Raw genomic sequence first — 112,745 nt, 5'->3', positions numbered from 1 at the left:
TCAAGGGTGCCCTGCTGACCCGAAAGGGTTCGGCGAACAGGGCGGCAGTGCGATACAAGCGCTGTCGAGGCGGGTCTTGCTCCCCGCGTAAATTTATCGAACCGGAGTCCCACGCATGAAAAAGAGTCTCATCGTCGTTGCGGTTGCCGCATCGTTCGCTTCCGTCGCTCACGCACAAAGCAGCGTGACGCTGTATGGTCTGTTGGATGCCGGCCTGACGTACACCAGCAATGTCAACCACAACGCAAAGTGGGCAGCAGGTAGCGGCGGCATCAACCAAAGCATGTTCGGTCTGCGCGGTTCGGAAGATCTGGGCGGCGGTCTGAAGGCAATCTTCACGTTGGAAAGCGGCTTCAACATCAACAACGGCAAGTTCGCTAACAACAACGGCAAGTTCGCTAACAACAACGGCATGTTCAACCGTCAGGCGTTCGTCGGCCTGTCGAGCGCGCAATTCGGTACGGTCACGCTGGGTCGTCAATACGACGCAGCACAAGACTACCTGGCACCGCTGACCGCAACGGGCAGCTGGGGCGGTACGTACTTCGCTCACCCGTTCAACAACGACAACCTGAACACGAACGGCGGCTTGTCGGTCAACAACTCGATCAAGTACTCGAGCGCTAACTACGCTGGCTTCACGTTCGGCGGCACGTACGGCTTCTCGAACCAGGCTGGCGCATTCGCAAACAACCGCGAATACAGCGTTGGTGCTGCATACCAGTGGCAAGGCCTGCGTTTGGGCGCTGCTTACGCACAGCAGAACAACCCGGGTGCAACGAACGCAGCAGGCACGGCAAGCAACGGCGGTGCTTCGGACGGCTCGATCATGGGCTTCACCGGCAACTTCCGTCAGCGTGAATTCGGCGCAGCCGGTTCGTACTCGTTTGGCCCGGCTACCGTCGGTCTGGCATGGACGCAATCGCGTATCGACAACGTCGCTGGCGCACAACAATCGCTGCGCGCTAACAACTACGAAGTCAACGGTAAGTACAACGTGACCCCGGCTCTGGGCCTGGGCGTTGCTTACACGTTCACCGACGGCAAGGGTTATGGCGTCGGCGCGAACGGTGGTTCGGAGTCGGTGCGCTACCACCAGATCGGCCTGCAAGCTGACTACTCGCTGTCGCGTCGTACGGACGTCTACGCTCAAGCCGTGTACCAGCACGCAATGGGCGACAGCGGTGTCGCTTCGATCTACAGCGGCGACGTGACGCAACTGCCGTCGTCGTCGAAGAACCAGACGGCTGCTACGGTCGGTCTGCGTCACCGCTTCTAAGCATCAACAGAAGCTGGTCGTAGTAAAAAAGGTGCCGTTCGCGGCACCTTTTTTTATGGGCGCGGCATTCAGAACATCTGCCACGAATGGCGGATGCCGCGCGTCTCGCGAGACTCAGAAAATCGTGCGCAGACCGAGTGCGACGCCGGTCTGATTGTTCTTGCCCGGCAATTCGACCGAGGCCGCGCCCGACACCTTGTCGAAATCGACCGTACCGTACACCTCGGTACGCATGGACAGCGCGTATTCAGCCAGCGCAATCAACGTGTAGCGATTGCCGCTGCCCAACTGGCCGTTGCCGATCGCCGCAATGGACATGTGGTCGTAGTAGTACGCCGCGCCGGTCAGCGTGAGCGCGAGCGTGGCCTGCCAGGCCATGTCGGCGAACGGGCCATTGTCGACGCGTCCCGAACCCTTCAGCATCTCGATGCCATGCACCACCGTTTGCTGCGCCAATGCGCTGTCGACGAAGCCGGTGTCGTCCTTCGAATGCAGGTAGCCGACGTACACCTTCGCTGAACTGAACGCATAGACCGCGTTCGCATTGAAGATGGTCTGCTTGTGGCGCAATAGGTTATTGCGATTTCTAACGACTGCACGTGCGCATCTGACAAGAATTAACCTTCGCGAAAGCGCGCTTGGAGTAGTCTCAATAAATTGATCCATCGGCTATTTTTGCGCTGCAACGCTAGCACGTGTGCTGCAAGTGCGCGTTCTTACTGCATGAATACTCCCGCTTCAAATCCCCTCGCTGGCTCGCCGGTTATTCATGATCTGACCGACGAGCAATGGCACCGCATCGTACCGCTGCTGCCTGAAATGAAGGACCTTGGACCACGGCGCGGCCGTCCCTGCATCGATATCCGCTGCGTGGTCAACGGCGTGCTGTGGGTGCTGCGCACGGGCAAGGCGTGGAAAGCGCTGCCTGACCGGTATCCGCCTTATCAAACATCGCATCGCTACTATTTGCGCTGGAAAAGGTCAGGTGTGCTTGCCAGCATCGCCTTCGCGCTATTCAATAGCGATGTGATATTGACCCGCCAGGATTCGCGCAAAGGCGACGCGAGCGCCATCTGAATTCCGCTTCTGCATCGCAAATGAAAAAGGCCGTCACTGGTGACGGCCCTGGTTCACCGGCGCTGCAAGTACGCCTGTCAATCAGGCCTGCTGTTCGACCTTGAACACCGAAACTGCATGTCGCAGACGTTCGGTCTGCTCATCGAGTGAGCCGGCTGCGGCGGCCGCCTGCTCGACGAGCGCCGCATTGCGTTGCGTCACGTCGTCCATTTGACGGATCGTGAGATTGACTTCGCCGATGCCCGAGCTTTGCTCTTTCGAGGCCGCCGAGATCTCGTTCATGATCGCCGTTACCCGGCGCACCGCGTCGACCACCTCGCCGATCGTACTGCCTGCCTTGCCGGCCAGCGTCGAACCTTCGCCGACTTGCGCCACCGATTGATCGATCAGCACCTTGATCTCCTTGGCCGCCGTCGCGCTGCGCTGCGCGAGGTTGCGCACTTCGCCCGCAACCACCGCGAAACCGCGGCCTTCTTCGCCGGCGCGCGCGGCTTCCACCGCGGCGTTCAGCGCAAGGATATTGGTCTGGAACGCGATGCCTTCGATCACGCTGATGATCTCGCCGATTTTGCGCGAACTATCGGTGATGCCGGCCATTTTCTCGACCACGTCGTTGACGACCTGGCCGCCGCGCGCCGCAATATTGGATGCGTCCGTCGCCAGTTCCGACGCGGTTGCCGCATTGTCGGCATTCTGCGTGACGGTCTTGGTGAGTTCGTCCATGCTGGCGGCCGTTTGCTGCAGCGAAGCCGCCTGCTCTTCGGTGCGGCTCGACAGATCCAGGTTGCCCGCGGCGATCTCTTTCGAGGCGACCGTGATCGTTTCAGCGGAAGTCTTGATCCGCGCGACGGTAGCGGCGAGCTGATTGCGCATCTCGCGCAACGAGAACAGCAGGCTCGAATGGTCGTCGCGCCGCAGTTCGATCGTGGTGGCGAGGTCGCCGCGCGCGATCTGCATGGCGATAGCCGCGGCGGTCGACGGTTCTCCTCCGATCGAACGCGATACGTTGCGCACCACTCGCGAAGCAACGAACGATACCAGTATGCCGAGCACTACCAGCATGGCGGCCGAGCGTTCAAGCGTGGTGTACAACTGCGCCTGGATGTCGTCCATGTAGGCGCCGGCGATGAAGTCCCAGTTCCACGGACCGAAGCGTTTCACGTAACCGATCTTTTCGCTCGGCGTCGTCTCGCCGGGTTTCGGCCACCAGTAGCGCAGGTAGCCGGAGCCGCCCGCCGAGCCGCCGGCCTGGGCGATGTCGTGATACAGCGCATTGCCTTTGGCGTCGCGAAAGCCGCTCATGTCCTTGCCGTTCAGCTTCGGGCTCATGGGGTGAGCGATCATCACCGAGTCGCCGCGCACGATCGTGACATAGCCGGACGTGCCGTAGCGCTGCGCATTGACGCGGGCGATGGCTTGTTGTTTGGCTTCGTCGACGGAGAGCTTGCCCGCGTCGGCCAGCTTCGCGTAGTCCGCGACGATCGACAACGCCATGTCGGTGACATCGGCCAGATCCGCACGCCGTGCGTCCATTTGACCGTTTCGTGCTTCTAACGCGTTCACAACGGTGACGATCAGGAGCGCTGCCCAGCACAGCAGCAACGGCACCCACAATTTCTGTTTTAGTGTCAGGGGGTTCATTGTCGGCTTCGGCGATACGTTGAACTCGGAATGGGGAGGGGTTGCAATCTGCGCTGCATAGCTCGCATAACGGCCGTGGCGGCAGATTCTTTATTCCGTTGCTCAAAATTCAGGCTGACATGCGAAACGGCCGCCCCCGGGCGGCCGTTGGAAGAGGGGGAAAGCGCCTGTGCGCCCGCCCTAGATCTGCTCCCGGCCGAACGCACACAGACGCTCGAGGTCGAGCACATCGATCTGGTTGTACGAGAGGCGCAAAATTTCCAGTTTTTCGAGGTTTTGCAGCGCCTGGTTGATCCGTTGCCGCGACACGCCGGCCAGCAGGCCGACTTCTTCTTGAGAAATGGCCAGCGTGCGGCCGGTGTCGGGGTAGAGATCGGGATTGAACAGTTGCGCGAGCGACTGGGCGACGCGCGCATCGACGTCCAGCAGCCGGCTATTCTGGATCGATGCGATGAACTCGCCCATCCGGTTATTCAATTGACGGATCACGAAGCCGGTGAACGGCAGGCTCGATTCGAGCAGTGCATGGAACGTCTCCGACGGCACGAACATCGCGAGCGAGGGTTGAATCGCGGCTACATCATATTTGCGCAACTCGCGCTTGATGACGCTGCCTTCGCCGAACCAGCCGCCGGGCGGTACGCCGGATAGCGTGCAACTGCGTCCGGAAGCGTTGTAGATGGCAAGTTTGATAAGCCCCGAATGCACGCCGATCCAGTAATCCGACGGTTCCTGGCGGCGCGCGATCCACGCTCCGCCTTCCAGGCGCTCCGCGTGCGAACTGGCGAGGACCATCGCCCGGTGTTCGTCGGCCAGCGCCCGGAACCACGCGCAGGTGGCGAACAGTTGCGGCAGGTCGGCGCGCGCGACGCGCTCCGGCCGGTGCGAGCGGGCGCCTGCGAGGGGAGTGAGCGGAACGTCGTCCATAAGCGGCTTGGGGTGTGTCCGGTTTAGGGCAAGAGCGGTAACTGAGGGCAATGCGGGGCCGGTTAAGGCCGGGTAAGACCGCTTAAGGTCGGTTAGGGTGTGCCACTCTGTCATTTGAACGACAGACAGTTCAGCATGACAATTGCTAGGCTAGTTCATCAAACAGAATAACCGACGGCGCGGTCCGCGCCTCAGGAGACGATGCAATGAAGCACATGTTCGAAGAAGGACTCGAGCGCCGCGAGGCCAACTATGTCCCGCTGACGCCACTCGATTTCATCGTACGCGCAGCGGAAGTTTACGGTGAGCGGCTCGCGGTCGTCCATGGGGAGATTCGCCGTAACTGGCGCGAGACCTACGAGCGTACGCGACGGCTGGCCAGCGCGTTGCAACAGGCCGGTATCGAACGCGGCGACACGGTCGCGGCCTTGCTCCCCAACATTCCTCCGATGATAGAAGCGCACTTCGGCGTGCCGATGGCCGGGGCCGTGCTCAACACGCTGAATACGCGGCTCGACGTGTCGTCTTTGCTGTTCATGCTGCGGCATGGCGAGGCGAAGGCGCTGATCGTCGATACGGAGTACAGCGAGTTTGCACATCGCGCGGCGCTGGAATTCCCGGAGTTGCGGGTAATCAGCGTATCCGACGCGATGCCTGCCGACGCGGACAAATTCATCCGCGCGACCGATTACGAAGCGTTCCTGCAAGCCGGCGACCCTGAGTTCGCGTGGGCGCCGCCCGCCGACGAGTGGGACGCCATTGCGCTGAACTACACCTCGGGTACGACCGGCGATCCGAAGGGCGTGGTCTACCACCATCGCGGCGCCTATCTGAATGCCCTCAGCAATATCCTCGAATGGGACATGCCTAAGCATGCGGTCTATCTGTGGACGTTGCCGCTCTTTCACTGCAACGGCTGGTGTTTCGCGTGGACGGTCGCCGCGCGTGCCGGCGTCAACGTCTGCCTGCGCAAATTCGACGCGAAGACGGTGTTCGACCTGATTCGCCGCGACGGCATCACGCATTATTGCGGTGCGCCGATCGTGCAGAGCGCGCTCGTCAATGCGCCGGCTGAGTGGCGCGAGGGCATCGCGCATCGCGTGTCGGCGATGGTGGCGGGCGCGGCGCCGCCGCCCGCGGTGATCGCGAAGATGAAGGAGATCGGTTTCGACCTGACGCACGTGTATGGGCTCACGGAAACCTACGGGCCGGCCGCGGTCTGCGCGAAACAGGATCACTGGGAAACGCTCGACGACAACGCGTGCGCCGAACTGAATGCACGGCAAGGCGTGCGCTATCACCTCCAGGCAGCAGTGGCGGTACTCGACCCCGACACGCTCGAGCCGGTGCCGAACGACGGCGAAACGCTCGGTGAAATCATGTTCCGCGGCAACATCTGCATGAAGGGCTATCTGAAGAACGAGCGCGCCACGGAAGCGACCTTCCGCGGCGGCTGGTTCCATACCGGCGATCTAGGCGTGCGGATGCCTGACGGCTATATCCGTATCCGCGATCGCAGCAAGGACATCATCATTTCGGGTGGCGAGAACATCTCGAGCATCGAGATCGAAGACACGCTGTACCGGCACCCTGCGGTCTCGGTGGCCGCCGTGGTGGCGATGGCCGATCCAAAATGGGGCGAAGTACCGTGCGCCTTCGTCGAACTCAAGGAAGGCGCTCAGGTGACCGCGGAAGAGATCATCGCGCACTGCCGGCTGTTTCTTGCAGGATACAAGCTGCCAAAAGCAGTGCGCTTCGGCGAATTGCCGAAGACGTCGACGGGAAAAATCCAAAAGTTCGAGCTGCGCGCGCGGATCAAATCGGAAGGAACCGAATAGACCGCGCGTGATTTTCTAGCGCGCCGGATGGCGCGCAAAGTAGTGCTTAAAGGAGGCATCGCGCTTAACCGCGCGTGTCGACCCAGTTGCGTGCCCAGCGTGCCGAGTGCTGCAACGCCTGCTCTTCGTTCGCGAAGTAGTCGAGCGAATAGAACTGGTAGCGCCCTTCGGCACGCGCACTGTCGGCGCGTTCGAGCAGCAGGTTGGACGAAAAGCTACCGTCGGGCAAACGATGCGCCGAGGGTTGGACGGCATAGCCGTTGTAGTGATGAATATGTTTGTTTTGCATTTTAATTTTAATGATGTTCGAGTGCGCGCATGCCGTGCGAATCCTGCACGGACGAGCCGATTCAAGCCATTGCGAGCCGAATCTGAACGCAGTCGGAAAGCGAAAAAAGGGCGTTGAAGCCAGAGGGGGGAATGAGGTGCAACGAGGCGTTTGGCGCTTGGAGCTTGCTGCTGAAAACCGATGCAGCTAAAAGCGATCGCGCCAACTGTGGGAGACAAAAGCTCCGCGAGGATGTCGCTGCAACCCGGTGTCCGTTGCCGGACACCGAGCCCTTCAAACTTACAGCGGCTTGATGTTAGCCGCTTGCAGACCCTTCGGGCCTTGCTTCGTTTCGAAGCTCACCTTCTGATTTTCAGCCAGCGTCTTGAAGCCGTCGCCGCTGATTTCGGAGAAGTGCGCGAACAGGTCGTCGCCGCCCTTGTCCGGGGTGATGAAGCCAAAGCCTTTGCTGTCGTTGAACCACTTAACGGTACCGGTATCCATGAAGAATCCTTGAAACAAGAAATAGAAAGATTTGCTCTGCTGAGGAGAGCGCGTAAAGAATCAAGGAGGGAGAGGACAACGAATACCGCTGAGGGAGCGAGCAATTGATGAACAGCAATCGAACTTCTTGAACTTCGGATCGCACAGTAACCGCCGGGCCGTGTCAGCGTCAACATTTATCTTGTAACTGTTTTGCCGCGCACGCCGTATTCCACGCGCCGGCTCGCCCGACGATGCGGCCCTGGTTTCTGGCGGGACAAGCCGGTCACATACAGACGATGTTTCAGAGGCCCGTTTTGTGTGCCGTCAGGATCAGGCGCAATCCGAGCGCCGCAACCGCGCCTGCCGCGACGCGATCGATCCAGGCCTTCCATGTCAGATAGATTTCGCGCGGCCGTTTGCTTGAAAAGCACAATGCGACCACGGTGTACCAGCCGGCTTCGATGGCGAATATGGCAGGCGGCAGTGCGAAATAGCACCACAGCGGGGGATGTTGCGGGAGCAGAGCCGCGAAAATGCTGCCGTAGTAGACGGCTGTCTTCGGATTGCTGAGTTGTGTGCTCAAGCCAATCCAGAAGGATTTGCGCACGTTGGTGGCGTCGGCTTGTGCGCTGTCGAACGCGAGCGGTTTGGCGGCGCCGCGCCAGATCTTCGACGCGAGGTAGATCAGATACAGGCCGCCCGCCACTTTCAAACCGACGTATAGCCACTCGACCGTGGCGAGCAACGTGTACAGGCCGAGCAGCGCGATGCCGCTAAAAAATACGCCGCCGATGCCCATGCCCGCGGCTGTCGCGAGGCCGTCGCCGCGGGATAGGCCGATGGCATTGCGGGCGACGATCACGAAGCTGGGTCCGGGGCTCATGGCGCCCAATAGCAGTGCGGCCAGAATGGTGGCGATGGCAGTTGATGCGGACATTTTGCGTTTCCCTCGACGGTTGAAGGCAATGAGTCACTGGAAAATAACATGATCGCGACAGGTTAGGGTTTTTCCTGCATAGCGCTATGGGTTGTACGCCTGCGGCATTGCCTTTCCCTGTTTTTTCGTTGGTTTATTAGCATTGCAACGCTAATGAATCGATGAGAAAAAAAGGTCTAAGAAGCCGGAACAAGACGAGCCAACGCCGTAGGCACACAGACAATGCCGCTGCCAAAAGGCAGGCAGAACAGGAAAGCATCACAGACAACCCCGCCGGGCAGGCTGCACTGCGGGCATCACAAAATGGATGCTAGAATTGCTTTCCATACGCTGAAGCAGCCTCGGAACACCGAGGCGACCAGGGCGCGATTCGAGCCGTTTGCCGACGAATTTCCCAAAATCCATGATTTGTTGGGCGTGATTTCCAGATGCGAATTTCGCGCATCGGGGAAGGGCATCGCGAGTTCGATTTGCACCCACTCATCCGATTCATGCAAAGGCTTCGCGTTGTTTAGCGAAGCCTTTGTTTTTCGAACGCGAGCATTATTAGCCGCGAAACCGGTACGTTATGAAAGAGCGAGAAGAACAACGGCTGTTCGACCTCGACGGGAATGCGCGTGAGCGCCTGATCCTGTGGATACGACGCCGCATGGACGAATACGGCATCACAATGGAAGCACTCGCAGATGCGATCGAAGCAGACGCGTCCGCGACCAAGGCCGTCATGTATCGCGATGCCTACGGCAATACATGGGACGGTCATGGCGATAAACCGGATTGGCTAGCGCGCGCGATTTACGCCGGGCAAAACATCGATCATTTCCGTTGCTGACGGTGCGATTGGGTCTACGCCGCTAGTCGTTTTCCTGCGGAGTTCCACTGCGCGGTGCTTTATATTTGTGTGCCTGTGCCTGTGCCTGTGCCTGTGCCTGTGCCTGTGGCGTACAACCAATAGCACCGCCAAAGGCGAAAATCTCAAAATCGCCGAACAAGAAATACAAACCACAAAAACTTAGTTCACCCGCGAGGGCGCCCTCTCCATGCTGTGGATCATCTTGTCATAACAAGTGAACAAGGCAATACCATGCCGAAATCCCCAGCGGGCACTGTGCTCCCGTCAAAGCCAAAGAGCAGAATCCGAATCTGCAGGTCTTGCTGCTGGAGAAGGCCAACGTCAAACGCAGCGGCGCGATTTCGATGGGCATGGACGGTCTGAATAACGCGGTCATCCCCGGTCACGCGACGCCCGATCAGTACACCAGGGAAATCACCATCGCCAACGACGGCATTGTCGATCAAGCCGCCGTCTATGCCTACGCGCAACACAGCTTCAAGACCATCGAAGAACTCGACCGCTGGGGCGTGAAGTTCGAAAAGGACGGCACCGGCGACTACGCGGTCAAGAAAGTGCATCACATGGGCTCGTATGTGCTGCCGATGTCCGAAGGTCACGACATCAAGAAAGGATCGAGCCAGACCGAATCCGAACGGCGCACAAAAAAAAGCCCGCACGAAGCGGGCTTTGAGTTTTACTCGGAGTTTCGCGATCCAGTCGCCAGACGGATCGCATTCAGTGTATTTGAAGGCAATATGAAAGTATAGGAATTCCGCGTTACAGGTCGAAGAATACGGTTTCCTTGTCGCCCTGCATATGAATGTCGAAGCGGTACACGTTCGCCATTTTCGGTTCGCGCCGGGCGATCAGCGTGCCGCGACGGTCCGCGGGCACGGAAGCTAGCACGGGGTCGCGCTCGTTGGCTTGCGCTTCATCCTCGAAATAGATGCGCGTGAAGGTATGCAGCAGCATGCCGCGCATCGTGACGATCACATTCAGATGCGGCGCTTCCTCCGGGCTCACGCGGCCGGGTTTCACCGTCTCCACGGCAAAGCGCAATTGCGGATCGGTGCCCGTGCCGACCCGGGCGAAGCCGCGAAAACCGCTTGCCTCGACTTCCGCGCGCGATTCCGGATAGTGGCCTTGCGCGTCCGCTTGCGACACTTCCAGCATGGCATCGCCGATCACCTTGCCGTCGCCGTCGAACACCTGGCCGACAATCGTGATGTGCTCGCCGGCCGCTTCGCGGTCAGCCAGAACGGGCGTGAACAGGCTCTTGAAGGGGAAGTCGTATTGCTGCGGGCACAGACCGTAGGCGAAGTAAGGTCCAACCGTTTGCGAAGGCGTTTGCTTGAGAGTCGTCATGGCTTAGCGCTCCATCGGAGTTTCATTGCGGCCGCGCAGCACGATGTCGAAATCGTAGCCGAGCGCATAGGCCTCTTGCGTCGTATCGAGCGAAAAGTTCGCGATCAGCCGGTCACGTGCATGCTCGGGCGTGCCCTGGAAGATCGGGTCGAAGGCAAGCAGCGGGTCGCCGGGGAAGTACATCTGCGTGACGAGGCGCGAGCCGAAATGATCGCCGAACAGCGAGAAGTGAATATGGTTCGGACGCCATGCGTTCGGGTGATTGCCCCACGGATATGCGCCTGGTTTGATCGTCAGAAAGCGATAGCGACCGTCGTTGTCGGTCACGCAGCGGCCTGCGCCAAGAAAGTTGGGATCGAGCGGCGCGTCGTGCTGATCGTTCTTGTGCACGTAGCGGCCGGCGGCGTTGGCTTGCCAGATCTCGACCAGCGTGTTGCGCACCGGACGGCCGCCTTCGTCGAGCACGCGCCCCGTCACGATGATGCGCTCGCCGAGCGGTTCGCCGTTGCGCACGGCATTGCGCGTCAGATCGCTATCGAGCGCGCCGAGGTCTTCTGTGCCGTAGACGGGCACGCGCTGATCGCGCAGCTTTTCCTTCAGCGGAATCAGTGGGCGCGTCGGGCCGCGTTTGACCGATGAACCGTAGCCGGGATAGATGTATGGCGGGTGGGACGCGAAATCGCGGCCGGTGAGAACAGACTCGTCCATCAGTGTCTCCTTCGGGGAATTGTGGGATACAGCGTATGGAGCGACTTTATCCAACCTGAGAAGTTATGCAAAATGACGTTTTCGCTCTTTTCGTATAACCTTTCGTTATGCAACGCAGCCTCGCGGACAGCCGCGTCAAATTCCGTCATCTCCAGTGCTTTCTGGCCGTCGCGCAGTTCGGCGGCGTGCAGCGGGCGGCCGAAAGTTTGTCGATCACGCAGCCCGCGGTCTCCAAGACGGTCGCCGAACTGGAAGCGATACTCGGCGTGAAACTGTTCGAGCGCGGCCGTCACGGCGCTGTCACGACTCGCGAGGGGCAGCTCTTCATGCCGCATGCGAGCGCTTGTGTCAGCGCATTGCGGCAGGGCGTCGACTTGCTCGCGCGCGCGGAAGGCGCCGCCGCGGCCACGCTGGAAATCGGCGTCCTGCCGACTGTCGCGGCTGCGCTGATGCCGCCTGTGCTCAAGCTCTTCGCCGTGCAGTGGCCGCGCGCGATCGTGCGTCTCGCGACCGGCTCCAACCCTGAATTGCTGGAGCGTCTGAAAGCTGGCGCGATCGAATTTGCGATTGGACGTCTGGCGGATCCGGAGCGTATGGTTGGGCTCAGTTTCGAGCAGCTCTTCAGCGAGCCGCTGATCGCGGTCGTACGCGCCGGGCATCCGCTGGCAACGGGTTCCGGCTTGCCGGCCACTTCGCTGGAAGATTTTCCAGTGGTGCTGCCGCCGTTCGGCACGCTGATCCGGCAATCGGCTGAGAGCCTGTTGAGCGCGTGGGGCGTGCCGCCGTTGTCGGCGTATGTCGAGGTGCTGTCGGTGTCCACGGGGCGCGCGTTGACGCTCGAGAACGACGCGGTCTGGTTCGTGCCGCTGAGCGCGGTCGAATACGAACTGGCGCGCGGTATGCTGGTGCGTCTGCCATTGCCGTTTGCCGGCACCGACGAGCCGGTCGGGTTGATCCGGCGTTCGGATACGCAGCCGTCGCCGGTGGGCCGGGCGCTGATCGACGCGGTGCGCGAGGTCGCGCGTCAGCGGATGAGCGCCGCTGCGGATAAGTCCGGCGGCAAGCGTGCGCCCAGGCGCAGTCGCAAGACGCGCTGAACCGCCCCCTGATGGTCGCGGCGTGGTTCCGGCGCGATTCCGGCTGAACCATTCAGTACAAAATGCAGGTTGCGAACGCCCTGCTACACGGTGTACAAACACGGTGCGAAAGCCGTCGCTGACCGCGTCGTCGCGGCACACCACGAACGTACTGCCGCGTTGCGCGCGTATGACGGCCCGCACCGGACATCTGCAAAAGCGTCGAAAGACTGTACAAGGAGAATGCCATGCCCAGCGACTTGCCCACCCCGGAGGCCGCGCTGCGCGCCGTGTCGGTTCCTGAGCACAATCCGCTCGGCACCGCCGGCCTCGACTTCGTGGAGTTCGCCGCGCGCGAGCCGCAGGTGCTCAGCGAGACGTTCACGCAACTCGGCTTCAAGGCGATTGCGCGCCATATCAGCAAGGACGTCACGCTGTATCACCAGGGCGAGATGCATTTTCTGCTCAACGCCGAGCCGGACTCGTTCGCCGCGCGCTACGCCGAAGAATACGGCGTGGGCATCTGCGCGATCGGCATCCGTGTGGCCGACGCGCAGCGCGCGTTCGACCGCGCGATCGAACTCGGCGCATGGGCGTTCGAAGGCGAGAGGATCGGCGCGGGCGAACTGCTGATTCCCGCGATCCAGGGCATTGGCGATTCGCACATTTATTTCGTCGACCGTTGGCGCGGCCGTGGCGGCCAGCGCGGCGGCCTCGGCGACATCTCGATCTTCGACATCGACTTCCGGCCGATCGAGATCGACACTGCGCACGCCGACCTGAGCCATGTGGGCACCGGCCTTGTTGCGGTCGATCACCTGACGCAAACGGTTGGCGCGGGCCGGATGCAGGAATGGCTCGACTTCTATCGCGATCTGCTGAATTTCCGCGAGATTCACGAGCTGCACGCGAACTGGCATGTGTCGGCGGAATCGCGCGTGATGGTGTCGCCGTGCGGAGCGATCCGCATTCCGTTGTATGAAGAAGGCACGCGCCGCACGAATCTGATGCACGAGTATCTGCCGGATCATCCGGGCGAAGGTGTGCAGCACATCGCGCTCGCCACCGACGATATCTTCGCGTGCGTCGAGCAATTGCTGGCGAACGGCGTCGAATTCGTCGAGCCGCCGCCGCGTTACTACGAGCAACTGGATGCGCGCCTGCCGGGCCATGGGCTCGACGTCGAACGGCTCAGGCGCACGCACGTTCTGGTGGACGGCGAGATCGGCCTCGACGGCGTGCCGCTGCTGTTTTTCCAGACTTTTGTGCGGCGTCGCGCGGGGGAAATCTTCTTCGAGATCGTGCAGCGGCAAGGCCACCACGGTTTCGGTGAAGGCAATCTGAGCGCGTTGGCGCAGGCGCGCCAGGCAACTGACGCCTAATCGCTATCGGTGTCGGCAGCGCTCTGGCCGGCCAGTTCGGGATTCACCGCGCTGTAGGTGAGCGCTTCTTGCAGCAGCCACTCGCGGAAGCTGGCGAGCGGCTTGCCGTGGCTCAACTCGGTCGGATAGACGAGGTAATACGCCGAGTCCGCGACCGCCGGTGCGTCGAGCGGTATGACGAGTCCAAGCTGTTCGAGTTGCGCGTCGACGAAAAAACGCGGCACCAGCGCGATGCCGAGGCCGGCCGCGGCGGCGCTGATCAGCATGGTGTGCAGTTCGTAACGGACCCCTTGCATGGTCCGGTTGTCTTCCACGCCCAGGTTGGCGAACCACGACGCCCAGCCGTCGGGGCGGGTGGTGGAGTGCAGCAGCGGGTAGTCGAGCAGATCGGCGGCTGACTCGACCGGCCGCGTCAGCAGACTCTCCGCGCACACCGGCACCACTTCTTCGCGAAACAGAAAATCCGCCGATGTGCCTGGCCATGTCGGTTTGCCGTAGTGAATCGCCGCTTCGAAATGCGTGTCCGCGAAAGGGAAGGTGCCGGTGCGCACGCCCATGTTGACCAGCACGTCGGGATACTGCGCGTTGAATGCCGCCAGCCGCGGAATCAGCCATTGCGACGCGAACGTCGGCAGCACCGCCAGTTCCAGATAACCGCCGCCGCTGCCGTGCGCGATGATCGACAGTGTGTCGCGGTCGAGTTGTTCCAGCGAGCGCCGCACCTGCGCGCTATAGACCTTGCCCGCCTTCGTCAGCACGACGCGCTGTTTGACGCGCACGAACAGCCGCACGCCGAGATTGCTCTCCAGCGTATTGATTTGCCGGGACACCGCGCTTTCGGTGAGGAACAACTCACGCGCCGCATGCGTGAAGCTTTCGTGCCGCGCGGCGGCCTCGAAAGCGAGCAGCGCACCCATGTTGGGGATCTTGAACTTTCGCACGTTGATTCCAAAAACGCATCAAGTGGCGATTTTATCTCGCTTTACGCGATGCCGCCGAATTTGAATAATCTCGCTCGAAACATGCCGCGCTTGCGTCTTGAAGCCGCGCCGGCAGGTCCCCTTAAGCGCGTGAATGCACGCCTCAAAGCGTCACCTGGAAAACCGATATGCGAAACATCAAGAATGCGAATGTCGAACAACTGCTGCTGGAACTGCTCGGCGCCCACAGGACGGCGACGCTGTTCGCCACGTTGAACCATCCGCAGGTATTGAACGAATGGGAAGACGGCGTCGTGACGCGCGCCGAACTCGCCCAAGCGATGAATATGGCGTTGTTCGAAGACCTGCTGGCGCGTTCCGCGAACGGGCGCCAATACACGCAGGAGACGATCGCCGCCGGCGGCAGCGTGTACTTCGACCACGGCGCGCTGCGCACGGTGCGCTGGCCGCACAGCGGCGCGCTGCCGCCGGGCGAAGCCGCGTTCGCGCGCATTCTCCGTCCGCTTGGCTTTAGCATCAACGGCCGCTATCCGCTCGACCGTCTCGGCATGACCGGCCGTGCGTGGACCCACGACGACGCGCCTGACGAGATCGCGCAGTTCTTCGTCAGCGAATTGCACCCTGAGCGTTTTTCGGCGGAATTCCAGCAGGCGGTGACGAACGTGATCGGCGCGTCGCGCGATCCGTTGACGCCGCAAGCCGTCGGCCAGTTGTGGGAGCTCGAACGCGAAGGCGTGTTGCCGCTCGACGCGGCCCATGCGTTGCTGCCGGTGATCGTCGGTGCGTTTGCGCGGCAGCACGAGATGCCCCGCGAAGCCGATTACGACGTATTGTTGAAGGAATCGGCGGAAATGGCATGGATCGCGACCGAGGGCAATGCGTTCAATCACGCCACCGACCGCGTCGCGGACGTGTTCAAACTCTCCGACGATGAAAAGGCGAAGGGTCGTCCGATGAAGCCGGAAGTCGAGCGTTCGCGCTCGGGCCGCGTGTTTCAGACCGCGTACCGCGCGGACATCGTGAGGCGAGAATTCCGCGCGGCCGATGGCAGCACCGTGACGCGCGACGTGCCGGGCTCGTTCTACGAGTTCATCACGCGTAAGCGCACCTTCGATCAGGACGCACGCCGCTGGGAAACGGACCTGCGTTTCGACGCGGGCAACGCGCAGGGCATCTTCAAGATGACCGCTAGCCAGGCTGCGTGAGTGCAGGGCGAGCGTTGGGCACGGGACATGAGAGACGCGGTGGGAACATCAATCGATGAAGAGCCGGGCGCGAGTGTGAATGCGATAGGCGATGCGCAGCGTCGCGCTGCGCCGGTCGCGCGGCCTTTCGAAGGCACCGCCGCCGTGATGCAGGCGCTCGAAGCCGATCTGCGCCGCGGCGTGCGTGGCGAAGTACGCTTCGATCAGGGCTCGAAAGCGTTGTATGCGTCGGATGCGTCGAATTATCGGCAGGTTCCGCTCGCCGTCGTCGTGCCTGCGGATGTCGACGATCTGCTGGAAACGCTCGCCGCATGCCGCCGCAACGACGTGCCGTTCCTCCCGCGCGGCGGCGGCACTTCGCAAAACGGCCAATGCGTGAATGTCGCCGTGGTCGCCGACGCGAGCAAATACGTGAATCGCGTGGTGTCAGTGGATCCGGCGGCACGCGTGGCTATCGTCGAACCGGGCGTGGTTTGCGACACCTTGCGCGCCGCCGCCGAGCAGCATGGCCTCACGTTCGCACCCGATCCGGCCACGCACAGCCGCTGCACGCTTGGCGGCATGATCGCCAACAACTCGTGCGGCGCGCATTCGGTGATGGCCGGCAAGACGGTCGAAAACGTCGAGGCGCTGGAAATCGCGACCTTCGACGGCGCGCGTTTCTGGGTCGGCCCCACTTCGGACGATGAACTCGCGCGCGTCATCGCAGCCGGCGGTCGGCAGGGCGAAATCTACGCCGCCCTCAAACAATTGCGCGACACCTATGCCGATCTGATTCGCGCGAAATTTCCGCAGATCAAGCGGCGCGTGTCGGGCTTCAACCTCGATCAACTGCTGCCGGAAAACGGCTTCAACGTCGCGCGTGCGCTGGTCGGTACCGAGGGCACTTGCGCGGTGACCTTGCAGGCGAAAGTGAGGCTCGTGAAGAGTCCGGCGAAACGCGTGATCGTCGTGGTCGGCTTCACCGACATCTACACCGCCGCGGATGCCGTGCCGCATTTCATGCGCTTTTCGCCGATCGCGATCGAGGGACTCGACCGCGCGATCATTCGCGGTTTGCAAGCGCGCGGTTTGAAGAGGGACGAGATCGCGTTGCTGCCGGAAGGCGACGCTTGGGTCGTGCTCGAATTCGGCGCGGACACGCACCAGGATGCGGTGCGCGAGGCGCAAGCGGCGGCTGCCTATTTCGCATCCGGCGAGGCAGGACCGAACGTCTCGGCGATGCTCGTCGAAGACCGTGCGTTGCAGGCGAAGGTATGGTCGATCCGCGAAACGGGGGCATCGGCGGTGGCATTGTCGATCGATCCGCGCACGCCTGATCCGGTGGTCGGCTGGGAAGACGCGGCGGTCGATCCCTTGCGCCTCGGCGATTATCTGCGCGCGTTCCAGGCCCTGGTGGATCGCTATGGCTACGAGACGAGCCTGTACGGCCATTTCGGCGACGGCTGCGTGCACGCGCGCATGACCTTCGACTTGCGCAGCGCGGCAGGCGTCGCGACGTGGCGCAAGTTTCTGCGCGAAGCGGCGGAGCTGGTGGTCGAGTTCGGCGGCTCGTTGTCGGGCGAACACGGTGACGGCCAGGCCAAGGCCGAGTTTCTGCCGATCATGTACGGCCCCGAACTGATGCAGGCGATGGAGCAGTTCAAGGCGATCTGGGATCCGGCCAATCGATTGAATCCCGGCAAGGTCGTGCACGCCTATCGCGCCGATGAAAACCTGCGCGTGGGTCCAGCCTACAAACCGGTGAGCCTGCAAACGAAGCTGACATTTGCCAGCCCGGAAGGCGACGGTTTCCAACGCGCGATCGAGCGCTGCATCGGCATGGGCAAGTGCCGTTCGTTAGAAGGCGGCACGATGTGCCCGAGCTATCGCGCGACGCGTGAAGAGAAATATTCGACACGTGGTCGCGCGCATCTGTTCTGGGAAATGCTGCAAGGCGACGTGATCGCGGACGGCTGGCAAAGTCGCGAAGTGAAAGAGGCGCTCGATACGTGCCTCGCGTGCAAGGGCTGCAAATCCGATTGCCCGACGCATACGGATATGGCTTCGTACAAGGCGGAATTTCTCTCGCATTACTATGAGACGAACCGCCGCCCGCGGCAGGCGTTGTTCATGGGACGGATCGGCGAATGGGCGCCGTGGGCGGCGCGCTTTCCGCGTTTGACGAACTTCATGACGTCGGCGCCGGGTTTGTCTTCGGTGGGCAAGTGGGTCGCGGGTGTGGCGCAAGCGCGCGAGTTGCCGAAGTTTGCGACGCGAACGTATCGGCAGATTGCGCGGCGCTCGCAGCAGACTGAACGTGCCGCTCGCGGTCTCGGCGAAACGAAGAAAGTCATTCTGTGGGTCGATACGTTCAACGATCATTTCACGCCCGACATCGCGCAAGCTGCCGCCGACGTACTGACGCAAATGGGCTGGCACGTGGTGCTGCCGAAGGACCGTTTGTGTTGCGGCCGTCCTTTGTATGACTTCGGCTTGCTTGAACGCGCGCGGGAGTTACTGATGAACATTCTCGACGACCTCGCCGATGACATCGCCGCCGGCGTGCCGCTGGTCGGACTCGAACCCGGTTGCTTATCGGTGTTCAAGGACGAACTGCTGAAGCAGCTGCCAGATCATGCTCTGGCCAAACAGCTGTCGGCGCAAACTTTTCTCTTCTCCGATTTCGTCGCTCGCCAACCGTTCGATTGGCCGATGCTCGAAGCAGATGTGGTCGTGCATGGGCATTGCCATCAGAAGGCGCTGTTCGGCATGCAAGGCGATACCGCGTTGCTGACGAAGCTCGGCGTCAGATGGACGTTGCTCGATACCGGATGTTGCGGCATGGCGGGATCGTTCGGCTTTAACGCCGAACATCACGCGCTCTCGGAGAAGATCGGCGAAGACAAACTGTTTCCTTTCGTGCGTGGCGCGCCGAAGGAAACGATCGTGCTGACCAACGGCTTCAGCTGCCGCGAACAGATTGAACAAGGCACCGGACGTCACGCGCTGCATATCGCGCAGCTGGCGCAGAGGGCGTTGGCCGGCGGCGCGCTAACAGGCGCCAAGGCCGGTTTGCGCCGCTGATGCGCTTGCGTTACTTCTTCGGCGAGTCGGCGGCGGGCGGTGCTTGCGGGATGTCGGCGCTGGTCGCCATCCACAACACTTCGGCGTCTTCTTCGCTGGTGGAGACCGCGGCGTGGCCGGTGCGGCTGTCGAAGTAGAGGCTGTCGCCGGCGTTCAGATGCGTGGGTGCGTACAACTCGGAATAGAGGCACACGCTGCCGCTGATCACGTACAGGAATTCTTCGCCTTCATGGCGGCCCCAGTCGTCGAACGCGTCGAGCGTGTGCGCGGAGATGCGGATACGGAACGGCAGCATCGCTTTGTGCGCGAGGTCGGTGGCGAGCAATTCCATCTGATAGCCGCGGTACGCGTGACGCTGGCCCGCGTCTTTGCGAGTCAGCGCGCGGCGCCCGCTGGCATTGACTTTCGGCGTGGAGCCGAACAGTTCGCCGATTTCGATCTTCAGACCGAGGACGATTTTCTGTAAGACGTCGAAAGTGGGGGACATCAGGCCGTTTTCGACCTTTGAGAGCGTCGAGCGGGAGACGCCGCACAGGCGGCTGGCGGTTTCCAGCGTCAGATCCTGCGCCTGGCGTGCAGCGCGCACGCGCCGGCCGAGGTCCGTGGTGGATTGCTCAGGCGGTTTGGTGAGATGCGTATCCATGGGGTGTGGGGTCAAATGCGCGCTTTGGGAGGCGTTTGGTGTTTCCGATCATAACATTTGGAGGAATGGGGGAGCCTGGAAGGGCCTGGGCGGGTGACTGCTGGCAGCTCCAAGGCGGATCTTCCGATGGTTCACGTGCTGGCTGAATGGCGGCTGAGCCTTGCACTAAGTGGCGCGGGGTGATCAGGTGGCGCTGTGCGAGCGGCTTCCGCGATACTCACGCGCGTCGCTGCGTGAGACACGCTCGTTCGTGTGGAGCATCGACGGATTTTTCCCATCGGAAACGTTGTTCTTCGGGATGGTCGTTATGGCGGCGCTGCCTGATTGGCCGTGCGCTTTCTGGCACCGCTGAACGAGTGTCCATGGAAATCTTCATCGTCGGCTCGGCAAGGCCGGACTCGTTTGGCACGGACCCATCGCACACCCTATCGGATAAGATACCGCCCGCCTCGCATTTTTCAGAACAGAAGGAGTGTTTTCAGTGATTCAACCGAGCAACGCATTCAAGGATAACCTCGCCCAACTGCCGGCTGTAGATGGTATCGAGCGTATCGACCTGGTCGACGGCAAGGGCGCCGTGGTTGCAAGCATCGAGAACAAGCCGGGCAAGCAGGGCTCACTGGCGGTGTACCACTACCTGCGGCAGGTATTCGGCGCGCTGGACGCCAAGGCAGCCGAGCACGGCCTCGCGGTGTTCGCCGAGCACACGGCCGACGCTCGCAACCGTCCGGGTGCGCACCCGAACGTCGACCGCTTGCTCGCGATCGCAGCCGGAGGGGAAGCGTTGCGAATCGACGCCGTCGCGGCAGCCTGAGCGCTCGAACGGACACTCGAACGTCAGGTCAGGTCAAATCAGATCAGATGTCTGTGGCAAGCCTGGAAGCATCATTGCTCTTCTTGCAAAAAATTATTGAGTTTCAAATCAGGCGTGGTTCAGATTGAATCTTCTGCTCACATCATGCCGCCGGTGACGCTGCCTGTGCCGCCAGTGCCGGATGAAGGTGTGGACGTCATTGTGATCGGGTGAGCGAGACCCGCCGCTGACAGCAGCGAGACGGCGGCCGGATCGGGCATGCCATTGGCGTCGATCGCGCCTGCTGTCGCCAGCGCGCCGAGATCGCTGTCGACGCCCGCTTGCCCGACGATAAACGGCGTCGTCAGAAACGCCGGTGCCGTCAGCGTGACCGCATAGCGCTGCTGCAGATCCGTGACGACTGCCGATTGCGCAGCCAGCACATCGGTCTGATTGATCAGCACCTGCTGGAACTGTGAGTTGCTCGGGAAGTCCGCAATCAGATGGGTCTCGCTCGTGCCAAGTTGCGAAGCGAGATAAACGAGCATCAGCTCGGTCTCGGGCGTCGTATTGAAGGTGCCACCGGCAAATGCCAGCGAATGCAGGGTCGTGCCGCCGGAGGTCACGGTGAGGACGCAAGGAAGCGTGACGTTGAACGTGATGCTGTAGTGTCCACCGCCGTCTGACAGGGTGGAGCCCGAACTCCGTGCGCAATTGAAGCTGACCGTCGCGCTGGCGAGCGCCTTGCCGGTGGCGGCCGTGCCGGATATTGCGACGTTTTGCAACCCGTTGCCGCCGCCACAGCTGTCAAAGCCGACGCAGAAGCTGCCGCCGCACGCGACTAGCGTTGCGAGCGGAGCCACGCAGAGTGCAGCCAGCACCGGGCGAACGAAACGCGCATCGTGAGTGTTCATGGCTGACAGCCGTCGATGGAAGGGGGCAAGGCGGCAGGTCCCACGCAAAGGGGCCGGCGCTATTTTTAATTTTAGGCCCGATGCGCCGAAACCGTGTGTCGCGTCAATCACATTGCCGCGTTGTCGGCTGGAGCGGTCGTCGGCCCGCCACGATAAGTCGACGGTCGCGCTAACGGGCGGTCTTATCGGACCAGCCCGGCGACGCCTGCGACGCGCGAACAACGCAAGTCCGAAAATCCCGACAGTCCGTTGCACGATTTTCTGGAAATTCGGACGCGCACGCGCCTCGCCGTTCAACGATGCCTTTGTAATCAACCCACTGGCGAACGGCCGAACCTGGCATCAGCTTTGCATCAATCGCTGGCCGCAGGACCCGGTCGCCGGCAGGACGCAAGTGATCCGTTTGATTGCGGCGAAACGTAAGGTTTTATGGAGCATTTCGAAGGCACGAGTGATTGCGACATGCAATACGTACTTCTACCGTACTTCTGAGGATCTGACTGCTAGTGTCATCAACGGTGAGGTCATTTGTCGTCAAGCTCGCAAATAGACCTGGTTGGGTAGTGAGGCTTCACTAGCCGAAGGTCATATTGCCACGCTTTAATCCCATAACCAGTAGAACGTTTGGAGACGAAAATGAAGTTGCAGCGAATGTTAGGTATTACCGTGCTGAGTGCGTCACTTCTGACCGCTTGCGGAGGCAGCGTCAATTCTTCAGGAGTGCCGCATGTCGTCGCAGACATCGCAATACCCGGCGTGGGTCCGGGCGTTAACTTTTCGTTTGACCTGGGCGATATCAGCGGGGGGCGCTTCTTCTTTACGGACCGCAATAACGCGGCGGTGGATGCGATCGACATCGCGAGCCAGAAACTCGTTGCCCAGATCAAGGGGAGCGGGGCGTTGGCCTTTGCAGGTGCAGGTGCGAGGCCAGCGCTGTCCGGACCTGATGGAATCAACGCCGTGGGCAACCTTCTGTACGTTGGCGATGTGAATTCGGTGAAGATTGCCGATCCGGCGACAAACACAGTCGTCAGGAGCATCACCGTGAGCACGGGTGGCGTCCGGGCAGACGAAGGATGTCTGGACTCGGTCCACAATGTTTACATGATCTCGAGTCCGGAGGAAGCAACGCCATTCGCGACGTTCATTGACACGCAGACGCAGACGATTTTGGCTAAGGTCACCTTCTCGGACGCAGGAGGAGCGCCTTCGGCAGGTCTTGAACAGTGCCGATATGACGCCGCAAGCGACACATTCTTTGTCAACAACGACGGAAGTACTGCCAATCCGCATGGTGAACTCATCAAGGTTCCCGCGGCCTCGGTCCGAGCGATTCCCCGCGGTGCAACGGTCAATTACACTGACCTCGCCGGCGCTGCCGCGTACCCTCTCGGCAATTGCGATCCCACCGGGCTTGCACTCGGACCGGGTACCGACGCTGCGGTAGGCTGCCGCGAGGCGACGGCGGGGGCTCCACTCCTCGTACAGATCGTGAATCGCTCGTCAGGTGCTTTGGTGGCGTCTCTCAATGCTGGCGGAGGAGATGAAATCCAATATGATGCAAAGTCCAATCGCTACTATAACGCTAGCTATCGCTGGACGGCGACGGGTAACTCGGTCGGCTCCGCAGGCTGCTCGGCTGCGGCTCCCTGTACGCCGGTCCTGACCGTTATCGATGCGACAGCGCGCACGGTGGTCGCTCGAGTGGCAACGGGAAACAACACCCATTCGGTGGCGGTTGACCCTGTGTCTGGTCTCATCTTCATGCCGTACTCCGCGGCCGACAAGCCGGCAGGATGCGCGACGTGCGTCGCGAACAACTTTACAAACGGCGGGGTGCTGGCCTTCCAGATGTAACCAATCATTGGCCTGTGGTGCCACTGGTGCTGCCTTATGCGCGCCAGTGGTTCTCCCACGTCGTTGCCTCGGACGGACACCTCGACGTGGCGGCGCCGGCGCGATTGTTCGCCACCTCAACAAGCTGAAAGCACCCCCCATCCAGACAGCGGACGCAGTGGTATCCTTGACGCGCACATTGCTGTGATCGAACTGGCCTTTGCGAGTGCGATGCATCAACTCGATACCGGAGATCCTCCCTTCTCCTTCATCTGGCCTTTCGCGACCATGCGCATGATCTCGATGCCGCCCATGATGATGCGAGCGCAGCGAAAGTCCTCGAATCCCAGCATTGGACGTACGACGCGCTTGACCACCCGATGGTCCTGTTCAATCATGTTGTTCAGGCACTTCGGTTGTCGAACCTTGATAGGCTCGCTTCGCGCGCTGCCCGCGCCATCCTGCTCAGTCCCACTGCACAGAAGCCGCTCAGTGCTGACCTTGGATTGCAGGGGCACCCAGACTTTCGTGCCGATTCGTACCGCGAAGTACTTTGGCAGCCATTCTGGCCGGTGCTTTCAGGCTACCAATCGCAGACGCGGAGCCGTCCGAAAGTTTGAACACTGCCACGGCTTGCACCAATTGCTGGGCTTGGGACTTCAGGCTTTCTGCAGCCGCAGCACTCTCTTCTACCAACGCAGCGTTCTGTTGCGTAACCTGGTCCATCTGGCTCACAGCCTCACCCACTTGCCCCACACCGACGCTCTGCTCGTTGCTGGCCACACTGATCTCACCAACGATATCGGTCACACGTTTGATCGAGCTGACGATATCGGCCATCGTCGTGCCAGCTTGATTTACCAGGGCAGTGCCCTGGCTTACACGTTCGACGCTGGTTGAGATCAGCGTCTTGATTTCTTTCGCCGCGGCGGCGCTGCGCTGTGCCAGGTTGCGCACCTCCGCAGCAACCACAGCGAAACCACGACCCTGGTCACCGGCACGCGCCGCTTCCACTGCAGCGTTCAGCGCCAGGATATTGGTCTGAAACGCGATACCGTCGATCACGCTGATAATCTCGGCAATCTTCTTCGAGCTGTCGTTGATACCAGCCATAGTTTCGACGACCTCTTCGACAACCTCTCCGCCTTTGACGGCGATCGTACTCGCGCTGCGCGATAGTTCGTTGGCCACCTTGGAATTTTCCGCATTTTGTCTGACTGTAGCCGTGAGTTGCTCCATTGAAGCGGCGGTTTCTTCCAGCGCGCTCGCTTGCTCCTCGGTGCGACTCGACAGATCGAGATTACCCTGAGCGATTTGTGCGCTTGCGGTAGCCACACCGTCGGCGTTCTGGCGTACATCCGACACAACCCGCAACAGACTGTCGCGCATGTTCTTCAGCGAGGCCATCAGGCTACTCGTGTCGCCAGGCCGCAGGTCGATGTTCACGCTGAGATCGCCTGCCGCGACGCTTTTTGCAAGGTCGGCGGCTATCACTGGCTCCGTCCCGAGTTGCCGCGTCAAACTACGCGTGAGCCAAATGCCGATTCCGATTCCGGCCACGGTAGAGAAGATTGCCAGGGCGATCATAAGATTGCGGCTTTCCCGGTACAACTCCTGGTTGGTTTCGGCAGCTTCCTTCGCATTCTCCTGCTTCTTGCTGACTAGCGTGTTCATGAGCTCGTCAACGTTATTGACCTTCTGGCGGAAATCGCCGAACAGGTGTTCGGTGAGTTCCCCTCGATCCTGCAACGAGGCAGCACGGGTTTTCGCTTCCATATCCTTGAAAGCCTGGACATAGCCCTGCCACTTCCGATCGAGATCGAGAAAAATAGCTTTACCTTGCTCGCTGCGGAAAAGCGGTCTGGCTTTGTCGAGCGTCTCACGCGCCCGCGCCAGGTTTTGCTCGCTTCTGTCCAGAAACCCGGCTCGCTGCTCGGCCGTGGAGGCCAGAATGGCGTTTCTCAGCGAGCGGCCAGCCTCCAGCAGATCGATATTCGCCTTTTGGGTCAGTGATAGTCCGATCAGATCGAACTGGTAGACTTTGTCGCCCTCGTCGTTGATCTTGCCCATATTGCGGATTCCGATCCCGCTGACAACTGCGCTGATCAAGCACACCAACACAAAAGCGCTGATCAGTTTGGTGCCAAGTCTCATGTTGCTGAATTTCATTCTGCCATCCTGTGAAGTCGAAGGACCTTTTCCATTGCAGGTCATTGCACCAGGAACGCGCAAATCCTGTGTGCGGTTCCAACTAAGAGAATCAGCGCCTCACCATTCAAATTCGTCTGAAGATAACAGCAGACCATCGCGCGTATTCATAAGACAATTGGCAATCCTCTACGTAATTGCTCAACTACGTGGCGGTTCACTTCCAGACCGGCTTCGCACAGGCGCTCCAGTAATATTTCGGCGCAGGCGCGCCGAACTTGAGAGGCTGTGAATATAGATTTACGCTCATGGGTTGCCGCCGTACGCAGGAGATCGAGGACAAAGATGCTGGACAATCCACGATCCGAACGAAGGCGCTCACTGAAGCCGGCCGTTAGTGTCGAAACAAAGGCAGACGTGCTAATTCATCGTCCAAGCTGCGTCGGAACCGCTCAGAGCTTCAAGTGGATATCGTCGGTCGAGCTGTGGATCCTCGAACGATAAGCTTCGGAGGCGAAGTGTGGATGACCGTCGACTCGTTCGCCCGCCCGGCCATGAGTTCGATGAGAAGGCCTATCCCCTGCTCGGCCAGTTCGGTCGTTGGTATCGCGACAGTGGTCAGGCCCGGGCGCGATTGGCGTGCGGGGATAATATCGGTGATGCTCACAATGGATAAATCGTCGGGCACCGAGTATCCAAGGTCCGATGCAGCGTTCAACACACCAAGCGCCGGAAGGTCGTTAGAGACAAAGAGCGCTGTCAGGTCGGGACGGGCCGAAAGCAAATGCTTTGCAGCTTCGTAACCGTCTTCGAATGAGTCTCCTGTGAATCGCTCGTCCGCCGCTAAATGTCGAATTTTGGCTTCCCGCATGACCTCTCGAAACCCACCATATCGAGCTCGGTGGATTCCATTTTTCGGGCTGCCAATGATAGCCCCAATGCGCCGGTGTCCATATTCAACCAGGTGCTGTGCGGCGAGTTTGGCTGCGCCCTTCGAATCGAACGTCACGCACGGGATCCCAGGAGGTTCGTCTGGCAGTTCCCACACAGATATGACCACCGGCACGCCTCGACGCTGCAGCCTGCGTAGCTCGTCAATCGGTAGATCGGCGTAGTTCGCTACCAGAACCCCATCGGAAAGAGAGCCGGCGACTTGTTCCAGGAAACGCGTACCACGGTCTGGCTCATGATCTGTGTTGCAGACGAGCAGATGGCGCTGGTGCTTTAACGCTGACAGATTCGCCGCGAGCGTGAATTCCGGATAGAACGGGTTGGTGATGCAACTGAGCATCAACGCAAGAGTCGGCGCCTTGCGTTCCACGAGTGCGCGAGCCGTAAGGTTCGGCCGGTAGCCTTTGCGCTCTACCACTTCGAGAACTCGCTTCCGCGTCTCTTCACTCACGCGTCCCCGACCGCGCAACACATTCGAGACGGTCATGACCGAGACGCCAGCGTGTTCAGCTACGTCCTTGATCGTCGCGGCAGGGGTGAATTGTTTGCTGCTCATAGTAAGAACACTCGTCGGCGAAGCCGCAACAGGATTTTTTAGCATCATTCAATCGACGCGACACGGCGTTGTCAATCATATTGCCCATGAAAAAGCTCTTGCACCTGCCGGGAAACGGGCGTAGAGTCCATCGCAAATACAAGGACAGTTGCTCCCGGTCAGGCCTCGCGGCCTTTTTTTAAAACCCGTTGGTGTAACGTTAAATCAAGCTGGACGGAGACATGGCAGCCATCACACTGAAAGGCGTGACCAAGGCGTATGGAGCGCACTCGCCTGTACTACGCGGAATCGATCTCGATATCGGGGAAAACGAGTTCTGTGTTTTCCTGGGGCCATCTGGCTGCGGGAAGTCGACGCTGCTGCGCATCATTGCTGGACTCGAAGACGCGACGTCTGGTGACGTGCACATTGGTGGGAAGCTCGTGAGCGCCGTACCCCCTGCCAAACGAGGGGTAGCGATGGTCTTTCAAAGCTACGCCTTGTTTCCTCACATGACCGTCGAACAGAACATGGGGTTCGGCTTGAAGTTGGCCGGTCTGCCCTCGGGCGAAATCACGCAAAAGGTCAACCAGGCGGCGAAGATATTGCAACTGGATGCTCTGCTCAATAGAAAGCCAGCGGCGCTCTCCGGCGGCCAACGCCAACGCGTCGCCATCGGTAGAGCTATCGTGCGCGAGCCGGGAGTGTTCCTGTTTGATGAACCGCTCTCGAACCTCGACGCAATGCTTCGGGGCCAGACACGCGTCGAGATCGCGCGGCTCCATCGTCAATTCGCTCGAGCCAGCACTGTGTACGTTACTCACGATCAGGTTGAAGCCATGACGCTCGGAGACAAGATTGTCCTGTTGCGTGCAGGGCAAGATGCTGAGCGCTTCGGCAGCATCGCGCAGGTCGGTTCACCGTTGGAACTTTATCACCGTCCAGACAGCCGATTCGTTGCCGAATTCATTGGTAGCCCGAAGATGAACTTTCTATCCGCGTCCGTCGTATCCGTGGGCTCCGAAGGTGTCACAGTGAGATTGACGAAGTCCGACGACGTAGTGGTGGCGAAGGTCGATGGTTTATCCCTGGGGATCGGACAATCAGTGTCGATTGGAATCCGACCTGAACATATCGAGAACGCCGCAGTTCACGCCGCCGCAATGTCTGCTGAACCTCACGAGGAAATGCAAGTTTTGTGGCGCGACGTCGCCCTGGTCGAACGACTTGGCGAACACAGCTATCTGCACGCCGATGACCCCGGTGGAACGACAATCATTGCAAAGCAACCAGGTGACGCGAACCACCTGACCGGCGCTCGCGTCGCACTGGCCTTCAGGTCCCATTCTTGCCACATGTTCACCGCCGACGGCCGCGCAGTGCCGAAACTTCAATAAAACGACATCCGGAGACATCGATGAAACGACTGCTTGTGCTCTCAGCCTTGGGTGCGGCCCTCTCTTTCGCGAGTGTGGTCGATGCGGGGACTCTTCAGTTGAATATCGCTTTCAAAGGCGCCGAGCAGCGCGCGGTATGGGAGCGGCTGATTCAGGGATTCGAAAAGGCCAACCCGGATGTGACTGCGAAAGTCGCGTTCGTCGAGGAAGAGTCGTACAAGGTGCAGCTTCCTGGTTGGCTGACATCGGTCGCACCCGATGTGATCAATTGGCATGAAGGCGAGCGCATGGCCTACTACGCACGCCGTGGTTTGCTCGAAGACCTGTCTGCGGATTGGCAAAAGAACGGCTGGAACACGCAGTTCGCGTCACTCAAGACTGCGTCCTCGTACGAGGGCAAGCAATATGCGATGCCTACGCAGTATTTTGCGTGGGGACTCTTCTACAGGAAAGACCTGTTCGACAAGGTTGGCATCAAAGGCGATCCGGCCACCTGGGACGAGTTTCTTGAGGCGTGTCGTAAGCTCAAAGCGGCGGGCATTGCTCCGATTGCAGTGGGTGGGCGCGACTCGTGGACGCTGGCAGCGTGGTTTGATTATCTCGACCTCCGCATGAACGGTTACGACTTCCACATGCAACTCATGAAAGGCGACATTCCGTACACCGACGCCCGCGTGAAAAAGGTCTATCTGGCGTGGAAAACGCTCATCGATAATAAATACTTCATCGACAACCCGCTGTCGTACAGTCTGGACTCCGTACAGCCGCTCTATATTCAAGGCCAGGCCGCGATGATGTTGATGGGCACATTCCTGTCGCCCGGTTTGCCCCCGGCGACGAAGACACAGACCGGCTTTTTCCGGTTTCCCACGGTCGACCCCAAAATTGCCCCTGCAGAGGACGGCTCTGCCGAGTGCCTCAATATTCCCAAGCGGGCTGCGAACAAGATTGACGCCCGTAAATTTCTTGCGTCCATTGGCCGACCGGATATCGACGGGGAACTCGCGAAGGGCGTAGGTACGCTTCCGGCCAACAATCAGGCCGCGATGCCTGAGGACCCGATTGCAAAAATCGGCTTCCAGATTCTCTCGAAGACCACCGGCGGTGTGGCGCAATTCTATGACCGTGACATGACCAAGGAAATGGCCGACGAGGGCATGAAGGGCATGCAGCGGTTCATCAGCGATCCATCCAGGCTCGACGAGATTCTCGGACAACTCGAAACGACGCGCAAGCGCATTTATAACAAGTCGTGACAGTGCGAGGCGTGCCATGGCCACCGCAGAGACGAGAACGTCAGTGCAAAAAAGTTTACCCGCAGACCAGCCCTCTCGCATTCGCCGCGCGTCGACGGGGGGGCGGTCTACACCTCTGGCAAGCAGGCGCAAGCGGGCAGCCATCCTGTTCTTGCTGCCCGCTTGCGCGATGTTTTGCATTTATGTGATTTACCCGATCATCAGCAGCGTCGTACTCAGTTTTTATAACTGGGACGGCATGAGCGATAAGGTTTTTGTGGGGTTTGCGAATTACAAGGAGCTCTTTCATACCGACACGTTCTATGTCGCACTGAAAAACAACTTGTTGTGGCTTGTGCTCTTTCTGCTCGCATCGCCTCTGGGACTGATTTTCGCTCTATATCTGAACCAAAACGTTAGAGGCATGCGGCTGGTCAAGTCGTTGTTCTTCTCTCCATTCGTGCTGTCCGGCGTGGTGGTTGGCCTTGTCTTCAGCTGGTTCTATGACCCGGCCTTTGGTCTCCTGAAAGTGTTCGTTGGGCACGGAATACCGATTCTCGGTGACGAACACTACGCTACGTTCGGAATCGTCGCGGCAGCACTCTGGCCACAGATTCCGTTCTGCATGTTGCTCTACCTGACCAACCTCACAAGCATCAACCCCGAAATTATTGAGGCAGGTCGCATGGAGGGGGCCACGGGCTGGTCTCTTTTGTGGCACGTCGTCCTGCCTCAATTGAGGCCGGCTACCTTCTTATCCGTCGTACTGACCATTATCGGCGCGCTGCGTAGCTTCGACCTCATTGCTGTTATGACCGGCGGTGGTCCATTCGATAGCTCGACTGTGCTTGCGTATTTCATGTACGACCAGGCTATCAAGTACTTCCGATTCGGTTATTCGGCGGCCATTGCTGTTGTGTTGTTTCTCATCATGCTGGTTTTCATCGTGTATCAGCTGCGCCGCCTCCTCCACGCGGAACGGTAACGAAGGACGATTATCTATGTATCCAACTCCCGTTAGCAGATGGAGTCCAGTTGGACGGACTGTCTACAAGGCTTCGTTACCACTCGCACTTATCATCTGGCTACTCCCGTTGATAGCAGTTCTAGTGACGTCCGTTCGCTCGTCAAGCGAACTCATGAAAGGAAATTATTGGGGTTGGCCTGAGGGATTCGCCCTCTTCGAGAACTACAGGACAGTCCTCGTCGACTCCCCGATGCTTCACTACTTTCTGAATAGTTGCCTCATTACCGTGCCATCGGTGCTGGGCTCCATCGCTTTGGCGGCGATGGCGGGGTTCGCCCTCGCAACCTATCCGTTCAAAGCGAACCACGCGATTCTTGGCGTATTTGTGGCGGGTAACTTTGTTCCCATTCAAGTCTTGATGATTCCTGTGCGCCAGCTGACCTTGCAACTGGGATTGTTCAACCCTCTTGAGGGGCTGATTCTCTTTCACGTGTCGTTTCAGACCGGATTCTGCACGCTATTTCTGCGAAATTTCATCAAGGAACTGCCCTATGAGCTTATCGAGGCTGCGCGTATCGAAGGAGCAAATGAATGGCAACTATTCTACAAAATCATCCTGCCGCTTATTGCGCCAGCGCTCGCTGCGCTAGCGATTCTTGTCTTCACATTCGTGTGGAACGACTACTTCTGGGCGCTATGCCTTACGCAGGGTGATGATGCGGCACCTATCACAGTGGGTGTCGCTGCGCTCAAAGGGCAGTGGACCACAGCCTGGAACCTCGTTTCCGCCGGCTCGCTACTTGCCGCCCTCCCGTCGGTCGTTCTGTTCTTTGCCATGCAGAAGCACTTCGTTGCCGGTCTGACCTTCGGCGCCACCAAGGGCTAAGCAAGCCGTTCATTCCATGTTCAATGCGAGCGATGGGCTTGCAGGGCGCCCTGCGCCCATAACATCCATAAAGGAACAATTCCATGAAGGTGGGAGTCGACTACTACCCCGAGCATTGGGACGTCGCGCTGTGGGAGCGGGATGCGCAGCAGATGCAGGACGCTGGCATTACTATCGTTCGCCTCGCGGAGTTTGCGTGGTCAAGGCTTGAGCCTACCGAAGGCGCTTTCGATTTCGCCTGGCTTGACCAGGCCATTGCAGTCCTTGCACGTCACGGCATCGGTGTTGTGCTCGGCACGCCCACCGCTACGCCGCCAGTGTGGCTCACGCACAATTATCGGGACGTTCTTCCGGTCGACAACAAAGGTCACCCCCATTACGCGGGCGTGCGCCTTCATCGCTGCTACAACAGTCCTTCATTGCGCAAGTATGGCGAACGAATCATCGACCGACTGACGCGGCATTACAGCACGCATCCGGCTGTCATGGGTTGGCAAACGGATAACGAACTCGCGGCAAACGATTGCCATTGTGAGAATTGCACGCGGCTCTTTCGTACCTGGCTCCAAAGCAAATATGGAACGCTGGAGAATTTGAACCGTGAGTGGGGAACGGTTGTCTGGAGCGGTGAATATAGCGACTGGACGCAGGTCAATACACCACTTGGCGGGTCGCCACATCTTAATCCGTCGTTCCTACTGGACTTCCGGCGGTTCTCCTCCGATTCCGTTGCCGACTTCAATCGTTTCCAGGCTGCCCTTATACGCGAGAACAGTCCCGGCAAGTTCGTGACCCACAATCTGTGGGGCTACCCCGTCACGGCCGACTACTACGACATGTTCGACAGCATGGACTTCGCGTCAGTTGACTACTATCCGGCCACAGACCTGATCGACAACTCGAAGTCCCGGATGTATCACGGGGCTCTGACACTTGACCTGACGCGTGGACTGAAGCGGCAAAACTTCTGGGTGATGGAGCAATTGAGCGGGACGCCGGGATGTTGGTACCCGATGTCACGCACGCCGTTTCCCGGAATGATTCGAGCTTACGCATGGCAAAGCGTATCTCGTGGTGCCGATGCGGTGGTGCAATTCCGATGGCGTTCGGCCCGGATCGGTGCAGAGCAGTTCTGGCACGGTCTACTGGACCATCACGGCGTGCCTGGTCGCCGTTTCGACGAGTTCGTGCGGTTCAGCCGGGAGGCAACGAAACTCGCTCCACTGCTGGAGGGCACGACATTAAATCACGATGTAGCGATGCTCTTTTCGCACGAGCAACTCAACGCCTTCCAGATTCAGCCGCAGTCGGACGGGTTCGATTACCTCGACAACTTCAAACGCCTGCACTCGGCACTCTTGCGAATCGGCATCGGCACGGACGTGCTTAACTGGCGGGACGACTTCCAACGCTACAAGCTTGTCATCGCCCCGATGCTCTACCTTATTGACGAAGCCGTGGCGGCCAGGCTGCGCCAGTATGTGGACAACGGCGGTACGCTTATCTTGACAACGCGCTGCGGTGTCAAGAACACCAACAACGTGTGCTTGCCAAACCGCTTGCCGAACTTGTTGACGGAGCTCGCTGGCGTGTTCGTAGACGAGTACGACCCAGTTGGAACGGACGTGCAAAGAATTGAGTTCGAAGGTGGTGAGCTATTCAAGTGTAGTCAATGGTGTGACATCCTTTCACCGATCACAGCGGAGACGAGAGCAACTTATTCAAGCGAATACTTTGCTGGCCGCGCTGCCGTCACGAGGAATGTTGCCGGCAACGGCACTGTGTATTACATCGGAACAGTGCTCGATGATGAGGCTTATAAGGTTTTGCTCGGTCGGATTGCGGTAGATGTGGGTCTCGATTACGAGCCAGATCTACCCGAGGGAGTAGAACTCGCCGTAAGAAGCTCTGAGGCCACAAGGCTTCTGTTCGTAATGAATCTTTCAAAGGAATCGAAACGAATCACGCTCAACCATCGCGAGTGCGTAAGTGCCTTGTCAGGCAAGCGATTGCAGGGAGGACGCATTGAGCTCGAAGCTGGGGATGTAGAAATCTTTGTAGAAGCACGTTCGGAAGTGGCTGTCACTTTGTAACGCATCGGTTTCGCGAGCGACTGCGGCGCTAACGACTGTCTGATAGCGCCGCAGCTTGTGCTCGACGAGATTTGCGATACCAGTCGTGGGGGTACGGACAGGGTCGCGTAATGGCTAGGAGAACTCGGAAGTTCGACGAAGGACCGAGTTCGCCCCCCGCCGCCCGCCTCAAGTTCTCCCTTTTTTCGCCGTAGTCCGTGAAGGTGGCCCCAAAACCGTGACTCGGCTCGGGTCGTGCCGAGGTGCCGCAGCAGGCGTTCCGATTCGTGCAGCACCCTTCCACTCTTCACGGAAACCATGATTTCCTCACTCCGAACCCGCATCCTGATCATTTCCTCCGCGACCGTCATCGGCGCGCTAGCGCTCTCGGGAGCCGCCGCCTACATCACAGTGCGCGCCAACACGATGGAGACCATCGCGCAGAACCTGAGCGCCATCGCCGGCGCCAATACGCTGGCCATCGACAAGTGGGTGGCTGCCAAAGCGCAGGCCGTGAAGGCGACCGCCGAAGAGGTCGAGCACGGCGATCCGCAAGGCCTCGTCAAGCATATGAGTCGCGCGGACGGCTTCCCGATCACCACAGTCGGGTGGACCGACAAGACCTATTTCTCGACCAGCAGCACCACGCCCAAGGACTACGACCCGACCGCGCGGCCCTGGTACAAGGCGGCCGTCGCGGCCGGCACGCTGATTGTCACGAAGCCGTACGGCGACGCGTCGACCGGCGTGCCCTACGTGTCGTTTTCCGCGCCGATGATCCGTAACGGCGAGCCGACCGGCGCGGTGAGCGGCGCCGTGCCGCTCGACGGGGTGCGCGAAGTGGTCGCCGCCGTGCATCCGACGCCGGCGAGCCTGGCCTTCGTGGTGACGCGCGACGGTCAGGTTATCGCGCATCCGGATGCCAAGTTGATCCTCAAGCAGGCGACCGACATCGCCGCAGCGCTCACGCCGGACGCGCTGGCCTCGCTCGCGCAAGCCGGTGCGCCGATGGAAGTCGATCTGGGCGGGGTTGCGAAGCTGCTCAAGGCGCAGCCGGTGCACGGCACCGACTGGTATCTGGTGCTCGCACTCGATAAGACGGAGGCAACGGCGGGTCTGGCCAACGTCCTGCAAGCGCTCGGTGTGGCGATGGTGTTGCTGACGCTGGCGGCGGTGGGCATTGCCGCGTTCTTCACCTCGCATTCGTTCCGCAGCCTCTCGCAGGTGCGCGATGCGATGGATACCATTGGCTCAGGCAGCGGCGATCTCACGCATCGCCTGCCCGTGGTCGGCAGCGACGAAGTGGCGCAGATTTCCGCCTCGTTCAACGCTTTTGTAGACAAGATCGGCACGGTGCTACTGGACGTGCGTGCCGGCGTGGAGAACATGAAGACGGCGACCAGCGAAATCGAAATGGGCAACCGCGATCTGTCGCAGCGCACGGAAACGTCCGCCTGCAATCTGCAGAACACCTCGGCTGCGCTCACGCAGTTGACTGCCAGCGTCAAGCAGTCGGCCGAAGCCGCGATGGAGGCCACGCGGCTGGCGACCTCGGCGAGCCAGGCGGCGGCGCGCGGCGGCGAAGTCGTGACGAGCGCAGTCAGCACGATGGACGACATCGCCAGGTCCTCTGCGCGCATTACCGAAATCATCAGCGTGATCGACAGCATCGCGTTTCAGACCAACATCCTCGCGCTGAACGCCGCCGTCGAAGCGGCACGGGCCGGCGAGAACGGCCGCGGATTCGCCGTGGTGGCGGGCGAAGTGCGCACGCTGGCGCAGCGCTGTGCGACCGCCGCGCGCGAGATCAAGGACCTGATTCAAGCTTCGGAAGCCAGCGTCGGCACGGGCGCGCAGCGTGTGCAGGCCGCCGGCGCAGCGATGCAGGAAATCGTCGAAGGGATCGATCGCGTGAATCGCGTCATTGGCGAAATCGACGGCGCAATGAACGAGCAGAGCGCCGGCATCAGCCAGATCGACCGCAGCGTCGCCGAGATGGACCAGGCGACGCAGCAAAACGCCGCCCTCGTGGAGCAATCGACCGCCGCCTCCGCGACGCTGAACGAGCAGGCGCACGGCCTTTCGCGCATCGTGGGGCTGTTCAGGCTGCGCCACGCCGACGCACGCGCGTAACGCGCACCGACGACGCTACCTGCGCGGCTTGCGCCGCGCAGAGGTGGGTCTGCTCCAGCACCTGCAGATAGGTGTCGACAACGTTCTCCTTCCACCTTAACGCTCACGAGCGGCCGAATTTCGGCCGTGGCGGCCGGCCCTTCGAATCAATCAATACGTTGAAAGTCTTTCAAAAATATAACGTCGACTAAAACCACTAAAGGTTTGTGATTGTCCGCCGTAATAGAAAATGCACCGCTGTCGTCAGGGGATGAACACCATGCCATCCGCCTCGTTGCGAACGGCGGTTGCCGGGGACTAGCTTTCCTTTCGGACAATTTTAAAAAGTAGAAACGAGAGATATTCATGTTCAATACGAAACGCATAATCGCACTTGCCGGTGCAGTCAGCCTTGCGCTGTCGCTATCGGCCTGTATGACACCACATTCTTACGTGGACCAGTCGCTCGGGGAGCCTCACTACGCTGATTTAAAAAAGCCGGCAAGTCCGCAGCCCATCCAGCTGCTTGTCGAGTTCCAGACCAAGGGCGTCGTGAATGCGCGGGTCACGGAGTCTGTCAGACCGCACGTGTATGAACAGGTGTCGCAATCCGGCCTCTTTAGTCAGGTGTCGTACGACCCGGTATCGTCCGGACGCAAGCTGTCCGTTTCGATCAACAACGTCGCACTGACAGACAATGTGGCGGCGAAGGGATTCGGCGTGGGACTGACGTTCGGGCTGGTCGGCACGATGGTTACCGATGGCTATATTTGCACGGTCAGCTACATCGAACCCGGGCATGACGCAGTGACCAAAGTGATCAAGCACGCTATCTACACGACGATCGGCAATGCATCTGGCCCGGCTGGACTTCAGCCGATGCCGATACAGCAAGCGTCCGACACGATGCTTAGACAGATCGTGGCGAAGAGCCTCGAAGAACTCGATCAATCGTCTGATATCGCCCAGTGACCCGGATCCACACTGCGCGTCGGCGCATCTCCAAGTCGCTTGCCGGGCTGGCGGTAGTGGCCGGCGTGCTGACATTGACCGGCTGCGTCACGCAGCAAGTGCTGCCTTATCAGGTCAGTGTGGCCAACCAGATGACGCTGTCGCGTGTTCCTCATGCGGCACGCTATCGGGTGACGACTGGGGACGATCCAGCCGACATACAGACAACCGTTCGGTCGTTGCGCGTGTTGGCACCGGGAAGCGGTTCGTGGTCCGACTATCTGAATCATGCGATACGCACTGAGCTGTCGACGTCCGGAAACTACGACGCTGGCTCAACCGCGACCCTGGAAGCGACGCTGCTTGAAGTTCATGTTTCCGACGGGAGGGCGGAACTGGCAGGCCGCTTTGTCGTCAGGAACGGCCAGACGGTCTGCTATGACAAAGTGCTACGCGTGAACACTCATTGGGACTCGGAGTTTCTTGGCGTGCTCGCCGCGTCGAACGGACTGAATCAGACCACGGCTATCTTCCAGGATCTGCTGCGCAAGCTGTTCGATGATCCGGACTTCATCAAGGCCAGCCAGGTGGTGACGGCGCGGGTACCGCTCTGAGTTGATTGACGAAAGGAGCATTGGATGCCCGACCTGACGACATGTTGCCAATGAATCGCCGCCTCGGCGCAGGCAGCTACCTTCTGTGCATGTCGCTCAGTGTCATCGTATGGTCGTTGTTTACCGCGCTTGCATGCATCGTGTTCGCCGCGAAGGGCCGCATCGGACTAAGCGAGCTGAACGTCTTCGTTTCTCTGCTGGGCGCTGCGCTGGGCAGCCTGTTCTATGGCGCGTCGGCAAAGCGCCTGAGGGACCTCAATTTTCTCGGTTGGTCCGTCAAGGTGCTCTCCTTCCCGATCGTCGGCGTCATCGTTCTGCCCGTACTTTGCTTCTTGTCAGGGCAGCGCTGGGACTGAAGATTCATCCATCGGCACCTTCATTCCAGTGTGCCCGGTCCTCGCGTCAATCGGTGCAGGCGTAAATTGACGATCTTAAGATAAGCTTGTCCAGTTAAAAGCGCTAACTGGATGCGCGGAGGCGGCGGGGCGCCACCTCGTCATCCGCCCGATACTCAGCTGCGAGATCGTTGCCGCCAGTCTCTCGTTGCCGGATTGCATCCTCATTGTCCTACTTTGCCACGGGATCACGATATGCTCGCGAATGGCATCGCTTACAGCCGATTCGATGTTTCCGGGCTGCCGCCGCAACAGCAATTGCTGGCTTATTGGGAGCAGCTTGGCCAAGTTATCGAGGTCGTGCCGTCGCGTGAGCAGGTTCGACAGCCCTTTATCTGCATCAACGACCGTTACGACATCGGCGAATTCCGTATCAGCGACACCTATACCGATCATGTCATGATCGAACGCACCGTCGCCCGCATTTCGCGCGATACCGCGCGCGGCATCGGTTTTACCATCTTCCTGGACGGTGAAGCTCATTCGGCAACGACGCTCGCCAGGAAGCGTGAGTACCCCTTGTGTGGGGGCAGCGTACTTGCCACCGACCTGGAACAACCCGTACGCCTGCGGCGGCAGGCGTGCCGGTACATCACGCTCGTTGTGCCCTCCAACCTGCTGCGACACGTGTTCTCTGACCCAGGAGCAATACACGGACGCGTACTCGATCCGAGCAGGTCTGCCACGCGGCTTATCGTTGAGCGCGCCAGGACGCTAGTCGAGAACTTCCGGTACATGCCGTTCGAGGACGGTCATCGCAAGCTCGCCGGCCTCGTTGAACTGATCGCAGCCGCATTCGGGGAAGAGGCTGGGTTGAGTGGCAGCAAGCGAGCCGTCGGCCGCGCGCTCATGTTTGAATATACGCGACGCTACGTTCGCGCAAACCTGCAGGAACGCGAACTATCGCCCGATAGCGTAATTGAATCGTTGGGGCTCCCACGCAGCACGATTTATCGGCTATTCGAACATGAAGGCGGGCTTGGTGCTTATATCCGCCATCTTCGCTTGCGCGCCGCCGCAGACGAGCTCGTTCGATTTCCGAGCGTTCCGATCAAGGACGTTGGCTATTCAGTCGGCTTCAAAAGTGCATCCGACTTTACGCGTGCCTTTCGGCGCGCCTACGGGATGACACCTCAAGAAATGCGCCTGAACGACTACCGATATCTTCATGCCGAACAGCGGTAGCCAGCCGTATCGGCGCCTATCACTGCCTGTACAGGCACAGGCACAGGCACAGGCACAGGCACAGGCACAGGCACAGGCACAGGCACAGGCACAGGCACAGGCACAGGCACAGGTCAGCGCATATTCCCGGTGTGGCCTAGCGAATAACGCCCGGGCTGCGGCCAGACAGTGAGTCCGTGTGGTTCCATTCCAACCGGAATGGACTTGACCGTGCCGGTCGTCGTGTCGATCGCGTAGACCACGTCGTCGAACCGGCCGGACAGCCACAACATCTTGCCATCCGCGCTGACGTTGCCCATATCGGGACTGCCGCCACCCGGAATCGGCCAGTTCGCGACGACCTTGCGCGTGGCGAAGTCGATGACCGACACGCTGCCCTTGCCGTGGCGAACTCCGTGGACCAGATTGGAACCTCGATTAGCGACGTATAGTCTGGTGCCATCCCGGCTCGGGTACAGGCCGTGGGTACCGACGCCGGTCTTGACGAAACCGATCTTGGTGAAGCTGTCGCCGTCGACCATGAAAACGCCATCGGCCATCATGTCGGCGACATAGAACACCTTGCCGTCCGGCGAGACGCGAATATCCTGCGGCATGCCCTTTTTGTCGAGTTGAAGGTAGCCCACGACCTTGCGGTCGACGAGATCGATCTTCGCCAGCTTCCCGCCGAATTCGCAGGTAAACAGCGCGTACTTGCCGTCAATCGAAAAATCAGCGTGATTGATACCCTTGCACTCCGGTACGGAAAGGCTCGACTTCAGCGTCATCGTATGCGGATCGCGAAAATCCAGCCGTGCGTGCGCTTCTGCCACCACGATCGCTTCCTTGCCGTCCGGAGTGAAGTACATGTTGTAGGGATCATCGACCATGACTTCCTTGCCGGGTTTTCCGGTCTTCGGATCGATCGGCGTCAGGCTGCCATCGGTTCGACCTTCCGCATTGTTGGCCACCCACAGCGTCTGCAGATCCCACGCAGGGACGACGTGCTGCGGGCTGAAGCCGACGTGAAACCGGTCGACCACCTTGAACGTCGCCGGATCGATCACATAGACATCGTTCGAACGCAGATTGGGCACATAGACTCGTGACAAGGCGCCCGACACCGCTGGACTGAGGCGGCCGGTGCCAGCTTCGCTATAGAGATTGCTGGCATTCACCACGGGCGGCATGCCGGCTACCGTGGCGACTGCCGGCGAGGCGGACACGGCGCCGGCCATGCATAGGCCGGCCAACGCAGCACCGACTGACGAGCCGAGGCGTGACAAACGACTGGAACACGAACGCATTTCGACTTCCGTTATCAAGTGGGTAATTGAAAACAAAGGTTGGACGCCGGCGAACCCGTCAGCGGCCGGCGATTTCTTTCCTGATGCCGTCGATTGTCTGCGACACGATCGCATCGATGCCCAGCTGACCGAGTTCGACGCTCGAGCGACGCGGATCGCCCCCGTAGACACCATCGGCGGCCCCGAGTTTCGGACCGCTTCGCAGGCGCTCGAGCCGCACCATCTGGGGCGCGACCGCCAGCAACAACGACGTATCCGCGAGTCCTGCGTGAGTGCCTATCTCGTCGTCGCGGTAGCCGTGCTGGCGCAGGATTTGTGCGTATCCGTCGGAGCTGGCGCCGTAATACTCGGGCGGCACGAATGCCCGGGCGCCAGAGCCTGCCCATGCCTTGTTGAGCTGGGCTACCGCCCGCTTGACGTCGTTCTGATAGCCGCCGTGATCGCCGAGAAAGACGATGTTCCTGAAGCCGTGGACCTTGAAGCTGTTGGCGGCGGATTCCAGCGTCTTTTCGAACACGTCGTCGGGCACCGTGATCGTGCCGGGAAAACGCATGTGCGAGGTCGGCGGTGCGTAGCCTCCCTCAGGCACATAGGCAATGACTGGCGCGACGAGCGCGTTGCCCAGGCCCTCTGCAATACGCTGGGACAGCACCTTCACCCGCGCGTTGTGCTTGCCGAGCGCAACGTCGGGCCCGCTTTGCTCGGTGCCGCCGATGGGAATGAGGATGGTGGTCTTGCCCGCATGAATCTGATCGCGCAGCTCGGTCCAGGTGAGGTCCTCCAGCTGCACCGTTTTGGACGTCTGCGCGAGGACAGTCTGAGTAGTGACAAGCAAAATCACAGAAGCGAAAGCTCGCCGTAGGGTGAGGCGCATCCTGAATCCTCGAAGGAAGGGGGGTGAATATGGGAGATCAGTCTACGGGAGCCCGGCCGACATGGGAACCTCGGCCGACAAGGGAACGTCTCTTCCGTGATCAAGCTCAATTAGCTCGTTGGTGATTGGATAGCCAGGGTAGTACGTATCGCCGTCACAGTCTCCTGGACCCGAGACGGGCCGTGTCACAATGCGTTCCGGATCACGTACCAGCGGTGACCGATCCAATCACAGGGATGTGGGTCCATGAATTGAGCGCAGCTCCGGTCCGCGGTCCGTCCGTCGGAGACAAAAACTCAACATTGAGAAGACGATGATAGATAGACATATGGTCGCGACGACGTTTGAGCTTCCGGGTCACAGGATAGAGCGCTCCTTTGGAGTCGCTCGTGGGATCGTCGTTCGATCTCGATCCATCGTCGGGGCGCTGGGAGCATCCCTGCAGACGATATTCGGCGGAGACATCTCGCTGTACACGTCGCTGTGTGAGCGAACGCGGCAAGACGCATACGAACGCATGCTTGCGCAAGCTGCTGACCTGGGGGCAAACGGCATCATCGGTATGCGCTATGACGCAACCGAAATAGCAAAAGGAATCACGGAGGTACTGTGTTACGGGACGGCGGTTCGCGCAACCGCGCTAGTTTAAAAAGCATGTGCGGATTGAGACTGAGGACGCAGTCACGTGACGATATCGACACAATCCCGGTACCGGTGCACTTCGTCTTTTTGATCCAACATTGTGGCTGCACGTACGCGAGCCTCGAGAGCCGTAAAAAAAGCCCGCCGGAGGCGTGGCCGGGCAGGGCTATTGAATCCGAACTTCGGTGACGAGTCCGGAGGGTTCGGGAGGAGAGCGAACTACGTTGATTGGACCAACCGCCTGGACCTCGACAATGTGCTCCCCTGTTATGAAGCTATCGATTCAGATTTGAATCGAATCCTGTTACCGGAAATTTTTATTCGCACGCCAGAACCGAGCCGACGCTCCATGTCCTGCCGGAGCAGCTCTCCTCTCGCTGTGAACATCGGTGAACATCGCGGAGAGCATACGCCGGAGGATCGGACTGTATCCCATCGGCGCAACTCTCCCGTGCCTTTAACTCATGCCTTGACGAGCTGCAGGCCGCCAAAATTCTGGATGGTGGGAATATCGACCTTCGTGTATGTGTCAACCTGGGTGACCGGCGCCACCACGATGGCTGGGCTGGCGAAACCGCCGCCATACGCAGCGTTGACGTTTCCGAGGTTGTAGTTGCTGCCGCCGCGTACAGCCGAAAGGGCCTTGGCGGACAGTTCTTCGGCGTGTGCGAGGTCTTTGATCATCAGCGAGGTCATGGTAAATCCCCTGGGTTTGCTTCAATTTGGAAAAGCACGATTCGGCGCAAGTGGTGGAGAGTCCCCGGAGAGGGGTGAACGGCGTCCCCGGTCAGAGAGACTCTCCAATCCGCTTAACTCACAGTGCGACAAACTGCAGGCCGCCAAAATTCTGGACGGTCGGAATCTCGACCTTCGTGTGCGTGTCGGTCTGGGTGACCGGCGCCACCACGATGCCCGGGCTGGCGAAGCCGCCGCCCAACGCAGCGTTGAGGTTTCCGACGTTGTAGTTGCTGCCGCCGCGTACAGCCGAAAGGGCCTTGGCGGACAGTTCTTCGGAGTGTGCGAGGTCTTTGATCATCAGCGAGGTCATGGTAAATCTCCTTGGGTTTGGTTCGGTTTGGGAAAGAGCACTATTCGTTGCGCTCACAGGCACAAACGCATAGGGTGTGCCAATCTCGAATCGCGAGCCGAGAAAATTCACCCAACCACATGAAAACAAAGACAAATAAAAAATCTCGCGTGGGCCGTTTCGACGCTTTCGAAGGGCGGGAGGAAAAAGATGTCCTGCCATGACAAACATATCTCTCGGTGGCTGTTTGTTTTGGAGCAACAGGTCTGCCCAAGTCAATTTCAGATGACATGACGGCCGTTTCCGGCCCGCCCGGTTGGCGGCAGCAGCCGACGCGTGTCGACCCCAAGCGGAAGTTCGCTCGCCCTCAGCCGACTTCACGTCCATGACCCAATCCCGACCTCGCGCTCATTTGAGCGCGTTCCGGAAAGCGGCTGTGCTGGACCATCGCGATACCTCAAAGCGCGAGTGCAGGAGCATCGTCGCGCAATGCCACGCGGTTCAAGGTGCCGAGGGGATCACCCGCTTCGAGCCCACGCCGCCGCTGTAATCAGCGACTCCATCGGAATACCGCCACACTTGTTACTCCCAAGTTTCGATTTCCGGTGCCAAACTATCTCTCAGCCAACAACGAGCGATAGGCAGCGTATGGAATCGCGCTTCAGTCACGAGGCGCGAGAATTCGCCCAAATCAGGAGATTGCAAAAGCCATGAGTACATCAGCCGAGAACGGACGGAAAGGCGGACAGCCTGCCATGCACACACCACCGGTTGTCTCGCCGCAGGCGTGGGAGGCGGCCCGCGAGCAGCTGCTCGTGAAGGAAAAGGCCCAGACCCGCGCCCGTGACGCCCTCGCCGCCGAGCGCCGGCGAATGCCGTGGATGGCCGTGGAGACGGCGTATGCGTTCGAGGGGCCTGCGGGCAAGGCCAGCCTGCTCGACCTGTTCGACGGTCGGCGTCAACTGATTGTCTACCGCGCCTTCTTCGAGCCGGGAGTGTTTGGCTGGCCCGATCACGCCTGCCGGGGCTGCTCCATGGTGGCCGACCAGGTCGCCCACGTCGCGCACCTGAACGCCCGTGACACCACCCTCGTCTTCGTCTCGCGTGCGCCTCAGGCGGACATTGCGCGGCTGAAGGCGCGGATGGGCTGGGAGATGCCGTGGTTCACCCTCACGGACAGCTTCGACGCCGATTTCGGCGTGGACGAGTGGCACGGCACGAACGTGTTCTACCGCGACGGCGCCCGGGTGTTCCGCACCTACTTCATCAACAACCGCGGCGACGAGCAGATGGGGGGCACCTGGAACTACCTCGACATCACGCCGCTGGGCCGGCAGGAGGTATGGGAGGACTCGCCCGAGGGCTATCCTCAGACACCGACCTACAAGTGGTGGAACTGGCACGACAGCTACGTCGCAGACGCAGCGCCCGACAAGAAGTGGGTCGAGGTGTCGGACGCCGGAGAGGCGGCGTTCCGGAACCAACACGTGAGCACGAAGCCATGAAGGCCTGTTCCGGTAGATCCGACGGGCGGCGACGGTCGGTCTGAGGGTTCCGCGATCGGCCGTAGCGCGAAGGTCTGCTATGAAGAGCGGTCGCGAATGTCCGGAACTGGCTGTTTGTCGCGGTTTTTCAAATCCAGTTAGACACTTTGTCATCATCTTGCTTGAAAAAGCCCGCGCAACCTGCCACCCGCACCGGCCAGTCTCCGTTATCGCGCCGATAGAGGCGTAAGCGCTCTCCGATTACTGACCGCGCCATCAAATGAATATGCCAGACGCACTGTTCCACGAGCCGCCTTCAAAAAACCTTGCGCACAATCCAAAAAACACTTTATATGCTTACTGCGGCCCGATATGCCGCTCTGGAAGAAAACCAATTAACAACTCAGGGCTGGGGAAAATCTGATGGCGAATACATTCGATTTACTTAGAAACAAGCGGGAGAAGCGCTATCAATGGATCATGATCGTGATTGGGGTCCTTCTGTGGATCGCCATTGCGCAGGCAATCTACAACCATTGGAATGACCCCAAGGCGGGCCACATCATCCGCCTCTACGCGGGATATGGCGTCGCGTTCGCGATCTTCTACTGGCTGGCAGCCGCGGCCTATCGCGCGTCCGCATTCGGCAACATGGTGCTGCTGGGCAGCGAGCAGTTCCCGGAGTTCCACGCGATGGTCGTCGAAGCGTCGCGGGAGATCGGCCTGTCCGCACCGCCGAAGACCTTCATCTACAACTCGAACGGCATTTTTAACGCCTTCGCGCGGCGCCTGCTCGGCGGCCGCTATGTCTTCCTGACCGGCGCACTCGTCGAAGCGAATAGCGATGCCCAAGTGCGTTTCGTGATCGGTCATGAGCTGGGCCATCATGCGGCCGGGCACCTGAATCCGTGGATCAACGCGCTCAAGCTGCCGGCGCACGTCGTCCCATTTCTCGGCAAGGCTTACTCGCGCTCGCGGGAATACACATGCGACAGCATTGGCGCCTATCTATCAAAGGACGCCCACGCGTCGCGCGGCGCATTGCAGATGCTGGGTTGCGGCTGCCGACGCCTGAATGCATCAATGGATTCCAACGCATTCATGGCTCAGGAAAAGATGGTGCCGCCCATCTTCGGCTTCCTAACCGAAATCTGCCGGACCCACCCGCGGCTGACGCGGCGGGTCGCTGCAATCAATAGCAGCGTGGCAAACCACGCACACGGTGGCTTCGAAAGCGCCTCGCGGGAGCCGCAATTCAACGTCGGCAGCCACACGCTGGACTCGAAATGAAGAAACTGACAGCTCTTTCGCCATGGGCGGCCAGTGGGTCCTGAACGTGTTCTCACTCGAGAAAGGGAAACCCATCCACATGGGCTTGGACAACCGGGTTCGGCCGCGATTTGAGCCATGGCCATCGACATGATCCTTCCTTCGATGTTGACCTTCGCCACCGTGAACTTAAATTGCCGCCGGAGCCGGCGTGGCGAATGAGTCGGCGCAGCGACGGCTACAGATAAGTGCAACAATAAAAGGCCGTCAGCGCCCTTTAAAACTTATTCTGTGACACGGAGGCGAACATGTCGGCGATCGCGAGGAAACGGGTTGCGGCAACGGTGAACAAGATTCTCGAAGCAGGGCTGGCGCCGTGGTTTGCGTCGGCCCTGGCGAGCGCTGCGCTCACCATCGGCTTGGCGCAGGCGCAGCCGCCGTCGTTCGAGACCTTCGCCGTGCCGACCGGCAGTGCGCCGCATGACGTCGCACCGGCTCCGGACGGCGCCGTGTGGTACACCGCACAGGCGCAGGGCGCGGTCGGACGGCTGGACCCGCGTAGCGGCAGGATCGACAAGATTCCGCTCGGCGCCGGATCGGCGCCGCACGGCGTGATCGTGGGTCCCGATCGCGCGGCGTGGGTGACTGACGGCGGCCAGAACGCGATTGTGCGCATCGATCCGAAGACGCTCGCCGTCACGCGTTTTCCGCTGCCGAAGGACCGGCCAGACGCCAATCTGAACACCGCCGTGTTCGACAAACAAGGGCATCTGTGGTTTACCGGGCAAAGCGGCATCTATGGCGAACTGGATCCGCAGCGCGCCCGCATGCGAGTCTTCGATGCGCCGCGCGGGCCCGGGCCCTACGGCATCTGCGTGACCCCGGGCGGTAGCCTGTATTTCGCGTCACTGGCGGGGAGTTATCTCGGTCGCATCGATCCCGGGAGTGGTGCGGCGCAGGTCATCGAGCCGCCAACGTCAAATCAGGGCGCGCGCCGCGTATGGTCCGATTCGAAGGGGCGCGTCTGGGTCAGCGAGTGGAACGCAGGAAAAGTCGGCGTATTCGATCCTGTGACGCATCAATGGCGCGAATGGCGACTGCCCGGCGACGATCCGCATGCGTACGCAATATTTGTAGACGACCAGGATATCGTCTGGCTCAGTGAATGGAGCGCCAACGCGCTAGTGCGCTTTGACCCGCGTGCCGAGCGGTTCGAAGTGTTTTCGCTGCCGCGCCCGCACGCGAACGTACGTGAGATGATGGGCCGCCCGGGCGAAGTCTGGCTGTCCGAATCCGGCACCGATCATCTGCTGCTCTACCGGTCCCGTGCAGCCGATGCGAGCGGGAATTGACGACACACTGTGCCGACACTGAAATTCCGAAGTCCGCTCCGCCCTGCGCGCAGGCCCAGCGCGAAAACGGCCTAGAGCAGCTGCAGAGTTTGCGGATCGGCTTCACCGCCGAAATACTTGCGCAGAGCTTCCACAAATACGTCGTTATCGCTCGTGGCGCGCGCGAACAGGCTGATCGACGATCGAAACTTCAGGTAATCCGGATATCCGAAAATTTCCTCTATGGAACGCTCTTTGACGAGGTTGACCAGTCGCGTCGATTCGCGGAGCCGTGGGCCGAGTAGCGGGTGGCGCAGATAGGCTTCGGCCTCGGCCAACGACGAGATCGCGAACCGCCGCGCCATTGCGCTTGCCCCGAGGCCCTGGATTTGCGGAAACACGAACCACATCCAGTGGCTTCGCTTGCGTCCATCCCTCAATTCATCGCATACCTGTGCGTACACCGGGTCTTGGGCGTCGACAAAGCGCTGAAGGTCATATAGATCATCCATTTCGTATTCCGTTGATGCCGGCGTGGAAATCCACCCTCGAACCCCGATTCTCGCACCTGTTTCCCACCTCGTCCGCCGCCCGCCGCGGCAATGACCTGCTGCCCAATGCGGCATCGAGAGTTGCGTTTTTAACGATAGCGCATCGGCGGCCTTCGCGCTCTCGCAACATCGGCAGCGCGGTGCGATCGGCTGAGTTCGACCCATACCGGCCGGTCACGTTTCTCCAAAGCGGCCGTTCAAGACTCCGGGCATTTAAACGTGATACGGAGTTGCGCCGCGGTGATGCAATCGACGGCGGACGGATAGAGATTGTGCTCGACTAGTAGCGCAAGCACTTCCTGCGTGATGCCAATGCGGTCATGAAAAAGAACGCCGAGTTACACGGTGGCCTCGCGGACGGCGTGTCAGTGATTGACGTACGCAAACTCCATGACGATATCCGTTTCGGCGCTATGCTCGCGATTAGCCGCGCATACTGGTGATTTACCGGCTTAGTACCAATTAGTCCCGGCCTTCTATCTTCGATACAGGTTTACTACGATCACACCGCCTAACGCGATGGTGCCGCCTATCAACGTCGAAAAAGTTGGGATCTCATGCAGTAAAACGTACGACACCACGACCGAAACTGGCGGTGCTGCATAAAGGAAACTCGATACCCGGCTCACTGGAAAGTTGGCTAGCGCATACGACCATGTGACGTATGCCACTGCGGCAGGACCGGCGCCAAGAAAGATCACAGCCCACAGCGCCGTCGAAGATGCCGTACTAACCTGTAGCAGCGCGGTCGGCAAGAACGGCGTCAACGCACACGTGCCAACCCATACCAGACACGCGGTCACGGGCAAGGCCCGATAGCGGCTCATCAATGGTTTCTGCACGACAAACTGCAGCGCCTGGCACATCGCAGCCGCCAACACAAACAGCGCTCTATGGTCTAATCGGACGCCGTCCCGCCCCCATAGCCCCACCACTGCGACGCCTGAGAAGCTTATCGCGATACCCGCCCACTGCAAAGCGCGCATCCGCTCATTCAGAAACGCGACGCCTAGCAACGCGGTAAAGATGGGGGCGACACTCATGATGAAACAGGCTGCGCCCGCGTCCACAGATTGTTCCCCGCTATTAAGCGCGAAATTGTAGAGCGCAATCCCTACGACACCGGCTAGCGCTACGCGCACGAAGTCGCGGCCACGGGGCCATTGCGGGCGAGCCGCTACGGCATAAAGGCCAAAAACCACTGATGCGATCAGGTAGCGCACGAAGGCCACCGCGCCCGGCGAGAAGCTGGTCAGCGCGGCCCTGATGCCAGGAAAAGCAGATGACCAGAGTAAGACTGTAATTACGACCGAAAGCGCCGCTTTTGTGCTCGCTGAAGGCAAGAAAGAAACTTGATTGCGTGGGCGTGTAAGCATGATGTCCTTTTTGAGTACCCCGCATTCTGGAATTGCTGTTTGCCTTGCACAATCGAGCATTTTTCACGCAAGATGTGACGAACGAACACAGGTCCGTCATGCGCTATCCGCCCCTCAATACATTGATCGCTTTTGAGTCAGCAGCGAGGCTTGGCAGTTTTAGCTGCGCGGGAACCGAACTGCATCTGACACATGGAGCCGTGAGTCGACAGATCGCTAGTCTCGAACGCCATCTCGGCGTGGTGCTGTTTGAGCGGCAGGCACGCGGCGTCAGACCGACCGCCGCCGGCCAGCGTTTCCATGTGGTGGTACGCAGCGCCCTTGCGGCAATCGAATTGGCGGCCGGGGAGCTGCGCGAGCACACCAGCGCAACAGAAGTGCGTGTATCGATAACGCCGTCTTTTGGTGCCCGTTGGCTGATGCCACGTCTTGCTCAATTTAACGCAACGCATCCGAACATCCTCCTCACACTAGATGCTGACCTCCGTCTCGCTGACCTGTCTGGAGAAGGATTCGATTTCGGGGTGCGCTATGGGGCGGGCCAATGGCGGGGCGTCGATGCGACACTGTTGCTTCGGGAGACGCTGTCGCCTGTTTGCGCACCGTCGTTTATCGCACCCGGGATGGCAGACCTCAATGCCCTGCTCGCATTACCGCTGCTGCACGATCACGATCATCATATGTGGCGCCTGTGGCTTGCAAACTTCGGATATAGCGATCCAACACTAGTGCGCAGTACGGTATTGAACGACTACAACCTTGTTCTGGAAGCGGCTGGCAATGGGCTGGGTGTTGCGATGGGCCGCAGCGTGCTGGTCGCCGATGAGCTCGCGCGGAAACGGCTGGTTGAGCCGCTGCCCCTACGCATCGACAGTCCCTACAGCCACTATCTGACCAAACCGACGGCGTTATTGCGGCCAGCCGCTCAGACGGTGTGGGATTGGTTCTGCCAGCAGGCGGGCGTGGTTTTGCCAACAGTAGGGACAAGCGGGCTTTGAGCGTCGCTGGCCATTTAGCCGACTTCATCGAATGACCGAGAGTAGCCGAACCCTGCCCGATGCCCTGCGCGCCTGAACTACCAAGCCGCCCATCGCGCGCCGACCCATAGGCGACAATGCCCCCGCCACGTAGCCGTCATTCAGGACCGCCGAAGTGGACATTAAGTGGTTCCCAGCCTGCATCACGTCACGTCTTCGAGAAAGTCCGTGATCGCATCACGACTCGGGGTAATGCCTTTCAGCTGAAGAACGGCGCTAGCATTGCCCCGATGATAAGTTCCATGCAGGCATACATGCAGAATGATCTCGCCTCGCTGCATACGCGTCGGCTTTCCGCTGGTGAAGACGAAATCGACAGGCTGCTCGAAATCGCTCTCCGCCAAACTATCCACGTAACACGCGTACCAGTCGTCGACCTTTCGCGCATTGCTCGCAAGCGCCTCGAGTTCCGGCATTCTCTCCGATCGCGGCGCCTGAAACGTGTGCGACTGTCCCTGCAGGTGATGCTGAAAGATTCTGTCGACCACATGTATATGGTCGAGGATGCGGAGCATGATCGACGCATCCTCACTGGTCAGCCGGTCGAAATTCTGGCTGACAACATCGTAGAGGCCGCGATCGGCCCATCGTTTGATGGCAACAAGTTTTGAGTAAGGCTGATAGATCATGAGACGTCTCCTCTCACCGTCCAGGTTACGACACGCGTTCGATCCAGGTTGGCTTCCCGGTTGCTATTCGATTCGCCAGATGCATAATACGAGTAACAGCTCGTATTTACCTACTCGCATTTGGAGCGCGAGAAATGGCGCGAAAACCGCTCACGAAACCAAGGAAACACGCCTCTCAAGGGAGATCGCGCGCGACAGTCGATGCCCTGATTGAAGCGACAGCTCGCATTTTGGTCAGGGACGGTTTCGATAAAGCCAGCACCAACCGTATCGCAGAAAAAGCGGGCGTGAGCGTTGGCTCGCTCTACCAATATTTCCCCGGCAAAGAGGCGCTCGTTACCGCCGTCAGGAAGCGCCATAGTCAGGAAGTCATGCAGGTCGTGCGTGGCGCGCTGGCAGAGGCCGCGGCGCTCCCGATGGAGCAAGCGGTGCGCACGCTTGTCACCGCAGCGATCGAGGCGCATCGCATCGATCCCAAGTTACATCGCGTGCTTGCCGAGCAGATGCCACGCACAGGAAGGCTTGAAAACACGGAAGTCTTGAACGGGGAAACCTATGCCCTGTTCAGGGCCTACCTTGAGGCCCACTGCGATGAGTTTCGCACAGTCGACCTGGGGCTTGCGGCGTTTGTGTGCGTGACCTCAATAGAGGCGCTGACGCATACAGCGGTCGTGCACCATTCCGATAGCCTCTCGGACGAAGCGTTCGGAGCGCTCGTCGACGAGGCCACACGGCTCATAGTCCGGTATCTGCAGTAGTCGCCGTGGTTGATGAGTGAGCAGCGAGCACTCGCGGAGTGCTTCGAGTCCCAATAGACGGGTGGTCGGCCAGAATAGCGCGATCAGGTTGGAACATGGCACACAATGCGACAAACGCGTCTTTCGAGTCCCGATCGCTTCACCGTCAGATGTAGAGGTCACGAGTGAATGTCTCTTTTCCGGCCGAAAGCCCACGCCATCGACTGACAGCTTTCGACCCATTTCAGCCAGTCGGTTTGCTCCGAACTGACCGTTCAACTTTCAAATTAACCGGCCCGCGCAGCTTCTCGCACAGGTCCGGTTGAGCGCAGGGTTAGGCGCGACTTACTCCTGTGGAACGAGCTCAACAATCACTACTCGGCACGGCACCTTACCGGCGTTCTTTGCAGAAATAGTGCCGGCCGGATGGTTCTCGCCCCTTCCTTCGAAATACGTGGAGCCGGCCTCGAAGGTCTGCGTCTTGCCCTCCTTCCAGTTGATGGTAATGGCCCCCTCCAATACGTAGCGGAGCCCTGGACCCTTATGCACATGAAAAGGAATCTCGCCACCGGGTTCGATGACCAGCATGGTCGCCTTCATATTCCACTTCCCTGGCGGAAGTTCTCCAAGGGGGACTTCCTGAAGCGTGTTCGCAGTGAATTTCTTGGGCGCTGGCGTTTGCGCCATTGACGGCCCCGAGCCCAACATGGCAATTGCGGCAAGAACGCTAACTACTCCGAGTTTCAGCTTTAGCATCATCATTCTCCTTCGTCCAGATGTGTCGCTACAAGAGAGACGCTAGGTACGTCATGTCATTGCCTCAGCATAGCCGACCACCAAGTGAAACGTAATGGCCACCGGCGGCTTCTGGCCGCGTGCATGTCTCATGCATTAGGCCTCGTTTCCCGTGGCGCGTACCGCGGCGATCGGCAGCACGCGACCCGTTGCGGTCTGTCGACCCAATGCGACATTTCGGGCGGCTTTCAAGGTACAACGGCCGTTCATCGATTCGCGACGGTCAATTCGAAGCGAGGCGGCCGCCTGGCGAGGGAAACTGCGGAGGGATGGCCGTTTTGTGATGAGCGTCAGGCGCTGCTTTAAGCCGCTAAGCCCCGGGCTTCGTGAAGAATCCATTTCGCAAATGCCTGTAGTGGCCCTTCACTCAACTCGATCGGCTCAGGAAGAACGAGGCAGAAGTTTTTGGTAATCGCTTTGCCGTCCGGCCAAGGCGCGACCAAACGGCCTTGTTCAAGCTCTGCCCCGACGTAAAGACGCGGCACCAATGCAACACCCAAGCCGGCTAGCGCCGCCTCTATCAGCATGGAATGGAGATCGTAACGTGCGCCAACCGCCGAATTGGTCAGCGCGATGCCGACCTCTTGTGCATAAAGCTGCCACGCGTCCGGATTTTGTCTCCTGTGAAGGCGTGGCAGCTCATCTAGCGATATGTTCGCATCGGCGTCTGCGAGGAGCGCCGGACTACAGATGGGCACAAGCACCTCCTCCAGCAGGCGATGTAGACGCATACCCGCCCATGCTGGATGCTCAAAATGGATTGCTGCGTCGAAACCGCTACCAGCAAGAATGAAAGGTTCCATACGTTCTGCGATATGCACGGTAATGTTCGGATGCTTATTTTGAAAGTGTTTCAGCCGAGGGATAAGCCAACGGGTGGCAAAGGTCGGAATTGCGGCGATATCAATGCTCGCGCCCTCGATGGGCTGACCCATCAGATATAGGCTGTCCCGTTCCAGCCGATCCAGGCTCTCGCGAACCTGCACCGCGTATCGCGTGCCGTTGGGCGCAAGCCGAACCCGATTTCCAATGCGCTCGAACAGTGCGACACCCAAAAACGCCTCCAATCGACCAATCTGACGACTGATGGCGCCCTCGGTCAGCGCTAATTCCTCGGCCGCGCGGGCGAAGCTGCCGTGTCGAGCCGCGGCCTCAAAAGCCAGGAGCGCGGAATTGCTTGGAATCTTACGTCGCATTTGAGTCTCGCCGGTTGGTATGCATTCGACGCCAGCTTGAGTAAACGTCACTGAAGGCTGACTTTATATCGATATATACGCGGGAAATGTCAGATTAGCATTACGTTACTGCAATGAACATGAATCGTTTGCTGCAATATGCTCACCCGTCACGAAGGATAATCTGATGATCTACACCGTGGAATGCAGCTTCGCCGATCCCAACAGCGAAGCCGAATGGAACGACTTCTACAGCCTTGAAAAACTGCCCGCCCTCATCTCGGTCACTGGCTTCCACACGTCGCAGCGCTTCAAGTCGTTAAGCGATGGTTGCCCGGTTTACCTCGCCGTCCACACGATTGACAGTCTCGATGTCCTGACGGGAGATGAATATCGCCAGAAAGGCGGTGGCAATTTTGCAAGGTGGCAGCAACACATCACCGACTGGCACCGAAATCTCTACAGCGATATCGGCCTTGCGCCGGCGGTCAATGCAGACGAACTCCTCGTGCTTTGCGCAGGCGGCCCCGAACCTCTGATCCAGATGGGCCTCACACCGTTGGCGATGCAAGCAGTTGCACTGGAGAAGTTTCCGGACCGCCGTTGGCTCGCAAGACTGCCTCGGCGAAACGCTCAGCTTGTCGAGAGCATGTCGGAAGGCGTCCACCTTTACTTGCCGATGACGGAACAACTGACGAGTTCCCGCACCGTTTCGATCGAACAGTAAAAATAGGTCCGCGATGCCCAATGTCACTTTCTATATTCCTACGGGGCAAATGCCGTCTGATGAGACGCTTGCCGAGCTTTCCAGCGACTGCATCAAACTCTGTACGAGTGTCCTTGGAGCTGCACTCAAAAACGTTCATGTCATCTATGTCGACGTTCGGAATGGGCACGGACATCCCGTCTTCGCGGAAGTCCAATATCGCCTTGAGACATTTCGCACGCCCCCGGTAATGAACCAGTTCATGGAAGCCCTGGACGACGCCATCGCGCGCCGCACTGGTCTCACGGCGCGCATCCGTTGTTTTGGATATGCCGCATCGAACATTCACGCCCGAAATTAGAAAGTCTTCCGGAGAAGAATTGTGTCCACCTTTACCTTTCCAAGTCAGCGAGTCGGGGATTTCACGATCACCGCAATCAGCGACGGCTACCTCACCGCTAGCCTGGACTTCCTCTCGAACATCGACCCGTCCGAGGCCTGCAGAATGCAAAGTGATGCAGGGCAGAAGGAGCCTTCCGCCGTGCATATCAACTGCTATGTAGTACGCGGAGCGGGCCGCACGATTCTCATCGACGGTGGGGCTGGAGGCATCAAGCAATGGGGTGGCCGCCTGAGAACCAATTTATCGCTTGCTGGCGTCGACCCGTCCGAGATCGACACGATCCTGCTCACACACGCCCATCCCGACCATGTCGGAGGGCTAGTGGACACAGCCGGACAAATTACCTTTCCGAATGCGGAGCTTATTGCTCATCAGCGAGAGGTCGGATTTTGGCAGGACGACGGAAATCTAAGTCGCGCCAGCGAGCGTGCCCGCGGTAACTTCCTGATAGCGCGTCAAGTGTTCGACGGCTACCGCGACAGGCTTCGCACTTTCAATGAGGGAGAAGTGCTTCCCGGTATCCGAGCGATGTCGCTACCGGGACACACAGATGGACACTCCGGATATCTTCTCGAATCCCATGATCAGGGCCTGCTTGTTTGGGGAGATATTGTTCATTTTCCTCACATCCAGATTAAACGGCCAGACGTATCGATTGCGTTCGATCAAGACCCTTCCCTGGCAGCCACCACACGATCACGGCTCCTGGACCTGGTCAGTTCGGAGGGACTTTTGATCGCCGGTATGCATTTGGGGGAACTCGGCTTCGCGCGAATAAAACGAACGAGCGGGAGCTACGGTCTGCTTTACGAGACCGAAGCATGAGGCCGCGAACAGAAGCAACCACATCTGATACCACTTCGGCATTCTGCACTGGAGCAACTACGAACACTGCGATGCCGTGACAACGGCCTTGGCCGCTTCGTGCTTTTTAAGGGACATTCTCACTGCACTAACGGAGCAGCCGCTTCGGCGGATGAAGGAGTGTTTGTCTTTGCCAATCGGATGGCCGGTTACGGGGGCGCAGCCGACGCGTGAACGTCCGACCGACAACGCATGTGAACGGCCGCTCTTGGCCGACCCCGGACACGCGATAAAGCAGATCATCACCCGAGTTCGATCGGCTGCCCGTGCCGCGTATGGCGCGCCGCCGCGTCCCACGCGTTGCGGCGACGCAGGAGCGAGTCGTCAGTCGCTAGTCCCTTGATCGTGCTGATGCGCTCCAGCGCTGTCAGCCAATGACAGTAGTAAGTGTCGCCGCGGTCTGTGTCGCCGGTGGCCTGCGCGTCGCAGATTGCCTGGTTCAAGCACTTTGCCCACTCCGCCCAGGTGAACATGCCGCACTCGTGCAACGCCAGCGTCATGGCAAACGCCTGCGCTTCCCATGGCGCGTTGAAAACGGGCCCTGCATCGTCACAAGGCAATGCCGGCAAGGTAGCGCGCAGTTCGGGCAGGTTCGTCTGAGCGTCAGTCATGGCAGGCAGGTGGGTGCCCGGTCGAGATACGGTTCCCAGCAATCGACGCACACCGATGCCGCAGTCGTATCAGGTCCCCAGAGCTCAGCGCTGTCGAAGCGCACGGTATAGAGCCATTGCGGTTGCTCGCCGAAGCCGTTCGCGTTTGCATCGGGAAAGACATGCGCGCCGTGCACGGCAACAATACGCCCTCGTTTGCCCCGACAATAGCGCGGCAAACGAGTGTGCGTGGAAGGATTGATTTGCCGAGTCTGTACCCAGTCGCCGATGGCAAACCGTGCTTCGAAGGCCACGGGGCGATCGGCGGGGCTGCCCCGGAGCAGCGTCGCGGATACCTCTTTGGCTATCAACACACGGGGAAGCCGTGCAGCTTCACGCCTCGATTCGCCTGCCTCGATTTCGTCGGCAGTGGCCAGCCCCGTGCTCAGCACGAGCTTCTTCAACCCCTCAAACCAGATCTCGTAGTAGCTGCTGGAGAGGTATTGCACGGGCGGCAAGCTCTCCCGCGCCGCGCGAGACATGTCGATGTTCCACTTTCCGACTGCACCCATGGCCAGCGTGATCGCGAGCACCCTGCGCTCCCAGTCCGCATGAAAGGGCGAGACGTCGTCATCGGGGCATATTGGACCGAACGCCTGCATTCCGCCGAGATCCTGCGCGCCGTTCATGGCGTCTCTCCGATCGACTCCGGCGTCTTCGGCAATCCGGTGCCGATCATCGAATCGCGTGTTACCAGTTCAGCGAGTGCCTCTTCGGAGAAATCACTGGTTCCGGGCGGCTGCATGGGCAACACAAGATAGCGAACCTCAGCAGTGGAGTCCCAGACGCGAAACTCGACCTCGGCGGGCAATTCGAAGCCGAACTCCTTTAATACACCACGAGGATCAATGACAGCACGTGACCGGTAAGGCGCCGATTTGTACCAGACCGGCGGAAGCCCGAGCACAGGCCACGGATAGCATGAGCACAATGTGCAGACCACCATGTTGTGTACGGCGGGCGTGTTCTCCAGCGCGATCATGTGCTCGCCCTGTCTGCCCGTGTAGCCGAGTGATGCGATCGCTGCAGTGGCGTCGTCGAGCAGCCATTGCCTGTACGCCGGATCACGCCACGCTTTCGCGATCACCCGGGCGCCATTGCGCGGCCCGACTTTGTGCTCATATGTCTCGATGAGTATTTCCAGTGCGTGCGGATCGACATACCCTTTCTCCACCAGCAGGGATTCCAGAGCACGGACACGCAGATCCATCTCCGACAACGCACTACCGTGGTGGTCGCGAGTGTCGGCGTGCAGATGCTCCTGGTGATTGCTATCGGAATCGTTACCGTTCATTGCAGTGCGCCGGAAACAATATTAGACAGAACGAGTATGGTTCCCGCGGGGCGCAAATGCAATCTCGGTTAGGCACGCGCTCCACGGGACCAACAAGCCCGAACCGTCGCACAATGAAAACACGCTTGTGATTAGGGTGTCGTTTCGCCCCCAATAGCGTAAAACCGGACGCAGTGGGAAATACTTGTCCCCCGGCTGCTTCTGGGGTACGCCGACAGTCGCGACGGGCAGCGGCTGGTCATTAGCACCCACGCTAAATATCGGCCAGGAGCAGTCGCCCGACATCCATTGTCACCGATAGTCAACGGAGACCTGGCCGTTCATCTGTTCGCGAATTGCGTCCCGCAACAAGTTGGTTTCTTCCCAGCGGACGCGCTACTGAACTGTTGGCCAACGGCCAACAATCCACGGACACACGTTGGCGTTTATCCGGCGATTACTCGGCTGAACCGGCTTCAGGCACTTCAGCCTTGATGGCGATCCATCGTGGAATGCTCTGTCGCCACAGATAATTACGTTCCGGCTGGGAGAGCGCTCAGGCCGCTGGCACGCTGGTTGCGAGTACTTGAATGAGGACGCGGCGTGCGCCTCATTCAAAGTCCACCAACTTTTTAGCGAGGTAAGCAACCATGTCTGACGTCAAAATCAAAGATCTGTCACCGGTCCCGTTTTTCGCGCATTTTCTGGAAGGTCAATTCTCCAGGGAACTCACGGGGGAGGAGATGAAGGCTGTACGCGGCGGCTCAGTCGTGACGATGGTCGCCCCTTCCGATCAGGAGGGCGTGCCGATCAGGGGGTTGCCGGATATTCAGGCACTGCTCCCGAGTGGGCTTGCTCACTTTCGGAACGACCCTCTCACGCCATACCCGGTGACGATGGCGTATCCCTCAGACGGGGAAGTCGCCGCCCGCCCCCTCTAGTCGCTGTGAATCCGTCGCGAGACTGAACTTGGCGTTGAGTGGCCGGCGCCATGTTCTCGCGGCGGCCACTTGATCCAGTCAACTGCCCCCGGTGTAGATGAACATCCAAGGCAAACACAACCCGTTAGCGGAGGGGCTACAGTATGTCCGATCAGCATCGAAGGCCGGTGATTCTGATTATCACCCATAGCAACGATAACGAGAGTATTCCACTGGTAATGGATGCCGTAGTGGAACAAGGTGGCACAGCCTATCGGTTCGATACCGATGGATTTCCTACCGACATTCAACTCTGCAACCAGTACAGTGGCGGCGACGAACACCTGTTGCTCACATGCGACCACTACGAACTGGACCTCGGCACCGTGTCTGCAGTGTGGTACCGGCGCGTTGCCATCGGTCAGTGCATCCCTGAGACGATGGACCCGCAACTGAGACGGGCCGCGATCGATGAATCGCGAGCCGCGGTACAGGGTATGATCGCCAGCCTCGACGCCTTTCATCTCGATCCCGTCTACCGCCTGCGCCGCGCCGAAAACAAGCAGCTCCAGTTAAAGATCGCCAGAGAGGTCGGACTGGAGATTCCACGCACCGTGATCACGAATGAGCCAGATGCTGTGCGTCTGTTTGCACGCGAATGCAGCCGGGGAATCGTCATGAAAACGCTGTCCTCGTTTGCGATCTATGAACGAGGCGAACAGAAGGTGGTCTTTACCAACGCTGTCCAAACCAGGGATCTCGAACACCTCACCGATCTCCGTTACTGCCCGGCCATATTTCAGGAACACGTTCCCAAGGCCCTGGAGCTCCGGGCCACAATCGTCGCTGACCGGGTGTTCACCGCCTCCATCGATTCCCAGCGTTCAGAGAAATCCAGTATCGATTGGCGCCGTGACGGTTTTGGACTCATTTATGAATGGGAACCGTACGAGCTTCCGGCCGAGGTCGAGGAACGACTTCTGCAACTCATGCGTTTCCTGGGCCTCCACTATGGCGCAGCAGATTTCATCCTCACCCCCGATGGTCATCATGTCTTTCTGGAGGTCAACCCGGTGGGCGAATTCTTCTGGCTGGAGAAATACCGGGGATTACCGCTCTCCAGCGCGATCGCCCACCTGCTTGTTTCCAGGCAAAGAGATCGGTGAAACACACGCCTGAAACCGACCGCGAACCGTCACCGACTTGACCTCTCGCGTCCCGGGAACGGAGCAAGAAGTACGCAGAGGCGGCTACGACCTGGTGAGCACACTTCAATACGTGTAGGCGCCGATCACGTCTTTAACCTTTGCCAACGCCTGCCGGAGCGTGATCAAATCCACGGATCCGAGTGCGAGGCGAATCGCATGCGGCGCATGTTCCGATGTCGCGAAGGGTTCAGCGGTCGACACGGAGATGTGCTCGCGAACGAGCGCCATCGCAACCAGGTCGGCACGAACCTCTTCGGCCAAAGGGAGCCAGAGGAAGTATGACGCCGGATGAGAGACGCGTCGCAGTCCGGAGAGAAGCTCGGCAGCCATCGATTGACGGACCATCGCATCATGACGCTTTTCCATCTCGAGCCGGGTGACCGTGCCATCGTCGAGCCAGCCACACGCAATAGCAGTCATCACGCCGGCCGTGTTCCAGGTCGTGGCCCTGATTGCCCGCTCGATCAGAGGCACCCACTGACCCGGGGCTGCGACGAATCCGACCCGGAGTCCGGTGGCTACGCTTTTTGACAATCCCGAGACGTACACCGTTGTCTCAGGCGCGAGCGCTGCCAACGGGGCCGGTGGGTCTTCGGCCAGGAAGGCATAGGCCGCGTCCTCGATGATGAGCAGCCCGTGCCGACGCGCAATCGACACCAATTTGTGTCGCAGTTGGGCATTCATCACCCATCCCAGCGGATTGTGCAGTGTAGGCATCGTGTATATGGCACGCACTCGCCGATTCTTGCATAGCCGCTCCAGGGCCTTCAGGTCAGGGCCGTCGCCCGCAACCGGAATCGGTGCGAGTTCGAGACGCAACGTTTCCGCCAGCACCTTGAACCCCGGATAGGTCAAGGCGTCGACCGCGACCACATCGCCGGGTCGCAAAAGTGCCATGACGGTTGCTGTCAGCCCGTGCTGCGCGCCGTTCACTATCAATACCTGATCTCCTTCGACCGCCAGCCCCCGGCAGGAAAGGTGACGCGCGACAGCCGCCCGCTCGTGCTGCCGCCCACCGTGCGGTTGATAGCGCAGCAAAGCTTCCAGGTCGCCGGACGATGCGAGCTGGCGTAGCGCACTTCTCAGAAGCTCGGCCTGGCCGGGGAGGGACGGATAGTTGAAATTGAGGTCCGCCAGATCTGCCGCTGTGGCGTGTTGATCGATACCCAGGCCGGGCGGAAGAGACGTTTCTCTAACGAACGTGCCGCGGCCGGTTTCTCCGCTGACCAGGCCCATCGCTCCAAGCTCGGCGTAGACGCGCGTCGCTGTGACAAGGGCAAGCCCTTCTTTGGCCGCGAGTTGCCGATGGGTCGGCAAGCGCGTACCCGGCGACAGGCGCCCCGAACGGATGTCGGCCGCAAACGCATCCACCAGAAGCTTGTACCGGGCCTGAGCCATATGGGAATGTATCCATGACAATAATTTGATTGTATTAATTGTCGGCCATAAGATACCTCATCGCAACTCGATTCGCATTGGCGGACGGCAGTGTTGTGCGCGGCACGAACCTCCGGCATGCCCTCCATTTAAGGAGCGTTTATGAACCGTCTTACGGTTACAGAGAAAATTATCGCCGCCAAGGTGTCGCTGGGTATCAGGTGGTCGGACGTTGCCGCCAAGGTGGGACTCAGCAAGGAATGGGTTACCGCCGCGTGCTTGGGCCAAATGACGCTGAGCAAAGAGCAGGCGGAGGTTGTCGCAGAAATCTTCAGTCTGACCGAAGAAGAGGCGAAGTGGTTGACCGTCACACCGTACAAAGGCTCACTGCCTACGGCGGTCCCGACTGATCCGCTCATCTATCGTTTCTACGAGATGGTCAACGTGTACGGGACCACGTTCAAGGCACTTATTCACGAAGAGTTCGGCGACGGCATTATGAGTGCCATCGACTTCAAGATGGATCTGCAGCGCGAGAATGACCCGAATGGCGACCGCGTGCGAATCGTTATGAGCGGCAAGTTCCTCCCTTACAAGCAGTACTGATTTACCGATCCTATTTGCACAGGAAGACGACACCATGCACATCGCCATTCTCACCTTCGAAGGCTTTAACGAACTCGACTCGCTCATCGCGCTCGGCGTCCTGAATCGAGTCAAGAAACCAGACTGGCGCGTGTCGATCGCCAGCCCCACGGCGCGAGTACGGTCGATGAACGGCGTTGTTCTCGAATCGCAGGTCTCCCTGCACGAGGCAAGTGCTGCTGATGCGGTCATCGTGGGTAGCGGCATGAAGACCCGTGAAGTCGTCGCCGACGCGGCGATGATGGCGCAGTTGCAGCTCGATCCGTCAAGACAGCTACTCGCTGCGCAATGCTCCGGCACGCTGGTGCTGGCCAAACTCGGGTTGCTCGACGGGGTGCCGGCTTGTACAGATCTGACGACGAAACCGTGGGTCCAGGAAGCTGGCATTGACGTCTTGAACCAGGCTTTCTTTGCCAACGGTAACGTCGCTACCGCGGGTGGGTGCCTTGCGTCGCACTATCTTGCTGCCTGGATCATTGCCCGCCTGGAGGGTATCGATGCGGCAGCCAATGCAATTCACTACATCGCTCCAGTCGGGGAGAAAGACGACTATGTATCGCGTGCAATGCGACATATCGCGCCGTTCTTGCAGGACAACCCGGCGACCGTTTGATGAAGAGAATTTCAGACAAGGAGAAAGCACATGACAATTCGCGTATTCCAAGCCGCCACACACCGGCAACTCACCGATTTGAAGATCCCGGAAACGGTCGCATTCCTCGACGACGTCGGGTCGTCTGGGAACAAGAGTACGCCGATTACAGCGGGCCTATTTCGAATGGGCCATGGACAGGCGATGCCCTACACCTATGCGTTCGATGAGTTCAAGCTCGTTCTTGAAGGCGAGATGACGGTCACTGACGAAACTGGCAAAGTCTTCGAGCTGAAGGCGGGCGACCTTATCCAGTTTTCTGCTGGCGCCAAGGTGAATTTCTCGTCGAAATCCAGTGGACTGGCGTTCTACGTTGCCCAGCGCTGACATAGACCATCATCAATCTTTGGTCGGCTGTAATCCCGCGGGACGTTCATATAAATTAGCCCGGAATCCAGTAGTCCGATGAAGATCGAAGCTGCCGCTATCAGATCATGCTGTAGACGGAGAAGCAGTCGCGCGGCGTATTCGACTCGACGCCGCCTTAAGAGGCCAGTTCAAAAAGGCTGCTCCGTACGCCTGAAGATGTTCCAGCAGACGAGGGCGCAGCCGAATTTCAAGAATGCTTCGTGAATGTCAGCTCGACGATCGAAGCGTATGCGAAGACGACGGAAGTTGTGGAGCCACGAGTGAGTCCGTTCAACGACCCAACGGAATTTGCCCAGACCACTGCCATGTTCAGTGCGGCGCCTTGCGATCACCGGTTTGATGCCGCGTTCGCGCAATCGTTGACGATGCGCATCGGAATCGTAACCACGATCGGCATAGATGACCTTGGGTCTCTGAAGTGGTCGGCCGCGCGCGCCGCGGATCGGGGGAATCGCGTCGACGAGCGGCAGCAACTGGGTGACGTCGTTGCGGTTCGCGCCGGTCAGGATGGCGCTGATGGGAACGCCATTGGCGTCTACGAGGATGTGGTGCTTGGAACCGGGTCGCGAGCGATCCGTGGGGTTCGGGCCAGTTTTTCGCCCGCCCCAACAGATCGTACCGACGAGGAATCGACGGCAGCGTATGAAAGATCGATCTGCCCGGCCTCGCGCAACTTGTCGAGCAGCAGTTCGTGCAGTCGATCCCATACTCCTGCTTTGCGCCAGTCGTTCAGTCGTCGCCAGCAGGTCGCGCCGGAGCCAAAGCCCAATACGGTCGGCAGGTGGTTCCATCGCAGACCGGTTTTCAACACGAACAGGATGCCATTCAACGCCGCCCGATCCGATACGCGTGGGCGACCAGGATGCTCTTTGCGTCGGGGCTTGGGCGGCGGCAGTAACGGTTCGATCAGTGTCCACAATTCGTCATCAATGATCGGCGCTTCCATCCCTTGGGTTCCGTTGTGTTGGGTAGCCGGAGACGGTTACCCGTCCCCAGCCCCCTGAGAACCGTGCGTGCTCCTTTCGGTCGCACACGGCTCAAGCCTCTGCCAAGGCACCTTTCGATACCCGCGTTCGCAACTTACTTCCCGGCATACTGACTTCCATGGCAATCGGGATGGTGCAGTTGAATGTTGCTCGCCGCGCCTGATCCGCCTTCGGTTCTTTTCACAATCAGCCGGGTCGCCCAAGGGCTACCCGGTGCGATCGGTTCCTGACAGGTCGGACACAGGCCATCCTGCCGTAGCCAGACGCGGTAGAGTTTTACCCTGCCCCTTGGCGAGTTCATCATCTTCTTACCCCAGCGGGCTTCAAAGTAAGGTTCCCACTTCGGGTCGTGCGGGTTTGCTCCGGCCTTGATCTTGATGTGCCGCCGTATTGGCGTGTCGGCTTCCTTCAGCAGGGCGAGTTCTACTCGACTTCCATCCTTCTGTTTTTCGGTTGCGGAAAATACCCAAATCCGGGAGCCTTGGGTTTGGAAGTATTTCTCTTTCACCCAGCGGGCTCCTTTCTCCGGATGTCGCCGAACCGCCCATTGCCACAGCATTGCCCAGACATGTGAATCAATCTTGCCAAAGGTTTCCTTGGCGACCACATGGCGGTGATAGTTCGCCCAACCACGAAGAATCGGATTGAGCAGCCGTATCAGATTGGCCTGTTTAGCCGTCTTGTTGCCTTTGACGACTTCCCGGATCTTGACAAGATGGGCTTTGACATTCGCTTTCGACGGCTTGATCAACAGCTTGCCGCTGTACTTGCGGAAATTCCATCCGAGGAAGTCGAACCCTTCGTCGATATGCGTTACCCTGGTCTTTTCCGGAGACAGGACGAGTCCGCGTTCTGCCAGGAATGCGACCACTGTGGGCTTGACTTCGTTTTCCAGCCACTCTTTCGAGTTGCCAGTAATGATGAAGTCGTCCGCGTAACGCACCATGTGCATCTTCAGCCTAGTCTGCTCCGCTTTTGGAAATTTCTTCGCAAGCATCGCCTCCAGACCATCCAGACTCATGTTTGCCGCGACCGGTGAGATAATTCCGCCTTGCGGCACACCAGCCTCGGTCGGGAAGAGTTCGTCCTGGTACACATATCCCGCCTTGAGCCACTTCTGCAGGATCACCTTGTCCGTGGGGATGTTGGCGACCATCCATGCGTGGCTGATCTCGTCGTAACAGGCCTTAATGTCGGCTTCCAGTACCCACTGTGCGCTGGCCTTTTTTGCGAGGACAATGAAGCACTGCGCCCCCGCGTCGGCTGTCGCGCGTTCCGGCCTGAACCCATATGAGTTCGGGTCGGCAGTGGTTTCCGCAATGGGTTCGAGCGCTAGCAAATGTAAAGCTTGCATTGCCCTGCACCGCATCACGGGTATACCGAGCGGCCTCATTTTCCCGTTCTTCTTCGGTATCATTACCCGTCGAAGCGGCAGAGCCGAGTAACCCCGTCTCTTCAACGACGCAATCGCGTTGGTCTTTGCCCTCGATGTTTTCCAGATGACCTTGTCGACACCGGGGGTGTTCCTGCCTTTATTTTCAGTCACCCGTTTGACGGCTAATGCCTTGCCGCTGAACGAGTGGGTCAGCAGCCATTGCAAGGCTTTCACCTTGTTGTACTTGCCGGCCTGTGTCCACTTCACAATACGCGCTTGCAGCCGTCTTACCTGACGCTGGACATCGGCCCAACTGATACCGTCCCATGCCACGCCGGAAGGCGCACACGCTAATGTTGCTGCGTCCATTTGCTTCCCCTCCGCTAAAATGGTTCTGCCCACTCTCTTGTGATGAGAGACCATGAGGAAGTCTGCCCGCTTTCGCGTGGGATGATGCTGCAACCCCTGTCCATCCGATTACAGGATGGCGTTCGCTTTGTCCTCAATCCTTCGCCCGCATCGCCATTGGCAGGCCTTGCGACCTGCTGTCCCCGAAGGGAGCGATACGGGATTTCCACGTTCCGCTCGTAAAAGTACGTCGACTTAGGCGCCTGCTATCGGCCGGGAAGCATATGGGTCACGACCGCGTAATCTGAAAACGCTAGTCCCACTTCCATTACCTTTTGGTTCAAGCGTAAAAGCCATTTCCGCTTATTCTTGGTCACGACCTTTATCGCAGATTCACATGTGTTCGCCATATCGACTATCTGGCACTCATCCGGCTTATGGCTGCCAGAAGGGTACGCCTCTCGCGATTGATACCCTGCACCTCGCGGTGCTTTGTTACGTTGTCCGGTTCGCACTTGATTCAGAACCGTAGATTCATCCAGTGACATGGATGGTCCCTTCCTGGTGAAGTTGGGACAACTTCTACAAGCGACCTCGTGTCGCACTCAGACATCCAAGGTTAACAGCTTGCCGAGAAAGTAAACAGCCCCCTCAGGGGTTTTTGAACTGGCCTCTAAGGGAGATTGATTCCGGATTGTTGGCGCCAATTACCTCGTACCCGCCTTTTTCCTCGGCGGATTCGCAAGATCGCGGCGAGCAGCCTTTGCCACAGCCGCGATACTTGTGGCGAGACGTTGGGTGGCAGTTTCAATTTCGTCGTCGCTGAAACCGCCGAGACCCAGTATCAAACCCATTGGGCCTTTGCCACCCGAATACATTGGAGATACCGCCCGTACGGCAACCCCGCTTTGGGCAGCGAGCGACGCCACCGACGTGTCGTCAACGCCTCCACCCAGCCAGAGCACCATGTGCATACCCTGATCGCTTGGCTGCAACCAGGCGACTTTCTTCGGCAACAGCCGCTCGATGGTCTCGATGATTCGCGCGCGGCGGTCCGCATAGACGCCACGAATTCGCCGGATGTGACGGTCCAGGTGACCTTCCGCGATGAAGGCCGCGAGCACATGCTGATCGGCATTCGGCGGGTTGCGATCCATCAGCACGCGCGCACCGCAGAACGCCTCCACCAGGTTCCCCGGAACCACGGCATAGCCGAGCCGCAATGACGGAAACAGTATTTTGCTAAAGGTGCCGAGATAGACCACCCGGTCAGGGTCCAGCCCCTGGAGCGACGGAAACGGATGTCCCGCATAACGCAGTTCGCTGTCGTAGTCGTCCTCGACCACCCAGGCGTTGTTTGAGCAGGCCCACGCCAACAGCGCGTTACGCCTCGCCATGCTCAATGGCATTCCCAGCGGATACTGGTGCGACGATGTGACGAATGCCACCCGTGCATGCGGGTCCAGCTTAATGCCCGCATCGACGTTGAGGCCCTCCGCGTCGACGGGCACCCGGATCATGCGCTCCGGGCGACCGGTGCTTTCGAGAATTGCTGTAATGCCCCTGTACGCCGGGTCCTCCACCCACGCCGACGCGTCGGCATCGAGCAGCACCTGGCATGAAAGGTAAAGGCCCTGCTGTGTGCCGCTTGTGATGATCACCTGTTCAGCCTCGCAGCGGACTGAGCGCGATTTCCTGACGTAATCGGCCACCGCTTCGCGCAGCGCCCGCGCCCCTTGTGGGTCGCCATACCCCGCCGGCGCGCCGGGTCCGCGGGCGCGCAGCCGGTTGCCGAGCCGGCGCCAGACATCGTCCGGAGCGGCGGGTCCAACCGGCACCGAAACGGCGAAGGGCGCCTGCGGTACCGCGGCAAACTGACGGGCAACCTGTGCGAACAGGCGGGCGCGTTCTGGAAGCGGGGCTGATTCAACGGATGAGGAGCGCCCGCGCGCATCGGCGGGAGGCGTCAGCGACTGCGCCACGCGCGTGTCGGCTCCAGGGTGCGATTGCAGAAAACCCTCGGCGATCAGTTGCTCGAATGCCTCGATGACGGTTCCACGGGCAACATGCAACGACGCAGCCAGCGTGCGCGTGGATGGAAGCACCTCGCCGGGTTTGAGGTCGCCACGGCGGACGGCATCGCGGAGCGCCTGCGCGAGCTGACGCCCCAAATGACCCGCCGCTCGATCCAGCATGCCGATCGACGGAACCTCCACTGCTTTCGGTCTTCGAGCCATGGCTTTCTGGTCCAAAGAAAATGATCCAAACTGGTTCTACAACATAAACCAGTTTGCCGCCACAATTCTTTACAGACCTGGAGCCCTGCAATGTGCAGGCCTGCCGCACCGGCGTTGCCTCAAATGAGGGCTAGCGCATTGCTACAGTCATCACGGAGCCGATATGTACGTACCCACTCATTTTGATGAACCGCGCACTGACGTGCTGCACACGCTGATCGCGGAGAATCCGCTTGGCATTCTGTTCACGCATGGCAAGAGCGGTCTGGATGCCAATCACATCCCGTTTGAACTGAAAGCCGGCGAAGGAACCTGTGGCGTCCTTCATGCCCACGTGGCGCGCGCAAATCCGGTCTGGCAGGACGTGACCAACGGGGACGACGTGCTGGTCGTGTTCCGCGCTGGCGACGCGTATATCTCGCCCACGTGGTACCCGAGCAAGCACGAGTTTCACAAGCAGGTGCCGACATGGAACTACAGGGTGGTCCACGCCTACGGCCGGGTGACCATCCGCGATGACGAGCGCTACGTTCGCGGGCTGGTCGCGCGCCTCACGCGTACCCATGAAGCATCCCAGCCCCATCCGTGGAAGATGACGGACAGTTCCAGCGACTACATCGATACCCTGCTCAAGGCCATCGTCGGGGTCGAGATCGAAATCACCCGGCTGGTCGGGAAGATCAAGCTCAGCCAGAACAAGGAGGTGCGGGATATACGAGGGGCCGGATCTGCCCTCAACGAACAAGGAGAAAACGTGATCGGTGAGGCTATGCTCGAGTACGCCGCAACAAAAAGCGTAGTAAAGGCCGGCGATGACCCACGTGGCGCTCATGAAAAACCGTGACCAGCAGCTCGCCCGAAGTTGTTGAACTTGTCGAGTCGGGCAAGGCGGACATCGGCTTCGTCTATGACACGGCGGTTGCATCAGATGCGGTGGAAATCACCCCATTGTTCGAACAGAACATGTGTCTCGTCGTCCACGAACAGTCCCCGCTCGGTCGTCCACGAACAGTCCCCGCTCGCCGCCGGGAGCGAAATCAACCTACGCGAGCGTTCCCTGCCGCTTATAGCGTTCCCGGCGCAGTACGCACTGCGTCGGATGCTGCACGCGGACGGCCTGGATGCCAACGTGGTAGCGGAGGTCGATACCGTCGACGCCATGCTCAAACTCACGTCCTTGACGCAAGGCCAGCGCATCCTGCCCGATTACGTTCGGCCTGGCTACGGTGCCAGCCGTTTTCTTTCGCGAGTGCACCTGTCGGTTCGCTTACTCCCGAAGACGTTGTTGACATTACACGACAAGTCACTTTGCCGGCGTACCATGTCCCGGTACACAAGGAGCACGAGATGAAGCCGTTGCAACGCCATGCCGCTGCCGGCAGCTTCTATCATCTGGCCGGCACGCCGCTGACAGGCTGTGCCTGCAACGGTCTGGCCTGCTTCGCCGCGCGTGTGGACAACCCCGCGCGCTGGGCCAAAGCGTGCCAGCAGCGCTCCCCTGTCTACTGCCTCGGCAAGTGCTATGCCGCGCCCAGTGATGCCGACCACGACACCTCGCCGCATATCGCGGTCCACAGCCTCCGCAGCGTGCTGCTGGATAACGTGAGCACTGGCGGTGTGCGCGGGCTGGCCGAATACCAGAAACGCGGTGGCGGCGCGGCGCGCCTTGCCGCGTTGGCCATGCCGCCGGCTGATGTGGTGCGGCTGATCGACGTTGCCCGATTGCGCGGTCGCGGCGGAGCAGGCTTTCCGGCGGGCTGGAAATGGCAAGCCATGGCAGCGCAGCACGCACCGCGCAAGTATTTGGTGATCAATGCGGACGAAGGTGATCCCGGTGCATTCTCTGACCGCTTTCTGCTGGAGGGCGATCCATTCCGCCTGATCGAAGCCGCCACCATCGCCGCCCATGCGACGTGCGCGACGCACGGCTATATCTACCTGCGCAAGGAATACCCCGATGCGGCACCCGTGCTCGCCAACGCATTGCTCGAGGCGCGGGCAGCCGGCTGGCTGGGTGCGCAATTCGACCTTGAATGCGTGATTGGCGAAGGCAGTTATCTGTGCGGCGAAGAAACCGCGCTGCTCAACGCGCTGGAAGGCCGCCGGCCGGAAGCGCGCCTGCGGCCGCCGCAGCTCACCGAACACGGGCTGTTCGGCTTGCCGACCCTGGTTCAAAACGTGGAAACCCTGTGCGCCGTACCCTGGATCGTCGCACAAGGGGCGGATGCGTACGCCCGGCTGGGCTTCTCGCAAAGCCGCGGCACCAAGCTGCTGTCGCTCAATTCCTTGTTCCGCAGACCGGGACTCTACGAAGTGGAGTTCGGCATTCCGCTCGAGCGCGTGGTCGACGAACTTGGCGGCGGGCTGCGGCGCGGCCAGCTCAAGGGCGTAATGGTGGGCGGGCCACTGGCTGGTATCGTGCCGCCCGCGCTGCTCGGTACCCGGCTGGGTTACGAGGAAATGCAGGCCATCGGTTGCGCGGTCGGTCACGGCGGCGTGATTGCCTTTGCCGACGATACACCGCTGGCGGCCATCGTCGAGGAGGTATTCCGCTTCGGCGCGCGCGAATCCTGCGGCAAATGCACGCCATGCCACCTGGGCACGCCAAGGCTGGCGGCGATGTTCGCCGCCGTTAAGGACGGTGGCCCGAGGCGTGGTCGTGACGATGCAGCCCAATGTGAAGCGCTGCTGGAAGCGCTCGCCGCCACCAGCCTGTGTGGGCACGGGCGCGGCCTGGCCGAATTTGCTCGCGCCGTGCAAACTCACTACGCCAAGGAGTGGTCGGCATGGTTCGGATAACGATCAATGGCGTCGCGCATGATGCGCGGCCCGGCACGTGCCTGCTGGATGCCCTGGAACAGGCTGGTGCGGCGGTGCCGCATACCTGTCACGACAAACGCTTGCCCCCGGCCGGCGCTTGCCGCCTGTGCGTGGTGGAAATCGACGGCCAGCCCCGGCCGGTAGCCAGTTGCGCCACCCCTGTCGAGGATGGCATGCAGGTGCACACTCACACGCCGGCGCTGGAGGCGTTGCGTCGAACCAATCTGGCGCTGATCGCGGCGCACTACCCGCAGCAAGCCGTCGTCGCCGAACCAGAGCGGCCCTTCCACCAGCTGCTTACCCGCTACCAGGTAACGGCAGGCGGGGTGGCCCGCGCTCACGTGTTCCATGACGACAGCCACCCCTATCTCGGTGTGGCGATGGAGCGCTGCATTCATTGCTATCGTTGCGTGCAGATCTGCGAAGACGTGCAGGGTCAGTTCGTTTGGGAAACCTGGCAGCGCGGCGAAGAAACCCATGTCGCACCCGGCAAAGGGCCAACCTTGCTCGATGGCGGTTGCGTGAGCTGCGGCGCCTGCGTGGATACCTGCCCGACCGGCGCGTTGTTCGACAAGCGCAGCCCGCACGAGCCGACCGGCTGGACCCGCACCACCTGTGTCTATTGTGGCGTCGGTTGCCAGATGGAGGTCGGCAGCAGCAATGGCAAAGTCGTGGCGGTGCGGCCCGCCGATCACCCGACCAACCGGGGCCACCTGTGCGCGAAGGGTCGCTACGCCTTCGAGTTCAACCATGCGCCGGATCGTATCGTGACACCGATGATCCGCCGAGACGGCGAATGGCAGGCGGCAAGCTGGAACGACGCGCTCGATTTCGTCGCCGACCGGCTGCGCGCGATCATCGCCACCGCTGGGCCGGATGCGATTGGCGCACTGGGTTCAGCCCGCGCTACTAACGAAGAAAACTATCTGTTGCAGAAGTTCGCCCGGGTGGTGCTCGGCACAAACAACGTCGATTGCTGCGCTCGCGTCTGCCATACCCCCAGTGCCAAGGCGCTCAAGACCATGCTGGGCACCGGGGCCGCCACCAATTGCTTCGACGACATCGAAGTCGCCAACGCCTTTCTGCTGTGCGGGGTCAACCCGACCGGGAACCACCCCGTGGTCGGCGCGCGCATCAAGCAAGCCGTCCTGCATGGGGCCCGGCTGGTGGTGGTGGACCCGCGCAGCACCGAGTTGGCGCAGCTCGCCGATGTCCATCTGGCCGTGCGGCCCGGCTACAACATCCCGCTATTCAACGCCATGGCCGCGACGCTGATCGAGGAAGGCCTGGTCGATCAGTCCTTTCTGGCCGAACGGGTGACCGGCTTCGAGGACTTTGCCGCCTTCGTCACCCGGTACGCGCCGGAGCGGGTTGCCGATGCTTGCGGGGTTGCCGCGGCAGACATCCGCGCCGCCGCGCGCATCTACGCAGCCGCCCAGCCGGCGATGTGTTTTCACGGCCTGGGCATGACCGAGCATCTGCAAGGCACCGAGGGCGTCATGACGCTCGTCAATCTCGCCTTGCTGACCGGCAACCTTGGCAAGCCCGGCGCCGGCATCAACCCGTTGCGCGGCCAGAATAATGTGCAAGGGTCAGCGCAAATGGGTTGTGACCCGGTATCGCTGACCGGCTCTCAACTGATCAAGGACGCCGGGCCGCGTTTCGAAGCCGCCTGGGGCTGCCGGCTGCCGGTCACGCATGGCCTGGATTTGCTGCAGATGATGGATGCTGCGCGCGACGGCAAGCTCAAGGCGTTGTGGGCGTTTGGCTACGACGTCTACCTGTCGCTGGCCAACGAGACCGCGACCCGCGATGCGCTGGCGAATCTGGAGCTGGTGATCGTGCAGGACCTGTTTGTCAACGAGACCGCGCGCGCTTTCGGCACCGTGTTCCTGCCGGCGGCGTCGTTCTTCGAAAAAGACGGCACCTTCATGAATTCGGACCGGCGGGTGCAGCGCATCCGCCGCGTGGTGCCGCCACCAGGCGTTGCCCGGCCGGACTGGTGGATCATCCAGGCGCTTGCCGTCAGGCTCGACCATGCGCAAGGCTTCAGCTTCGACAGCCCCGGCGCCATCTGGGATGAAGTACGCACGCTCTGGCCGGACGGGGCTGGTCTGTCCTACGACCGGCTGGAACGAGAAAGCCTTCACTGGCCGTGCCCAAGCGAGGATCACCCCGGCACACCGATCTTGCACCGGACGCACTTTCCGATCGGCAAGACCGCTGCGTTGGCGCCGGTCGACTTCATACCCACGTCCGAAAGCACCGACGAAACCTACCCCTTGCTTCTGACCACCGGTCGCACGCTCTATCACTTCAACGCCGGCACGATGACCTGCCGCACGCCTGACGCGCAGCTGTGCCCGACCGACACGCTCGACATGTCGCCGACGGATGCAGTGCAGCTGGGAATGACGGATGGCGATTCGGTACACGTGCGCAGCCGCCATGGCGCGACGACGCTGCCGCTGCGCGTGACCGAGGATGTCCGGCCGGGGCAGCTGTTCGCCACCTTCCACCGCCCCGAACTGTTCGTGAATCGCCTCACGTCCCCCGTGCGCGACCGGCAGGTACATGCACCCGAATACAAGGTAACCGCAGTGCGGGTGGAGCTAGCGATGAAAGGTCGTCGATGATTCCGGCGCAGTGGTGGAACGCTGAGACCCTCCCGATTATGGATGTCGACCGCCCCACGCACTTTGTCCGAGTGTCCGTTATCGAGAAAGCTGGAGGCCTCTTGTGGGTCGATTTTGGTCCAACGCGTCACGCAAACGCAAACGTCAGAAATAAAAAAAACCGCGCGCCAGGCCGGCCGCGCGGTGCAATCCTCCAGATCGGCAGAGCCGGTCCGGCCCTGCGCTTCTTGCCACACCGTTACGGCGTGCGCGGAAACTCGAACGCGTCGAACAGATCGCCGATTGCGGGCGCATTGACCGGCACATATGGATGCGTCTGCAACTGGATCGGATTCGGCAGATTGTCGCGGCTTCTGTGCGTGATCGGCTTCAGACGCCAGTTGCGTTCGATGAACTTCGCGATCGACGCGTGATCCGAATACTGGTGCACGACACGGCCACCGCGCGAGTATGGCGACACGACGATCATCGGAATGCGCGGGCCGTCGCCGAAGAAATCGAGCGGCTGGATGTAGCCTGAGTCGTAGTAGCCGCCGCCTTCGTCGGTCGTGACCAGGATCGCCGTCGAAGCCCACAGGCTCGGGTCGCGCTGCACCTTGTCGACCAGCTTGTGCACGAACGATTCAAAGAGCCCGAACTTCGACGACTCCGGGTGCCCGTCGAGCAGACCGCCCGGCTTCACGAACGAAACCGCCGGCAGCGTGCCGTTCGCAATGTCCGCGTACAGATCGGTCGTGTCCTGCAGGTGCGCATTGACGAGCGCGGGGTTCGTCATGATCGCGGTTTCATACAGGAACGGGTTGCAGATATTGCAGTAGACACTCGTGGCCGGCGTCTTCACAAACGTATTCCAGCCTTCGCCGTAGTACTTCCACGAGATGTTCTTCTCGATCAGCGTATCGGCGATCGTCCGCACCGGCGACGGCGGGATCGTGAACGCACTCGTATTGACCGTGCCGTCCCCGTTGTAGCCGGGGTTGTAGTTGTTCAGCAGGTAATACGTGTTCGGTGCGCACTTCGCGTCCGGCTTGTACGGCAGGCGGTCCAGGTAGTGGCGCAGCGTGCCGGCGCCGGGCTGATGACTGTCCGAGCAGTTGCTGTACGTGCCGCCCGAATAGCCGTCCTGCGTGTACCAGTTGTTGGTGTTCGCCTGCGGCAGCGGATTCTCGATCTGATCCGCCGGCGGCTTCGTGGCATTGCCGTTGCCGTCCGTGTAGTAGATCGCATCGGCGGTGCCGATCATGATGCTGTTCGCACCCGTGCCGCCCATCACCGGCTGGTGATAGTTGTCGCTGATCGTGAATTGGCGCGCGAGATGCGTGAAGTACGGCATGTCGCCGGTATTCACGTTGTAATAGCCGAGCGCGGTCGCTCCTTCGCCGGTCGTCTCGTCGTTGAAGTTCGCGGGCTGCGGCTTGCCGTTCGAACCGGCGCCCACCGACGTCTCCACCCACGCGAACAGATCCATCTGGCAACCGCTCGGATTATCGAGCGTGGCGTGATCGAGGTTGCAATCGGCCTGTTGCCAATTCTGGTAGAAGCGGTGCACCGGGCTGTTGATGTACTGGTCATAATCGGGACCGACGCGCGAGATCTGATACGGTCCGTTCGGCAGGTTATACGTGTTCGAGCCGAAGCGCGTATCGACGCTATGCGTCGGCAAACCGCTCGCACCGGTGGTCAGGTGCACGACGTCCCACGGCTCCATCATTGCGCCCTCGGCGGCTTGCGCCGCGGCGAGCGTGGCGAACGGCGGCGGATTGGTATCGCTCGGCGCGCTTGCCGTATTCCCGGTATTGGGTGCCGGCAGCACCGTATAGGGCTGCTTGCCGCCAGGCGCCATCTCGAAGCGCTTCGGGTCGGTGGCACTGGCCGTGTATTGCGCAGCCAGCGCGAAGTTCGGGCCCGGGCTGCCGTCGGCCGTGATGATGCCCTTCGACAGCAGGTTCGCCACCGTCTGCCCACGACGCGGCGTGTAAGCGCCGAATACGTGATCGAAGGTGCGGTTCTCGCCGACCACCACGATGACATGCTTGATCGGCGACGCAGTGTTCACTGCTGCAGCCGCTACCGCGGCCTGCTGCTCGCTTTGCGCGACAGCCGGGCAGATAGCCGCGGCAAGCGCGACAGAAACGGCGCCGCAAAGCAAGCCGCCTCTAAATGTTGGTATGCTAATTACATTGGCAATTTTTTTCACGAACGCCTCCATGACGTTACTCGGACGAGCAAGCGGTAATGTGGCGTGTGGGAATAATGGGCAGCTCCCTGCGTGGAAACGCTGCCTCTCTTACGAAGCGTTACGACGGGAAGAAATTATAGGGCGGCAATGACAATACAGGGACAAAAAAAAGTCGATGGCGTGTGAATCTGCTAACGAATTACTTTCGCTGCGATTCACATTGCATAATTCGCCCGTGGCGCCGGATTGGACGACGAAGATGCGTTCGCAGCAAAGGCCGCGAGCGCATCATTGTTCATTGCCGTTATCTCGTCGCTTCAACATGAACCGGCACCATGTTTTCACATGTCTTTAGCTTGGCTGTGCAAAAACGCCGCGCGGGGGTGAGCGGCCCCGTGACGTCGGACAGGTAACGCTCGCCCGCGCGATAGAACAGCGGTTGGCCGATGATCGACTCGAGATTGCTGATCTGATGGCTTACTGCCGATGCGGTCAGCCCAAGTTCCTCTGATGCACGGTTGACGCTTTTCGTTCGGGCCACGCTCTCGAAAGCGATGATGGCTTTCACCGGTGGGATGCGCATAGTGAAATTTTTTTCAGTTTCAGTTGAATGAAACCGCCTTGTTTGAATGCCCTACGCACTGCCATTCTTTCTGTCGGCAAGCCGCATAACCCGGGACACGAAGCCCTCCCGACTAACCCGAAATTTTCGGGCAGCAGAGCGGCAGACCACAAGCAAACATCGCGCAGTGCAACAACTGCGTGGGAGACAGCAATGAATTATCCGACTTTCCTGCTTAAAGCGCGATCGATCGCCGCTCACCAGGAACCTCTCTGACCTCCTTCGGCCCTTCATATCGCATGGAATATGAACTATCGCGAATGTCCGGTTCCGAGCACTTGGAACAGATACTACTGACCCGCTTCGTTCTTCGCTAAATCATGCTTGCGTCGGGCGCCCGGATGAGTGACGGGGCGGGCCGCACTTCTAAGCGCGGCATGCGGAGTTGCAGACGGTGCGAAATGTGCCAAGTGAGGTACCGCTGGTCGGATTCTTCGCCGGCGGCGAGATTGCAAGGAGCCACCTTTACGGCTACACCGGGGTATTGACGGTCTTTACGAACCGGGACTGAGGCCCCGGACGATTCTGAATTTTGCCATAGCATGAAGAAGACCCATACTACGTTCATCTACCTGAGGGATGGGCTTTGCGAGAGGCGTTGTCGTTTGACTGACGCGTAACAAGCCCCGTATCGGACTAGCTACTTAAACGACGCGGCGCTGCTCCTCGAAGTCTGCTGAACACTCGGCTGAACATGCATATAGACTCGGTTCTTCTAATAGCCGCTGCCGCACGTACGCCTGTAGAGCGAGGTGGATGCCTGCGCCTCGATCTTTCCGGCGCTCCGGCCCGGTACACCAACAGCCATTCGTACGTCGCCCTGACAGATCATGCACGCCCTCTTCAAACCATGGCTTGTCAATGACGCGTTTGGCGACCCAGGTCTATACGTGGACTTTTGCGACGAACGGCGTGCCCTCCTTTTCGATCTTGGCGATGTCTCCAAGCTGCTGCCCCGCCAACTGATGCGTTTGTCCCATGTGTTTGTTACCCATACGCACATGGACCATTTTTCCGGCTTCGATCATCTCTTGCGCGTGATGCTCGGGCGCAAGGCTGGCATCGTGATGTTTGGCGGCCCCAACTTTCTTACACAAATCGAACACAAGCTGAGCGCCTATACCTGGAACGTGGTGGATCGTTACGAGGTCGAGCTGGTGATCGACGCGCGCGAAATCGGAGCGGACGGTGGCGGGCAGCGCGCACTCTTTTCAAGTCGGAGACGGTTCGCCCGCGAAGCCAGCCCATCCTTCGAACGATCTGACGACGTGGTGCACAACGAAGCAACCTTTCGCGTGCGTGGCCGATTTGTCGATCATGACATCCCGTGCGTTGCGTACGTGCTCGAGGAGAAGGCTCGCGTCAACGTCGCGAAGGAGCGGCTCGCGGAGCTGGGGGTGTCGACGGGTGCGTGGCTGCGCGAACTGAAACATGCGGTGCTGACCGACGCGCCTGACGAGGCGCCAATTCAGGTACGGTGGCGCGATCGGCATGGCGAGCACGCCATGACCCGACAGGTCGGCGAACTGCGTCACCTGATCCTCGACATCGTTTCTGGGCAGCGCATTGGCTACGTAACGGACTTGCGTTATACGGAACCGAACGTAGAGACCCTGTCGGAGTTGATGCACGACGTGGACCTGCTTTTTATCGAGAGCGTATTTCTTGACGAGGACAAGGCCCATGGCCTGCGCAAGAATCACCTGACGGCCCGCCAGGCCGGTCTGATCGCGCGCCGGATCGGCGCCCGGGCGGTTGTGCCGTTCCACTTTTCGCCGCGTTACGGAGGACGCTCGGCAGCACTGATTGCAGAAGTGCAGGCGGCATGGTCCGCCACGTCGGTTCTGGTTGGCGAAAGGCCCGATTAGACCAGGGAAGCATTCAGTCAACAGACCTGACTCGTTTTTCTTTGGCTCATCGGCGTTCCGTAGAACCCCAACGCGATTCCACATATCGACTCGGCGTTGTACCCAGCACGCGACGGAATGCGGCCGCAAACGCACTGGGGCTCGCATAGCCGAGATCAAGGGCCACTTGGGTTACTGGCTGCCCCAAGCTCAGGCGTTCGATCGCCGCCAGTAGACAGACTTGCTGTCGCCATTCTCCGAAACTTACGCCAGACTGCGCTCGAAATAGACGAGTGAAGGTACGTCGACTCATTCCTGCCTCGGCCGCGACGGTGTCCAGACTCATTGTGATCAACGGCTCCGCGAACAGACGCCGACATACGCGTGCAAGACGAGGGTCAGCGGGTAACGGTGCATTCAACGACAGCTGCGGCATGGCCGCTATTTCCGCGACTAGCAGTGCCACCAACTTGCCGGCGCGGCCACCATCGTCGTACAGGGGCGGAAGAACGATTGCATCGTCGAGCAGTTGTCTCAGCAACGGTGAGACGCCATACACGCTGCAATGTGCGGGCAGTCCTGCCGCTTGAACTGCCTCGTCCGACACGAATGTGTTGAGCATCGTTACTGGACCGCTCATCGTCATTTCGTGTACGACGCCCGCCGGTACCCAGCACGCACGTTGCGGGGGGACGAGCCAGGTGCCCTCTGGCGTCGTCAGGCTGATCGCTCCGCGAGACGCGAACGCGAATTGCCCGCGTCGATGTGAGTGCGCGGGAAACGTCGAGCCGGCCCGATAGTCGTTCGCGGTAACGACGACGCTGCGGGGAATGTCTTCGTAGGGATCGAGCGGGGTATTACGCATGGCCCGAATTCTACAGAGGTTGACCCAATGTGGAAGGCGGGCGGCTCTCGTCGTCTTTACGATGCAACGCATGCGTGTCAGGTAACGCATTTCAATGCATCGGCGAACAAGCCGCTCTAACCAATCGTTCCTTCGGAGTTGAGATGCCCAATACGTTCCATCGGGTGGGAAATGGTCCCCATCCCGTCCTTGTGCTGCATGGCTGGTTCGGCGACGCGCGAGCGTTCGAGCCGATCGAGGTCTGGCTGTCGCAAGATGTGTTCAGCTACGTCTTCATGGACTATCGCGGTTATGGTGGCATGAAGGAAGCGGGCGGCAATTACACGATCGACGAGATCGCCGCGGACACGCTTGCGCTTGCTGACGCACTTGGATTTCATACATTCAGCCTGATCGGTCACTCGATGGGGGGCATGGCGATCGAGAAGATCGCAGCATGCGCACCCGAGCGCGTGCTTGCGCTGGTTCCAGTCGCGCCCGTGCCGTGCGGCGGCATAGAGTTCGACGCGGAAAGGCGCGCCTTGTTCGAAGGCGCCGCTGCTCGTCAGGACCACCGCGTGACCATTATCGATCGCAGCACGGGTAACCGATTGCCGTCGTCATGGGTCAAGTGGAAGGCGGCCTATTCGGCGGAGCATTCGTCAAAGAATGCGTTCGCAGCGTATTTGCACGCGTGGGCCGATACAGACTTTAGCGGGGAGATTGTGGGCTGCCATCCGGTAAAGGTGCTCGTGGGGGCGCATGATCCGACGTTCAACCTGAGATTGATGACCGAGACGTACCTTCGGCGATATCCGCTCGCCACCGTTGAAGTCCTGGAGAATGCGGGTCACTATCCGATGAACGAAACGCCACTGGCACTGGTGACGGCCATCGAACGCTTTCTCCTCGATGCGGTAAAAATGGATCTTTCACACGCCAGCGTTTCAGAGCGCGCGATCTGATCACGGCAGAATGCCCAACTGCCAACACGATTCCAGAATGGCGGCGAAAGCGAGCCGCTGCGTCGGGCTGGCAGCCTCGCGCGATTGTCGAATAGATTAGGGCCTCGCGAACTCAGCGCTCGCGGGTCCGGGTGGAGAAAGCCGTGTGCCAAGGCCGGGACGTGACCAGTGAACACGGCCCCGATCAATGATCGAACGCTGCGATGACGCCCGAGCGTTCATCGAGCAGCAGTCGGCCCGCACGCGGACCACCATCAAAATCGAAGAACCCATTCGGCGACCCGGCGACCGCATCGGCAGAACCGTTGCCAATGCGCGGCACCCCCCAGTTGTCTTCGATAAAGCGAATGATGGAGGACTGATCGGTCACCTGGTGGTCGATGTAGTTTGCCTTCGCCCAAGGCGATATCACCAGCAGTGGCAGTCGCGGGCCGGTAGCCGCAGCGCCCGTTTTGCGCGCCGCCTGCCGAGTCGTTCGGCACGGGTTGGCCACAGCTCCCCGCGGCCAGCAGTTGATCATCAACTATGTTGGACTGGTAGACGACTGGTCCCATCACATGGTCGCGCCATCCATCGGAATCATCGTGGGTAATCGCGATCGCGGTCTCACGCCACTCCGGTGAGCGCATGACATCGTTGATCACGCTCACGACAAACGTCCGCTCGTCGAGCGGATCGGAATATCCGGCGTGTCCGTCCTGACACGCTCGCGCTTTCAGGAAGCTCACCGTCGGCAGATTGTGATTCGCGAGCGAGATGTGAAAGCGGCCCAAGTCGTACTGATGGTTGGCCTGGCCAGTCTTGCCGATCGCCGCATCCGAACCCGGCGGCACGTGGCGCGCGTTTTGAGTGCTCTTCCAGTACTGAAAGAATGCGTGGTGCGGTACGTAGTCGGCGCCCGCGCTACTGCCCGACACGTTGTTATGGGCCAGCTTGCAGTCGTTCAAGCCTCCCATGAATGCGCCCCAGGTGATGCCCGAGGTGTTCAACCGGTCGCCAATGTTTTCACCTGACATGGTGATCTGGGTTCGTGATTGTTCCTCGCGGAAGACCGGACGGTATTGGGGGCGCGAAACGGTGAGGTGGTCTATGGCCGCGGCGCGGCGTACTGGTGGACCATTGGTTATTCATCATCGGAATCGATCGTCGCGAGCTCTTCGCGCAAGGAATGAATCGCATCGAGTTGCATGAGGGTGCGCTGCTCGACGCCCTGCTTGACGGTCACGGCGGGCGGCGCGGTCTCAGGCAGCTCGATGGCATCGACGTGCTATGGGATCATCGCGATCTGACGAAGCGCGACCTGATCATTGGCCTCAGCTTTGCGAACCTGAGCCCCACCGACCCAGTGCGCGAATACGAGAAGCGCGGTGTCATCGTCTATGAACGGGTCGCCTCCAGCCTGTACTCCGGACGGATGCTGAAATCGTTCAACCTCGCAGGCGCGGTGCGGATACAGCCGCTGCACTGTCATGCGCCACGCGACATGGAGCGCTTTCTCGAGATTACCGAAGAACTGACGGCACTCTAAATAGGTGGCCCGGATCTGATCCACGCGAGGCTCGGATTCGATAAGCACCACCGGTCCTCACGTACGCAGACTGGAAATGATTCCGTGACACGTTAGGCACCGTCAGCCCCGCTGCGCACCTGGTTGCCGGTCAGCACCACATGCGCAAAGCGGCTCGCGGCCAGGTCGCCGCACATCAGCGCGACCGGCTTGGTGCCCGCATGCGTCGACGCGGCGGCGATCAGCACATCCTTCACCGGATAGCCGGCCGCGGCGCATGCCGCCATCATCTCGATGCGCGATTGCTCGAGCCAGCCATGCGCGCCGCGCTCCATCACTTGCGCGATGTCGTGTGGCTCGAACAAGGCCATGCGGGCCATACGCATAGCGAGCTCCGGATTGCCGCCGATGCCCAGACCCAGCACGCTCTCGGCGCCTTGACTGCGATGCCACGTAGGCGCCGCTTGCACCGCCCAATCGACAATCGAGTCCGAGGGGTTGAGCATTTTCAGCAACGCGCGGCCGGGTGCATCGCCGTCGGTTAGCGCAATGCGTAAGTCGATGCCGCTGCCTTGGACGATGTTGTAGTAAATCTCAATCGGTACTTCGCCGGTTTGCCGCAACACACCGGCTTCGATGATTCGTGCGAGTGTGCCGGCGCTGCCGCTCCATTGCACGTTCATGCCGAGCGTGGCGAACACGCTGCAGCCGCCAATGCGCGCTAAGCCGCTCGATGCGCAAAGCTCACGCGTTGCGTATCCGATATGCCGGATCAGGTCGTTTGTTTCAATGATGTTCATAAGCGTAGCGAGCTGAGAGTTGACCCGTGCAATACGGGGGGACAGCGAGCCCAACTGCGCTCAAGGCAGCGAAAACTAGACGTGCGGCGGCCCAGTGCCGCCGTTCCCGCGCTTGACAGCTTCGAGCCGACGCCATAGTGTCGGCGAACTGAGTTGTGCCCGGTTGGCGGCCGGGTCACGGTCGTCATATCGAGATCGCGTAGTCGAACTGCAAGTCGGTGGCTGCCTGACCCCCGCGCATGCCCCAGTTGTCGAACGGCTCTTCGCGCGGCAACACGAGAACGTGCAACGGATCGATTCTGCGCAACTGCGCCACGTCGCGGGCAATACGGCGATACAGGCGGCGTTTCGCGTCGAGCGAGCGCCCGGCGAACAGTGTGATTTCAATCGACAGATAATCGGCGGCGCCCAGCGGCGGAACGAAGTCCTCCGCGTCGAAGCCGGTATGACGCGCCTGCAATTCGGCGTCGTTCACGCCGAGCGTCGCCTTCAATGCATCGAACACCACGCCGATGAGTTGGGCTTTGTCCGCCGCGCTGCGTGGACCGCGTTCTTCTATTTTCACAATAGGCATGTCGTCACCTCGGGAGAAAGCGCTGCGCCGTCGAACGGATTCGGATAGGCGCGCGATTGCATTTCGGTCAGCCGGCTCAGTGTGCGCGACAGGTCGTGCGCGCCCTCCAGACCGTTGACGGCGGCCGCAATCGGCTGGTCGGATGCGATGAACAGCGCCCGCTTGCGGTCGTAGAGAATATCGACCAGCCACACGAAGCGTTGCAACGTCTGTGGCCTCGCGAGCCAATGCGTGGCCAGTCGATCGACGATCAATCCTTGCCAGTGTTCGGCAAGATCCAGATAGTCGAGATGCGAGCGGCTCGCGATGCAGAGTTCGTCGAAATCTATCCACGCGAGCGTCTTGCCGGCCGCTCGCCCTTTCAATGGCCGGCCCGCCGCGGAGAGCGTGCGGGGGCGCAACGTGTCTTCGCCTTCGTACCGCAGGAAGATACGCCGCAACGCATCGCCGCTTGCCTCATCAAGCGGCGCAAAGAAACGTGGACGTTCTGGCTGCTCGCCGCCGAAGCGATAGTCGCGCGAGCCGTCGAAATGAATCACGGTGAAGTGCCGCTCGATCCGCTCGATAGTCGGCTGAAAACGCTCATGGAACTCCGGATTCGGCAGCAAACTCTGGGGGGCATAATTCGAGGTCAGCACAACGCGCGTGCCGAGTTTGAGCGCAATGTCGAGAAAGCGGCCGATCAGGAACGCGTCGGCGATATCGTGCACATGGAATTCGTCGAAGCACAGCAACTCCACGCCGGCTAGCCACTGCCGCGATACCGAGCCGAGCCGGTCGTCGCCGCGTGCTTCGTCGACGAGCCGCCGGTTCATCTCGCGCAAGAACTCGTGGAAATGGATGCGCCGCTTCGCGCAGACGGCGAGTTCGAACACGGTATCGACTATGAGGCTCTTGCCGCGCCCTGGTAAGCCATAGCAATAGACGCTCTGAACACCGCGTACCGTCTGCGCATGACCGAGCCAGTTGCGCCGCGTGCGGGCGCCGAGTAGGGCGACCAGCGCGGCGATTGCGCGGCGCTGGCTAGCGTCCGGCACGATCGCGCGAGCCGCGAGTGCGCTCACGACCTGAGCTTCGTCAATCATGGCGCGGCAACTCCGCAGGCGGCAAGAACGTTTCGAGCAACGGTCGCGGACTGCGCGTGCGGCTCGCAAGCAGATGATCGAGCGCGGCGTGCTGGTCGGCGAGACTTTTATCCTGTGAGAGCTTGATGCGCGCTTCCTCGTGTTTCACCCGCACCCTCAACGCGAGAATATGCGGCGCAAAGCGCTTCACTCGCTCGTCGTGCGGGTCGAACTGGTAGGGCGCGTCGTCCGGTTGCAAGCGAGCCGCCGTCTCGCGCAGCACGTCGAGCTTGTGCGCCGGATCGTTGACGATTTCCACGATGCAGCTCATGTGCACCGACACGTAGTTCCAGGTCGGCAACTGGCGTGTCACATAAGCTTCGGGGGGAATATAGCTGTCCGGTCCCGTGAACACGATTCGCGCGTGAATGCGGCGCAGGCCGGCGAACTGCGGATTCGCTGCATCCACGTGACCGAACAGGTCGCGGGAACCGGTCACGCGAAACAGCGGTACATGATTTGCGTGCGGTTGCGGGCCGTCGATACTAACGACGAGCGCCAGCGGAAAGCTGTCAATGAGCGCGTCGATACGTTCCGGATCGTTGAAGCGAAAAGCGTCGTAGTGAAACGGCACGGGCGCAACGGCGGGGACTTCGGCTTCGGTCAGTATCATGGTTTTGTCGGGCAGTCGTGGTGGGAAATTAGTCGGTAGGCGTAGCGGCCTCGCCGCGTGCCGGATGTTCGGCGCGGCGGTCACGTTGGGTGCGTCGGCAGCGTTCGGCGGCGATGAGCCGGCGTGCAAACCAGACACCGAGGCGCGGGGCACCGGCCGGTTTGAGCGGCTGCAGCGGCATCGGCACGGACTCGACGGGCGCATCCGCGGCCAGTTCCGCGAGCCACTGACCCATCACGAACGACAGCGCGATGCCGCGCCCGTTACAGCCGGTCCAACCGAACACGTTCGGCGCGAGCTGCAGCAGTTGCGGCAGACCGCGCGGCGTCACACCGACGCGGCCGGCCCACAGGTCGGTGAGCCGCGCCGGCGTGACATTGAACACTCGTTCGATGCGCTGAGTCAGTTCGGCATTGATGCCTTCACGCGTTAGCCGCGCGCTCGTCGGAAACATGCCGGTCACGAGACGGTTGCCCTGCAGGCGGCGAAAGAACCACATATCGCGGCCGACGTCCGAGAAGGGCTGGTTGCCGAGCAGCACATGGTCGGCGCCGTCAGGCGGAAGATCGCATGCTGCCAGCAACAGCGCGAACGGCAAGGTCGCGGCAGTGAGGTTCTTCGCGCCGTCGTGGCCGTTCGCGTTGGTCGCAACGATGGCGCGGCGTGCGAACACCGTGCCGTACGGAGTCTCGAGCCGCACCAGTTGATCGGTTTGCGGCCGGGCTGGTACGAGCAGGCGACACCCATTTACCAGCGTGCCGCCGAGTCGCACGAAGGCGGCTGCCAGCCCGCGCGTGAAAGCGAGCGGGTCGATCTGTCCGCCTTCCGTCAGACAGAGCGCCGCCGGATAGCGCGCACTGCCGGTCAGCGCCTGAAATTCGTCGGGCCCGACGAGGCGCGCCTTGGCGCCCGACTCGTGCAAGCTGCGCAGGCGGCTCTCCCAGACTGCGGCGCCGGCCTCGAACTGGTCGGGTTGAAGCCAGCCGTTCTGCTGGGCGTCGCAGTCAATCCTTTCGAGTTGGATGAACTCGAACAACGCGTTGGCCGCGTTGCTCAACTGGGCATTGAAACGGACCGCGCGCGCGGCGCCCCAAGCGCGCGCCACGTCCTCGGGGCCGACGCGGCTGAGCGTCGGAATCACGAAGCCCGAGTTGCGGCCGGATGCCCCCGCACCGGGTTCGCCCGCTTCCAGCACCGCGACGCGCAAGCCGCGCCGCGTTGCGTGAAACGCAGCAGTCAGCCCGGTGATGCCGGCACCGACAATCACGACGTCGTACACCTCGCCCTCGATCACCGGTGAAGCACTCGCGCCCGTTTCAGCCGGCACGCCGCGTGCCCAGCAGGGCCGCTCAGCGAACAGCGTCACTAACGAGGTCACTGTCGGCATCCTGAGTCTGATCACGAGAAGCGGGAGAGGGCGCGAGCTGCGCGGCGAGCGATTGAGCAATGGCCGCCGAACGCAGCGCGAGCAGACTGAATGAACCGGAATCGCCCATACCGTGCGACGACTCGCACAAACCATTCAGATACAACGGCGCCGCCCCGTCAGGCTTATCGGCGAACTGAACCCGGTAGTCGATCGATACGTCGAGATGACCTCGACTCAGCTCAAGCAGCGGAGCAACGCTGGTGAGTAGTCGGGGATACGCTTCGCGTTTCGGACCGCTGCCGATGTCGAGAAAACCCGTGGCGAGCACAACCAGATCGAACTCCTCGGCGAAGCAGCGATCGTTCACCGTATCGCGCAACGTCAACCGCACCCCGGACGCATCGGCGCTGACATGGCTGACTTCCGTATTGGTGCGCACCGCGAGCGAGTCGCGCTGCAAGATCCGGTTCGCGTAGAGCTTCACGTACAGCGCTTCGACCACGTCCTTGTCCGCCGACGAGTAATTGGTCGGCTCGAGTTCGGTGCGCAAGCGGTCTTTGGTCTGCTGATCGGCAAAGAAGAAGGTTTGAACGAATTGCGGGAAATACACTTCGTCCGAGAACGGACTAGTGTCTTTCTGCCGGAAGCCGAAATTGCGCGTGATGCCGACCACCTTCTCGCACGAGCCGAGTCCGTGCGCGTGCAACAGAATCTCGACCGCGCTCTGACTGCCGCCCACCACGGCGACGCGCGGCTTGTGTCCGCCGTCGCAGGCGCGTTTCAACGCGAACAGATAGTCGTTCAGATGCACGATGCGTTCGCTGTCGACGTGCGCGAACTGCGCCGGCACATTCGGCGTTCGACCGGGTGCGACCACCACCGAGCGCGCGCACCATTCGCGGCCTGCCGCGTCGCGTACCCTGTAACCTAGCAAGATGCCGGTGCCGGAATCGACGAGCGGTTCAATGGCGCTCACGTTCACGTCGTACTGCACCTGGGGTGCGAAAAAGCCCGCGACCCAGCGCACGTACTGTTCGTATTCGATGCGCAGCGGAAACGACAGGCCGAGGTTCAGATGCTCGAACAGCCGGTCGTTTTCGAACAGGAAGTTCGTGAACGAGTAGCGGCTGCGCGGATTGCGCGGTGTCACCAGATCGCGCAGCGGATGATTCTGGATATCCGATTCCTCGAGCAGCATGCCTTCCTGCCAGCGTGGGCCGCTGCGTTTCTCGAGGAACTGCACGCGCAGACCTTCGGTGAGCTCTTCGAGCGCGACGGCGAGCGCGATGTTCGCGGGACCGAAGCCGATGCCGATGACGTCGAGCATCGGCTGCTGCGTGGCGGCGAATGGCATGGCGGTGCGGTTCATAATGCCTCCGCAGGCTGTGTGCCGGTGTTCTGGCAGACCGGCGCCGTGCACTCGGCGAAGGCCAGATTCAGGCGCGTCAGGATCTCATCGACTTGTGCGTCGGTCAGCACGAGCGGCGGCAGCATGCGCAACACAGCGCCGTGGCGTCCGCCGGTTTCGATGATCAGCCCTTGCTGCAGGCATTCGCGCTTAATGCGTTTGGCAAGCGCGCCGTTTGCGGGCGGCAGGCCGCGTGCGTCGCGCGGGCCGTGCGGATCGACGATCTCGATGCCGAGCATCAGACCGCGGCCGCGCACGTCGCCAATGCAGTCGAAGCGCTGCTGCAGCGCACCGAGTCCGGCACACAGCTTCGCGCCGAGCCGCGCCGCGGCGGCGGGCAGGTCGTTCTCGCGCAGATACTGCAGCGTGGCCGCGCCCGACACCAGCGCGATCTGATTGCCGCGGCTTCGACCGCGTCGGCGCCGCTCGGTCCGCAGAACTGCACCTTGGCGTTCGCGGCGAAGGCGGGCGGTAATACCTGGTACAGTTCGTCAACAAACGCGGCCTTGGCCGGTGTCGCGATGTCGAGCCCCTGCAGAATGTGACCCGACGCAAGGAAGCGGTTCACGCGTTCCTTGACGTACGGATGATTGTGGCCGAGCGGCAGGGCCCCCGCGCAGGCGAGGCAGTCGAGATAACGGCGACCTTCGCTGTCATGGACGATGGCGAGCTCGCCCTTCGTCAGCACGCGGTCGATCGATCGCGCATAAGTGCGCGCATTCGATTCGCGCTCGGCGAGCAGGCTTAGCGTAGTCAGCGGCACGTCGTGCGGCTGCGGCAGCGCGTGCTGCGGCGCGCTCTCAATGGAGTGTTCAAGCATAGGAAGTGCTCCTCGACGAACCGGCCGGCGCCGGCTGAATCGGAATCGTGGTGGTGTTGACGGCGAGCGCCGCTTCGCCGAGCGCTCTCAGCCAGCGGCGGTATTCGACCGCGAGCCGGTCGCTGCGCACGTGCATTTCTTCGCGCAGATCAAGCGGCAGCCGGTACGGACGTTGCGATTCGACGATCCGCCGGTCCTGTTCGAATACGCGGTCCTGACGGCTCAGAATCTGTTCTTCAGTCAAGTCGGCACCGAAATTGATCGTGACGATCAGGTACAGCACCGCTTCGTCTTCGTCGGCGGGCGTTGCGTTCAGGAATGTGCAGAAGCGTTCGGTGACGCCAGTCTTCTTCGTGAAATACGCGGTGGTGGGCTGGAACACGTGATACGTGTAGCGCGCCGTCACCGGAATCCCGCGATGATCGCCGTACGGCTGGAACACCGAAATTTCCGAGGTCGTCAGACCTTGCGGTCCTTTGAAGACCTCGTAGTCCGCAATTGGATCGGGATTTTCCGGATCGCCGTTCAGGTTGGCATGCACGAACGGAAAGTGCGACGCGTCGAGAAAATTTTCGACCGAGCGGAGCGCATTCGCGCGGTAGCGATATGGCCCGGCGTACACTTTGCGAAAGCCCTGGTCGTCCCATTCGGGGAACGCGGGCACGTCGCCTTCTGGTTGTCCGAGACTGACCCACACGAGACCATAGCGCTCGGTGATGCGATGCGGATAGACGAGCCGCTGCTGGGGCGGTTCGTGATCCGGATGAGCGGGTACCTTCACGCACTGGCCGCTTTCCGAATAGCGCCAGCCGTGATACGGGCATTCGATCTCTCCGTTGCGCACGCAACCGAGCGATAGCTTTGCGCCGCGATGCCCGCAGTAGTCTTTCCACGCATTGATGCCAGCCGGACCGCGCCACAGGACGAGGTCCTCGCCAAGCAGACGCACCGGTAGCGGCGTGCCGTCTCGCACTTCGTCGACGCGCGCGACCACGTGCCATTGATCGCGCAACGCCTTGTAGTCGAGACCGTCGCGATCCCATTTACCACCATAAATCATGATTTGCTCTCTTTGGGGTTAGACGATGAGGCTGGCTTCGCGCTGGCCGTCGAAGTGCCACACCGGATTGCGCCAGCCCTCGACTCCGTAGTCGGAGAGGCACTTGTCCACCAGCGCCTTGCACTTGCCGATTGCGCCGCTCGAGGTCGCGTGGTTCAGCATGTCGAGCCGTACCTGTTCGTTATTGCCCGCGTAGTTGTGCTCGTATAGCTCGTGGCGGCCGCCGAATTCGCTGCCGATCGCGTCCCACAACAACTTGACCAGTTTCAGCCGCTCTTCGGCGTTCGAATCGGTGCCCTGGAAGTAGGTGTCGATCAGGTCGCGCAGGTCGGGATTCTTCATGTCCGCGTAGCTCGCGACCTGCATGATGGGAGAGCCGCCCAGAATCGTGTCGAAGATCGGCTTGATCTGCGACATGATCTGCGCGCCGAAATAGCGGACCGTTGCGGCCGCTTCGAGGCGCGGCACGACCGAGCCGTCGCTACGCGATTCCGGCGCGAGGCACATCGCTTCGGTCAGCGACCACATCGCATTGCGCCAGCCAACCACTTCGGCGACCTTGGTGCGCACGCCGCGGAACTCATAGGTGCCGTTCGATTCGAGCAGCTTGATCAGCACGCCGCATAGGAAGTCAAGCTTGACCGCGAGACGCGTGCCTGACTGCAGCGGATACCGGTTCAGAAAGCCCGACGCGGAATAGAAGCTGCGCGCCTTCGGAATGTCGCGATAGATGAGCACGTTTTCCCACGGTACGAATACTCCGTCGAAAATCAGCACCGAATCGTTTTCGTCGAAGCGGCTCGACAAGGGGTTGTCGAAGGGGCTCAGCGCGGACGCTTCGAACGAGCGGCGGCAGACGATCTTCAGATTCGGCGCGTTCATCGGCAAGATGAAGCACAGCGCGAAATCCTCCTCGCGGCCTTCGGTGTATTGCGTCGCGCTGTTCTGCGCGACGAAGGTCGCGTTCGAGATGGCCGCGCTGGTCGCAACCATTTTCGCGCCGCGCACCACGATCCCGTCGCCGCGCTCCTTCTCCACGTGCAGGTAGATGTCGCGCATGCTGTCGATCGTTTTCGCGCGGCCCACTGGCGGATTCACCAGCACGTGGTTCATGAACATCACATTTCGCGAGGTCTGGTTGTACCAGTGCACCGCGTTGTTGCGAAACGGGTCGTAGAAGTCCGGATCCGACAGCAGCGTCGCAGTGAAGCCTGCCTTGTAGTCCGGCGTTCGGCCCATGAAACCGTACGACAGCCGTGACCAGTGAGCTATGGCGTTGCGCGCTTTCAGAAGATCGTCGGACGAACGCGCCGGCGTGAAATAACGGTGTGTGCGGTAGCCGTTCGGGTCGAGCGTCGTCATCGTGTCGCGGGATTCGGGCGCGTGCAGCGCCTCGTACAGTCGCGCGATCGACTGCGCGCTGTTGCGAAACGCCGGGTGGGTCGTGACCGAACGGACCTTCTCGCCATAAATGAAAACCTCGCGACCGTCATCGATGCTGGCGAGATAATCGGCGGCGGTGAACATCTCGTTTTTCTCCGCAATTTCCAGCTTCAATGCGGCAGATGTGTTGTGACTCATGGGCTCCTCCAAGTTGATGCGTGCCTGACTGGCGACAGGTAGATATAGCCGCGTTGAAGCGGCGTTCCGCGCCTGCCAGGAATACGGGACAGAGATTTGACTAAGGGCTGTCAGACGGGACTACGAGAAATACCGGACGATCAGAAAAATCCCGGAGACGAAGATCACGATGTTCACGAGCCGCACGAACTGTTCGCGCGACAGTTTCAGCGTGATGTGCCGTCCGAGCCAGACGCCGGCGAGCATGCTCGGCGCAAGCAGCGCGGCTAGCAGCAGCAGATTGACGTCGGCATACACACCGGCCGCCAGGAAAATCACTAGCCGGGTCAACGTCGACAGTCCGATCAATGTGGATTGCGTGACGCGGATATGCTCCTTACTGTCGAGCCTGCTCTGCAGATAGATCGCGTAGATAAAACCGCCACTGCCGAAGAGCGCGCTGAACACGCCGCCCACTAGTCCGAACGGCACCGAGAAAGCCGGTCCGAATTTTCTGATGGGTTTATAGCCACTCAGCGAATAAGTCGAATAACCGATCACAAATACGCCGAGCAGCAGCAATAAAACGTCGGGTTTGGTGAGCAGTAGAATCAGTGCGCCAATTCCGCTGCCGAGTATCATTAACGGTACCAGTCGTTTCAGTTCGCTGAATTCCGCCTTGTGGCCATCGCGTGCCAGATTCACCGATGCGGCGAAAAAATCGAGCAATGCCAGCAAAGGTACAATATGGGAAATCGGCATGAATTGTGCTAGTAACGGACTTGCCACCAGCGCGGTACCGAAACCCGCAATACCGAACACCACATATGATAATGTGACGCCCAGCCAGATAATGGACAGATGGGAGGTGGTCAAATTGGTCAGCACGGGTTTGGCCCCTCGTTTTCTGATAATGATTGAATATTTATTCTGTGCAGCGTTGAATGCGCGGGTTATGAATCGTGTATAAACTGCCAACGGCCCAACGGCAGACGAAAACGTAGTGCTCGCATTCAAGCGAGCGGCACACGTATTAACCATTTTTACGTATTGCCGTTTTAGCCGCTTCTAGCGACATCAGGCGTCCGATTCGCCTCCCTCACAATTTTCCGCAAGGTTTGACGCGAGCGGCAAACCACTATATCGATGCATCCGGAGGCTGACCAATATAAAATACGCAATCAAATATCTAAAAAAGGCATAGACCATGGTGTCGATGCGGCAACTACGCTACTTCGTGGAAATCGTCGAGGCGGGCAGTTACAGCCTCGCCGCTGAACGTTTATTTGTTGCGCAGTCGGCTCTGAGCCGGCAGGTGAAAGAACTCGAGGCGTCAGCGCAAGTGCAATTACTGACACGCGGTGCGCGCCGTTTCGAACTTACACCGGCCGGCAAAACGTTCTACGACGGCGCGAAACGTCTGTTATTCAATTTGAATGAAACGCTGGTGCAAACCCGGCATGCCGATCGCAGCGAGCAGGGCGTGATCCGTGTGCTGCATTCGAGTTCGGTGGCGCTCGCTAGTCCGCTGATGCAGCGAATCCAGTCCTATCTGAGCAACAACGGCGCTTCGCTGGAAATTTCGCAAATGTCGTCGGATCATCAGGGCGAAGACATCGAAGAGGGCCGCAGCGATATCGGCCTGGTGCGTTTGCCGGTCCATATCAAGTTTCCCGGTGTGCGAATCGAAGAGGTCTACACCGAGCAATTGATGCTGGCGGTGCCGGTTTCGCATCGGCTGAGTGGATCGAGCGAAGTGGCCGTAGCCGCGTTGCGCGAAGAGCCGTTCGTTTCATTGCCGCACGGCGAGCGCGGCGGGCTCAGCTATCGCGTGGCCGAATTGTGCATGCGCAACGGCTTTTTTCCGCGCGCGGCGCGTGCGACCTCGCGCAAGACTACGCTGCTGAGCCTCGTCGAGGCAGGTCTGGGCGTGGCGCTCGTGCCCGCCAGCATGCGCTCGATTGCGCCCGCCAGCGTGTGCTTCGTCTCACTTTCCGGCACCGACAATTCGACGGCGGTGGCGATGTTGTACCGGCGCGGCATGTCGACGCTAGTCGACGGTTTCGCAGCGGCGCTGCACGGCGAAGTGTGAAGCACATGGCGAAACCAGTGACGAGTCCAGCGGCTACGTTGACGCTGCTATCAGACGGTATATTTTTGCGTCGGGCGTCAACTGCAATATCACGTCCGGACCGCTTGCGAATGTCGACCTTGCCGTTCCTCCACGAAGCCTTGTAGGCGAACCCGCTCCGACTCGCGCGCTTTGTTCAACGAGAATCGATCTTGCCCTCCAGGCGAGGGCTTTCTGCCTCATACCATCCCGCTTCTGGCCAACGTAATGGCCCGCTCCGGGCATGCTGTCACACACAATCCGCATGCCCGACACGCATCGGCGTTCGGCGTGTACACAACCTTCATTCCGTATACGCGCAGCTTGAATTTCTGCAGCGCTCCCAACTGCTGGTAGTCAGCCAGGTCGATCCGGCGGATTTCGAAAACGTGCTCGGGAGAGACTACTGCGCAATCGCCCTTGCCTTCACACTGCTTCAAATTGACGACGGGAGCAATCACGCCTGCGGTTTGCTTGCAAGCGGATGTTGATGCGTTGCTCATGCTCGATCCTCTTGGGGCTTGCCGTTAGCGGGCGATACGCTCTTCTGAAAATTTTCGCGTTCCTCCGGCGTCATGCGTTCCCACCGACGCCAATGCCTGCGTCCATGCCAACCGCCATGACCTCGAAATCCACCAAAGAGAATCCGGCTCAGGATCAACAGGCCCATCGCATGTGGATAATCGATCGAACGGCCGCTGATGAATAGCGCCGGGATAACCCAATTCCATAGCAGCATCACCATCCATCCCAGCACGGCAATGCCCACCAGAACCAACAGTGCCTTGCCGAAGCATCTCAGTCTGAAACTCATCTATCTGCTCCTTTAGATATCCAGATCGTCATACACGGCTTGCAAGCGAGCGCGCAGATGCAGTACCGCGTAACGCTTGCGTGCCAACAGCGTGTTCACGCCGACACTGCTCCCGGACGCCAGATCCTTAAAACTGCGTCCTTCGAGTTCGTGAGCAACGAAGACGTCGCGCTGCTCCACCGGCAATTCGTTGAGCGCGTCTTGCAGGGCCTCCAGCAGCACAGACCTTGCATAGACGGCTTCTGGACCGGCGTCGGTTGCCGGCAGCGCGAGATCCAGTCGATACTCGGCGTCGCCGGGGGCGTCTTCCATTTCGGTCAGCGCTTGCTCTTTCCGCTTGCGAAAGCGGTCGATGATGCGGTTTCGCGCCACGCGAAACAGCCACGCGCTAACTTGTTCAATCGGCGCAGGGAGCCGATAGGCTTGCACGAACTCGCGAAATACATCCTGCAAGATGTCTTCGGCTTCACTCGGATCGTGCACGCGACGCCGGATGAAATTGCCGAGCTTCGTACGCTCACGCAAAACAGTTGCAGTGATGTCACTATCTCGTTCGATCATCGAGTCCGGGGCGCGCGGCGGTTCCATACGTCTGTAGACGATTCACGATCAGAAATATTGTCAGGGAGGACAACTTGTTCGCGCGTCACTGCTATCCGCACATTTCGCATCCGTCACCGGTCCTCGTTCCCTCTGCGAAATCAGGGGCCCTTCAGGAGAAGACCCCGAAACCGGCGCCGACAATGCCCGCGACGCACACGACCGCTGCAATCCCAGTGATGAGCCACAAGTAAGCTCCACGAGGCCGATGCTGGCAAGGCAGCGCGGCGACGCTGAGGGCGATGAGTAATCCAACCACGAGTGGCAGCATCAACGCGTTGACAACCTGCGCCGCAACGTTAAGCGAAACGAGGTTCGGCGCCAGCCAGACGACGTAAGCACTGCCGGCTACCGAGGCGACATACACCCCGTAGAACCACGGGGCGCTCGCGGGCCGGTCTTCAAGTGACCGTCTGTATCCCGCCACTTCACCCAGCCCCCAGGCCAGAGACAGCGAACAGACAATGGCGGCCACCATCGATGCGCCGAGAACGCCGGCACTGAAGAGAAGGCGTCCCGCGTGTGGACCCACTACGGTCGCGAGAGCGTTACTGATTTCGCCAACGCTTTGCAGGGAACGTAGGTGACCACTTCCCGATAGCGTTGCCGCTGCAGCGACAAGGACCGCCGCCGTCAGCAGCTGCGTGAGGACCGCACCAACGGCCGTTTCGACCCGAGCCGCCGTGTAGTCTCTCGGAGTGAGTTTTTTATCCGCCACCGCCGCTTGCTGATAGAAGACCATCCACGGATTGAACGTCGCGCCAATGAGCGCAGCCGCAAGGTATCCAAACTGGTGATTGGCGAGCGGGAGGGTAGCCATTTGCCGGAACAGGTCGTGGACGTTCGGGTGCGCCTTCCACACCACAACGAAAAACATCAATTCGAAGGCCCCAATGACCATTGCGACCTTGTCTACGCGTCGATGCGAGCCTGAGAGCACGACGGCTATCAGGGTGACGACGGCAAGCGGTAACGTAATGGACCGGGAGACGCCATACATCTCTCCCACGCCAGCTACCCCAGTGAACTCAGTCACAAGCGAGCCGAGCACGGCAACGACCAGTCCGAGTGCCGATACCCACGCCCACAGTGGTCCAAAATTCGAGCGGATGAGTTCGCCGTGACCTCGCCCGGTGAAAATGCCAAGCCGGACAGTGAGTTCCTGGACCATGTAAAGCAGAGGGATGAGGCCCAGCAGCACAACCAGAAGTTGAAGACCCCATTGCGCGCCGGCCTGCGCTGCCGTTACAACATTTCCGGCATCGCAGTCAGCGAGCATCACGAGCAGTCCCGGTCCCCACAAAGCGACCCATCGCAGACCGGGCGAGACCTTTGGTTTGAGCAGCGAGGAGTCAGTCATGCTTTCTGAAAGGAAGCGAAGGTAGTATTCGGCGACTGATTTTAGCGTGACATGTACCGTCGGCAGGCACGCGGTACCCATCAACCACCTTACACGGTCGAGCATCCAGGTGCGCCGCCGCTGCCGCTGCGCCAGCGCTGACCCGCACAGCACAATATATCGAGGGTTCGAAATGGATACGTACATCGAAGGAACTGCTACAAGCTAGACCTCCTGCTTGTGCAGGGCCCCCAGTCCTATCAGACGCGGACAAGGTAAGAAACGGCGTTCATTTATTTCATTTAACTTACGACACCCCTATGTCCTCATCTGCGACCAGTACCGTTACTCCGACCGTTAACGCCGCGCCCAGTCTGGTCCTTGGCGCCATCGGCGTAGTTTTTGGAGACATCGGAACGAGCCCGCTGTACACATTGCGCGAATGTTTAAAAGCCGCAGGCGGCATCAGTCAGACCAATGTGTTTGGCATCGTATCGCTGATTCTCTGGTCAATACTCGTTGTGGTCACGCTGAAGTACGTCAGCTTCGTCATGCGCGCGGACAACGATGGTGAAGGGGGGATCCTCGCGCTCACGGCGCTGGCTTCCCGCGTCGCGCCCGTGCGACTGCGCCAGGTACTACTCACGCTCGGCGTGTTTGGCGCCGCAATGTTTTATGGCGACTCAATGATTACGCCCGCCATTTCCGTCATTTCAGCGGTGGAAGGCGTGACGCTGGTGGACCCCCATCTGACGACCTGGATAGTACCCATCTCGCTTGTCATCCTCACTGGCCTGTTCAAACTTCAGAAGCGTGGTACAGGTACGGTCGGGAAAGTGTTTGGGCCCGTGATGATTGTGTGGTTCGTCACCCTGGCTGTGCTGGGTATATCCCATATCGCCGACAACCCAGGCATTGCGCGAGCTGCATCGCCGCTTTACGCGGTGAGCTTCGTTGCGCATGCTCCCGGCACCGCGTTTGTGGTCCTGGGGTCAGTGTTTCTTGCCCTGACAGGAGGCGAAGCGCTATACGCGGACATGGGTCACTTCGGCAAGAAGCCGATTCGCCTTGCCTGGCTGCTCCTCGTGCTACCCAGCCTGGTCCTCAATTACTTTGGCCAGGCCGCACTCGTTCTGACGAATCCCGCGGCGGTGGCGCAACCTTTCTTCGAGTCGGCTCCCAGCTGGGCGCTCGTGCCTCTGGTCCTGCTGGCCACTGCAGCAACCATCATCGCGTCCCAGGCCGTGATTTCCGGCGCATTCTCGATGACAAAGCAGGCAGTCCAACTCGGCCTGTTGCCCCGCATTCCCGTCGTCCACACGTCGACGCACGAGGTGGGTCAGGTCTACGTGCCGTTCATCAACGTGTCGCTCTACGCCGCGGTCGTGTTTCTCGTCGTGTTCTTCAAGTCTTCCGATAACCTGGCAGCCGCCTATGGCATTGCAGTCGCGTCGACCATGCTGCTGACCACCCTGCTGATGTATTTCATTACCCACTGTCTGTGGAACTGGAAGCCGGCCGCGACACTGGCTGTCATTGGCCCTTTGGCGCTTATCGATGTAGTGTTCGTGTCGAGCAATGCCAGCAAGGTCCTCGACGGCGGATGGTTTCCGTTGCTGGCGGGCGGCGCGTTGTTCACCGTGATGACGACCTGGCATCGGGGACGCGAGGTGGTAGTCGAACGAATGAGAAGTGAGAACATACCGCTGCCGGAACTCATCCATTCGCTGTGTGACGGCTCATATCCGCCGCCTCGCGTTGAAGGCACGGCGGTATTTCCCGGCGGTGTGGCCGGTATGACGCCGACCGCATTCATGCACAATCTCAAGCACAACCGGGTGATGCATCGAATCAACATCTTCCTGGCCGGCACGACAGACAACGTGCCCCATGTACCAGACAACGAGAAGGCTGTGGTGGAAAACCTGGGCCACGGATGCTACTCAGTCACGGTCCGTCATGGCTTCATGGAGATTCCCAACGTCCCGGCGATTCTTCATCTTGTCGAGAAACGGATACCTGACTGGCAATACGAGCCAGCGGACACGTCGTTCTTTCTGGCACGCGACACAGTCCTCGCGACAGGAGAAAGCAAAGCCATGTCGCTATGGCGCGAGAAGCTCTTCGCTTTTATGGGGCGAAACGCGGCGCAGGCGGCCGAGTACTACAGTCTGCCGGCGAACCGTGTCGTAGAACTGGGCGGGCAGATAAATTTGTAGTTTTGCGTGCGGCAACTGGGCGGTAACCCAGCTGCCTCGGTTGGACCACGCTTGAGCGGCCCAGGCACAGGCGAGCCGCTTCATTTAAGCGCCTTCGCAGGTGCATCAACATGATGGAGTATGCGCATGGAATTCGGCGATAAGGACGAGCCGCTCGAAACCCGGCTGGTACAGGTGCGTGGCGAGGTGCAGGGTATCGGCTATCGGGAGGCGTGCGTACGCCGCGCCAGAGCGCTGGGCGTAACCGGCTGGGTTCGCAACCGGATGGATGGTTCGGTAGAGGCGATGCTGCAGGGCTCTCCGGAGCAGTTGGCGACCATGTGTGCCTGGCTCAGCGAGGGTATGTCCGCAGCGCTGGTCGACGAGATCGAAGTAACCGAGGTGCAGCCGCCGTTTGCCCGCTTTGACAACTTTGAGCGTCTGCCCACCCAGTGAGTGGTAGCAGGCAGCGACAGTTGGAGGACTCGCTTTACCGCCGTCACTGCACCCGCCGCGTATTTTCTGTTTCCCGGGTGGCCATAGCGATGTCCCGCGGACATTACCAGGAACGGGAACAAGCGTCGTAAGAGCGGTTTCCTTGCCGGCTATTACATAGCCTTTCTGGTCAGCGGGTTACCATACTAACTTTGCAAATGGGCCGACCAGATTCGGGCGCCAGTCCTCTCGCGCAGGCCGGCGAAGGATGGCAGAAACGCGTCGACGCATCTACTGTAGAACTTTCCAGCCGGAGCCAGTTGTGATCAGCGTACCAGTCGAGGCCGTAGTGCCGGGTGACACGGCTGTGTTTGTGGCGCGTCAACCGATCATGGATCGGGCTGGTCGCGTTGTCGCGTACGAACTTCTGTTCAGGGATGGGCCTATCGGGGTGGGCCGGATCGACGACCTGCGCTGTACGACAGCGGTGGTGGAGCGCGCAGTGGGCTCGATCGGTCTCGAGCGACTTGTCGGGAACAAGGCCGCCTTTCTTAACTGCCCACACGATTTTCTGTTCTCGAACTACCCCGATGTGCTGCCGGCGTCACGTTTCGTTCTGGAGATACTGGAGTCGGTCGAACCGAGTTCGGTCCTCTCGCGGCGATGCAGCGAGTTACGAGGCGCGGGCTTCCAGCTGGCGCTGGACGATGTCCGGACCATGACCGACGATATCCGGTGGTTTCTTCCGTCTGTCGACATCGTCAAGATCGACTGGCCGTTCGTGGAGCGCGCCGAACTACCGGAGCTGGTCAGCCAGCTCAAACGTGCGGGAAAGGTCGTGCTCGCCGAGAAGGTTGAGCATGCGGAGGATGCGGAACTTGCCCGGCAGCTCGGTTGTGATCTGCTGCAGGGCTATTATTTCGCGAAGCCGCAGATTCTTTCCGGCAAGCGCTCGATGCCCCCGGTGAAGGCCATCCTTCATGTGTTCGACCTGGTCGGCAGCGATGCCCCCCTGGATAGTATTGCCCGGGCGTTGAAAGAGACGCCGATGCTGGTAGCCCAACTGTTGCGGCTGGCAAACAGCAGCGAACAGCCTAACGGTAAAACGGAGCGCATTTCATCGCTGAAGCAGGCCCTCTCGATAGCCGGCAGCCGCAGGCTTCTGCATTGGTGCGGACTTCTGCTTTACGCGAACCGCGACGGGCTTCCGGTCGAGGAGGATCCGCTCGCCTTGCTCGCACAGCGACGGGCACATTTCATGGAAGAGGCGATCGACGCGATGGCGGACGGACCGCGTTCGCTGGTGGCCACGGCATATCTTACGGGCATGCTGTCGCTACTACATGTCGCGTGTCACATGGAGCTCCGCGCCTTTGTCGATGAGTTACCCGTTTCTGATTCCATCCGCGAGGCCATCCTGAACGGCGGCGGCGTACTCGGCGAGCTGCTGTCGATTGCTGCGCTGCTTGAACGGGGCGATGCGGGCGCGGCGACTGTGAGGCTTCAACGGCTGGTGGCCTCTCCCGCAGAGCTTCAGAAGATCATCGAGTGTTATTGACATCGTCTCAAACGACACGAGGTCTGAGCCGGCCGTCCATCCAGCACATTTCAACTCGCGAACGTCTGCTATCGAGCGAGGCGACTCAATATTCCACGAGGATGGTAACGCGGCGATTCGCGGCTCGCGCTGCCGGAGCGTCTCCGATAATCAAGGGGAAGTTATCAGCCCGACCGATCGCGGCCATTCTGTGGGCTTCGATCCCTTTGTCGGCAAAGAATCGAACCACGGCGCCTGCCCGTGCGGACGACAGTTCCCAGTTGGATTCGTATTTCACCGTTGATATCGGCAGACTGTCCGTGTGGCCTTCTACGAGGATGTTGTTTTTTGAGTGGTCGCGCAGCACCACGGCGACCTGGTTCAACACGTCGAAAGATTCCGGCAACAAACGCGCGTCGCCCGAGTTGAACAAAACTTTCGCGTTGATTGCGATTTCAACGCCCTGTGAGGCATTCGAAATCGTAATCTGCTGTTTCTCTTGAAGCGGCTCTAACAAAGAAAGAAGCTGCCTCCTTGCGACATCTGGCGCTCCGGGCGCAGCAACAGCAGCGTTAGCGTTGCCGGCACCCGTCACCTCCTTCACCGCGTGACGCTCGAGAGTCTTTATTTCAAGCTCTCTATTTTTCGCCAACTGCAGTGCATAAAGTGCAAGGAACAACACCATAAGCGTGGTGATGAGGTCGGCGTAGGAAATCAGCCAGCGCCCGGACTGTTCCTCCTCGGCATCGTCGCCTTTCTGATAGCCCGCTTTGTCTGACGCAAGGCGCTTGTTACCCAAGGAGGTATTCATACATGAAACGTCTGTTTCCAAATTGCGTTTGAATGGGCGTCCAGCAACATTCGCCAACTGAGCGAGACCGGCTATCCCAGCAACTCAGCCGATCTTTCGCGGACGTCGCCCGCCAGCCGGGTTTCGATCGTGTGGGGCGACTCCTTGCGGGATATCGCGAGCAAGCCGTCGAGGTATAAACGCCTGAAGCGCAACTCGCTATCTACCTGCGCCCTTATCTTTCCGTACAACGGCAGAAAGATCAGGTTCGCCAACGCGAGGCCGTAAAGCGTTGCCACAAAAGCGACGGCGATACCTTGCCCGAGCTGCGCGGGCTCGAGCATATGACCCGTGACCTGAATGAGGCCGAGCACAGCCCCGAGGATCCCGAACGTCGGCGCGTAGCCCCCCGCCTGCTGCCATATCCGTGCCGCCGCCATGTGATTGCGCTCATACGCATCCAGTTCTCTTTGCAAGGCGTCTTCGAGCACGGTGGTCGATACGCCGTTTGCCAGAAGCTCCAATCCTTTTTTGGCGAAAGGATTGATTCCGCCGGCCTCTATCGACTCGAACGCCAGCATGCCGTTCAGTTTCGCCTGATCGCCCCATTCGAGCAGGACGGACAAGCTTTCCCGGTCGACCTGCCGCGCTTTCACAAAAGCCAGGCGCAGTTGCTTGACGCCGTCATAAAACCTTGCCCAGGTATTCTGGATCATCACCGCGCCGAGGGTCCCTCCCAGGACGATGACAAATGCCTCCAGCTGAAAAAGGGAGGTGAAGCGCCCACCCTCGAGCGAGAATCCGGCAACGATGGCCGTCACGCCGAACAACGCGCCAAATAGCGTCAAAAGATCCATACATCCTCTCGAACGGCCGCTCCAGCCATTGGACCCGAAGCGAACACAGCCTGCTGTCCTTGCACCAGGTGTCAGGCATCCAGCCTGGAAAGCGGCGCTGTATTGGCCGCCGGAGATTTGATCGCTCGCACGATCTCGAGAAATCGCTGCTCGATCTCGGCAATCTCGATAGGATCGATCTTGATGTCACGCCGCATGACCCACGACACTTCCTTTTTTCTAGCCTCGGTCATCACCGAAAGCAGGCGTTCGGCAACAGGCTGATCCGTCAGGGCGGAGAGCAGTTTCGCGAGGTCGTAGGTGTCGAAAGCGCTCACGGCTTCGAACAAGGCTCGCTGGTCGACAAACGCCAGATCGTCCAGCGATTTCAGGTCGCCCGGACCACGGGAATTTCGCCGGGAAAAATACGTGACACCCTTTTCCTCGACGTAATTCAATACCTTGGTCTTGCGAAACGCGAAGATATCTTCTGCAATTTCCGCATGGGACAGCTTGTTGAGAATCAGCTTCTTCTCGACGCCGATCAGGGCTTCCAGGTCAGCCAGTTCGATCAGTTCCAGTTCACTGCCGATCGAGATGTCGAGATCGTGGTCCGCCACCTGCTGAGCCCGCTCCGTGATCCGTACAGGATCGAACGTAACAAGCTGTCGGCTCGTTGCGCCGTCGTGCGCCGAATATCGCGCCGAGGTGTTGCTCAGGCGCTCGGAGCCGCCCGGTTCGAGCGTAACGAGGTTGAGTTTCTCCATCCGCTTGAGTATGGCCATCACATGCGGACGGGAATGGCCGGCAATCGCATGGCACTTCTTGATGACTTCGGGCAAGGGCACCGAGAACTCTTCTCCTTGAGCGCGGCGCATGCGTCCATCCAGTCTGTCCGCGTTCTCATTACCCGCCATCAGAGCCAGAACGTGAGCATACGAGAGAACCCCAGGCAGGAAATCCGCATGCGTATAGGTGGCAAGGACATCGTCCTTCTTCTTCACCCGCCGAATCATGGTGCGCACGATATGGCGAAGCAGCGGCGATACGCGCTCAAGCTCCTCTTCCACCACGTTTGCTGCGATGACGGTCAATTGACAGAAGCTCAGTGCTTTCGCGGTGTGCGCTCGCGGTTCGGCCGGCAACAAAGCCGCTTCGCCGAAAAACTCGCCCTTTCCTAGCGTGGCAAGAATGACCTTTTTTTCGTCGCACTGAGTGGAGATTTCGACTTTGCCGTCAGCGATGACGTAGATGACGGCGTCGCCCGCGAAGCCTTCGGAATAGATGACTTCGCCCGGAGCCGCTGTCCGCGACCATGGCGATCGTTGGTGGTTCAAGATTCATTCCCCCGAAGAGCTATTTCCTCGTTCAGTTCGCTCCTTCCCGAGGCGCGAGCATGCCCGATGGTCCCGATTTGTTTGACTGTATAACGACATGCAAGACGCAAATCTTTAGCACGCGAGAATCATCAGACATGGTGACGTCATGCAGACTGACTGACGCAAACGTTTGGCGCGAGGGAAGGGGGCGCCAATGCCGTGGGGCTCGCTCGCGTACGCGAAGCAACATGGTGCCGGCCGGTTCGTGGTGGTCGGCACGTTGTTGGCGTACGCGTCAAACGCGCAGTCGTTCCGTTGCGCATTATTGGTCAGCCTTCTCGAAAGGCAGCTTCCAGACGGTCACGGTATTTGTGTTGTCGTCGACCGCGGCAAAACGCACGAACTCTTGCCGCGGCTGCGTGAACGCCAGTCCGAATGCACCATCTGGAGCCGGGTCGATGGAAAGCTGAGCGACGAAGCGGCCTTGCGGCGTGAATTCGACGATTTCGCTCGGCTGATTCGGATCGCTGTTGATCGCATCGCCGTTCGCGACGAACAGATGGCCGTTCGGTCCGAGGGTTAGCGCGATCGGGCCGTGGAGATGAGCATTGTCCGCATAGATCAGCACCCCTTTGCCACCGTCGTGCTGCGAATTGCCTGCGCCGAATACCGCGAAGATCGCGTTATCGACGGTGGACGCGACATAGAGTACGTCGCGCTGCGGATCGTAGGCGAGTCCGGTCGGGCCTACGACCAGTGCCGCGGGATCGCTGCGAAACGGGTAGCCAGAGGCGATCTGGGTGGCGCGGTTGAGGTGGACGCCGTTGTCGTCGACGCTCACATCGAGGCGCACAACCGTCCCGTTGAGCACGTTCGACACGAAGACCTTCGCCTGGTCACCCCGATCGAAGATCGTCAGATCCCAGGGCCCGTCGATCTTCGCCGTCGCAGGCGTCCATTGCGCGACGATGCCGCCGGTTCGATTCAGCACCAGCAGCACGCCGGGCTTGATCGTCTTGAAGGTGCCATCCGTGGTCGGCACGCTGCCAACCAGCACGAAGCCGCCCTTGAGCACACCGAGCGCGGTGCTCAGGCCGAGACCGGGGGCACCCCCAAAGAACGTGACCGGCTTGTCGTTCGGCACGATCTTGACGATTGTCGTGCCGGTGCCCTGCAGATTCTGCGCGTTGTTGAAATTCGACACCAGCAGGTCGCCTGCGGCGATCGTGCCGAAACTGGGGAATCCGTCGGGCACGAAGGCGGCGCCGTACGGATTGAGGTCACCGTTGGCAGGCACCGTCGACGAGGTGACGAACGACGGCGGGAGCAGCGGCGTGAGCTCGCCGGCAAGGGCGGGGCCCGCTGGGGACAGGGCGAGACTGGCGCTGTACAGCGTGGCCAGCAGCAGGTATCTCAGCGTGCGGCCTTTTGAACGGGCAACGCGGGGGCAGGGTTGCCGGTCGATTGTCGGATTGAAGCCGTGTATGACGGGGTTCATGACTGGGCTCTCCAAGAAAGCCGCGGGGCGGGCGCGTTGTTGTCGCTGCACGCAATGCGTGCCGGCCGCCGCTAGCGAACCTCGCCCGTGCCCACGCGACGGGCACCAGCACCGCCGTCCTGCGACTCGAACGGAACGCGCGTCGCGCAGCGTCGGCAACGGTGGGGCGAATCCTGCAAACCGGGCAAATACAGACCCCTTGTCGGCGGGTGCGTGGCAAGCGAGGCGTGCTTCATTTCATGCGCAACGGAACTGGATCGTCCGATGGCACACGCGGATGCAGATGAGTAAACGGCTGGCAGGGACAAATATTCCGTCGTGGAGAGACCCTCGGTGCAGCGATGGGTTGAACTGAACCGTCCTCCGCTTTGAATGACCGCGACAACGCGCATCAGAGGGACGCACCTGGCGTACGTGGCGGTGCCATTGTCAGTCCTGGTTGTTTCGCTGGCCCATGGTGTGCGCGTTTGGTCACAAACATGCCGTCCGATCCCAGCAAGTCGTTGTGTATGCACTCGTGAAACCACCGTTCGCGGCAAACGAAAAACTGCGCTGATTGGGAGCATGGCCGCCGTCGATTGCAAGCTGCTGCAACTATGGATAGTTAGACGCTTCTATCCGGCCACCACGCGATTGCGGCCGTTGTGCTTGGCCCGGTATAGCCGCTCATCGGCGACTCGTAAGAGGGTGTCGATCGTGTCGCCGTCGCGGCCGAATTCGGAGATGCCAACACTGACGGTAACGGCGACGGCCCGCCCGGTTACGGTATAAAGCTCCTCGCTAGCCACGGCGCCCCGGACGCGCTCCGCGATCGAACGGGCCACGTCTAGCGCGGCTTTGGGCAGCAGCACCATAAACTCTTCGCCACCGACCCGCGCCACGCCGTCATAGGGGCGAATGGCGTCGAGGCATTTCTGCACGAATCGCTGCAACACCTCGTCACCCACCTGATGGCCGTAGTTGTCGTTGATCAATTTGAAGTGGTCGAGATCCAGCGCCAGCAGCGAGAACGGCGCACCGCCTCGCTTGGCACGTGCGATTTCCGCCTCCACTTGTTGAATAAACTCGCGCCGGTTCGCGGCACCCGTCAGGGGATCGGTCGCGGCGAGGTGCTCGAGCTTGTGATTGGTGCGTTGGAGCTCCTGCAGCGCGCTTTCTGTGCGCGCCATCGCCTCGGCGAGGCGAGCCATCAGTTCTTCCTGACTGTAGATCGACGAAAAGGACTGCGTCGTGCGAAACGCCTGAACGACGCCATAACTCAGCAGGAAAAAACCGGAGGCGAAGATCGCGTGCGCCAGCCACCACATGTGATTCCAAGGCTTGCCGAGAATGAACGCGAGAGACGCGAGCGCGAAGGAGGTAATCGAGATGCCGTAGATCACCATCAGCGGCGAGCGAATGCGACGGAGCATCAGCGTCATGACGTTCAGCGTCGAGAAGATGAGCGCACCGCCTTCCATCGACAGTCGCACTGAGAGGCTGCCCGCGATCGGCGAGTTCGCGATGAGTCCAACGACCAGGTCGATCAGGACGAACACGGCGATCGCGGTCAGCCACGGGCGCGGCTTCGAGCGCCGCTCGACCGCGTGCGGCGCGCGGCGATACGAGAGAAGCCCGACCAACAGCAGCACCGACATCACCAGACGCGATGCCGGTCCGTAGAGCAGGAACAGCCAGATATTGTGGTGAGCCATGCCGGTGAACGCGCCGTGCAGCGCATAGACCAGCACAAAGCCTAGAAAGCCCAACGTCAGCCACCGCAACAGCGGTTCACCCGACGACAGATAACAACGCCAGGTCACATAGGTGACAAACAGCCCCTCGAGCGTCGCCGCCGCGATCGCGATTTCGTGGAACGCGTGGTTTTCGAACTTCAGACTCGGGTCTTGAAAGAAAGCCAGATAAGCAATCAGGTAGGCGGGAATAAGTGCAAAACCAATGACCAACAAAGCCGAGTAGACCTTGGTCACGGTCCCAATGATGCGGGGCGGCCCTTCGATTGAGATAATCGTGCTCATGTGCCCGTCTCCGACAATATTGCTGTGGTTTTTCGCATCGCCGAGCGATTGACGCGTGAATCGGCCGACTCGGACGCGGGACCGTGCCGTCGTGCGGAGCCAAGCATACCGCGCAGCGGACTACCTTCAGGCAATTGGAAGTATAAGCGTCAGGTTTCATCTGACAAGGGTGTCCAAACGGACTGCGATTCGCGTCGGCGACACATCGGTCGCGCAATCGACTCCTGATATTCCGTGCAGTTGCCTTCTGAAATCGCCTTCTGCAATCGCGAGCAGCCTCTTCGCAGCATCCAGGCTAATCGTCGCGCTGTCCCGCACACGCCGCAAGCCCGACGCGCATCGGCATTGACGTGCACGCGACGCCAACCGGGCGGGCCGGAAACGGCCGTCATGTCATCTGAGATTGACTCGAGCAGACCTGTTGCTCCAAAACAAACAGCCACCGAGAGATCTGTTTGTCATGGCAGGACATCTTTTTCCTCCCGCCCTTCGAAAGCGTCGAAACGGCCCACGCGAGATTTTTTATTTGTCTTTGTTTTCATGCGGTTGGGTGAATTTTCTCGGCTCGCGATTCGAGATTGGCACACCCTATGCATTTGTGCCTGTGAGCGCAACGAATAGTGCTCTTTCCCAAACCGAACCAAACCCAAGGAGATTTACCATGACCTCGCTGATGATCAAAGACCTCGCACACTCCGAAGAACTGTCCGCCAAGGCCCTTTCGGCTGTACGCGGCGGCAGCAACTACAACGTCGGAAACCTCAACGCTGCGTTGGGCGGCGGCTTCGCCAGCCCGGGCATCGTGGTGGCGCCGGTCACCCAGACCGACACGCACACGAAGGTCGAGATTCCGACCGTCCAGAATTTTGGCGGCCTGCAGTTTGTCGCACTGTGAGTTAAGCGGATTGGAGAGTCTCTCTGACCGGGGACGCCGTTCACCCCTCTCCGGGGACTCTCCACCACTTGCGCCGAATCGTGCTTTTCCAAATTGAAGCAAACCCAGGGGATTTACCATGACCTCGCTGATGATCAAAGACCTCGCACACGCCGAAGAACTGTCCGCCAAGGCCCTTTCGGCTGTACGCGGCGGCAGCAACTACAACCTCGGAAACGTCAACGCTGCGTATGGCGGCGGTTTCGCCAGCCCAGCCATCGTGGTGGCGCCGGTCACCCAGGTTGACACATACACGAAGGTCGATATTCCCACCATCCAGAATTTTGGCGGCCTGCAGCTCGTCAAGGCATGAGTTAAAGGCACGGGAGAGTTGCACCGATGGGATACAGTCCGATCCTCCGGCGTATGCTCTCCGCGACGTTCACCGATGTTCACAAGCGAGAGGAGAGCTGCTCCGGCAGGACATGGGGCGTCGGCTCGGTTCTGGCGTGCGAATAAAAATTTCCCGTAACAGGATTCGATTCAAATCTGAATCGATAGCTTCATAACAGGGGAGCACATTGTCGAGGTCCAGGCGGTTGGTCCAATCAACGTAGTTCGCTCTCCTCCCGAACCCTCCGGACCTGTCACCGAAGTCGGATTCAAAAGCCCTGCCCGGCCACGCCTCCGGCGGGCTTTTTTTACGGCCCTCGAGGCTCGCGTACGTGCAGCCACAATGTTGGATCAAAAAGACGAAGTGCACCGGTACCGGGATTGTGTGGATAACGAACAGTCACGAGCGGTTTCGGGTCGCTTCCGGCAACATTCGGCCAGCCAGAGACGTTCAACCAGACCTTCACGCGGACGTTCGAACATCCGCTGCGCCCCCAACAACGGACTTACGCTCGCGATCATGTGATCGACGCTCCGCCTCCTTGGGCAGCCATGATCATGTTGGTGGCGTCGGTGTCCGCCAGCATCACAGGCACCGGCGCCCTCCGTATCGCGATAGGTCGGGGAAGTGACCCAATCGTCAGGAAGAAAGCGCGGGAATTACAGGACCGAAAACCTGCGCCCAAGATCGGGCTCAGCGCCACTCATGGCAAGCGCCTTAGCGAGCGTGAGTCCATCCGGGACTCGACTAACGGAAGCCGTAGACCAGGACCTGTTTCCCCTCAAAGCTTTCTTGCACACCTTGCTCGCAATACGGTGGACACATTACTACGCCGTCCGCGCTCTCGCCTGACACGGTGACCGCCCTGTAGACAACGGATTCGATGAGCGTCCCGTCGGCAGCGACGACGATGTTCAGATCAGTCTCGACGCCGGCCGGCACGCCTCCGCCGGCGGTATAGACGATTTTCATGGTGCCGGTGCAATCGGAGTTCACCGTGTAGGTGCCGATCTGGTTCGGATTGAATGTAATATGCCCCCCTTTCGGCAGCCCGCCGATAACCCCGAAGTCGGTGCGTGAAAAATGGCCCATACCGTCGAACGTCACCAGGGCGACGTCATCGAGGATCGACGGGGCGGCGTACGGATGCACCTTACCATCGGCACCTATCAATCCAAGAATCTCTCCGTGACCGATAAACCCAAACGGTCCCTTTAGCGTTGCGTTCGAGCAAACGCCGCCGTGGCCGCCGGGTTCGCCGGCCTGCGCGGCGCCACTGAGCGAGAGAAGTGCAACGGCGGTTGCTGACAAAATGCTTAAATGCTTGATCTTCATGGTCATCTCCTTGTCACCCAATCAGGCGCATAACATCACAGCGCGCAGGGGCCCGATTGCCTGGCGAGATGAGGCGCCCAATTCAAACAAATGAAATAAAAAGCGGCCTCAGTGTTACCCGGCTGCCGCCGTTTGCGGAGCAAGCGATGAGAGAACGAGAGGCCGTCGGTGCGACCGCCTGTTCCGGAGCGTGAGGTGAGAAAGCCCATGCGTGGGCCAATGTGGCGAAACGCTTCACCAGGCAGTCATTTTTCGCCCGGTGTCGGCAGACACGTGCAGAAGGGGTGCACGAAAGTCCGCGCAATTGTGACTTCGTGGGTCAGCCACGCTTTAGAGTCGCATAGCAAAAAGTAGCGTAATCCACGATATTCGCAAATGCCAGGTGGATGTCGGACAAAACGCAGGCGCATTCAGCATTGCGCGGTATTGCGCGGTGCGAATGATGAACTATCGCGCGATAGCGAATGACTGCGAAGGCCTCACCGGTCGGCTAGCACGTAGGCAAGGATGACCGTTGTACGTTGGAAGCTGCCGTTGACGCGGCCTCCGGATCATCGAGGCCACCGGAATGCGCGATCACTGATCGGCATTCTTGAGCGCGCGTCTCTGCCTGCACTCGGGGCGCAGCCCTATAACGAGTACTGCATTGGCCCGACCTCAATGGCACTCTAGCGGACCGCGTGGCGAGACGGGCCGCTCACGCAAAGGAGACGTAGAATGAAATCAGTACTCGCGATTGCCTTCATCGTTTTTTTTAGCGTGGCTGCGATGGCCACCACTTCCATGGGATCCTACTCGAGGAATGGCAGCGACCAGCAGGACGCTTGCCGTTCTGCAACCGCTGCTGCGGAGCAGGACAGGGTTAATTGGCTCTCCAAGGGATGGATCTTCGCAGGGATGTCAAGCTGCACCTGCTCCGGAAGCGGAACAAGCTGGACTTGCTCAGTCAATGCCACGTATTTCCGCCGCTAACCGCAGAGCGACGCCTCACGGCAACTCGGGGGCCAGGTCGGCACTTCCGGTGTGCGCGGCTCCCTATTGTCGACCGTTCGGTCAGCAGCCCTTAGCGGACTCGCCAACGCTTGTGCGCGACAGGCAGCTTCACGTCCTGAGGCGGTCAGTCAAGGTTTTTCCGAGGGCAGGTGCAGCCCACATCCTTGACCTTGTAGCCTCGGGCGCCGCTCATTCATGAAACGGCGTATGTCGAGGAAACGTCGTGCGCCCGCCTGGCTGCACAAGCAGGTGATGCAGGCGCTGGCGGCGAACGGTGGCAAGCTGCCGCCCGATCTGGCGGCCTGAGTTCGCTTATGGCTGTGTCCGGGCTCCGCGATTTTGGCGCCGTCGTTATCCAGCTTGTCAGCGTCAGCTTTGCTCTGGCCCGGCACGTTCATGGCAATGGCATGCCGATGAACTAACATTTATGCAAAGAATCAAGGAGGACATGAGAGGGCGGGTTCAGTCGGTGTCGTCGAAGGCAGAAAGCAGGTCCATAACCGCATCACAAAGCTTTCGGAGAGAAAAATGGATTTAACCAGTTTTTTCGTTACGCTGGAAAACGCGCTAAGTGGCTTTTTGCCTAAAATCGCCGGTGCGCTCGGCATTCTGATCGTCGGTTGGCTGGTTGCCGTTATCGCCCGGGCCGGTGCCCGCAAGCTGCTCTCTGCGCTCAAGGTCAATCAGCGCATTGCCGACAGCACGAAGCAGGCCGCGCAGGTGGAGAACGTGATTGCCGGCGGCCTGTTCTGGCTTGTTCTGCTCATGACCGCCGTCGGGGTCTTCAATGTCCTGAACCTGTATGCGGTCTCCAATCCGTTTTCGCTCCTTGTCACCCAGATCGTCAACTATCTGCCGAACCTGATCGGCGGCACCGTGCTTGCGCTGGTTGCATGGCTGATCGCGTCGCTATTGCGTGCCGTGGCCGACAGGGCGCTGCGCGCGAGCAAGCTTGACAGCAAGTTGTCCGAGACGGCCGGCATGCGTCCGATGAGCGCGTATGTAGGTGATGTGCTCTTCTGGCTCGTCATCCTGTTGTTCATTCCGGCCGTGCTCGCGGCATTCGCTCTGAACGGCCTGCTCGCGCCCGTGCAGAGCATGATCGACAAGCTGCTTGCGATCGTGCCGAATCTTTTCGCGGCCGCCGTGATCGGGATTGTCGGCTGGATTTTCGCGAGGATCCTGCGCGGCCTTGTCACCAATCTGCTCGCGGCGGCCGGTGCGGACAAGCTCACACAGGACGTCGACAGCCCGACGCCCGTGCGGCTGTCGAGTCTAGCCGGAACGGTGGTGTACATCTTCGTGTTCGTGCCGACGCTGATTTCTGCACTCGACGCACTGAAGATCGAAGCGATATCAGGACCCGCCACGCATATGCTCGATCAGTTCCTGAGCGCCGTGCCGGATATCGTCGCAGCCGTGGTCATTCTGCTCGCGACCTTCTATGTTGCACGCTTCGTCGCGGCACTGGTACAGAAGCTGCTGGTGACGGCCGGTGTGGACGGGTTACCGGCGGTGCTCGGTCTCGACAAGGTTCTGGACGGCCCGTTGCAACCGTCGGTGCTGGCCTCGCGACTCGTGATTTTCTTCGCGATGTTGTTCGCCGTGGTGGAAGCTGCCAATCGCCTGGGCTTTGGCCAGGTCCGCGACGTGGTCACGCTCTTTATCGAGTTCGGCGGACACATCCTGATGGGCAGCGTGATCCTGATCATCGGATTCTGGCTGTCGAGTCTTGCGCGGCGTGTGATCGAGCAGGCCGATCGAGAGCACAGCGTACTGCTTGCCCGCATCGCTCAATTCGCGATCCTCGGACTGGTGTTCGCCATGGGACTGCGCGCAATGGGTATTGCCAATGAAATCGTGCAACTTGCATTCGCCCTGGTGCTGGGCGGGATCGCGGTAGCCGTGGCGCTGTCGTTCGGCCTTGGCGGACGTGACGCGGCCGGCAAGCTGCTCGAACGCTGGTTCGCTACCCGGGGCGACAAGGAGTAGCGGCGCCCGCCTGAACCGCACCGTGTTTGCGGTGCGGTTCAAGTGCTCCAGTTGACGCCGGATACCCGGCCGAATCCCGGCCAGCCTGGTCAACATTGCATCGGTAACGACACGGTGCGGAATCCATCCAGGGCTGATCGAAGTCCTTGGGCTTAAACGGGTTTGACGATCCCGGATGGCTGCTATCGGGAAACTCGACTGTCTCGTGAGGGTCGCCTGGCGCCGGTCGCTGACAGCCAGAGGACGGCCGATCGGCCGACGTTTCCGAAAGATGCCGGCAAACGGTTTTCCGACCTCCAGCTGTCATCCGGTTATCCACTGCAGCAAACACATGAGCAGGTATTTCAATTTGCGATTGTGGCTCGCGTCTGGAACCGTATCACCTTTAAATTGCGTTTTATCCAGGCGCCGATATCGTGTGTGGCGTCAGGCTTTAGCGAATGCGGTCAGCGCACCCGCGGCGATCAACACGACACCGGTTGCCCGACTCGCGGCACTGGCCCATCTTCGATTGGCGGCAAATCCCTGACTTTTCGCGCCAAGCCACGCATAGAACGAATATGAACAGAGGTCGAGCAGTACGGTAGTCAGGCCGAAGATCAGCATTTGAAGCCAGATCGGTCGGTGCACGTCAACGAACTGAGGTAGTAGCGCGACGAAAAAGAGCAGCGCTTTCGGGTCCGGACCTCGCAATTCTGTCGGGGATTTTTGAGATGCCTGGCGCGGTAATATCCACCGAATTGCCGTAAACAATATCGCCGATATTTGCGGCTAGCGGAGTACGTTGTTCCGTCCGGGAGACCGGGATTGCTGGTCAGCGCACTGGTACGAGCGCGAGGCGTTCAATCGAATCGTGCAGTCCGTCGCGTCTCGGCAACGCTTGACACTTCTTGACGCTTTTTTATTAGATTTCACGCGATGTTCGACGTCCGTGAGAGCGGATCGAATGAATCGCGAGTAGAACAAGATCATGAATAAAAACCAATATCGGCTGGTATTCAGCCGCGTGCACGGTATGCTGGTTGCGGTGGAAGAAATAGCCAGCGCAGCGGGGAAAGCAAATACGGGTGAAACCCGGCGTACCGTCAGTTATAGCGGCGTGCGTCTGGTAACGCAGTTCGCTTTGCGTCTCGTCGCATTCGGCGCATTGATTGCCGCTGGCGCCATGCCGATGTGGGCGCATGCGCAGATCGTGGGAGCGGGGCCAAACGCCGCCTCGGTGGTTCAGACGCCTAACGGCTTGCCACAAGTGAACATCAACAAGCCGGGCGGCGCTGGCGTTTCGCTGAACACCTATAACCAGTTCGACGTTCAGAAGAACGGCGCGATCCTGAACAACTCGCCGACGATCGTCAACACGCAGCAAGCGGGCTATATCAACGGCAACCCGAATCTGAGTGCGGGGCAGGCGGCGCGCATCATTGTCAACCAGGTCAACAGTACGGCGGCCAGCCAGATCAAGGGGTATGTCGAGATCGCGGGAAGCCGCGCGGAGATCGTGCAGGCCAATCCCGCCGGTATCGTCGTGGATGGTGGCGGGTTCATCAATACCTCACGCGCAGTCCTTACAACGGGCGTGCCGCAGTTTGGCGCGGACGGCTCGCTGACGGGCTTCAATGTGAATCGCGGCCTCGTGACCGTGCAAGGTGCGGGCCTCGATACGTCAAACGTCGACCAGACGGATATTATTGCGCGCGCTGTGCAGGCCAATGCCGCAATCTACGCAAAGAACCTGAACGTGATCGCCGGCGCGAATCAGGTCAATCACGACACGCTGGCCGCGACGCCGATTCAGGGGGATGGCGCTTCACCGGCAGTTGCGATCGACGTGGCGCAATTGGGCGGCATGTACGCGAACCGGGTGTTTCTGGTCGGCAACTCCGCAGGCGTCGGTGTGGCGAATGCCGGCACGATCGCGGCACAGGCGGGCGACCTGACGTTGCAGTCGGACGGCCGTCTGGTGCTGACGGGCAAGACTACCTCTACCGGCAGCCTCGCGCTGTCGGCCGCAGGCGGCATCCAGA

101 protein-coding genes and 9 pseudogenes (1 of these 110 cut by a window edge) are annotated in these 112,745 nt (G+C 60.1%); 52 read left to right on the top strand and 58 right to left on the bottom strand.

Annotation, left to right across the window (positions count from 1 at the left end):
- The first annotated feature begins 115 nt into the window (after nt 1-115).
- A complete protein-coding gene (locus AC07WT_RS37505) occupies nt 116-1,279 on the top strand; it encodes a porin (RefSeq protein ID WP_494950858.1) in 1,164 nt (387 codons plus the stop codon).
- A 114-nt stretch (nt 1,280-1,393) separates the two neighbouring features.
- Here AC07WT_RS37505 and AC07WT_RS37500 read toward each other — a convergent pair.
- Nucleotides 1,394-1,891: pseudogene (locus AC07WT_RS37500) on the bottom strand (porin family protein); the annotation flags it as partial.
- Between the two features lie 45 nt (nt 1,892-1,936).
- Here AC07WT_RS37500 and AC07WT_RS37495 point away from each other — a divergent pair.
- Nucleotides 1,937-2,356, top strand: a complete 420-nt coding sequence (locus tag AC07WT_RS37495) for a transposase (RefSeq protein WP_494950857.1) — start codon at nt 1,937-1,939, stop codon at nt 2,354-2,356.
- A gap of 81 nt (nt 2,357-2,437) precedes the next feature.
- Here the strand turns inward: AC07WT_RS37495 and AC07WT_RS37490 are convergent, their stop codons facing one another.
- Together AC07WT_RS37490 and AC07WT_RS37485 are read right to left on the bottom strand one after the other, a co-directional pair.
- Entirely contained in the window at nt 2,438-3,997 is a 1,560-nt protein-coding gene (locus tag AC07WT_RS37490; RefSeq protein ID WP_494950856.1) for a methyl-accepting chemotaxis protein, read from the bottom strand.
- Between the two features lie 180 nt (nt 3,998-4,177).
- Nucleotides 4,178-4,924 (bottom strand): Crp/Fnr family transcriptional regulator, encoded by a 747-nt coding sequence (locus AC07WT_RS37485; protein WP_494950855.1) that lies wholly within the window; start codon nt 4,922-4,924, stop codon nt 4,178-4,180.
- Nucleotides 4,925-5,130: 206 nt separating this feature from the next.
- On the opposite strand from AC07WT_RS37485, the gene AC07WT_RS37480 reads away from it, so the two are divergent.
- Nucleotides 5,131-6,762: an acyl-CoA synthetase gene (locus AC07WT_RS37480; protein ID WP_494950854.1), complete on the top strand. Its 1,632-nt coding sequence runs from the start codon at nt 5,131-5,133 to the stop codon at nt 6,760-6,762.
- A gap of 64 nt (nt 6,763-6,826) precedes the next feature.
- Here the strand turns inward: AC07WT_RS37480 and AC07WT_RS37475 are convergent, their stop codons facing one another.
- The 4 genes from AC07WT_RS37475 to AC07WT_RS37460 all read right to left on the bottom strand — a co-directional run bounded on the left by AC07WT_RS37475 (nt 6,827) and on the right by AC07WT_RS37460 (nt 8,929).
- Complete coding sequence (locus AC07WT_RS37475) at nt 6,827-7,051, bottom strand: hypothetical protein (RefSeq protein ID WP_115106223.1); 225 nt, start codon at nt 7,049-7,051, stop codon at nt 6,827-6,829.
- 279 nt (nt 7,052-7,330) lie between these two features.
- Entirely contained in the window at nt 7,331-7,534 is a 204-nt protein-coding gene (locus tag AC07WT_RS37470) for a cold-shock protein (protein WP_012428559.1), read from the bottom strand.
- Nucleotides 7,535-7,817: 283 nt separating this feature from the next.
- Nucleotides 7,818-8,453, bottom strand: coding sequence for a LysE family translocator (locus AC07WT_RS37465; RefSeq protein ID WP_494950853.1), 636 nt, complete (start codon nt 8,451-8,453; stop codon nt 7,818-7,820).
- Between the two features lie 296 nt (nt 8,454-8,749).
- Nucleotides 8,750-8,929, bottom strand: a complete 180-nt coding sequence (locus AC07WT_RS37460) for a hypothetical protein (protein ID WP_492594973.1) — start codon at nt 8,927-8,929, stop codon at nt 8,750-8,752.
- 92 nt (nt 8,930-9,021) lie between these two features.
- Between AC07WT_RS37460 and AC07WT_RS37455 the strand changes: the two genes are divergently transcribed.
- Together AC07WT_RS37455 and AC07WT_RS37450 are read left to right on the top strand one after the other, a co-directional pair.
- The gene (locus tag AC07WT_RS37455; RefSeq protein ID WP_494950852.1) at nt 9,022-9,285 is read left to right on the top strand and encodes an H-NS family nucleoid-associated regulatory protein; all 264 of its coding nucleotides are present in this window, start codon (nt 9,022-9,024) and stop codon (nt 9,283-9,285) included.
- 260 nt (nt 9,286-9,545) lie between these two features.
- Nucleotides 9,546-9,917, top strand: a pseudogene (locus AC07WT_RS37450) (fumarate reductase/succinate dehydrogenase flavoprotein subunit); the annotation flags it as partial.
- Nucleotides 9,918-10,065: 148 nt separating this feature from the next.
- Here the strand turns inward: AC07WT_RS37450 and pcaG are convergent.
- Together pcaG and pcaH are read right to left on the bottom strand one after the other, a co-directional pair.
- Nucleotides 10,066-10,653 carry a protocatechuate 3,4-dioxygenase subunit alpha gene (gene pcaG, locus AC07WT_RS37445; protein WP_494950851.1) on the bottom strand — a complete coding sequence of 196 codons (588 nt, stop codon included), beginning with the start codon at nt 10,651-10,653 and terminating at the stop codon, nt 10,066-10,068.
- 3 nt (nt 10,654-10,656) lie between these two features.
- On the bottom strand, nt 10,657-11,361 hold the full coding sequence (pcaH, locus tag AC07WT_RS37440) for a protocatechuate 3,4-dioxygenase subunit beta (protein ID WP_494950850.1): 705 nt from the start codon (nt 11,359-11,361) through the stop codon (nt 10,657-10,659).
- 107 nt (nt 11,362-11,468) lie between these two features.
- On the opposite strand from pcaH, the gene pcaQ reads away from it, so the two are divergent.
- On the top strand, nt 11,469-12,458 hold the full coding sequence (gene pcaQ, locus AC07WT_RS37435) for a pca operon transcription factor PcaQ (RefSeq protein ID WP_494950849.1): 990 nt from the start codon (nt 11,469-11,471) through the stop codon (nt 12,456-12,458).
- A 227-nt stretch (nt 12,459-12,685) separates the two neighbouring features.
- The gene (locus AC07WT_RS37430; protein WP_494950848.1) at nt 12,686-13,819 is read left to right on the top strand and encodes a 4-hydroxyphenylpyruvate dioxygenase family protein; all 1,134 of its coding nucleotides are present in this window, start codon (nt 12,686-12,688) and stop codon (nt 13,817-13,819) included.
- On the opposite strand, the gene AC07WT_RS37425 is transcribed toward AC07WT_RS37430, so the two are convergent.
- Nucleotides 13,816-14,760, bottom strand: coding sequence for a LysR substrate-binding domain-containing protein (locus AC07WT_RS37425; RefSeq protein ID WP_494950847.1), 945 nt, complete (start codon nt 14,758-14,760; stop codon nt 13,816-13,818). The two genes, AC07WT_RS37430 and AC07WT_RS37425, sit on opposite strands and share 4 nt — an antisense overlap.
- Nucleotides 14,761-14,927: 167 nt before the next feature.
- On the opposite strand from AC07WT_RS37425, the gene AC07WT_RS37420 reads away from it, so the two are divergent.
- Together AC07WT_RS37420 and AC07WT_RS37415 are read left to right on the top strand one after the other, a co-directional pair.
- Nucleotides 14,928-15,965 carry a DUF1338 domain-containing protein gene (locus tag AC07WT_RS37420; protein ID WP_494950846.1) on the top strand — a complete coding sequence of 346 codons (1,038 nt, stop codon included), beginning with the start codon at nt 14,928-14,930 and terminating at the stop codon, nt 15,963-15,965.
- Nucleotides 15,966-16,004: 39 nt separating this feature from the next.
- Entirely contained in the window at nt 16,005-19,031 is a 3,027-nt protein-coding gene (locus AC07WT_RS37415; RefSeq protein WP_494950845.1) for an FAD-binding and (Fe-S)-binding domain-containing protein, read from the top strand.
- A 10-nt stretch (nt 19,032-19,041) separates the two neighbouring features.
- Here the strand turns inward: AC07WT_RS37415 and AC07WT_RS37410 are convergent, their stop codons facing one another.
- Nucleotides 19,042-19,674, bottom strand: a complete 633-nt coding sequence (locus tag AC07WT_RS37410; protein WP_492594964.1) for a helix-turn-helix domain-containing protein — start codon at nt 19,672-19,674, stop codon at nt 19,042-19,044.
- Nucleotides 19,675-20,036: 362 nt separating this feature from the next.
- On the opposite strand from AC07WT_RS37410, the gene AC07WT_RS37405 reads away from it, so the two are divergent.
- Together AC07WT_RS37405 and AC07WT_RS37400 are read left to right on the top strand one after the other, a co-directional pair.
- The gene (locus AC07WT_RS37405) at nt 20,037-20,159 is read left to right on the top strand and encodes a hypothetical protein (protein ID WP_494950844.1); all 123 of its coding nucleotides are present in this window, start codon (nt 20,037-20,039) and stop codon (nt 20,157-20,159) included.
- On the top strand, nt 20,156-20,488 hold the full coding sequence (locus AC07WT_RS37400) for a DUF2322 family protein (RefSeq protein ID WP_494950843.1): 333 nt from the start codon (nt 20,156-20,158) through the stop codon (nt 20,486-20,488). Before AC07WT_RS37405 ends, AC07WT_RS37400 begins: the two co-directional genes overlap by 4 nt.
- A gap of 137 nt (nt 20,489-20,625) precedes the next feature.
- On the opposite strand, the gene AC07WT_RS37395 is transcribed toward AC07WT_RS37400, so the two are convergent.
- Nucleotides 20,626-21,381: a hypothetical protein gene (locus AC07WT_RS37395; protein WP_494950842.1), complete on the bottom strand. Its 756-nt coding sequence runs from the start codon at nt 21,379-21,381 to the stop codon at nt 20,626-20,628.
- A gap of 636 nt (nt 21,382-22,017) precedes the next feature.
- On the opposite strand from AC07WT_RS37395, the gene AC07WT_RS37390 reads away from it, so the two are divergent.
- A complete protein-coding gene (locus AC07WT_RS37390) occupies nt 22,018-23,238 on the top strand; it encodes a YncE family protein (RefSeq protein WP_494950841.1) in 1,221 nt (406 codons plus the stop codon).
- 215 nt (nt 23,239-23,453) lie between these two features.
- Here AC07WT_RS37390 and AC07WT_RS37385 read toward each other — a convergent pair.
- The 3 genes and pseudogenes from AC07WT_RS37385 to AC07WT_RS37375 form a co-directional block, all read right to left on the bottom strand.
- Nucleotides 23,454-23,660 (bottom strand): annotated as a pseudogene (locus AC07WT_RS37385) (DDE-type integrase/transposase/recombinase); the annotation flags it as partial.
- Nucleotides 23,661-23,706: 46 nt separating this feature from the next.
- Nucleotides 23,707-25,386, bottom strand: coding sequence for a methyl-accepting chemotaxis protein (locus AC07WT_RS37380; RefSeq protein WP_494950840.1), 1,680 nt, complete (start codon nt 25,384-25,386; stop codon nt 23,707-23,709).
- Nucleotides 25,387-25,825: 439 nt separating this feature from the next.
- Complete coding sequence (locus AC07WT_RS37375; RefSeq protein ID WP_494950839.1) at nt 25,826-26,872, bottom strand: LacI family DNA-binding transcriptional regulator; 1,047 nt, start codon at nt 26,870-26,872, stop codon at nt 25,826-25,828.
- Between the two features lie 221 nt (nt 26,873-27,093).
- Here AC07WT_RS37375 and AC07WT_RS37370 point away from each other — a divergent pair, with 221 nt between their 5' ends.
- The 10 genes from AC07WT_RS37370 to AC07WT_RS37325 all read left to right on the top strand — a co-directional run bounded on the left by AC07WT_RS37370 (nt 27,094) and on the right by AC07WT_RS37325 (nt 38,665).
- Complete coding sequence (locus AC07WT_RS37370; protein WP_494950838.1) at nt 27,094-28,248, top strand: ABC transporter ATP-binding protein; 1,155 nt, start codon at nt 27,094-27,096, stop codon at nt 28,246-28,248.
- A 20-nt stretch (nt 28,249-28,268) separates the two neighbouring features.
- Nucleotides 28,269-29,504 (top strand): ABC transporter substrate-binding protein, encoded by a 1,236-nt coding sequence (locus tag AC07WT_RS37365; protein ID WP_494951144.1) that lies wholly within the window; start codon nt 28,269-28,271, stop codon nt 29,502-29,504.
- A 16-nt stretch (nt 29,505-29,520) separates the two neighbouring features.
- Nucleotides 29,521-30,468, top strand: coding sequence for a carbohydrate ABC transporter permease (locus AC07WT_RS37360; RefSeq protein WP_494950837.1), 948 nt, complete (start codon nt 29,521-29,523; stop codon nt 30,466-30,468).
- A gap of 16 nt (nt 30,469-30,484) precedes the next feature.
- On the top strand, nt 30,485-31,336 hold the full coding sequence (locus tag AC07WT_RS37355) for a carbohydrate ABC transporter permease (RefSeq protein ID WP_494950836.1): 852 nt from the start codon (nt 30,485-30,487) through the stop codon (nt 31,334-31,336).
- Nucleotides 31,337-31,419: 83 nt separating this feature from the next.
- Nucleotides 31,420-33,429, top strand: a complete 2,010-nt coding sequence (locus AC07WT_RS37350) for a beta-galactosidase (protein ID WP_494950835.1) — start codon at nt 31,420-31,422, stop codon at nt 33,427-33,429.
- Nucleotides 33,430-33,726: 297 nt separating this feature from the next.
- Nucleotides 33,727-35,541: a methyl-accepting chemotaxis protein gene (locus AC07WT_RS37345; protein ID WP_494950834.1), complete on the top strand. Its 1,815-nt coding sequence runs from the start codon at nt 33,727-33,729 to the stop codon at nt 35,539-35,541.
- 345 nt (nt 35,542-35,886) lie between these two features.
- The gene (locus AC07WT_RS37340) at nt 35,887-36,492 is read left to right on the top strand and encodes a hypothetical protein (protein WP_494950833.1); all 606 of its coding nucleotides are present in this window, start codon (nt 35,887-35,889) and stop codon (nt 36,490-36,492) included.
- Nucleotides 36,489-37,085 carry a hypothetical protein gene (locus tag AC07WT_RS37335; protein ID WP_494950832.1) on the top strand — a complete coding sequence of 199 codons (597 nt, stop codon included), beginning with the start codon at nt 36,489-36,491 and terminating at the stop codon, nt 37,083-37,085. The genes AC07WT_RS37340 and AC07WT_RS37335 overlap by 4 nt, the downstream gene beginning before the upstream one ends.
- Before the next feature lie 41 nt (nt 37,086-37,126).
- Nucleotides 37,127-37,441: a DUF805 domain-containing protein gene (locus AC07WT_RS37330; protein ID WP_494950831.1), complete on the top strand. Its 315-nt coding sequence runs from the start codon at nt 37,127-37,129 to the stop codon at nt 37,439-37,441.
- 234 nt (nt 37,442-37,675) lie between these two features.
- On the top strand, nt 37,676-38,665 hold the full coding sequence (locus AC07WT_RS37325) for an AraC family transcriptional regulator (protein WP_494950830.1): 990 nt from the start codon (nt 37,676-37,678) through the stop codon (nt 38,663-38,665).
- A gap of 113 nt (nt 38,666-38,778) precedes the next feature.
- On the opposite strand, the gene AC07WT_RS37320 is transcribed toward AC07WT_RS37325, so the two are convergent.
- Entirely contained in the window at nt 38,779-39,951 is a 1,173-nt protein-coding gene (locus AC07WT_RS37320) for a YncE family protein (RefSeq protein WP_494950829.1), read from the bottom strand.
- A 58-nt stretch (nt 39,952-40,009) separates the two neighbouring features.
- Nucleotides 40,010-40,825 carry a creatininase family protein gene (locus AC07WT_RS37315; protein ID WP_494950828.1) on the bottom strand — a complete coding sequence of 272 codons (816 nt, stop codon included), beginning with the start codon at nt 40,823-40,825 and terminating at the stop codon, nt 40,010-40,012.
- Nucleotides 40,826-41,138: 313 nt separating this feature from the next.
- Here AC07WT_RS37315 and AC07WT_RS37310 point away from each other — a divergent pair, with 313 nt between their 5' ends.
- The gene (locus tag AC07WT_RS37310) at nt 41,139-41,474 is read left to right on the top strand and encodes a YbjQ family protein (RefSeq protein WP_494950827.1); all 336 of its coding nucleotides are present in this window, start codon (nt 41,139-41,141) and stop codon (nt 41,472-41,474) included.
- 455 nt (nt 41,475-41,929) lie between these two features.
- Here AC07WT_RS37310 and AC07WT_RS37305 read toward each other — a convergent pair whose 3' ends face one another.
- Together AC07WT_RS37305 and AC07WT_RS37300 are read right to left on the bottom strand one after the other, a co-directional pair.
- Nucleotides 41,930-42,163, bottom strand: a complete 234-nt coding sequence (locus AC07WT_RS37305) for a hypothetical protein (protein ID WP_492595002.1) — start codon at nt 42,161-42,163, stop codon at nt 41,930-41,932.
- 118 nt (nt 42,164-42,281) lie between these two features.
- Nucleotides 42,282-42,515, bottom strand: coding sequence for a hypothetical protein (locus tag AC07WT_RS37300; protein ID WP_494950781.1), 234 nt, complete (start codon nt 42,513-42,515; stop codon nt 42,282-42,284).
- A 689-nt stretch (nt 42,516-43,204) separates the two neighbouring features.
- On the opposite strand from AC07WT_RS37300, the gene AC07WT_RS37295 reads away from it, so the two are divergent.
- From AC07WT_RS37295 to AC07WT_RS37285, 3 genes are all read left to right on the top strand, one after another.
- The gene (locus AC07WT_RS37295) at nt 43,205-43,999 is read left to right on the top strand and encodes a DUF899 domain-containing protein (protein ID WP_494950826.1); all 795 of its coding nucleotides are present in this window, start codon (nt 43,205-43,207) and stop codon (nt 43,997-43,999) included.
- A gap of 402 nt (nt 44,000-44,401) precedes the next feature.
- A complete protein-coding gene (locus AC07WT_RS37290) occupies nt 44,402-45,268 on the top strand; it encodes a M48 family metallopeptidase (protein ID WP_492596172.1) in 867 nt (288 codons plus the stop codon).
- A gap of 287 nt (nt 45,269-45,555) precedes the next feature.
- Nucleotides 45,556-46,599, top strand: a complete 1,044-nt coding sequence (locus AC07WT_RS37285; protein WP_494950825.1) for a Vgb family protein — start codon at nt 45,556-45,558, stop codon at nt 46,597-46,599.
- 71 nt (nt 46,600-46,670) lie between these two features.
- On the opposite strand, the gene AC07WT_RS37280 is transcribed toward AC07WT_RS37285, so the two are convergent.
- Both AC07WT_RS37280 and AC07WT_RS37275 read right to left on the bottom strand, forming a co-directional pair.
- A complete protein-coding gene (locus tag AC07WT_RS37280; protein ID WP_494950824.1) occupies nt 46,671-47,090 on the bottom strand; it encodes a DUF1810 domain-containing protein in 420 nt (139 codons plus the stop codon).
- A 515-nt stretch (nt 47,091-47,605) separates the two neighbouring features.
- Complete coding sequence (locus tag AC07WT_RS37275) at nt 47,606-48,565, bottom strand: DMT family transporter (RefSeq protein WP_494950823.1); 960 nt, start codon at nt 48,563-48,565, stop codon at nt 47,606-47,608.
- 38 nt (nt 48,566-48,603) lie between these two features.
- On the opposite strand from AC07WT_RS37275, the gene AC07WT_RS37270 reads away from it, so the two are divergent.
- Nucleotides 48,604-49,503, top strand: a complete 900-nt coding sequence (locus tag AC07WT_RS37270) for a LysR substrate-binding domain-containing protein (protein WP_494950822.1) — start codon at nt 48,604-48,606, stop codon at nt 49,501-49,503.
- 182 nt (nt 49,504-49,685) lie between these two features.
- Here the strand turns inward: AC07WT_RS37270 and AC07WT_RS37265 are convergent, their stop codons facing one another.
- Nucleotides 49,686-50,171 (bottom strand): DinB family protein, encoded by a 486-nt coding sequence (locus tag AC07WT_RS37265; RefSeq protein WP_494950821.1) that lies wholly within the window; start codon nt 50,169-50,171, stop codon nt 49,686-49,688.
- Between the two features lie 134 nt (nt 50,172-50,305).
- On the opposite strand from AC07WT_RS37265, the gene AC07WT_RS37260 reads away from it, so the two are divergent.
- Nucleotides 50,306-50,929, top strand: a complete 624-nt coding sequence (locus AC07WT_RS37260; protein ID WP_494950820.1) for a TetR/AcrR family transcriptional regulator — start codon at nt 50,306-50,308, stop codon at nt 50,927-50,929.
- A gap of 324 nt (nt 50,930-51,253) precedes the next feature.
- Here the strand turns inward: AC07WT_RS37260 and AC07WT_RS37255 are convergent, their stop codons facing one another.
- Both AC07WT_RS37255 and AC07WT_RS37250 read right to left on the bottom strand, forming a co-directional pair.
- Complete coding sequence (locus AC07WT_RS37255) at nt 51,254-51,664, bottom strand: cupin domain-containing protein (protein ID WP_494950819.1); 411 nt, start codon at nt 51,662-51,664, stop codon at nt 51,254-51,256.
- A gap of 341 nt (nt 51,665-52,005) precedes the next feature.
- Nucleotides 52,006-52,899 carry a LysR substrate-binding domain-containing protein gene (locus tag AC07WT_RS37250; RefSeq protein ID WP_492596170.1) on the bottom strand — a complete coding sequence of 298 codons (894 nt, stop codon included), beginning with the start codon at nt 52,897-52,899 and terminating at the stop codon, nt 52,006-52,008.
- A gap of 166 nt (nt 52,900-53,065) precedes the next feature.
- Between AC07WT_RS37250 and AC07WT_RS37245 the strand changes: the two genes are divergently transcribed.
- The 3 genes from AC07WT_RS37245 to AC07WT_RS37235 are packed head-to-tail and all read left to right on the top strand — an operon-like array spanning nt 53,066 to nt 54,812.
- Nucleotides 53,066-53,605: a sugar ABC transporter gene (locus tag AC07WT_RS37245; protein WP_494950818.1), complete on the top strand. Its 540-nt coding sequence runs from the start codon at nt 53,066-53,068 to the stop codon at nt 53,603-53,605.
- Between the two features lie 13 nt (nt 53,606-53,618).
- Nucleotides 53,619-53,945, top strand: a complete 327-nt coding sequence (locus AC07WT_RS37240; RefSeq protein ID WP_494950817.1) for a hypothetical protein — start codon at nt 53,619-53,621, stop codon at nt 53,943-53,945.
- Between the two features lie 21 nt (nt 53,946-53,966).
- Nucleotides 53,967-54,812 (top strand): MBL fold metallo-hydrolase, encoded by an 846-nt coding sequence (locus AC07WT_RS37235; protein WP_494950816.1) that lies wholly within the window; start codon nt 53,967-53,969, stop codon nt 54,810-54,812.
- Between the two features lie 281 nt (nt 54,813-55,093).
- On the opposite strand, the gene AC07WT_RS37230 is transcribed toward AC07WT_RS37235, so the two are convergent.
- Genes AC07WT_RS37230 through nthA form a run of 3 tightly spaced genes read right to left on the bottom strand, consistent with a single transcriptional unit; the run spans nt 55,094 to nt 56,795 of the window.
- Entirely contained in the window at nt 55,094-55,462 is a 369-nt protein-coding gene (locus AC07WT_RS37230) for a nitrile hydratase accessory protein (protein WP_494950815.1), read from the bottom strand.
- Nucleotides 55,459-56,130 (bottom strand): nitrile hydratase subunit beta, encoded by a 672-nt coding sequence (nthB, locus tag AC07WT_RS37225; RefSeq protein ID WP_494950814.1) that lies wholly within the window; start codon nt 56,128-56,130, stop codon nt 55,459-55,461. The genes AC07WT_RS37230 and nthB overlap by 4 nt, the downstream gene beginning before the upstream one ends.
- Complete coding sequence (gene nthA, locus AC07WT_RS37220) at nt 56,127-56,795, bottom strand: nitrile hydratase subunit alpha (RefSeq protein WP_494950813.1); 669 nt, start codon at nt 56,793-56,795, stop codon at nt 56,127-56,129. Before nthA ends, nthB begins: the two co-directional genes overlap by 4 nt.
- A gap of 629 nt (nt 56,796-57,424) precedes the next feature.
- On the opposite strand from nthA, the gene AC07WT_RS37215 reads away from it, so the two are divergent.
- Entirely contained in the window at nt 57,425-57,715 is a 291-nt protein-coding gene (locus AC07WT_RS37215; protein ID WP_492596011.1) for a microviridin/marinostatin family tricyclic proteinase inhibitor, read from the top strand.
- Between the two features lie 143 nt (nt 57,716-57,858).
- The gene (locus AC07WT_RS37210) at nt 57,859-58,860 is read left to right on the top strand and encodes an MvdC/MvdD family ATP grasp protein (RefSeq protein WP_494950812.1); all 1,002 of its coding nucleotides are present in this window, start codon (nt 57,859-57,861) and stop codon (nt 58,858-58,860) included.
- Nucleotides 58,861-58,965: 105 nt separating this feature from the next.
- Here AC07WT_RS37210 and AC07WT_RS37205 read toward each other — a convergent pair whose 3' ends face one another.
- Nucleotides 58,966-60,300 (bottom strand): aminotransferase-like domain-containing protein, encoded by a 1,335-nt coding sequence (locus tag AC07WT_RS37205; protein WP_494950811.1) that lies wholly within the window; start codon nt 60,298-60,300, stop codon nt 58,966-58,968.
- A 141-nt stretch (nt 60,301-60,441) separates the two neighbouring features.
- Between AC07WT_RS37205 and cynS the strand changes: the two genes are divergently transcribed.
- The 3 genes from cynS to AC07WT_RS37190 are packed head-to-tail and all read left to right on the top strand — an operon-like array spanning nt 60,442 to nt 61,903.
- Nucleotides 60,442-60,885: a cyanase gene (gene cynS / locus AC07WT_RS37200; RefSeq protein WP_494950810.1), complete on the top strand. Its 444-nt coding sequence runs from the start codon at nt 60,442-60,444 to the stop codon at nt 60,883-60,885.
- 34 nt (nt 60,886-60,919) lie between these two features.
- Nucleotides 60,920-61,537: a DJ-1/PfpI family protein gene (locus AC07WT_RS37195; protein WP_492596015.1), complete on the top strand. Its 618-nt coding sequence runs from the start codon at nt 60,920-60,922 to the stop codon at nt 61,535-61,537.
- Between the two features lie 30 nt (nt 61,538-61,567).
- The gene (locus AC07WT_RS37190; RefSeq protein ID WP_494950809.1) at nt 61,568-61,903 is read left to right on the top strand and encodes a cupin domain-containing protein; all 336 of its coding nucleotides are present in this window, start codon (nt 61,568-61,570) and stop codon (nt 61,901-61,903) included.
- 170 nt (nt 61,904-62,073) lie between these two features.
- Here AC07WT_RS37190 and AC07WT_RS37185 read toward each other — a convergent pair.
- The 3 genes from AC07WT_RS37185 to pdxR form a co-directional block, all read right to left on the bottom strand.
- Nucleotides 62,074-62,891, bottom strand: a protein-coding gene (locus tag AC07WT_RS37185; RefSeq protein WP_494950808.1) for an IS5-like element ISRme6 family transposase whose coding sequence is annotated in 2 segments (ribosomal slippage) — nt 62,074-62,543 and nt 62,543-62,891 — 819 coding nt in all. Because the reading frame shifts where the segments join, the coding sequence is not laid out codon by codon here.
- 134 nt (nt 62,892-63,025) lie between these two features.
- Nucleotides 63,026-64,675, bottom strand: coding sequence for a group II intron reverse transcriptase/maturase (gene ltrA, locus AC07WT_RS37180; protein WP_494950807.1), 1,650 nt, complete (start codon nt 64,673-64,675; stop codon nt 63,026-63,028).
- 686 nt (nt 64,676-65,361) lie between these two features.
- Nucleotides 65,362-66,891, bottom strand: a complete 1,530-nt coding sequence (gene pdxR, locus AC07WT_RS37175) for a MocR-like pyridoxine biosynthesis transcription factor PdxR (RefSeq protein ID WP_494951143.1) — start codon at nt 66,889-66,891, stop codon at nt 65,362-65,364.
- Nucleotides 66,892-67,054: 163 nt separating this feature from the next.
- Between pdxR and AC07WT_RS37170 the strand changes: the two genes are divergently transcribed.
- From AC07WT_RS37170 to fdhF, 4 genes and pseudogenes are all read left to right on the top strand, one after another.
- Nucleotides 67,055-67,735 (top strand): FMN-binding negative transcriptional regulator, encoded by a 681-nt coding sequence (locus AC07WT_RS37170; protein WP_494950806.1) that lies wholly within the window; start codon nt 67,055-67,057, stop codon nt 67,733-67,735.
- Nucleotides 67,732-67,854: pseudogene (locus AC07WT_RS37165) on the top strand (LysR family transcriptional regulator); the annotation flags it as partial. The gene AC07WT_RS37170 and the pseudogene AC07WT_RS37165, both read left to right, overlap by 4 nt.
- 384 nt (nt 67,855-68,238) lie before the next feature.
- Nucleotides 68,239-69,690 (top strand): NADH-ubiquinone oxidoreductase-F iron-sulfur binding region domain-containing protein, encoded by a 1,452-nt coding sequence (locus AC07WT_RS37160; RefSeq protein ID WP_494951142.1) that lies wholly within the window; start codon nt 68,239-68,241, stop codon nt 69,688-69,690.
- The gene (gene fdhF / locus AC07WT_RS37155; protein ID WP_494950805.1) at nt 69,678-72,347 is read left to right on the top strand and encodes a formate dehydrogenase subunit alpha; all 2,670 of its coding nucleotides are present in this window, start codon (nt 69,678-69,680) and stop codon (nt 72,345-72,347) included. The genes AC07WT_RS37160 and fdhF overlap by 13 nt, the downstream gene beginning before the upstream one ends.
- Before the next feature lie 238 nt (nt 72,348-72,585).
- On the opposite strand, the gene AC07WT_RS37150 is transcribed toward fdhF, so the two are convergent.
- Together AC07WT_RS37150 and AC07WT_RS37145 are read right to left on the bottom strand one after the other, a co-directional pair.
- A complete protein-coding gene (locus AC07WT_RS37150; protein WP_494950804.1) occupies nt 72,586-74,556 on the bottom strand; it encodes an alkaline phosphatase family protein in 1,971 nt (656 codons plus the stop codon).
- A gap of 340 nt (nt 74,557-74,896) precedes the next feature.
- Nucleotides 74,897-75,109: pseudogene (locus tag AC07WT_RS37145) on the bottom strand (LysR family transcriptional regulator); the annotation flags it as partial.
- An 869-nt stretch (nt 75,110-75,978) separates the two neighbouring features.
- Here AC07WT_RS37145 and AC07WT_RS37140 point away from each other — a divergent pair.
- Entirely contained in the window at nt 75,979-77,016 is a 1,038-nt protein-coding gene (locus tag AC07WT_RS37140) for a ribonuclease Z (protein ID WP_494950803.1), read from the top strand.
- Between the two features lie 46 nt (nt 77,017-77,062).
- On the opposite strand, the gene AC07WT_RS37135 is transcribed toward AC07WT_RS37140, so the two are convergent.
- The gene (locus AC07WT_RS37135) at nt 77,063-77,860 is read right to left on the bottom strand and encodes an AraC family transcriptional regulator (RefSeq protein WP_494950802.1); all 798 of its coding nucleotides are present in this window, start codon (nt 77,858-77,860) and stop codon (nt 77,063-77,065) included.
- Between the two features lie 143 nt (nt 77,861-78,003).
- Between AC07WT_RS37135 and AC07WT_RS37130 the strand changes: the two genes are divergently transcribed.
- Nucleotides 78,004-78,804 carry an alpha/beta fold hydrolase gene (locus AC07WT_RS37130; RefSeq protein WP_494951141.1) on the top strand — a complete coding sequence of 267 codons (801 nt, stop codon included), beginning with the start codon at nt 78,004-78,006 and terminating at the stop codon, nt 78,802-78,804.
- A gap of 184 nt (nt 78,805-78,988) precedes the next feature.
- Here the strand turns inward: AC07WT_RS37130 and AC07WT_RS37125 are convergent, their stop codons facing one another.
- Nucleotides 78,989-79,324: an alkaline phosphatase family protein gene (locus AC07WT_RS37125; protein ID WP_494951140.1), complete on the bottom strand. Its 336-nt coding sequence runs from the start codon at nt 79,322-79,324 to the stop codon at nt 78,989-78,991.
- 61 nt (nt 79,325-79,385) lie between these two features.
- Nucleotides 79,386-79,820: pseudogene (locus tag AC07WT_RS37120) on the bottom strand (alkaline phosphatase family protein); the annotation flags it as partial.
- Nucleotides 79,821-79,930: 110 nt separating this feature from the next.
- On the opposite strand from AC07WT_RS37120, the pseudogene AC07WT_RS37115 reads away from it, so the two are divergent.
- Nucleotides 79,931-80,332, top strand: a pseudogene (locus AC07WT_RS37115) (aminotransferase class V-fold PLP-dependent enzyme); the annotation flags it as partial.
- Nucleotides 80,333-80,424: 92 nt separating this feature from the next.
- On the opposite strand, the gene AC07WT_RS37110 reads toward AC07WT_RS37115, so the two are convergent.
- The 10 genes and pseudogenes from AC07WT_RS37110 to AC07WT_RS37065 all read right to left on the bottom strand — a co-directional run bounded on the left by AC07WT_RS37110 (nt 80,425) and on the right by AC07WT_RS37065 (nt 90,617).
- Complete coding sequence (locus AC07WT_RS37110; protein ID WP_494950801.1) at nt 80,425-81,111, bottom strand: fumarate hydratase; 687 nt, start codon at nt 81,109-81,111, stop codon at nt 80,425-80,427.
- Between the two features lie 184 nt (nt 81,112-81,295).
- Entirely contained in the window at nt 81,296-81,685 is a 390-nt protein-coding gene (locus AC07WT_RS37105; RefSeq protein ID WP_494950800.1) for a tautomerase family protein, read from the bottom strand.
- The gene (gene zapE, locus AC07WT_RS37100) at nt 81,673-82,770 is read right to left on the bottom strand and encodes a cell division protein ZapE (RefSeq protein ID WP_494950799.1); all 1,098 of its coding nucleotides are present in this window, start codon (nt 82,768-82,770) and stop codon (nt 81,673-81,675) included. Before zapE ends, AC07WT_RS37105 begins: the two co-directional genes overlap by 13 nt.
- Nucleotides 82,763-83,422: an FMN-binding negative transcriptional regulator gene (locus AC07WT_RS37095; protein WP_494950798.1), complete on the bottom strand. Its 660-nt coding sequence runs from the start codon at nt 83,420-83,422 to the stop codon at nt 82,763-82,765. The genes zapE and AC07WT_RS37095 overlap by 8 nt, the downstream gene beginning before the upstream one ends.
- Nucleotides 83,423-83,450: 28 nt before the next feature.
- Entirely contained in the window at nt 83,451-84,800 is a 1,350-nt protein-coding gene (locus AC07WT_RS37090; RefSeq protein ID WP_494950797.1) for an NAD(P)/FAD-dependent oxidoreductase, read from the bottom strand.
- Nucleotides 84,772-86,160: a SidA/IucD/PvdA family monooxygenase gene (locus tag AC07WT_RS37085; protein ID WP_494950796.1), complete on the bottom strand. Its 1,389-nt coding sequence runs from the start codon at nt 86,158-86,160 to the stop codon at nt 84,772-84,774. Before AC07WT_RS37085 ends, AC07WT_RS37090 begins: the two co-directional genes overlap by 29 nt.
- Nucleotides 86,157-86,956: pseudogene (locus AC07WT_RS37080) on the bottom strand (aminotransferase class III-fold pyridoxal phosphate-dependent enzyme). Before AC07WT_RS37080 ends, AC07WT_RS37085 begins: the two are co-directional and overlap by 4 nt.
- A gap of 55 nt (nt 86,957-87,011) precedes the next feature.
- Complete coding sequence (locus AC07WT_RS37075; RefSeq protein ID WP_494950795.1) at nt 87,012-88,079, bottom strand: aromatic ring-hydroxylating dioxygenase subunit alpha; 1,068 nt, start codon at nt 88,077-88,079, stop codon at nt 87,012-87,014.
- Nucleotides 88,080-88,097: 18 nt separating this feature from the next.
- Nucleotides 88,098-89,660 (bottom strand): 4-hydroxyphenylacetate 3-hydroxylase family protein, encoded by a 1,563-nt coding sequence (locus AC07WT_RS37070; protein WP_494950794.1) that lies wholly within the window; start codon nt 89,658-89,660, stop codon nt 88,098-88,100.
- Nucleotides 89,661-89,780: 120 nt separating this feature from the next.
- Nucleotides 89,781-90,617, bottom strand: a complete 837-nt coding sequence (locus AC07WT_RS37065) for a sulfite exporter TauE/SafE family protein (RefSeq protein WP_494950793.1) — start codon at nt 90,615-90,617, stop codon at nt 89,781-89,783.
- Nucleotides 90,618-90,846: 229 nt separating this feature from the next.
- On the opposite strand from AC07WT_RS37065, the gene AC07WT_RS37060 reads away from it, so the two are divergent.
- A complete protein-coding gene (locus tag AC07WT_RS37060; RefSeq protein WP_494950792.1) occupies nt 90,847-91,731 on the top strand; it encodes a LysR family transcriptional regulator in 885 nt (294 codons plus the stop codon).
- Between the two features lie 218 nt (nt 91,732-91,949).
- On the opposite strand, the gene AC07WT_RS37055 is transcribed toward AC07WT_RS37060, so the two are convergent.
- The 4 genes from AC07WT_RS37055 to AC07WT_RS37040 form a co-directional block, all read right to left on the bottom strand.
- Nucleotides 91,950-92,252, bottom strand: coding sequence for a 4Fe-4S binding protein (locus AC07WT_RS37055; RefSeq protein WP_494950791.1), 303 nt, complete (start codon nt 92,250-92,252; stop codon nt 91,950-91,952).
- Entirely contained in the window at nt 92,249-92,563 is a 315-nt protein-coding gene (locus tag AC07WT_RS37050) for a hypothetical protein (protein ID WP_492596024.1), read from the bottom strand. Before AC07WT_RS37050 ends, AC07WT_RS37055 begins: the two co-directional genes overlap by 4 nt.
- A 12-nt stretch (nt 92,564-92,575) precedes the next feature.
- A complete protein-coding gene (locus tag AC07WT_RS37045) occupies nt 92,576-93,151 on the bottom strand; it encodes an RNA polymerase sigma factor (RefSeq protein ID WP_494950790.1) in 576 nt (191 codons plus the stop codon).
- 124 nt (nt 93,152-93,275) lie between these two features.
- Nucleotides 93,276-94,709, bottom strand: a complete 1,434-nt coding sequence (locus tag AC07WT_RS37040) for an NRAMP family divalent metal transporter (RefSeq protein WP_494950789.1) — start codon at nt 94,707-94,709, stop codon at nt 93,276-93,278.
- A gap of 113 nt (nt 94,710-94,822) precedes the next feature.
- On the opposite strand from AC07WT_RS37040, the gene AC07WT_RS37035 reads away from it, so the two are divergent.
- The 3 genes from AC07WT_RS37035 to AC07WT_RS37025 all read left to right on the top strand — a co-directional run bounded on the left by AC07WT_RS37035 (nt 94,823) and on the right by AC07WT_RS37025 (nt 98,693).
- The gene (locus tag AC07WT_RS37035; RefSeq protein WP_494950788.1) at nt 94,823-96,721 is read left to right on the top strand and encodes a potassium transporter Kup; all 1,899 of its coding nucleotides are present in this window, start codon (nt 94,823-94,825) and stop codon (nt 96,719-96,721) included.
- Between the two features lie 126 nt (nt 96,722-96,847).
- Entirely contained in the window at nt 96,848-97,156 is a 309-nt protein-coding gene (locus tag AC07WT_RS37030) for an acylphosphatase (protein ID WP_492596028.1), read from the top strand.
- 301 nt (nt 97,157-97,457) lie between these two features.
- Nucleotides 97,458-98,693 (top strand): EAL and HDOD domain-containing protein, encoded by a 1,236-nt coding sequence (locus tag AC07WT_RS37025; protein WP_494950787.1) that lies wholly within the window; start codon nt 97,458-97,460, stop codon nt 98,691-98,693.
- Between the two features lie 85 nt (nt 98,694-98,778).
- Here AC07WT_RS37025 and AC07WT_RS37020 read toward each other — a convergent pair whose 3' ends face one another.
- The 6 genes and pseudogenes from AC07WT_RS37020 to AC07WT_RS36995 all read right to left on the bottom strand — a co-directional run bounded on the left by AC07WT_RS37020 (nt 98,779) and on the right by AC07WT_RS36995 (nt 105,133).
- Nucleotides 98,779-99,483, bottom strand: coding sequence for an OmpA family protein (locus AC07WT_RS37020; protein ID WP_494950786.1), 705 nt, complete (start codon nt 99,481-99,483; stop codon nt 98,779-98,781).
- A gap of 71 nt (nt 99,484-99,554) precedes the next feature.
- The gene (locus tag AC07WT_RS37015; RefSeq protein WP_494950785.1) at nt 99,555-100,319 is read right to left on the bottom strand and encodes a flagellar motor protein; all 765 of its coding nucleotides are present in this window, start codon (nt 100,317-100,319) and stop codon (nt 99,555-99,557) included.
- 71 nt (nt 100,320-100,390) lie between these two features.
- A complete protein-coding gene (locus AC07WT_RS37010) occupies nt 100,391-101,635 on the bottom strand; it encodes a Crp/Fnr family transcriptional regulator (RefSeq protein ID WP_494950784.1) in 1,245 nt (414 codons plus the stop codon).
- A gap of 304 nt (nt 101,636-101,939) precedes the next feature.
- Entirely contained in the window at nt 101,940-103,115 is a 1,176-nt protein-coding gene (locus AC07WT_RS37005; protein WP_494950783.1) for an NHL repeat-containing protein, read from the bottom strand.
- A gap of 457 nt (nt 103,116-103,572) precedes the next feature.
- Nucleotides 103,573-103,656: pseudogene (locus AC07WT_RS37000) on the bottom strand (acyl-CoA thioesterase); the annotation flags it as partial.
- A 73-nt stretch (nt 103,657-103,729) separates the two neighbouring features.
- Complete coding sequence (locus AC07WT_RS36995) at nt 103,730-105,133, bottom strand: GGDEF domain-containing protein (protein WP_494950782.1); 1,404 nt, start codon at nt 105,131-105,133, stop codon at nt 103,730-103,732.
- A 661-nt stretch (nt 105,134-105,794) separates the two neighbouring features.
- Between AC07WT_RS36995 and AC07WT_RS36990 the strand changes: the two genes are divergently transcribed.
- Together AC07WT_RS36990 and AC07WT_RS36985 are read left to right on the top strand one after the other, a co-directional pair.
- Entirely contained in the window at nt 105,795-106,028 is a 234-nt protein-coding gene (locus AC07WT_RS36990; RefSeq protein ID WP_494950781.1) for a hypothetical protein, read from the top strand.
- Between the two features lie 118 nt (nt 106,029-106,146).
- The gene (locus AC07WT_RS36985) at nt 106,147-106,380 is read left to right on the top strand and encodes a hypothetical protein (RefSeq protein WP_492595002.1); all 234 of its coding nucleotides are present in this window, start codon (nt 106,147-106,149) and stop codon (nt 106,378-106,380) included.
- A 768-nt stretch (nt 106,381-107,148) separates the two neighbouring features.
- Here the strand turns inward: AC07WT_RS36985 and AC07WT_RS36980 are convergent.
- Nucleotides 107,149-107,736 carry a hypothetical protein gene (locus AC07WT_RS36980; protein ID WP_494950780.1) on the bottom strand — a complete coding sequence of 196 codons (588 nt, stop codon included), beginning with the start codon at nt 107,734-107,736 and terminating at the stop codon, nt 107,149-107,151.
- 717 nt (nt 107,737-108,453) lie between these two features.
- Between AC07WT_RS36980 and AC07WT_RS36975 the strand changes: the two genes are divergently transcribed.
- Both AC07WT_RS36975 and AC07WT_RS36970 read left to right on the top strand, forming a co-directional pair.
- Nucleotides 108,454-108,708, top strand: coding sequence for a hypothetical protein (locus AC07WT_RS36975; RefSeq protein ID WP_494950779.1), 255 nt, complete (start codon nt 108,454-108,456; stop codon nt 108,706-108,708).
- A 549-nt stretch (nt 108,709-109,257) separates the two neighbouring features.
- A complete protein-coding gene (locus AC07WT_RS36970) occupies nt 109,258-110,721 on the top strand; it encodes a mechanosensitive ion channel (RefSeq protein ID WP_494950778.1) in 1,464 nt (487 codons plus the stop codon).
- A gap of 426 nt (nt 110,722-111,147) precedes the next feature.
- Here AC07WT_RS36970 and AC07WT_RS36965 read toward each other — a convergent pair whose 3' ends face one another.
- On the bottom strand, nt 111,148-111,414 hold the full coding sequence (locus AC07WT_RS36965) for a LysE family translocator (RefSeq protein WP_494951139.1): 267 nt from the start codon (nt 111,412-111,414) through the stop codon (nt 111,148-111,150).
- Between the two features lie 277 nt (nt 111,415-111,691).
- Here AC07WT_RS36965 and AC07WT_RS36960 point away from each other — a divergent pair, with 277 nt between their 5' ends.
- Nucleotides 111,692-112,745, top strand: partial view of a hemagglutinin repeat-containing protein gene (locus AC07WT_RS36960; RefSeq protein WP_494950777.1) — the 5' end (the start) only. Its footprint extends 8,207 nt past the window's final position; 1,054 of the gene's 9,261 nt are visible here — the first part of the coding sequence; the start codon lies at nt 111,692-111,694; the stop codon falls past the right edge of the window.

Source organism: Paraburkholderia sp. GW821-FHT02A12, assembly GCF_059422005.1.
This window is presented reverse-complemented; position numbering and strand designations above follow the sequence as displayed.

What these genes read in the sequence shown, in the direction of transcription:
- AC07WT_RS37395 (WP_494950842.1), bottom strand. Translation starts at nt 21,381, where the DNA reads ATGAACACTCACGATGCGCGTTTCGTTCGCCCGGTGCTGGCTGCACTC.
- AC07WT_RS37410 (WP_492594964.1), bottom strand. Translation starts at nt 19,674, where the DNA reads ATGGATACGCATCTCACCAAACCGCCTGAGCAATCCACCACGGACCTC.
- AC07WT_RS37255 (WP_494950819.1), bottom strand. Translation starts at nt 51,664, where the DNA reads ATGCTAAAGCTGAAACTCGGAGTAGTTAGCGTTCTTGCCGCAATTGCC.
- AC07WT_RS36990 (WP_494950781.1), top strand. Translation starts at nt 105,795, where the DNA reads ATGACCTCGCTGATGATCAAAGACCTCGCACACTCCGAAGAACTGTCC.
- AC07WT_RS37035 (WP_494950788.1), top strand. Translation starts at nt 94,823, where the DNA reads ATGTCCTCATCTGCGACCAGTACCGTTACTCCGACCGTTAACGCCGCG.
- AC07WT_RS37315 (WP_494950828.1), bottom strand. Translation starts at nt 40,825, where the DNA reads ATGCGCCTCACCCTACGGCGAGCTTTCGCTTCTGTGATTTTGCTTGTC.
- AC07WT_RS37390 (WP_494950841.1), top strand. Translation starts at nt 22,018, where the DNA reads ATGAAGTTGCAGCGAATGTTAGGTATTACCGTGCTGAGTGCGTCACTT.
- AC07WT_RS36980 (WP_494950780.1), bottom strand. Translation starts at nt 107,736, where the DNA reads ATGAAGATCAAGCATTTAAGCATTTTGTCAGCAACCGCCGTTGCACTT.
- AC07WT_RS37105 (WP_494950800.1), bottom strand. Translation starts at nt 81,685, where the DNA reads ATGCCTATTGTGAAAATAGAAGAACGCGGTCCACGCAGCGCGGCGGAC.
- AC07WT_RS37295 (WP_494950826.1), top strand. Translation starts at nt 43,205, where the DNA reads ATGAGTACATCAGCCGAGAACGGACGGAAAGGCGGACAGCCTGCCATG.
- AC07WT_RS37085 (WP_494950796.1), bottom strand. Translation starts at nt 86,160, where the DNA reads ATGAACCGCACCGCCATGCCATTCGCCGCCACGCAGCAGCCGATGCTC.
- AC07WT_RS37150 (WP_494950804.1), bottom strand. Translation starts at nt 74,556, where the DNA reads ATGGAGGCGTTCGTGAAAAAAATTGCCAATGTAATTAGCATACCAACA.
- AC07WT_RS37365 (WP_494951144.1), top strand. Translation starts at nt 28,269, where the DNA reads ATGAAACGACTGCTTGTGCTCTCAGCCTTGGGTGCGGCCCTCTCTTTC.
- AC07WT_RS37140 (WP_494950803.1), top strand. Translation starts at nt 75,979, where the DNA reads ATGCACGCCCTCTTCAAACCATGGCTTGTCAATGACGCGTTTGGCGAC.
- AC07WT_RS37325 (WP_494950830.1), top strand. Translation starts at nt 37,676, where the DNA reads ATGCTCGCGAATGGCATCGCTTACAGCCGATTCGATGTTTCCGGGCTG.
- cynS (WP_494950810.1), top strand. Translation starts at nt 60,442, where the DNA reads ATGAACCGTCTTACGGTTACAGAGAAAATTATCGCCGCCAAGGTGTCG.
- AC07WT_RS37275 (WP_494950823.1), bottom strand. Translation starts at nt 48,565, where the DNA reads ATGCTCGATTGTGCAAGGCAAACAGCAATTCCAGAATGCGGGGTACTC.
- AC07WT_RS36985 (WP_492595002.1), top strand. Translation starts at nt 106,147, where the DNA reads ATGACCTCGCTGATGATCAAAGACCTCGCACACGCCGAAGAACTGTCC.
- AC07WT_RS37230 (WP_494950815.1), bottom strand. Translation starts at nt 55,462, where the DNA reads ATGACTGACGCTCAGACGAACCTGCCCGAACTGCGCGCTACCTTGCCG.
- AC07WT_RS37135 (WP_494950802.1), bottom strand. Translation starts at nt 77,860, where the DNA reads ATGCGTAATACCCCGCTCGATCCCTACGAAGACATTCCCCGCAGCGTC.
- AC07WT_RS37420 (WP_494950846.1), top strand. Translation starts at nt 14,928, where the DNA reads ATGCGAAACATCAAGAATGCGAATGTCGAACAACTGCTGCTGGAACTG.
- AC07WT_RS37360 (WP_494950837.1), top strand. Translation starts at nt 29,521, where the DNA reads ATGGCCACCGCAGAGACGAGAACGTCAGTGCAAAAAAGTTTACCCGCA.
- pcaQ (WP_494950849.1), top strand. Translation starts at nt 11,469, where the DNA reads ATGCAACGCAGCCTCGCGGACAGCCGCGTCAAATTCCGTCATCTCCAG.
- AC07WT_RS37215 (WP_492596011.1), top strand. Translation starts at nt 57,425, where the DNA reads ATGTCTGACGTCAAAATCAAAGATCTGTCACCGGTCCCGTTTTTCGCG.
- nthA (WP_494950813.1), bottom strand. Translation starts at nt 56,795, where the DNA reads ATGAACGGTAACGATTCCGATAGCAATCACCAGGAGCATCTGCACGCC.
- AC07WT_RS37470 (WP_012428559.1), bottom strand. Translation starts at nt 7,534, where the DNA reads ATGGATACCGGTACCGTTAAGTGGTTCAACGACAGCAAAGGCTTTGGC.
- pcaH (WP_494950850.1), bottom strand. Translation starts at nt 11,361, where the DNA reads ATGGACGAGTCTGTTCTCACCGGCCGCGATTTCGCGTCCCACCCGCCA.
- AC07WT_RS36970 (WP_494950778.1), top strand. Translation starts at nt 109,258, where the DNA reads ATGGATTTAACCAGTTTTTTCGTTACGCTGGAAAACGCGCTAAGTGGC.
- AC07WT_RS37490 (WP_494950856.1), bottom strand. Translation starts at nt 3,997, where the DNA reads ATGAACCCCCTGACACTAAAACAGAAATTGTGGGTGCCGTTGCTGCTG.
- AC07WT_RS37045 (WP_494950790.1), bottom strand. Translation starts at nt 93,151, where the DNA reads ATGGAACCGCCGCGCGCCCCGGACTCGATGATCGAACGAGATAGTGAC.
- AC07WT_RS37480 (WP_494950854.1), top strand. Translation starts at nt 5,131, where the DNA reads ATGAAGCACATGTTCGAAGAAGGACTCGAGCGCCGCGAGGCCAACTAT.
- nthB (WP_494950814.1), bottom strand. Translation starts at nt 56,130, where the DNA reads ATGAACGGCGCGCAGGATCTCGGCGGAATGCAGGCGTTCGGTCCAATA.
- AC07WT_RS37205 (WP_494950811.1), bottom strand. Translation starts at nt 60,300, where the DNA reads ATGGCTCAGGCCCGGTACAAGCTTCTGGTGGATGCGTTTGCGGCCGAC.
- AC07WT_RS37075 (WP_494950795.1), bottom strand. Translation starts at nt 88,079, where the DNA reads ATGATTTATGGTGGTAAATGGGATCGCGACGGTCTCGACTACAAGGCG.
- AC07WT_RS37265 (WP_494950821.1), bottom strand. Translation starts at nt 50,171, where the DNA reads ATGATCTATCAGCCTTACTCAAAACTTGTTGCCATCAAACGATGGGCC.
- AC07WT_RS37505 (WP_494950858.1), top strand. Translation starts at nt 116, where the DNA reads ATGAAAAAGAGTCTCATCGTCGTTGCGGTTGCCGCATCGTTCGCTTCC.
- AC07WT_RS37280 (WP_494950824.1), bottom strand. Translation starts at nt 47,090, where the DNA reads ATGGATGATCTATATGACCTTCAGCGCTTTGTCGACGCCCAAGACCCG.
- pdxR (WP_494951143.1), bottom strand. Translation starts at nt 66,891, where the DNA reads ATGGCTCGAAGACCGAAAGCAGTGGAGGTTCCGTCGATCGGCATGCTG.
- AC07WT_RS37250 (WP_492596170.1), bottom strand. Translation starts at nt 52,899, where the DNA reads ATGCGACGTAAGATTCCAAGCAATTCCGCGCTCCTGGCTTTTGAGGCC.
- zapE (WP_494950799.1), bottom strand. Translation starts at nt 82,770, where the DNA reads ATGATTGACGAAGCTCAGGTCGTGAGCGCACTCGCGGCTCGCGCGATC.
- AC07WT_RS37405 (WP_494950844.1), top strand. Translation starts at nt 20,037, where the DNA reads ATGGAAATCTTCATCGTCGGCTCGGCAAGGCCGGACTCGTTTGGCACG.
- fdhF (WP_494950805.1), top strand. Translation starts at nt 69,678, where the DNA reads ATGGTTCGGATAACGATCAATGGCGTCGCGCATGATGCGCGGCCCGGC.
- AC07WT_RS37125 (WP_494951140.1), bottom strand. Translation starts at nt 79,324, where the DNA reads ATGATCAACTGCTGGCCGCGGGGAGCTGTGGCCAACCCGTGCCGAACG.
- AC07WT_RS37345 (WP_494950834.1), top strand. Translation starts at nt 33,727, where the DNA reads ATGATTTCCTCACTCCGAACCCGCATCCTGATCATTTCCTCCGCGACC.
- AC07WT_RS37355 (WP_494950836.1), top strand. Translation starts at nt 30,485, where the DNA reads ATGTATCCAACTCCCGTTAGCAGATGGAGTCCAGTTGGACGGACTGTC.
- AC07WT_RS37055 (WP_494950791.1), bottom strand. Translation starts at nt 92,252, where the DNA reads ATGAGCAACGCATCAACATCCGCTTGCAAGCAAACCGCAGGCGTGATT.
- AC07WT_RS37130 (WP_494951141.1), top strand. Translation starts at nt 78,004, where the DNA reads ATGCCCAATACGTTCCATCGGGTGGGAAATGGTCCCCATCCCGTCCTT.
- AC07WT_RS36975 (WP_494950779.1), top strand. Translation starts at nt 108,454, where the DNA reads ATGAAATCAGTACTCGCGATTGCCTTCATCGTTTTTTTTAGCGTGGCT.
- AC07WT_RS37245 (WP_494950818.1), top strand. Translation starts at nt 53,066, where the DNA reads ATGATCTACACCGTGGAATGCAGCTTCGCCGATCCCAACAGCGAAGCC.
- AC07WT_RS37380 (WP_494950840.1), bottom strand. Translation starts at nt 25,386, where the DNA reads ATGAAATTCAGCAACATGAGACTTGGCACCAAACTGATCAGCGCTTTT.
- AC07WT_RS37170 (WP_494950806.1), top strand. Translation starts at nt 67,055, where the DNA reads ATGTACGTACCCACTCATTTTGATGAACCGCGCACTGACGTGCTGCAC.
- ltrA (WP_494950807.1), bottom strand. Translation starts at nt 64,675, where the DNA reads ATGGACGCAGCAACATTAGCGTGTGCGCCTTCCGGCGTGGCATGGGAC.
- AC07WT_RS37485 (WP_494950855.1), bottom strand. Translation starts at nt 4,924, where the DNA reads ATGGACGACGTTCCGCTCACTCCCCTCGCAGGCGCCCGCTCGCACCGG.
- AC07WT_RS37340 (WP_494950833.1), top strand. Translation starts at nt 35,887, where the DNA reads ATGTTCAATACGAAACGCATAATCGCACTTGCCGGTGCAGTCAGCCTT.
- AC07WT_RS37160 (WP_494951142.1), top strand. Translation starts at nt 68,239, where the DNA reads ATGAAGCCGTTGCAACGCCATGCCGCTGCCGGCAGCTTCTATCATCTG.
- AC07WT_RS37465 (WP_494950853.1), bottom strand. Translation starts at nt 8,453, where the DNA reads ATGTCCGCATCAACTGCCATCGCCACCATTCTGGCCGCACTGCTATTG.
- AC07WT_RS37330 (WP_494950831.1), top strand. Translation starts at nt 37,127, where the DNA reads ATGTTGCCAATGAATCGCCGCCTCGGCGCAGGCAGCTACCTTCTGTGC.
- AC07WT_RS37305 (WP_492595002.1), bottom strand. Translation starts at nt 42,163, where the DNA reads ATGACCTCGCTGATGATCAAAGACCTCGCACACGCCGAAGAACTGTCC.
- AC07WT_RS37070 (WP_494950794.1), bottom strand. Translation starts at nt 89,660, where the DNA reads ATGAGTCACAACACATCTGCCGCATTGAAGCTGGAAATTGCGGAGAAA.
- AC07WT_RS37320 (WP_494950829.1), bottom strand. Translation starts at nt 39,951, where the DNA reads ATGCGTTCGTGTTCCAGTCGTTTGTCACGCCTCGGCTCGTCAGTCGGT.
- AC07WT_RS37195 (WP_492596015.1), top strand. Translation starts at nt 60,920, where the DNA reads ATGCACATCGCCATTCTCACCTTCGAAGGCTTTAACGAACTCGACTCG.
- AC07WT_RS37240 (WP_494950817.1), top strand. Translation starts at nt 53,619, where the DNA reads ATGCCCAATGTCACTTTCTATATTCCTACGGGGCAAATGCCGTCTGAT.
- AC07WT_RS37015 (WP_494950785.1), bottom strand. Translation starts at nt 100,319, where the DNA reads ATGGATCTTTTGACGCTATTTGGCGCGTTGTTCGGCGTGACGGCCATC.
- AC07WT_RS37475 (WP_115106223.1), bottom strand. Translation starts at nt 7,051, where the DNA reads ATGCAAAACAAACATATTCATCACTACAACGGCTATGCCGTCCAACCC.
- AC07WT_RS37040 (WP_494950789.1), bottom strand. Translation starts at nt 94,709, where the DNA reads ATGTACGTATCCATTTCGAACCCTCGATATATTGTGCTGTGCGGGTCA.
- AC07WT_RS37285 (WP_494950825.1), top strand. Translation starts at nt 45,556, where the DNA reads ATGTCGGCGATCGCGAGGAAACGGGTTGCGGCAACGGTGAACAAGATT.
- AC07WT_RS37210 (WP_494950812.1), top strand. Translation starts at nt 57,859, where the DNA reads ATGTCCGATCAGCATCGAAGGCCGGTGATTCTGATTATCACCCATAGC.
- AC07WT_RS37290 (WP_492596172.1), top strand. Translation starts at nt 44,402, where the DNA reads ATGGCGAATACATTCGATTTACTTAGAAACAAGCGGGAGAAGCGCTAT.
- AC07WT_RS37370 (WP_494950838.1), top strand. Translation starts at nt 27,094, where the DNA reads ATGGCAGCCATCACACTGAAAGGCGTGACCAAGGCGTATGGAGCGCAC.
- AC07WT_RS36995 (WP_494950782.1), bottom strand. Translation starts at nt 105,133, where the DNA reads ATGAGCACGATTATCTCAATCGAAGGGCCGCCCCGCATCATTGGGACC.
- AC07WT_RS37375 (WP_494950839.1), bottom strand. Translation starts at nt 26,872, where the DNA reads ATGAGCAGCAAACAATTCACCCCTGCCGCGACGATCAAGGACGTAGCT.
- AC07WT_RS37095 (WP_494950798.1), bottom strand. Translation starts at nt 83,422, where the DNA reads ATGATACTGACCGAAGCCGAAGTCCCCGCCGTTGCGCCCGTGCCGTTT.
- AC07WT_RS37300 (WP_494950781.1), bottom strand. Translation starts at nt 42,515, where the DNA reads ATGACCTCGCTGATGATCAAAGACCTCGCACACTCCGAAGAACTGTCC.
- AC07WT_RS37455 (WP_494950852.1), top strand. Translation starts at nt 9,022, where the DNA reads ATGAAAGAGCGAGAAGAACAACGGCTGTTCGACCTCGACGGGAATGCG.
- AC07WT_RS37270 (WP_494950822.1), top strand. Translation starts at nt 48,604, where the DNA reads ATGCGCTATCCGCCCCTCAATACATTGATCGCTTTTGAGTCAGCAGCG.
- AC07WT_RS37005 (WP_494950783.1), bottom strand. Translation starts at nt 103,115, where the DNA reads ATGAACCCCGTCATACACGGCTTCAATCCGACAATCGACCGGCAACCC.
- AC07WT_RS37190 (WP_494950809.1), top strand. Translation starts at nt 61,568, where the DNA reads ATGACAATTCGCGTATTCCAAGCCGCCACACACCGGCAACTCACCGAT.
- AC07WT_RS37350 (WP_494950835.1), top strand. Translation starts at nt 31,420, where the DNA reads ATGAAGGTGGGAGTCGACTACTACCCCGAGCATTGGGACGTCGCGCTG.
- AC07WT_RS37030 (WP_492596028.1), top strand. Translation starts at nt 96,848, where the DNA reads ATGGAATTCGGCGATAAGGACGAGCCGCTCGAAACCCGGCTGGTACAG.
- AC07WT_RS37110 (WP_494950801.1), bottom strand. Translation starts at nt 81,111, where the DNA reads ATGAACATCATTGAAACAAACGACCTGATCCGGCATATCGGATACGCA.
- AC07WT_RS37430 (WP_494950848.1), top strand. Translation starts at nt 12,686, where the DNA reads ATGCCCAGCGACTTGCCCACCCCGGAGGCCGCGCTGCGCGCCGTGTCG.
- pcaG (WP_494950851.1), bottom strand. Translation starts at nt 10,653, where the DNA reads ATGACGACTCTCAAGCAAACGCCTTCGCAAACGGTTGGACCTTACTTC.
- AC07WT_RS37060 (WP_494950792.1), top strand. Translation starts at nt 90,847, where the DNA reads ATGGTGTCGATGCGGCAACTACGCTACTTCGTGGAAATCGTCGAGGCG.
- AC07WT_RS37310 (WP_494950827.1), top strand. Translation starts at nt 41,139, where the DNA reads ATGATAGATAGACATATGGTCGCGACGACGTTTGAGCTTCCGGGTCAC.
- AC07WT_RS37050 (WP_492596024.1), bottom strand. Translation starts at nt 92,563, where the DNA reads ATGAGTTTCAGACTGAGATGCTTCGGCAAGGCACTGTTGGTTCTGGTG.
- AC07WT_RS37260 (WP_494950820.1), top strand. Translation starts at nt 50,306, where the DNA reads ATGGCGCGAAAACCGCTCACGAAACCAAGGAAACACGCCTCTCAAGGG.
- AC07WT_RS37020 (WP_494950786.1), bottom strand. Translation starts at nt 99,483, where the DNA reads ATGAATACCTCCTTGGGTAACAAGCGCCTTGCGTCAGACAAAGCGGGC.